The sequence below is a fragment of the Paenibacillus sp. MT86 genome, assembly GCF_058792535.1.
Genome location: NZ_CM179499.1, coordinates 6,052,501 through 6,167,843, shown reverse-complemented (window position 1 = coordinate 6,167,843; position 115,343 = coordinate 6,052,501). Strand labels below are relative to the sequence as shown.

Here is a 115,343-nt window from a genome sequence, read left to right as displayed (position 1 = left end):
ATGCTGTGCTTGATGCGCTTTATCGCCGGCTTCGGACTTGGCGGAGAGCTTCCGGTAGCTTCAACGCTGGTATCCGAAAGCATGCCCGTTCATGAACGGGGAAGAGCAGTGGTGCTGCTGGAAAGCTTTTGGGCTGCAGGCTGGATACTATCCGCGCTTATTGCTTACTTCGTCATTCCGGATTACGGCTGGCGGACAGCCTTTGTCATCGGGGCTTTGCCCGCGTTCTATGCTCTCTACCTGCGGCGAGCCATCGAGGATTCGCCAAGGTATCTCGAGCAGAAGGCCAAGGCCGTCCGGAAGCTGACCTTCGGGCAGCGTGTGGCCTCGGTCTGGTCGGTCGAACATCGGCGTACGAGCATTATGCTGTGGATTTTGTGGTTTACGGTCGTATTTTCATATTACGGGATGTTCCTGTGGCTTCCCACCGTCATGGTCGATAAAGGATTCAGCTTGGTTCGAAGCTTCCAGTACGTGCTGATTATGACGCTTGCCCAATTGCCGGGGTATTTTACGGCGGCGTATTTTATCGAGAAGTTCGGACGTAAATTCGTGCTGGTTACTTATTTGGTGCTCACAGCGCTGAGCGCAATTTGGTTTGGCTACGCCAATACGGAAGGCTCGCTGCTCGCCGCAGGCATATCCTTGTCCTTCTTCAATCTGGGAGCCTGGGGAGGCTTGTATGCGTACAGTCCGGAGCTTTATCCGACGAAGGTTCGTTCAACGGGGGTCGGGCTTGCCACATCGTTCGGTCGGATCGGCGGCGTGATCGCGCCGCTGCTCGTCGGGGTGCTGAAGCAGAATGGTACCCGCATCGAAATCATTTTCGTGATGTTTTTCGTAACCATCCTGATCGGGGCGCTGGGGGTACTGGTGCTTGGCAAGGAAACGAAAGGCCTGGAGCTTGCAGACTAAAGCAGGCCCGTGCTTTATGGCTTGATTTACAGGAAGGGCGATAGGCTTCGAAATTCATGCTTTCTAATATGACTAAAAAAGGGTGGATCCCAAGGTTCAATGACTTTGGATCCACCCTTATTTTAGTGTACAGCGTCAAGCGTCAGCGAGATCGAAGCATTATACCTCCATGATGGAAGGCATAATGTACGGGCTTCTGCCAAGCTCCCGCTTGAAATAGCGGTTGAGCGTGTTGTTGGTCATCTGTTCCCAGGCAGCACGATTGTATTCCCGCTGTTCGCCGGCTTTGTTCAGCTGTTTGCGGAGCATCGCTTCGGCCCGGCGCAGAAGCGGCTTGGAGTCCTGCATATACACGAACCCGCGGGTAATCAGCTCCGGTCCGGAGAGCAGCTTGCGCGTTTCCCGGTTGATGGTAATCGCGACGATCACCACGCCATCGTGAGCGAGCTGAACGCGTTCCTCAAGCAGCTCCTTCTCATGGGTGCGCAGTTCACCATTGTTAATATAGACGTCACCCGAAGGGATGTTCCGGCCTTTGCGCGCATAATTGCGGAAAAGGGACAGCGTGTTGCCGATGTTCATCAAGTAGACGTTGCTGTCGGGAACCCCGACCTGCACGGCAAGATGACGGTGATTGAGCATCATCCGGTATTCTCCGTGAATCGGCACAAAGTATTTGGGACGCAAGCTGCTGATCATGAGCTTCAAATCTTCGCGGCAGCCGTGGCCCGAGGTGTGGATATCGAGAATGGAGCCGTATTTAACTTCGGCCCCGGCCCGCATTAAGAGATCGATGCTGCGGTTAACGTTCTGGGTGTTCCCGGGAATCGGCGATGACGAGAAAATGACGGTGTCCTCCGGATGAATCTGGATCGAACGATGGGCACCCGAAGCGATGCGCGTCAGCGCCGCATTGGGTTCGCCCTGACTGCCCGTGCAAATTATCAGCACCTGGTCGTCGCGATAGCGGTTAACGGCTTTGACGTCAATCATCATGCCGTCCGGCACGCGAATATAACCAAGCTCCTGGCCGATCACAAACACCTTTTCCATGCTGCGGCCGACGATGGCGATTTTGCGGCCGGTTCGAATGGCGGCTTCGACGACTTGCTGCAGACGATGAACGTTGGATGCAAAGGTCGCAAACAGGATCCGCCCGGGACATTCCTGGAACAGGCGCAGAATGGAATCGCCGACGGTGCGCTCCGAAGGGGTAAACCCGTCGCGTTCGCTATTGGTGCTGTCGGCCATCAGGGCCAGGACGCCCCGTCCGCCGATATGCAGAATTTTATGCAGATTGGCAGGCTTGTCCTCCGGCGTAAAATCAAATTTAAAGTCCCCGGTATGTACGATCGGTCCATACGGGGTTTCGACAACGACCCCGAAGGCATCCGGAATGCTGTGGGTGGTTCTGAAAAAATGAACGGAAAGATGACGGAATGCAATCGTCTCGTCTTCATGGAATATGCGCAGATCGCTCTGATCCAGCAGGCGATGCTCTTCCAGCTTGGCACGAACCAAGCCGATGGTCAGGGCTCCGCCATAAATCGGCATCTGAATTTGACGAAGCACGTAAGGAATGGCCCCGATATGGTCTTCATGGCCATGGGTCAGGAACATACCCTTTACTTTGTGCTTATTATCGAGCAAGTAACGGATATCCGGAATAATGTAATCGACGCCGCTCATTTCGGCATCCGGGAATTTCAGTCCGGCATCGATGATAATGATCTCGTTTTTGAATTCGACGCCGTACATGTTCTTTCCGATCTCGCCAAGCCCCCCCAGCGCAAAGATGCGCACGGGCGGAGCGGAAGGCCTCGGTTTTTTGGCCGGTTTGGCAGTTTGAATCTTATCGGTTAGCAGGGGTTTAGACATAATGTGAAAGAATCCTCTCTATGGTAATTAAGGCATAAGCCTGGTATTTTAATTTCTTCTCTACTTAAGATATCAGAAAGTTCAAGCTTTTGGGAAACGCTTTTCAAAATTCATGTGCATTTCGTCCGTGACAGTCACCTATTTTTGCCCACTCTTATATGCTGTAGAAGAGGAGGACTGGTGATGAGCGGTTTAATGAGGTTGGACGATATGGATGCAGCCTATGGATTGCCGGAGGAATGGCAGCGGGAAGCGAACGTTAAGCTGACTGAGAAAATGACGGATCGTTCCGCCAAATTCCCCTGCATTCCGGCAGTGCAAGGACATGCGCTGAATCATTTTAGATACGGTTTTATCAACCGCGGCGAATCGCAGGAGGCGGCGGGGCAATTGGCCGCACTGCTGCATGAGTTCGGGCTCGGCTCCAGGGGCTTCGGCCCGTATACTTCCCTTGTCGTATTTATAAATACGGAACATGGCCGAGATAGCCTCGAGGGCGTGGAGTATTATGAGCGTTTGTTCTGGCAGCTGCTGAGCCGGACCACCGAATACGATACGGAGCCTTGGCCGGCGGACCTGCCGGGGGAACCAGACGATCATCTGTGGGAATTTTGTTATGCAGGCGAGCCTTATTTCGTATATTGCGGAACGCCGGCACATGAGCTTCGCCAGAGCAGGTATTTCCCCTACATGATGCTTGCTTTTACGCCTCGTTGGGTTCTGAAGCAGTTCAATGCCCGGGCCAGGCAAGCTGAACATACCAAAGTGCTGATACGCAAGCGGTTGACCGAATATGATCCAGTCCCCCCGCACCCGGACTTGAAGTTCTACGGGGCGGAGGACAATTATGAATGGAAGCAATATTTCCTGCGGGATAACGAGGAGTCTCTGTCGAAATGTCCGTTTGCAAGGCTGCACAAAGAGACTCATAAATAGAAAAATAACATGCTTCTATCATCATACCCTAAATTGGAGTAAGGGTTAACAGGCATTCCATTTCAAAAGCTGCCACTTATGCGATCATCCGCAGGGTGTCGGCTTTTTTTGCGAAGATGCGCTGCTGTGACAAGGTATAGGATTTTGCCCCTGAATTAGTAAATCTTATCCTTGTTGTACAAAAAATGACCAAGTTACACTTAAAGTGTTTCATTCGATTTCATCCCAATGCGTCAGGAGGTGTATAAGGTACGGAGCTTTCACCAGATTTGAAAACGCTTTAATGAGCCGAATACCCATGGAGAAGGAGTTGTTTAATGAATGACAAGGCTGTCCAGAACGATGAAAGGATGGATTCTCGGACTTATCGCCGTACTGGTGTTCAGTGTCTTTCCTACGTCCCAGGTTCAAGCCGCCGAGGCCTGCGCTGAGCCTGCTTGGAGCAGTTCTGCCGTATATGGCGGGGGCAATATCGTATCCCACGGAGGTAAGGCCTGGAAAGCAAAATGGTGGACTCAGGGTGAGATGCCCGGAACGACGGGACAGTGGGGAGTATGGGAGGATCTGGGAGCGTGCAATCCAGGGACACCACCGGTAGATCCCCCGGTGGATCCGCCAGTAGACCCGCCGGTAGATCCTCCGGGGACTGGTGATCGGATGTATGTCGCTTACGCCAGCTCATGGAACACCAGTATCTACGATTTGACGACTGCGAACATTCCCAATTACATCACGCATCTCAATCTAGCATTCGTAAGGCCGGACACCACGTATACGCAAGGGTCGTATGCGTTTGATCAAGCCGTAGCGGGCTTGGAATTCGTGGAAGGAGCCACGACGCCGAATGGGCAGCGTAAATTTACGGCCCAGCAGTCGCAGGATCTGCGCAACAACATCGCCGCACTGAGAGCCCGCGGAACGAAAGCGTTCCTCTCGGTAGGAGGCTGGTCGTACAGCCAAGGATCGCAGTGGTCCAGATTCAATGCCAAGAACATCGTCGATTTGGCCCTGGATCTTGGCGCAGCCGGCGTCGACATTGACTGGGAATCCAGCGGCAGCAACTGCAACAAAGGAACGGCTGCCCAGTTCAGCTGTACCAAGGATGGCGAGATCGCAGGCATTATAACGAGCCTCTACAATGAAATCCAAGCCAGGAACGCGAATTTACAGATTTCCATCGCCGGCTGGTCCACGGGCGCCTATTATGTGAAGGGGACGCCGTTTGAGGAAGGCAAGGTCCAATGGGGTTCTCCTTTTGGCGGTACCATGTACCGCGTGGTTAAGGATCATGGCAGCAAGATCGACTTTATCAATCTGATGTCCTACGACGGCGGTATTTACTACGACCCGCGCGAAGGTTATGAATCCTACAAGGCGATATACAACGGACCCATCAATATGGGCATGCAGATTGCGCCGGAGGGATCCGGCGGGGCCGTCCTGCAGTTGAATGCCGCACCGGGAACGGTATACGATGCCGATATGATGAACGGCCAGAATAACATCGCGACGGCATATTATAATGTAGAAACGATGGTAAACTACATCAAGAATAAGGGAAGAGCGAACGACGGATTCATGCTGTGGCAGCTCTGGAAACAGCGGGTTCATCAGCCAGCCCCGTCAGGCGCGGCGAACGAGAACAGCGCCGGCCAATACGTATGCCGGAACCTGCCGCTCCAAGGGGACTGCAATCAGGTCATACCAAGCCTGCCGAAATTATAATTTCTTCCGATATTCAGAAGGCGTGCAGTTCATGATTTTGCGGAATACCCGAACAAAATAACTGATGTGTCCAAATCCGACATCGAGTGCGATGTCGGATATTTTATTGTCCGGCGAACGAAGGAGCTCCGCCGCCTGGCGAACGCGATAGGAATTCATATAGTCGACGGGCGTTTGCCCGGTCATGGATTTGAAGAAGCGGCAAAATTGGCCTTCGCTCATCGGGATCAGGTCAGCCAGCTCACTCAAACGGATAGGTCGATGGTAATGACTCTGGATGTAGAGAATGACCTTCTTCAAGCGTTCCGTTCTCGTCATGTCCGCCGCTTCGCTCCGGCTGCGGTTGGCAAGCCTGCCGGAGGCTGCGGCCTGAAACAGCATGAGAAACAGATGCCCCTTAATGGCAGCCTCATATCCAGCCGGTTTGTGCTTGGACAGCAGCATCATTTCTTTTATATGTTCAAGCAGGCGCCCATCGGTCCCGGCTGTCATCCGTCTTGGAAAAGCGGCTCTCCGCTCCTGGAAGGGAACGATCATCCCTTCCTGCACAAGATCATAGCTGCTGCTGGCGAGCATGCCGACATCGAACACCATGGCGCAGAAGCTGCACCCTCCATTGCCCTGGGCGTGGCCGGTGTGCAGATCTCCCCCATCGATAAATATCGCTTCGCCCGCACGGACGGGGATATATTCCGAATCGATCTGAAACAGCACCTCGCCTTCCAGCACGTAAAAAATCTCCGCTTCCTTATGCCAATGGGAGTCTACCACATGGGCGCCGGGGGCAAATTGATACCAATAGGCACCGAAGGGGAAACGCTCATTCCCGTGGACGGTGCTTTCTTTTAACGACTGGCGGATGGATTGATCCATGCTGCACCTCCTTGGGATTTGAAGTGTTCCTGAAACACTGTTATCTGATATCAAAATTGTGCTATAAAACAATCGGATATTGTTAGAATAGGTAAAAACGGATCAGTATAATGATATTATAACGCTTACATCTGAAAGTTCAATTTTAAAAATATAGAAGGGCGGAAGTAACGATGAAATTTACAGACGGCAACTGGCTAATCCGGGAAGGGTATTCCGTTTCGGGAGCGGTTCAGGCCTATGATTTTGCGGTAAAAGGAGATACGTTGACGGCTTATGCTTCCACGGCACCGATTCCGGGCAGAGGAGCGACCATCAATACGCAGCTGATCACCGTGCAATTTCATTCCCCGGCACCCGGCGTCATCGGCGTGAAGCTGGTCCACTATGCGGGCGTAAGAGATCGTGGACCTGCATTCGAATTGTACAAACAGAAGGGTGACCATACGGTCATCGAAGAGAACGATCAACAGGCTGTTCTTCGGAGCGGCAATCTGAGCGTCGTGATCAAGAAAGGCCCGGAATGGTCGGTCCACTTCTATAGAGGAGAGGAGCGCATCACCGGCAGCAGAGCCAAATCCATGGCGCATATCGTGGAGGACGGCGGGAAGACCTACATGCGCGAAGAGCTCGATCTTGGCGTGGGCGAGTGGGTCTACGGACTTGGCGAGCGATTCACTTCGTTTGTGAAGAACGGCCAGGTTGTGGATATTTGGAACCAGGATGGCGGCACAAGCTCCGAGCAAGCCTATAAAAATATTCCGTTCTACGTGACCAACAAAGGCTACGGCGTGTTTGTCAACCAGCCGGACCTCGTATCCTTTGAAGTAGCTTCAGAGAAAGTGAAGAAGGTTCAGTTCAGCGTGCCGGGCGAGTCGCTGGAGTATTTCGTGATTGACGGGCCCGACCCGAAAGGCGTTCTGGACAAATATACAAGCCTGACAGGCAAACCGGCGCTGCCGCCGGCTTGGACCTTCGGATTGTGGTTATCGACCTCATTTACGACGCAATATGACGAAGCGACCGTAAACTCCTTCGTGGACGGTATGCTGGAGCGCGACATTCCGCTGCAAGTGTTCCATTTCGACTGTTTCTGGATGAAGGGCCTCAACTGGACGGACTTCCAATGGGATGAAGAGGTATTCCCGGATCCTGAAGGCATGCTGAAGCGACTGAAAGAAAAAGGCTTGAAAATCTGCGTATGGATCAATCCGTATATCGCGCAGCGTTCGCGCCTCTTCGAGGAAGGCCGTGAGAAGGGCTATCTCGTGAAGAAAGCCAATGGCGATGTTTGGCAGTGGAATTTGTGGCAGCCGGGCATGGCGCTGGTGGACTTCACCAATCCGGATGCTTGCGAATGGTATGCAGGGTACCTGCGCGAGCTGGCTGATATGGGCGTGGACAGCTTCAAAACGGACTTCGGCGAGCGCATTCCGACGGACGTTGTGTATTTTGACGGCTCCGATCCTCATAAAATGCACAACTATTACACCCAGCTGTACAACAAAGTTGTCTTTGACGTGCTGGTCGAGAAATTCGGCAAGAATCAGGCGGCGGTATTCGCACGCTCCGCAACCGTTGGCGGACAGCAGTTCCCTGTTCACTGGGGCGGCGATTGTTATGCGGATTATGAATCGATGGCGGAGAGCCTGCGCGGCGGCTTGTCCCTCGGTCTCGGGGGCTTCGGCTTCTGGAGCCATGACATCGGCGGCTTCGAAAATACGGCTCCGGCGCATGTGTTCAAGCGCTGGCTGGCATTCGGCTTGCTGTCCAGCCACAGCCGTCTCCATGGCAGCAGCTCTTACCGGGTGCCATGGTCTTACGACGAAGAGGCCGTAGACGTTACGCGCTTCTTCACGAAGCTGAAGAGCCGTCTGATGCCGTATCTGTTCCATACCGCGGTACAGGCATCGGAGCAAGGCGTGCCGAGCATGCGCGCCATGTTCTTGGAATTCCCGGAGGATCCTGCAGTCGAAATGCTGGATCGTCAGTACATGCTGGGCGATTCCCTGCTCGTAGCACCGGTATTCAGCGAGAAAGGCGACGTGAAGTATTATCTGCCGAAGGGCCGCTGGACGCATCTGTTAACCGGAGAAACGGTGGATGGCGGAACCTGGCGCAAGGAAACGTACGGTTTCCTCGGACTGCCGTTGTTCGTACGCGGCAACTCGTTCCTCGCCTTGGGTGCGAGCGACGCCCTTCCGGAATATGACTATGCAGACGGAGTAGAGCTTGGCTTGTATGCATTGGAAGACGGCAGCGAAGCTTCCGCCATCGTTCGCAACATGAACGGAGAGAGCGAGCTGGTTGTACGGGCTGTGCGTGCAGGCAGCCGGATCCATTTTACGGTGGAAGGCAGCGGCAAGCCATTCTCGGTGAAGCTGCATGACACAGGAAACGTTTCTTCCGTGGAGGGCTCGGGAGTGAGCCTGCAGGAAGGAAAAATTCAAGTGGAAGCCGGTCAACAAGCAATGGCCTTCAGCGTTGCGCTCGAAGGATAAGCTCGGGTTCCCCCTGCTGTTAAGCGGGTAAAAACATAGTGAAGATGAGCCCGGACCAGCTTTGTGCTGGAGTCGGGCTTCTTCCATATTTTAGCTGGCCTTGAAAGGGAGGCTGTGCTGATATAATAGGCCTGAGGCAGGCTTTTTCGATGGAATGTAACCGTTTACTTTTACTTGCCGAAGATTAAAGGACAGGAGCGTCGACGGTCCGATGTTATCGAATTTCATTCAGCTTATAAATGACATGAAAATCCGCAATAAATTGATATTGTCATTTGTGGTCGTGGTCTTTGTACCGGTAGCCATCGTAGGGATATTCCTTACGGGAGAGCTCCGTAAATTTGCATTCGACAATGCGTTGGAACAAGCCTATCAGAACGTGGACCGGGTCAAGAAACGGTCGACCGAAGTCATCAACGTGGCGGATGATTTATCGTACCGCTTGTCCTACGACGAGCGTCTGAGGAATCTGGCCAACCGGCAATATGAAAGCGTATACGACGTGTTCGTGGCTTACAGGGAGTATCCCGATTTGCAGCAGGCGATACGGATGTACAAGGAAATATCGAATATCCGCTTCTACAGCGACAATCCGACCATGCTGAACAATTGGGAGTTTCTATATCCCGAGGATGAAATCAGGAGTACGGAATGGTATCGGCGGGCGGAGGACGATATCGGGGTCATCTATTGGGACTACATTGAGGATGAGCGTGATCAGAAGGTGTACCTCAGCTTGATCAAGGGGGTTGATCTTGGAAGCAAGGACAACCGCGGCGTGCTGGTGATCAATGTCAACACCGGCATGCTCAATACAATCCTGAGCCAGGAAGCGTTCGACACGATTATCGTGGACAGCAGCAACAATATTGTTGCGGCTAACCGCCCGGAGCTGTACGGGAAAACGTTAGCCGAGATTGAAGATGCCAGCGGGGCCGTTTACCACGCGAGCGGCAGCTACGAGTCGGTCATCCATGACGAAGCCTCCAAGGTGCTGATCGAACCGCTGAATACGGAGTCCGGAGTGAACGGCTTGCGCATTATTTCGATATTCTCGATCGATAGCATCGTGGCGGATGCCAACCGGATCAGCAAGCTGGCGATGACCGTCATCATCATCAGCCTGCTGCTGGCTGTTCTTCTGATCTACAGCTTCTCTTCACTGATCTCCAATCGGCTGCTGCGTCTAAGCAAACATATTACGAAGGTAGGTACCGGTAATCTCGGCGTTGCCATGGAGATCGACGGCAAGGATGAGATCGGCCAGCTGTCCCGTCAATTCAACTCCATGGTGGGCAACGTTAACGACCTGATGAACGAAGTGCAGGAGTCCAACGAACAGAAGCGGTTAATGGAGCAGAAGCAAAACGAAATCAAGTTCAAAATGATGGCCAGCCAGATCAATCCGCATTTTCTCTTTAATGCGCTGGAGTCCATTCGCATGGAGGCCCATCTCAAGGGCGAGACCGAAATTGCCCGGATCGTGCGGCTGCTCGGCAAAATGATGCGGAGCAATCTGGAGGTGGGCAGCGGAAAAACCACAATCAAGGACGAAATCGAGATGGTACAGTGCTATCTCGACATTCAGAAGTTCCGCTATGAGGACCGCCTGAAATATGAACTTCAGGTGGACCCTGAAGCGAACCGGGTAAGAATCCCGCCCTTGATCATCCAGCCGCTTGTGGAGAATGCGGTCATACACGGGATGGATCACAAGGAAGAGGGAACCTCCATAAAGGTCAGGGTCACGGCCAGCGAAGGGAAGCTGCACGTCATGACCGAGGACAATGGTGCAGGCATATCCCTGGACAAATTGCAGATGATCTACGGCTATTTGAACGATACCGACGAGAAGGACGGCGGACGGATCGGGCTCCGTAACGTACATGTCCGTCTGCAGCTCACGTACGGCCCTGAAGCGGGTCTGATCATTTATAGCGAACCGGGCATAGGAACGCGTATTGAATTCAGTATTCCGACAGGAGGAGAGAGCGATGATGAAAGTGTTGATCGTGGATGACGAACCCAAACTGCGCGAAGGGCTGAAGAGCATTGTGCCATGGACCGAGCTTGGGTATCAGGTTGTTGATACCGCAGCGAACGGGAACGAAGCGCTGGAGAAGCACGGGAAGTACGACCCGGATTTGATGCTGATTGATATCCGGATGCCGGGAATGGACGGATTGCAGCTGATCGAAGCCATCCGAAACCTGGATGCCGAGATTCATCTGCTCATCCTGAGCGGATATGCCGATTTTGATTATGCCAAGCGGGCGATTTCCCACCGTGTGGACGGATACCTTTTAAAGCCGGTGGATGAGGACGAGCTGAGCAAGTATTTGCTTCAGATTAAAGAAGCCATCGAGCAGGAGCAGGAGAGGAAGGCACTGAACAGGGCAGCCTCCGAAATGAGCCGCGAGCAGTTCATTCAGACGTGGTTCAACCCGGAGAGCAAGCCCGATTCAGCCGCTTTGCGGCATATGGCCGAGCGGTCGGGACTGTTATGGAACCATTACCAAGTGCTGCTTGTTCATCATAACGGCAGCGATGAATCCGGTGAGGAAACCGACGACCGGTTGAAAAACCAGCTGATCGAAGCTTTTGAAGAGAACGGCCGCGGCGCGGTGTTTTCCTTGCATGGACAGCTCGGTATCCTAATGCCCACGCCTGTCTTGACGGCAGGTGGACGTAAGGAATTGCTGCAGTTGGTAGAGGAAGCCGCAAGCCGGGCCGGCACGGCGATAACGGCCTCTTTGGGACGTCAGGTCCACCGTCTGGAGGATGTAGCGGATTCGTACCGTTGTGCCAAAGAACGGATTCGCGAACGGTTCTTCTATGCTCCCGGGGAGATGCTGTTTCCTGAATCCGAGCGGTTTGCCGGCGGCAACACGGATGAAGAACGGCAGCCCTATGATCCGGAGCAGCTGATGGAACAGCTCTATTATGCGGTGGATGTGGGCAACGTGGAGGTGCAGCAGAAACTGCTGTATACGGCAGCCTCAGCCATGGTGAAGGAAGAATACACGGAGGAGAGGATGAAACGCGCCTTCGTGGAGCTCCTGACCGGGGTGCACAACAAACTGATGCAGCATCATACGGAGCTGCAGTCCCGCACGAAGGAATACTCGGATCGGATTGCGGCAATATTCCGACAGCGAACGGCCTATGATCTGTGCCGCCATTCGTCCCAATTCCTGGAGGAGCTGATCTGGCAGGCGGGCAATGGCGGACGGGATCAGGAGATGAAGCGGATCATGGATCTGATTCAGCGCAATTACAACGAGAACATTAAGCTGGAAACGCTGGCGTCGATATTTAATTACAACAGCGCTTACCTCGGAAAAATGTTTAAGAATACGACCGGGGAATATTTCAATACGTATCTCGATAAGGTCCGGATCGACAAAGCCAAAGATTTTTTGAAGCAGGGCATGAAGGTGTATCAGGTCGCGGAGAAGGTCGGTTATACGAACGTCGATTATTTTCATAGCAAATTCAAAAAATACGTCGGCACGTCTCCGTCCAATTTCCGCAAGGAGCTGGACCTGTAATTTAGCCGTGCCGTAACGCGGATTCGCACAACACGACCGAGCCCGGATGTGGCGCTGAGGTCATACAGCCCATTGTGACAGAGTATCGAATGAGTAAATGCAGTGAGCCGGAACACAGCAAATAGGCTTCAAGTAGCTCCGCGCCGTCTGATGCCGTATTCTAAATGGTTTATGATTGTTCTCCAATAGCGTTCACTTACCATACAACCAGACTTAGCATAAGTACTTTCATATCGCTGCCCTATAAGACGCGACTAAGGCACGCGTCTTTTTGTTTTTCCTGTGCCTCCCCCAAGGCATTATCGGGGGAGCTGCCAAATGCTGCAAAGCATAGAGCGGAGGGGCCGGAATCGTATCGGAGAAGCGGCAGCGGTCGCCTTTAAAGCCGGGAAACAACCTTATACTATGACCCGAAGTTTCCCGGATTTAACAGCGATCGGAGATACGATCCGGACACGGAGCGGGCTAAAGGGGTTTTTCAGCGCTCTGCTTCCCCCGTATAATGTCTAATTTTTATATGATTTTTAAGCCAATCCTTCGGGTACTTCCCCGCCCCAGCTTGGTTTATCATCAGGATATACAAGAGAGGAGGGGTTGGTTTGAAAGCGGTAACAAAAACGGAAAGCAGCATCCAACCTGCCGCAAAGAAAAAGAAAGGCTTTTGGACCACTTTCAAAGAGCAGAAAGTACTGTACGGAATGTCGCTTCCATTCATCGTCATTGTATTCATCTTTAGTTATTTGCCGGTTTGGGGCTGGCTGATGGCATTCCAGAATTACAAGCCCGGCAAAGGGATATTCGAGCAAAAATGGGTAGGCCTGGACCATTTCGCAGCACTTTTCGCGGACGATAAGTTTTATCTGGTGTTGCGAAATACACTCGCCATGAGTTTCATGGGATTGATCGTTGGGTTCACGATTCCGATCCTATTCGCAGTCTTGTTGAATGAGCTTCGTGGAAGCGTATTCAAGAGGACCGTACAGACGATATCTTATCTGCCGCATTTTGTGTCCTGGGTCGTAGTTGCCGGTATCGTGACCAAAATGCTGTCCACGGATGGAGGCGCTGTCAATCAGCTGCTGATGTGGCTGGGGCTCATCGATCAGCCGATACAGTTCATGGCTCAGGGGAACCTGTTCTGGTACATCGTAACGGGCTCCGATATATGGAAGGAAATGGGCTGGAGCGCGATCATTTATTTGGCAGCGATTACAGGGATTGATCAGGAGCAGTTCGAAGCAGCCAAGGTTGACGGCGCAAGCCGGATTCGCCAAATATGGCACATTACGCTGCCGAGCATCGCCCCTACGATTGCTATCCTGCTGATCATGTCCATCGGTCATTTGATCAGCATCGGTTTCGAGAAGCAGTTCCTGTTGGGTAATCCGCTGGTCGTGGATTATTCCGAGGTGCTTGACCTGTATGCGCTGAATTATGGACTTGGCATGGGACGTTTTTCATTCGGTACGGCCATCGGAATGTTCAACTCGGTCGTAAGCATCATCCTGCTGCTGCTTGCCAACGGCGTGTTCAAAAAATTCACGAAGCAATCGATTATGTAAGGGGAGGGAAACAGCATGGCACGAACCAAAGCAGCATTCAAGCCCTCGCTCTCCGATCGGGTGTTTGATATCGCGAATTTTACCATCATGGCACTGGTCATGATTGTCACACTCTACCCGTTCCTGAACGTTCTGGCGATATCGCTGAACGATTCCGTTGATACGGTGCGCGGGGGAATCTACATCTGGCCGAGAGAGTTCACGCTGGATAACTACGTGCAGATTTTTAAATACGACGGCTTGGTCACCGGGGCCAAAAACACGATTCTCCGTACGCTTGCAGGGACCTTTCTGGGCTTGCTCAGCGGCACGATGCTGGGCTACGTCCTCAGCAGGGTAGACTTTCAGGGAAGAAAGTTCATGTCGACCTTTCTTGCGCTGACGATGTACTTCTCCGGCGGAATGATTCCGGTGTTCATCCTGATCCGCGACCTGAACATGATGAATTCGTTTCTGGTCTACATCATTCCGGGCATGGTGAGCGCGTTTAACGTATTCGTCATCCGGTCTTTCATCGACAGCCTGCCGTACTCGCTGCAGGAATCGGCAAAGCTTGACGGTGCCAACGATTTTACGATCTATTACAAAATCATTCTTCCGCTCTGTAAGCCCGTCTTGGCTACCATCGCCTTGTTCCTGGCTGTCGGGCAGTGGAACTCTTGGCTCGATACGTATCTTTACAACGGTAACGCACCCCATCTCACCACGCTCCAATTCGAGCTGATGAAGGTGCTGCAGAGCACTCAGGGGCAAACCAGCGGCATGATGACCGGGCAGAATATGGCCGAGATCGTGAAGCAGGTGTCGCCGGAGTCGATCAAAATGGCAATCACGATCGTGGTCACCGTTCCGATACTGCTCGTGTATCCGTTCCTGCAGCGGTATTTTGTGAAAGGTATGACGCTTGGAGCTGTAAAAAGCTAGGCGCATGTAACGGTATCAGCAGGCACAACGTCCTGTTATACGATAAATGATCAAAAATCGATTTAGGGGGTATAGCAATGAAACATAAGAAGAGATTGTCGCTCCTGCTCGCGATCATGATGATGGCTACATTCGTTCTGGCGGCGTGCGGCAACGGCGACAGCAACAATAACGCAAACGGCGGCGATGAGGGCAGCGGCGGAAGCGATACGCAGCAGGAAGAGAAGCTCGAGCCGATGACCATGACGTATTACAGCGCGGATTCCAATGCAAACTGGGCCAACATGCAGGATGCGGTCGGGAAGAAGCTGACCGAGAAGACCGGCATTACGATCCAAGCCGAATATGCGGTGGACGGCTCCAATCAGAAGCTTCCGCTGATGGTGGCGAGCGGGGAATACCCTGACTTGGTATTTGCCAAGGGGGACGCCAATCTGTTCGTGGATTCCGGGGCGTTTATCGATCTGACGGATCTGATCGAAGAGCATGCGCCAAACATCAAGAAGGTGTACGGAGAATATATGAGCCGCCTGAAATGGAGCAACGAGGATGAGGCCATCTATGTCCTTCCGACGCTTGCGGCAGTGGATCATCAGGCACTCGATGCCGGCGGCACGTTCCAGATCCAGCATGAGGTGCTGAAAGAACTCGGATACCCTGAACTGAAAACGGTGAAGGATTATGAGAAAGCGCTGAAAGACTATGCCGAGAAACACCCGACCATTGACGGTCAGCCGACGATTCCGCTGACGTTGAATGCGGACGGATGGAGAATCATGATCTCGGTAACGAACCCGGCGTTTATCGCGACAGGCGTATCGGATGACGGCGAGTACTATATCGACCCGGAAACAACCGAGGCGAAGCTTCATTACAAGCGGCCGGAAGAGAAGGAATACTTCCGCTGGCTGAATCATATGAACGCCGAGGGCTTGTTGGATAAAGAAACGTTCGTGCAGAAGACGGACCAATACGAAGCGAAAATTTCCTCCGGCCGCGTCCTTGGCGTCATTGATCAGGAGTGGGGCTTCGGCAATGCAACGAACGCACTGAGAACTTCCGGCAAGGAAAACCGCACCTATGCGAGATTCCCGATCCAGCTGGATGAGTCCACGAAGGATGCAACGTTCCAAGACACGGGTTACGTCGCCGGATGGGGCGTAGGCATTACGACATCCGCCAAGGATCCGGTTCGAATCATCAAGTTCCTGGATTATCTGGCTTCCGAAGAAGGGCAAGTTTTGATGAATTGGGGTATTGAAGGCGAGCATTACAACGTGGTGGACGGCAAGCGAGTTATTCCTGAAGACGTCCAAGAGCGCAAAACCTATGACAACGCCAACTTCACGAAGGAAACAGGAATCGGCTTGTACAATGCGATGTTCCCTCGTTACGGCGACGGCGTGAAGGATTCGACGGATAACTATTACACAACGAACTTCCCGGAGACGATCATCGAGAATTATACGCCGGCCGCGAAGGAAACGCTGAAAGCGTACGGCGCGGAAATGTGGAAAGACCTGTGGCCGAAACAAGAGGAATTTGATGTGAAGCCGTGGGGCGTTGCTTACAACATTCCGGTACCGAGCGACTCCAATATCAATATCACGTACAAAAAGGTGGAAGAGATTACCCGGAAGCGGATTCCGGAAGTCATTCTTGCCGATCCGGCGAAATTCGATGCACTGTATGACCAGTTCATCAAAGAACTGAATGATGCCGGCGCCGAGAAAATGGAGCAGGAATACACCCAATTGGTACGCGAACGGGTGGAACTCTGGAATAATTAAGGTAGAGGCGAATCGAAGGGGCCGGCAATATGCGGTCCCTTTTGCCGATATTCAAGGCAGGCTGCTGTTATAATCGCGGACCTCAATTTATTAGAAGAAATACAACCATATATGAAGGATTTCAGGTGCTCTTCGAGAAGCCTTTATAAAATCATTGGACATAAGGGGGGATTACGCTGTATTCAGCAGAGCATAAGAACACAACCCTGTGGTACCGGAAGCCTGCGGCCAAGTGGGAAGAAGCGCTTCCGCTTGGAAACGGCCGTCTTGGCGCCATGGTGTTCGGAGGCGTGCAGGAAGAATGCATTCAATGGAACGAAGATACGCTCTGGTCCGGGTTTCCCCGGGACACGAATAATTACGAAGTTCTCCGGTATCTGGCAAAGGCGAGGGAACTGATTGCGTCCGGCAAGTATGCCGAAGCGGAACAGGTGATCGAGGGCAAGATGGTTGGCAGAAATACGGAGTCCTTTTTGCCGCTGGGAGATCTGTTGATCCGACAGTCGGGAATAGGGGATTCATGCTCGGAATACAGGCGCGAACTGAACCTGGATACGGGGATTGCTTCCACTCGTTTTCAAGTAAGCGGCTCCGATCCTATTTTCAGCAGGGCCATGTTCATCAGTGCGGTTGACCAGGTCGGGGTTATCCGCTTTGAAAGCACGGGGAGCGGATCCATCCAATTGGAGATCGGGTTACGTTCACCGCTTCAGCATCGTACACGCACAGAGGAAGACGGGACGCTGGTGTTGCATGGGCATGCTCCGACCCATATTGCTGATAATTACGGGGGCGATCATCCCGGGTCGGTGCTTTATGAGGATGGGCTGGGCATTCGGTACGAAATGAGGCTGCTGGCCTTGACGGACAGCGGTCAGGTGACGGTCGATGACAGCGGCATGCGCATTTGCGCGGCAGGCTCGGTTACGCTGCTGATTGCGGCTGCTACGAATTTTGAAGGCTTCGATCGTTCTCCGGGTTCCGGCGGTACCGATCCGTCCGGCATATGCAGGGAGAGACTTCAGGGCGCCATGCGGCATGGTGTTGAACAATTGCGTTCACGGCACGTCCAGGACCATCAAGCCTTATTCAGACGTCTGGAGCTTCAGCTTGGCCGTCCAGAGAATGAGCGTTCCATAGCAGCTTTAGCCACCGACGAGCGGATGGAAGCGTACCGGGAAGGACGGGAGGATGCTGCGCTCGAAGCGCTGATGTTTCAATTCGGAAGATATTTGCTCATTGCCAGCTCCCGGCCGGGTACACAGCCCGCCCATCTGCAGGGCATATGGAATCCCCATGTCCAGCCGCCATGGAACAGCGATTATACAACGAATATCAATACCGAGATGAATTATTGGCCGGCGGAAACGACGCGTCTGAGCGAGTGCCACGAGCCGCTCATCCAAATGATCCGGGAGCTTAGCGTAAGCGGTGCCCGGACCGCGAAGATTCACTATGGCGCCCGTGGATGGGTCGCCCATCATAACGTGGATTTATGGCGAATGGCCAGTCCGAGCGACGGCAGAGCCATGTGGGCCTTCTGGCCAATGGGCGGTGCTTGGCTGTGCCGGCATCTATGGGAGCGTTATCAATTCCACCCAGATCTTGAATACTTGCGGGAAACGGCGTATCCGCTGATGCGTGGAGCCGCTTTGTTTTGCCTGGATTGGCTGATTGAAGACGGGAAAGGGCATCTGGTGACCAGCCCGTCGACATCGCCGGAGAATCAGTTTCTTACCGCGGAAGGCCTGCCTTGCAGCGTGTCGGCAGGTTCGACCATGGATATGGCCATCATTCGCGATTTATTCCATAACTGCATCGAAGCTTCGCAGCTGTTGGAGCAAGATGATGAACTGCGGGAGGAATGGAAAGCTGCGGTCGCGCGCCTGCTCCCTTACGCCATCGATGACGAGGGCAGGCTCATGGAATGGAGCAAGCCGTATCCGGAAGCGGAGCCCGGACATCGGCACGTATCCCATTTGTACGGATTGTACCCCGGCTCCGATATTACCCTCCAAGATACGCCGCAGCTTGCAGAAGCCGCTTATCGTACGCTGATGTCGCGCATCGATCACGGAGGGGGGCATACGGGCTGGAGCTGCGTTTGGCTCATTAACCTGTTTGCCCGACTGCAGCAGCCGGAGAAGGCTTATGATTATGTCCGGACCCTGATTTCCCGCTCCATGCACCCCAATCTGCTCGGGGACCATCCTCCGTTCCAGATCGATGCGAATTTTGGAGGCAGCGCCGGACTTGTGGAAATGCTGCTCCAGAGCCATTTGGATGCCATTCAGCTGCTGCCGGCACTGCCGAAAGCGTGGGCGGAAGGCTCCGTGCGAGGATTGAAGGCCCGCGGAGGATTTATCGTGGACATGGAATGGAAGGGCGGCACTCTTGCGTCCGCAAGCATAACCTCTACGCATGGCCGGATCTGCAGAATTCAATATTCCGAGCCTCTCGCCGTTCGAAGGGAAGACGGAAGCGTTGTGACGACGGGAGATCGGCTTTCTTTTGAGACGGTGAGCGGCATGACCTACCAGATCGCATTGGCTGCCATGGAGGCATTGTGAATAAGGGCTAATCTCGAGCATGGCTGGTTGAACGATAACCGGATACGAAATGATGAAGGCTAAAGGAGCTGAATGCTGATGATTAACGAAAAGCTGCCGAAAATGTGGTACGGCGGGGATTATAATCCCGAGCAGTGGGATGCGGAAGCGTGGAAGGAAGATGACCGCATGTTTAAGCTGGCGGGCATCGACGTAGCCACCATAAATGTATTCTCCTGGGCTTTGAGTCAGCCGAATGAGGATACGTACGATTTTGCTTGGCTGGACGAGACGATTGACCGGCTGTACCGGAACGGGGTGTATATCTGTTTGGCAACAAGTACGGGAGCCCATCCGGCCTGGATGGCGCGCAAATACCCGGATGTGCTGCGCGTCGACTACGAGGGCCGCAAACGCAAATTCGGCGGACGCCATAACTCCTGTCCGAACAGCCCCACCTACCGAAAATACGCCAAAATCATGGCAGGCAAGCTGGCGGAACGCTATAAGGATCATCCGGCCGTCCTGATCTGGCACGTATCGAACGAATATGGCGGGTACTGCTACTGCGACAATTGCGCCGCGGCATTCCGGACTTGGCTCGAGCAGCGATATGGCACGCTGGATGCCGTAAACAAGGCATGGAATACCCGCTTCTGGGGCCACACCTTCTATGACTGGGAGGACATTGTCGTTCCTAACGCTTTAAGCGAGGAGTGGTCCGGCAACCGGACCAATTTCCAAGGCATATCCCTGGATTACCGCCGTTTCCAGTCCGACAGCCTGCTGGACTGCTATAAGCTGGAGCGGGATGAATTGAAGCGGATCACGCCGGATATTCCGGTGACCACGAATCTTATGGGTTTTTATCCGGAGCTGGACTATTTCAAATGGGCCAAGGAGATGGATGTCGTATCCTGGGACAACTATCCGTCGCTGGATACCCCGTACAGCTATACCGCCATGGCGCATGCCCTGATGCGGGGGCTTAAGGGCGGTCAGCCCTTTATGCTGATGGAGCAGACGCCGAGCGTTCAGAACTGGCAGCCGTATAACTCGGCCAAGCGCCCTGGGGTAATGCGATTGTGGAGCTATCAAGCGGTCGCCCACGGCGCGGATACGGTGATGTTCTTCCAGCTGCGCCGTTCGATCGGAGCCTGCGAGAAGTATCACGGCGCGGTCATCGAGCATGTCGGACATGAACATACCCGCGTATTCCGCGAGTGCGCCGAGCTGGGCAAGGAGCTGCAGCAGCTGGGGGACCGGATCCTGGATGCCCGTTCCGATGCCAAAGTCGCGATCATCTACGACTGGGAGAACCGGTGGGGCATTGACCTGTCGAGCGGTCCGACCGTCGCCCTCAATTACGTGAACGAGGTCCATAAATATTACGACGCCCTGCACCAGCTGCATATTCAGACCGATATGATCAGCGTGGAAGAGGACTTCCGGAAGTATGACGTTGTCATCGCGCCGGTGATGTATATGGCAAAACTGGGATTTGCAGATCGCGTGGAGGCCTTTGTATCGCAAGGCGGCACCTTTGTGACGACCTTCTTCAGCGGCATCGTGAACGAGAATGATCTGGTGACGCTGGGCGGTTACCCGGGCGAGCTGCGCAAGGTCATGGGAATTTGGGCCGAGGAGATTGATGCGCTGCTTCCAGGCCAACAGAATCAGATGGTCATACGGGGCCCGAAGGGCCAGCTGGAAGGCACCTACGACTGCGGCATTCTGTGCGACGTGATCCATGCCGAGGGAGCGGAGGTCGTTGCCGAATACGGCTCGGACTACTATCAAGGCATGCCGTCGTTGACCGTGAACGCTTTCGGACAAGGGAAGGCCTGGTATGTGGCCACAAGCCCCGAGCCTAAATTCCTGCGAGATTTAATGCAAACGATATGCAGCGACCATGGCATTGAGCCTGTCCTGAACGCTCCCGAAGGCGTTGAGGTGACAAAGCGGGTGAAGGAGGACGCGGAGTTTACCTTTGTGCTTAATCACATGCCCGAGCGCAAATCCGTGTCCTTGGATGGGGAAGCCTATGTTGACCTGCTGACAGGGGAGGAGCTTCGGGATACCTGCGAAGTGCCGGCACGAGGCGTGTTGATATTAGAGAAGCGGTTAGGATAGAGATAATATAAGGGCTTTCGAAAAGCGTGAATAGCTTGAAGCGATCTCAACAAAAAAGCAGAGAAGGCGGGGACCCTCCGCCTTCTCTGCTTTATTTTTTATCTGAAGATTGTCAACCGCTGCCCATTCTAAGCTTCCTTCTCGTGCAGCTTGCGGAATTCCTTGGGCGAAATGCCCTCTTGTTTCTTAAAAACAAGACTGAAATACTTCTCGTTTTTAAAGCCGACCATTTCGGAAATGGCGGCCATTTTCAGCCCCGGATTTTGCAGCAGGATTTTGGCCTTCGAGATGCGGATCCGGTTCAGATGCTCGGGGATATTAATCCCGTGCTTCTGCTTGAATTTGCGGGAGATGTACTCCCGGCTTACGTGAAACCGGTTTGCAATATCGTACAGTGATACGTCGTTCTGATAGTTTTGCTCGATAAACGCCGTGATGTCGTGGATCAGGTCCTGCCCTGTCTGCTTCTGGGACTGCAGCGCCGAGGCCAGCAGGCTCATTAATTGATCCCAATACTGCTGCCATTCCGCCAAGGAGCATACATATTTGTCCGGGCTTGGCCGCTCGATGGTGGCGCTTTCCTCTTTGTACAATTTCAACAAGGCCTCAGACGACGGATTCGCGGTTTCATGAATGACGTGATGGGCGAACCGATCAATTTCGCGGTCCCATCGCTCCAGAAGCTCGGGCGTGAGAACGCCGCTTTTTCGGATGGCGGCAAGGAACGAATCGACGGCCTCGGCAATGGGAGCAGGCTGACCGCTAAGCACAGCGAGCTTCCAGGTATCCTCGAACCCGCTGAACTGGACGCCCCGATGATGATCCATCCCGGATCGTCGCTGCTGCTCGGCATCGTGGATGAAATGGTTCAGGACCGTTAAATCACGCGAACGCAGGGCATTCGAGCATTGGGCATAGAGCTCGGGAACGTCTACCGGATATTGACCTTCCGGACTTATGCCAAAATGCATCTGGCGCGACAGCGTCCGAAACATCCCGCTATTGATCTCTTGAAGCAGCGTAGGGACCGTGGCGAGCTGTTCCCACAATAAGAGAACCAGTTGATGCGGCGATCCGAATGGACGGAATGCAATCCCGATCCGGTCCTTTTGCAGAAATTCATTGCAAATATTCAACAGGGCGAACATCAGCAGATCCTGATGATGGCCGAAGCGGCTGTACAGCGCATGATCCGACTTGTCGATTTGCATGACGGCCAGGCGTATTGCGTTGGTCTGCGCCGGCACGATGCCTTCATCCCTGAGGCGGTTGACCACCTGGGAATGGGCGCTCCTGTCATCAATAAGGCTGGATAACAGCTTCTCTGAATAGACCGGCCGGTACTCGTTCACCTGAACATGCTGCTGACGCGCCGCAAGGCGTTCTTGTTCCTCCGCCTTCCAGGCCGCGGTCGCCTTGGCGACCGCTTGGTTGATGACGTCCTCCTCGATGGGTTTCAGGATATAATCCGTGCCGCTGTACCAGATGGTGTTGCGCACGAATTCGAAATCGTCATGCCCGCTGATGACGATGAATTTGATGTCCGGGTAATGCTTGTGAATCCATTCCATGAGATCCACGCCGCTATTGAGGGGCATCAGCATGTCCATCAGCACAAGATGGGGCCGAAACGCCGGGATCAGCTCCATCGCCTCCAGCCCGTTGGCCGCTTCCTCTATATCGGTAATCCCGTGCGCTTCCCACTGGACCAGCAGGCGGATGGCTTTGCGCACGCGAGACTCGTCATCCACGATCAATGCCTTCATCCGTTTCACCTTCCACATTTATAGTCAGCACTACACGAAAGCCGTGCGGCTGGTTGTTTTCGATGTTGAATTTGGATTTTCCACGATAGTACAGCCTCAGCCTCGTCATGATGTTGATGAGTCCGATTCCGCTGCTGTCTTCCGTCTCCAGCTCGGACACAACCTGAAGCTGTTCCAGATCCAACTCTTCCATCCGAAGCAAATGCTCCTGAAGGGCTTGGAACGGCTCCTCCTGCATCCCGTTTCCGTTATCTTCGACCGTGATCTGCACGATCGAGGCCGATAGGCGCCGGCTTGTGAGCGCAATGAAATTGTCTTGCTCCAAGGGGTTCATGCCATGCTTGAAAAAGTTCTCGATCAGCGGCTGAATCAGCATCTTCGGTATCAACACCTGCAGAGTCGACTCATCCACATCGTAACGGAAGTCGAATTGATTCTCAAATCGTTCCTTCTGCAGTTCCACGTAATCCTTGATATGATCGAGCTCCGTGGCCAGCGTGACCGGCTTGTCCGTATTGTACATGCTGTATCTCATCATCCGGGCCAGAGCGGAGATCAGGGAGTAGATCCTCTTCATGCCATGCTCCAGCGCAAGGGTGCCGATGGTCTGCAGCGCATTGTTCATGAAATGCGGATTCACCTGCGCCTGCAGCGCCCGGAGCTGGTTGGTCCGGTTCGCCAGCTTCAGCTTGTATTCCTGCAGGATGAGGTTGTTGATCGTATCCATCATGCTGCCGAACCTGCGATGGAGGGCTCCGATTTCGTCTTTGCGATTGGACGAGATATCCACGGTCATTCGTCCGCTTTTGACCTGGCTCATGAGGCCTACCAATTCGCGGATCGGGGCCGTGATATAGACCGATATCCAGATCGTGGCCGCGATGATGAGAATAAGGGACACGCCGATCAGCAAAATATTGACGAAGGCAGCTTTGTCCGCGCTGCTTAAAATATACGAGGAAGGAATCTCCTTGATCATCGTCCAGTCGCTGACCGACGTCTTGATATTGTTATATAAATAGATTTTGTTGTTATACTCGAAATGGCCTTCCTTCTTGCCGGATTGCTTGATGCTGGCGTACCAGTCCGCCTGGACTTGTTGTCCCAGCATTTCGTCATCGCCGGAATACATGATATACCCGTCTTCATTGGCAATGTACAGCTGCTCATGATCAGGCTGGAACAGCTGGCCGCTGATCCGGCTCAGGAAATCCATGTCCAAATCGATGGCGAGAATGCCTAATCGTTCGGTTGAAGGGACCCGTTCAATGACCCGGTACATCGTGAATACTTGTTGATCGGCTTCATAGGGATAAGCTAACTGAAACCCGTACGTATGAAGGGGATGCGGCGGCTGAAGGACCACCGTATCGTTACGAAGATCGGGAATCTCGGGATAGAGGTTGACCTCGCTTGTTTTTCTGGCGATATCCTGCGCGAATAACGTGGCTTCTCGTTTGCCGTCGACGTAGAGATAGACCTGCCTGGAGCCGCTGATGGCTTTTTGAATGGATTGCAGCGTGGCGGATTGCCTGCCGCTGGCGTTGATGTTCTCATGACTGTAATAGAGGCTGCGGAAAAAATCCGGATCCGAGTAGACCGTAAGGGAACTACGGTTCATCTCTTCCAAATAGCTCTCCAAATTCAACCGTCCCTGATAGAGAAGGTTCATATTCTCAACAACGGCCCGTTCCTTGAGCGAGTTGGTTGTCATGACGTAACTGATGATCATGGAAATGGTGGTCGGAATGATGGTCGCCATGATCATGAAGGTAATCAGTTTGGTGCGGATGCTGTTCCAGTTCCAGTTCAATATTTTCACCGCCGATCAATTTTCTATACCAATTAGTTCACATCCTATGGTAGTCCCAAGGTCTTCATCTTAGCATAATTAAATCATAGAGAAATGGATAGAGAAACGATAGGACAAGCGGAGGGGGATTAACATGAACAGCAAGAGAACGGCTGCTTTGACGCAGCAGTTGGTTTATATCGGACCCGCGCTGCTGTTTTTCGGTATTACGATCATTATCCCATTTGTGATGGGGATGTATTACTCGTTTACCGACTGGAACGGCGTTTCCGGGAACGTCGAATGGGTCGGGCTGGACAATTTCAAACAGATTTTCACAAATGACAGCGCATTCGCCCAATCCTTCTGGTTCACCACCAAATTTACGATCGTCGGGGTGCTTCTGACGAATTTGGTCGGATTCTTCCTGGCCTACTTCTTAACGAAAAATATTCGGGCCCGCAACTGGCTGCGGACGATATTCTTCATGCCGAACGTGATCGGCGGATTGCTGCTCGGCTTCATCTGGCAGTTTATCTTCATAAAAGGCTTTGCAACCGTTGGCGAAGCGACGGGAATTCCGTTTTTTAATCTTCCGTGGCTGGGCGACGAAGTAACCGGCTTCTGGGGCATCATCATGGTATTCGTATGGCAGTCGTCAGGCTATCTGATGGTCATCTACATCGCCTCCATTACGAACGTGTCCAAGGAAGTCATGGAAGCTGCCGAGATTGATGGGGCCAACCGGTTCCAAGTGCTTAAGAGCATCATCGTTCCGCTTATTATGCCGGCGGTTACCGTATGTTTGTTCCTGGCGATTTCCTGGTCCTTCAAAATGTTCGACCTGAACCTGTCGCTGACCAAGGGCGGACCTTACCGCTCCACGGAATCGCTGGCGATGAACGTGTACAACGAGGCGTTCCTGAACAACCGGTACGGTCTCGGCACGGCCAAGTCCTTGATCTTCTTCCTGGTCGTCGCCGTCATTACGCTCATTCAAGTCCGTTTAACGAAGCAGAAGGAGGTTGAAGCTTAATGAGATCGAAGAAACCTCCCATGTCGGCCTCCACGATCGTACTGCAGATCGTGATGGTCATTGTTGCCTTGATCTTCTTGGCACCGTTCTACTTCCTGCTGGTAAACTCGGTCAAATCGCTTGGCGATATTATGGTCGACGCGGCCAACTGGCCAACGGCCTTTCACTTTGACAACTACAGCAAGGCTTGGGAAATGACCCGCTTTCCGGAAGCATTCACGAACTCCATCATCATTACGGTCATCAGCAATCTGATCATTGCCCTGCTGAGCGCGATGGCAGCTTACCGGATGGTCCGGTCCAATACGAGATTCAATCGAATCGTGTTCATGCTGTTCGTATCGGCCATGGTCATTCCGTTCCAATCCATTATGATTCCATTGCTGCAGGTCATTAACTTTCTCGGCGTCAACAACAGCATCGTGGGTCTGATTCTCAGTTATCTCGGACTCGGCATCCCGCTGTCGGTCTTCCTGTTCCACGGTTTCGTGAAAGGCATTCCGCTGGAGATCGAAGAGGCTGCCACGGTCGACGGCGCTTCTCCGTTCAGGGTATTTGCCCGCATCGTTATGCCGATGCTGAAACCTATGATGGTAACGGTCATCATCCTGAACTGCCTGTGGGTCTGGAACGACTATCTGCTGCCATCCTTGATCCTGCAAAGTCCTGAACTGCGGACGATTCCGCTTGCGACCTTTGCTTTCTTCGGGCAGTATTCGAAGCAGTGGGATATGGCGCTGCCGGCGCTCGTGCTGGGCATTACGCCGATCATCATCTTCTTCCTGTCACTGCAGAAGTACATCGTTGAGGGCGTCGCTGCCGGCTCCGTTAAGGGGTAAAGGCAGCGGGCGCCTCGCCCATAACCGGTTTTTCCATCTTTATATATAATCATTATCAGGGGGTAGTAAAGATGAACAAAATGAAATTATCACTCGTGATGCTGCTGGCTTTCTCGCTGCTGCTTGCAGCTTGCGGCGGCAAGTCGGAAGAAGGCCAGGGCGGAAGCTCGAATGGAGCTTCCGGCGATGTCAAAACGGTCAAGATTTTTCAATTCAAAACCGAGATCGTGGACGGCTTGAATGAGCTTAAAGTCGAATTCGAGAAGGAATACCCGAACATCAAGCTGGATATTCAAACGGTAGGCGGCGGCGCTGACTATGGTGCTGCATTGAAAACCAAATTCGCATCCAACGATGCGCCGGATATTTTCTCCAATGGCGGCGACGCCGAGATGGAGATGTGGATCGACCGTCTCGAGGATCTGTCCGATCAGCCTTGGGTGAACGATCTGGTCGACATGGCGAAAGAGCCGATGACCAAAGACGGTAAAGTATACGGCATGCCGATGAACCTTGAAGGATGGGGTTACATCTACAATAAGGATTTGTTTGAGCAGGCCGGCATTACCGAGCTTCCAAAAACATATACTCAGCTGGCAGATGCCGCGAAGAAGCTGGAAGCCGCAGGCATAACTCCTTTTGCGAACGCTTACCAGGAATGGTGGTTGATCGGCAACCAGGGCATTAACCCGGCATTCGCCCAGCAGGATGACCCGAATGCGTTTATCCAGGGCTTGAACGACGGCACGCAAAAATTCGTGGGCAATGGGAAGTTCGAAGAGTGGACCAAGCTGATGCAGCTGACATTGGACCACGGCAACAAGAACCCGCTGACCACCGACTACAATACGGCCATTTCCCTGCTGGCTACAGGTAAAGCGGCCATGATGCAGAACGGGAACTGGGCTCAAACCGAGATCGATGCCATCAATCCGGATCTGAATCTCGGCTACCTGCCGATGCCGCTTGGCGACAATGCGGAGCAAAACGACAAGCTGAACGTCGGCGTACCTGCGAACCTGGTCATTAACAAAGATTCCGCGTCGAAGGAAGAAGCGAAGATCTTCCTGAACTGGTTTGTCACATCCGATATCGGCAAAGAGTACATCGTGAAAAAATTCAAATTCATCCCGGCCTTGAAGACCATCGAAGCAACGCCTGAGGATATGGGCGATTTGGGTTCGGCCGTATGGGAGTACGTGCAGGCAGGCAAAGTGCTGCCAAGACAATCCGCGAAGTTCCCGGACGGCGCGGCACAGGAATTCTCCGGCGCGATGCAGGCATTCTTCGCCGGCAAATCCGATACGAACAAAATGCTTGAAGATATGCAGACATCCTGGGATAGCTTGAGCAAGTAAGGAGCCATGCAAAATTTAAGTTAGCAGACCGTTCATAAGAGGTATGATCCCTTGTCCGACAAGATAGGGGGTGGTACCTCTTTTCTATAGCAGAGTCTACGAAGGAGGCAATTCTATGATTAATCAACGTTTTCCTAAGATATGGTATGGCGGGGATTACAACCCCGAGCAATGGGACAAGGCAACGATGGAAGAGGACCTGCGGATGTTCGAGCTGGCGGGCGTCGACGTGGCGACTCTCAATGTATTCTCCTGGGCCAAAACGCAGCGCGATGAGGAAAGCTATGATTTCGCGTGGCTTGATGAGATTATGGACCGCCTGGCGGAGGAGCAGGTTCACGTCTGTTTGGCAACCGGCACGGGGGCGCACCCTGCTTGGATGGCCAAGAAATACCCGGACATCCTGCGCGTCGATTACGATGGACGCAAACGCAAATTCGGCGGCCGCCATAATTCATGTCCGAACAGCCCGACCTATCGCAAATACTCCGTGCTGATGGCGCGCAAGCTGGCTGAACGGTACAAGGATCACCCGGCGCTGGTCATCTGGCACGTCTCCAATGAGTATGGCGGGTATTGTTATTGCGACAACTGCGAGCGTCAGTTCCGCGTCTGGCTGAAAGAGCGTTACGGGTCGCTAGATAAGCTGAACGCCGCATGGAATACCGGGTTTTGGGGCCATACCTTCTACGAGTGGGACGAGATCGTGGTACCGAATGCGCTCAGCGAGGAATTCGGCGGAAACCGGTCGTTCTTCCAGGGAATATCGCTGGATTACCGCCGTTTCCAGTCCGACAGCCTGCTGCAATGTTACCGGCTGGAAAGAGATGAGCTGAAGAAGGTCACGCCGGATATTCAGGTCACCACCAATCTGATGGGCTTTTATCCGGAGCTTGATTACTTCGAGTGGGCGAAGCATATGGATGTGGTGTCCTGGGACAACTATCCCGCGATCGATACGCCGGTGAGCTTTACGGCGATGTCGCATAACCTGATGCGCGGGCTGAGAAGCGGACAGCCGTTCATGCTGATGGAGCAGACCCCGAGCGTTCAGAACTGGTCGCCCTATAACTCCGCGAAGCGTCCCGGCGTCATGCGGCTGTGGAGTTATCAGGCCGTAGCGCACGGCGCGGATACGGTCATGTTCTTCCAGCTCCGCCGCTCCGTGGGGGCGTGCGAGAAATTCCACGGCGCATTGATCGAGCATGTCGGACATGAGCATACCCGGGTCTTCCGGGAGTGCGCGGAGCTGGGGCAAGAGCTGCAGCAGCTCGGAGACAAGCTGCTCGACTCCCGTTCGGACGCCAAGGTGGCGATCATGTACGACTGGGAGAACCGCTGGGCGCTGGAGCTGTCCAGCGGGCCTTCCAAAGCCCTGAACTACGTGGATGAGGTTCATAAATATTATGACGCGCTGTATCAGCAGAATATCCAGACCGATATCATCAGCGTCGAAGAGGATCTAAGCAAGTATGATATCGTGATTGCCCCCGTGATGTACATGGTGAAGCCGGGCGTTGCCCAGCGCGTGGAGCAGTTCGTATCGCAGGGCGGTACCTTTGTGACCACCTTCTTCAGCGGCATCGTTAATGAGAACGATCTGGTGACGCTCGGAGGTCATCCGGGCGAGCTGCGCAACGTGACCGGCATATGGGCTGAGGAAATCGATGCCCTGCTGCCCGGAATGCAAAATCAGATCGACATGAAGCAGGATTGGGGATCGCTGCGTGGAAGTTATCCATGTGGAATTTTGTGCGATGTCATCCATGCGGAGACGGCGGAGGTTCTGGCTGAGTACGGATCCGACTTCTACAAAGGCACGCCTGTTTTAACGAAGAATGCGTTTGGCGAAGGGCAGGCCTATTATGTGGCCAGCAGTCCGGATGCGCAGTTCCTGCAAGGGTTTCTTGCCAATCTGTGCGAAGAACAAGGCGTGAAGCCGCTGCTGGATACGCCACAAGGGGTAGAGGTGGTGGAACGGGTGAAGGACGGAAACTCCTATCTGTTCATATTGAACCACAATGCCGAAGAGATGACGTTTGATGCAGGTTCTGCCAATTCATTCGATCTCCTGGGCAGCCGGCAGGTTACGGGCCATGTCACGATTCCGGGAAGGGACGTCATGATTCTGGAACGGGCTGCCGCCGCCCGGTCTTAAAGAGAGCAAGGAGATCTTACTCGGACCTTGGTTAGGGGGCAATAAACAGTGAGTATACATTTTCATGAGGATCTGGGGATATTCCATCTCCAGAGCGATCAGTCAAGTTATGTGATTGAGCTGGTGCGCGGCGTATATCCGGCGCATGCCTATTGGGGACGCCGGATTCGCGATAACCGCGTCCTAGGATTGCTGGAACGGAGGGGAAGAGCATCCTTTTCGCCGACGCCGTTTCGCGAGGATGCTTCCTTCTCCCTGGACAGTTTGCCTCAGGAATACCCGGGCTATGGCAGCGGCGATTTTCGGCAGCCTGCATATCAGGTGCAGCTGGCTAACGGGACCACGGTCACCGAGGCGGAATATGTCCGTCACCGGATCTACAGCGGCAAGCCGAAGCTTGAGGGCTTGCCTGCCGTATACACGGAACAGGATGACGAGGCGGATACGCTGGAGCTGGAACTGTTTGATCGGGTAAGCGGTTTGACGATTTATTTGTCTTATACGGTCATGAAGGCGTTTGACGCTATTTCCCGCTCCGTATCCTTCCGCAACGACAGCAAGGAGAACATGACGCTGCTGCGTGCCATGAGCGCTAGCGTGGATATGGATCACAGCCGTTATGACCTGCTGCATCTCCATGGGGCATGGGCGAGAGAGCGCCATGTGCAGCGCAGAAGACTATCCCCGGGCATGCAGGGCATCGAGAGCCGCAGGGGGTCAAGCAGCCATAACCACAATCCGTTCCTAGCGCTGCTGTCCGAGGGGGCAGGCGAAGAGTTCGGCGAGGTGTACGGCTTCAGTCTGGTATACAGCGGCAGCTTCTCCGCACAGGTCGAGGTGGACCAATACGATACGGCCCGGGTCACGATGGGATTGAATCCGTTCGATTTCACGTGGCTGCTGGAGCCGGGACAGTTGTTCCAGACGCCGGAAGCGGTGATGGTCTTCTCGGCGGAGGGCCTGGGCGGCATGTCCAGACGCTATCACAAAATGTACCGCACAAGGCTGTGCCGGGGGCAATTCCGGGATGCCACGCGCCCGGTGCTGGTGAACAATTGGGAAGCAACCTACTTCAACTTCAATGCCGATAAAATCGAGCAGATTGCAAGCGCGGGACGGGATCTCGGCATCGAGCTGTTCGTGCTGGACGACGGATGGTTCGGCAAGCGCAACGACGATACGACTTCCCTCGGGGATTGGGTCGTTGACAAGAACAAGCTGCCCGACGGCCTCGAGGATCTCGTGAAGAGGGTCCGCGGTCTGGATATGCAGTTCGGCTTGTGGTTTGAGCCGGAAATGATATCGCCGGACAGCGATCTGTACCGTCAGCATCCCGACTGGTGCCTGCACGTCGAAGGGCGCCGACGGACGGAAGGGAGACAGCAGCTGATCCTGGATTTCTCCCGCCAGGAAGTAGGCGACGCGGTGGCCGATATGGTTCGCGGCATCCTGAAAAGCGCGCCGATCACCTACGTGAAATGGGACATGAACCGGAACATGACGGAGATCGGATCGGCTGCGCTGCCGCCTGAGCGCCAGCGGGAAACGGCCCATCGCTATATGCTGGGTCTGTACAGGGTGATGGAACAGCTGACGACGGAGTTCCCGCATATTTTATTCGAGAGCTGCTCTGGGGGCGGCGGACGCTACGATCCGGGAATGCTGTATTACATGCCGCAGACGTGGACAAGCGATAACTCCGATGCCGTCAGCCGATTGAAGATCCAATACGGAACGAGCCTGGTTTATCCGCTTAGCTCCATGGGAGCGCATGTGTCCGCCGTTCCGAATCATCAGGTGCACCGGAATACTTCGCTGCGGACGAGAGGACACGCGGCAATGTCGGGCAATTTCGGTTATGAGCTGGACCTGACGGCCTTCAGCGAACAGGAGAAGGAGGAGGTCCGCGAGCAGGTAATGCTATACAAAGAGATTCGGCATCTCGTGCAGTTCGGGGATTTCTACCGTCTTCGGAACCCGTTCGAAGGGAATGAAGCGGCCTGGACGATCGTCTCCGAGGATCGATCTGAAGCGGTGCTGTATTATTTCCGCATCTTAAGCGAGGCGAATGAGCCGATTCGGTGGCTGCGTACGATGGGGCTGGATCCGGAAGGGGATTACAAGTGCCTGGAGGACGGGAACATCTACGGCGGAGACCGGCTGATGAACGCCGGCTTGGCTGTTCCGCCGATGCATGGCGATTTCCAAAGCTTTATCTGGAGATTCGAACGGGTATAAGTTGTTTACTAAAAGCCTGCGGAAGCTATCTGTGTCCCTAGCGCAACGTTATATCAAGGTTGTCCGGCATCAAGCTGCGGGAGAAGCCAAAAGAACCGCCAGAGAAGCACTCTCTGGCGGTTCTTGCTGTTTCTACCGGCTGCATTCAGGTCGCCGTGATGGAATAAATGCCGCGTTCCGTTGTGAGCACCACTTGACGGTCTTGAATCTCCGCGGCCGTTAACCCGTCCAGCCCGATGACGAAGGCATTGCTTGGCAGCGGGGCTTCGTGGCCTGCCGTAATGACCACGCCGGGGCCGTGCAGCAGAAGAGCGTGGCGATCTCCATACCCGTCGTTGGACTGCGCTTGCTGCTGCTGATGTTCAAATCGTTCCAGCCGTAATTCAACCTGGTCTTGATCCTTCTCTTCTTGTTTGGATATGTGCAGCGTGCGGTTGCTATTGGATTGAAGCCAGTTCGTAACCTCTTCGATCGATGGATTCATCATGGACACCTTCCTTGATTTTAGGGTGGCTTCAACTAGTCTGTCCACGAATGGGGTTCGTTATTTCAATCCGGACTGGGTTTCTCCCGCGGGAAGTCGACGGAAAAATTAACGCAGTTCAAACCCTCTTCTTCGATATTACGTGTTAAGATAGTTAAAGAATATGGAACAAACGCATGCTACATATGGAGGGGCCATGAGCAAGAAATGGTATTACGTGCTCGCCATCCTGCTCGCAGCCTGCAGCTGGATCGGGAATGTCTGGTATTACGAAGCCAACCAACTGGGAAGAACCGTATTCCTCGAGCATCATGTGGAGACAAGGGAAGGGGGAGGCCGCGTATTCGACTTGTATTATGTGGAGGACAAACAAGCAGATAAGAGGCTGAGCTCCATCCGGATCGAAGGTTACCCTGGACAGATCGTCACGCCCTATCCCCAATATGCGGAGTATCAGAGGCAGTACTTAGGAAAAATAATGGTGAACTTAAATGCCCCTGAGAAAAAAGGGACGGGAGAGAAGCTGGAGGAGCCGGTTCTCATTCGGGAAGTTACCGCGCTTTATTCCGACGGAAGCTCGGAGCAAGTGAATGTCGGGGAAATATACGTTTGGCCCGGCGTATATCGTCAGGAAGAGCAAGATCCGATATCGTGGACATCCGGCGGATCTTCCTCCGATCATTCGGGATACGACTCCGCTGTTTTGAAGCGTCCGGTACAGTTAACGGCGTTCTCCTCGAAACTGCTGGATATCGCTCTAGAGGGGCATCTCCGAATCTATGCCGACATTTCAAGTCAAATACCAGGTACCAGCTACCGGTCGCAGCCTTCGGAAGCGCACATCGAGTTAAGAGGCGAGCCCATCGATGAGATTCAGCTTCCACTTAACATTCATAAAGGGGATTCCATTCGAATCAGCCATCAATTTGATATGCCGTCGCTTGAGAAGAGTTTGCAGGTTTACCAGCTCCTATTGAAAACAACCTTTATGGAGGAAAGCGGTCGCCAGTGGCATGGAGAAACGGTAATTCCCTATCACCCGAGACCGACAGATCAAGAATTGTCGGAATTTGTCCGGGATAGCAGGAGGACACCATGAGTAGGGCTTACGGGCGTATGGGCTGGGGCCTGTTGATTGTACTTGTCGACTTTAAGCTGGACTTGGTGGATATGTTGCCCGATATGCTCGGGTACCTGCTGATCGCTTCGGGATTATGGCGGCTCCAGAAGTTGAACGGATATTTTAAGGCAGGGCATCTGTCGGCTTGGCTGCTGATGACCTGGTCGGTGTTACAATTGTTTTGGTTTACCGGAGCGGGGATAGACGGCTTACCCGTGCAATCCGCGAAGGATGTATGGATCCAGCTGCCTGCCCTCTGCTTGCATACCGTATTGATTTACGGAATTTGCAGAGGCATCCAGGCGCATTTCGCGGGTAACGCGCCCGGACTGGATCACAAGGCAAGCTTCCGGCTGGGCTTATTTATGGCGGGACAGCTCCTGTGGCTGATCGTGTACCCATTCGTTTTAAATCTGGATTCGGGCGATATGTTCCTTGTGTTCTTACTGTGCTCGCTTATCGTAATGGCGGCCGAGATCGCGGTTCTGCTCCTGGTCAGGCTTGCCGTACGGGAATCGACCGAGATTTAGGAATAAAGCGCTATACCCAGGTTTGTTAACGATTATGAAATCAATCATGTTGAACCATTGTCTTTGCTGGGATGATACACGATCGTAACGCCCAGCTGGTTATATATTTCTTCGGTGTAGTGGTGATCCGGGCAGTGCTTGATCGTTGCCATGTCTTCTTGCCTGGAGATCAGCTTCTGCTCGCAGTCGGGACAGCGGTCCTGGAATAGAAATTTCAGCTTATTCAACATGATCACCACACACCTCCTTAATTTCCGATACAAATACTTGGGTTTATTATAAATCAACAGCGAGGCACATTCAATAGCAATGTGCCCCGGCAACGATATCAAATGAACGGAGATCGATCACCTTGATAGTGCAACTTGTAGTCATGGTCTTTATAGGTATCATCGGTTCTTTTTTCTCAGGGCTGCTGGGAATAGGCGGGGCGATCATTAATTTCCCCCTGCTTCTATATGTACCTTCCTGGTTTGGACTGGAGGCCTTCACCTCCAAGGAGGTCGCATCCATCAGTATGCTGCAGGTATTTTTTGCTTCCTTGTCAGGCATGCTAACCAATCGGATGAGTTCGCGCGGCGGTGAGTCGTACGTTCACAAGCGATTGGTCATCCAGATGGGGGCCAGTACCCTGATTGGCAGTCTGATCGGGAGCCTGTCCTCGATGCTCATGACGAGCGGAACGATTAACGTGATTTATGGATTTCTGGCGGTAATCGCGGTGTTATTGATGATTGTGCCGACCCGGGCATCCATGGAGAACAGATCGGTGAGCGAGGTGACTTACCATGCATGGATTGCAATGGGAGCTGCCTTTATTGTCGGCGGCATTGCCGGAATCGTCGGGGCCGGCGGCGCCTTTATCCTGATCCCCATTATGCTGACGGTTCTTAAGATCCCGACGCGAATCACCATCGCATCCTCGCTCGCGATCGTCTTTCTGTCCGCGGTCGGGGGCGTTATCGGCAAAATCGCCTCGGGCGACATTCCGATTTGGCCGTCCCTGTTTGCCGTTGCCGGAAGCTTGATGGGTGCCCCCATCGGCGCGATTATCAGCCGCAAGATGAACGTCCGCCTGCTGAGGTACGCCTTGGCTCTTCTCATTGCGGTGACGGCGGTCAAGATCTGGATCGATATTTTAGGGTAAGTAAAGAGGTAGAACCTTATTCATCATGATGGAAGAGGAGGAGATGAACGATGAAAACCAATCGGCTGGGCTCTTCGGAATTGTATGTAAGCGAAATCGGGCTGGGCTGCATGTCGCTGGGTACGGACGAAGGACAAGCGGTGAAGCTTATTCATGAAGCGTTGGATCAGGGCGTGAATTTTCTGGATACGGCGGACTTATATGATGCAGGCCGCAACGAGGAACTGGTAGGCAAAGCGATTCAGGGGCGGCGCGAGGACGTCATCATCGCCACCAAAGTGGGCAACCGCCGCGTGCCGGGACAGGAGGGCTGGGTATGGGATCCTTCGAAGGACTACATCAAATCAGCCGTTAAGGACAGTCTGCGCAGGCTGGGTACGGATTATATCGATCTGTACCAGCTTCACGGGGGGACGCTGGATGATCCGATCGAAGAGACGATTGAAGCTTTTGAAGAACTGAAGCGGGAAGGGTGGATTCGATATTACGGCATATCGTCCATCCGGCCGAACGTCATCCGCGAATATGTCGCTAAATCCCATATCGTCAGCGTCATGAGCCAGTACAGCATCCTGGACCGGAGACCGGAGGAAACGGTCCTTGATCTGCTTGAGGAGAACGGAATATCCGCGATTGCCCGGGGTCCCGTTGCCCGCGGCATCTTATCGGACCGAGGACAAGCCAAAGCCGAGAAGGGATACCTGGATTACAGCAAACAAGAGCTGCTCGACGCGTTCAAGAGGCTCGAAGCGTTTGGAAAAGGCCGGGATTTGTCCCAGCTGGCGATTCGTTATGCTTTGGCCCATGCCGCTGTGGCCTGCACCATTCCCGGGGCGAGCTCGCTTGAACAGCTGCTGCATAACCTGGCTGCGGGGGATATGGAAGCTTTATCGCCTCAGGACATCCAATCGATCCAGGCGATCAGCCGCGCCAACCAATATGAGGCGCATCGGTAACACCGGGAGCGATAAGCGTGTGAATGGTCTATCCCGTTAATCTTTTGGGGCATGAAATATTTATGGCCTGAAGATTTAGGGATGAACCGCATTCCCGCATGTTATAATAACTGGATAAGAGCCTGACGTCAGGCGAAATAGTTCATGCCCGCAATCCGCTTTTAGGATCACGGGCTTTTTTGTACCTTATTTGTACTTTATCAATAAATTGGCGTCAAACCTTGGGGAATGTCAAACTTTTTGAAGCGATGGTTCGTTCCAAGGAACGTAAACCGCGCGGCTTATGCCATAATCGTACATGGTGAAAGGATTCTAGAATGATTACCATTGAGCATCTATCAAAAACCTATCGCAAGGGCGCTTGGGCGCTCTTGGATGTTTCATTACAATTGGATAAAGGCATGACGGGTCTGCTAGGACCCAATGGCGCCGGCAAAACAACCTTAATGCGCATCCTGGCAACCTTATTGACGCCGACTTCCGGGCAGGTGAGGGTGAACGGAATATCCCTTGGACGGCCGGAGGAGATTCGGCAGATGATCGGTTATTTGCCGCAGCATTTTCACATTTACCCGCAGCTGACCGGCAGAGATTATCTGGATTATGTGGCGGCCATGAAGGGGATCACGGACCGGAGCGCCAGGCTGAAGGAGATCTCCAGGCTGCTTGAGATGGTCAACCTTCAGGAGAAGGCGGACAAAAAAGTGCGCACGTACTCGGGGGGCATGAAGCAAAGATTGGGCATAGCCCAAGCGCTGCTCGGTTCCCCGGATATTTTGATCGTAGACGAGCCGACGTCGGGGCTGGATCCCCAGGAGCGTGTCCGGTTCCGGAATGTGTTAACCCGTTTCAGCATCGACCGGACGGTCCTGTTGTCCACTCATATCGTAGCGGATATCGAGAGCAACTGCCGTCGCATCGCCGTAATGAACAAGGGGAGATTGGCCATGAACGGCAGCCTGCCCGAACTGCAGGCCTGCGGGAAGGGACAAGTGTGGGAAGCGGTGATGGGCCATGAAGAATTTGCCTTGATGGATCCCATGTCCGTCGTGTCCACTCGAACGGTACCGGAAGGCGTGCTTTGCCGGTTTATCAGTGCAGCGGCCCCCGTGACCGGCGCGTTTCCGGCGGATCCGACCCTGGAGGACGGCTATCTGGCTCTGCTGCGGAGGGATCGCCATGCATAAGTGGTGGAGGCATAGTCTGCTGGAGCTGCGGCTTTTGTTCGGCAATCCCTTGTTTGCCTCGCTTCCGGTCCTCTACGCGATCCTGTTCATCGTCATCATGCTGCAGGCGGCAAGCGGAAACGGACCGAATCATAACCTGTATTCGGCTGCGTATTCCTTTCATATGCTGGGTCATACGATGACGCTGGGTCCGGCGATGTTAATCGGCATCTTGTCCATCCGGCGGGATGTCCGCCGTCGGTCGTTTGAATGGAACCACAGCCTGCCTGTGTCCTTCTTCACCCTGCTGTCGTCGAAATATGCGGTCAGCTTGCTGTACTTTTCCCTGTTTACCCTCTCGACGTCGGTTATATTCTATATCCTGTCGGTCAGCCAGGGGATAGCCGGTGATATCGCGATGGTGCATACGATGCAATTCGCGGTGCAGTATGAGGTTTCCTATATGGTGACGCTCGCGCTAGCGATGCTCCTCGGGGCAAGCATTCCGAATCGGATCGTGTATTTGATCGGTTTCTGTGCATGGATGTTTGGAACGTTTTTTATGGAAATTTATTTTATCAGCGAATTAAGATGGATGCCGGCCCAAGTGTTTCACCTTAACCAATTCTTCCTTCAATCCAATCGGTTTGAATATGAGAATTGGGGGTACGGCCTGCTATCCAAGGATATCCAGCTGTCCCGTTGGTTCGTGCTGGCTTTCACCTTCCTGCTGCTGACGGTGTGTTTGTTCTTGTTAAACTCGAAGCGCCCCACGATGCTGAAAAAGGCAGGGTGGCTGGGCGTGCTGGGGGCTGTCGTGTTGACGGCAGCCGCCGCCGTGCCCTACGGGACGCTTTGGGCGGAACGATATGCCCAAATTGATGCGAAGCTGGAGGACCCGACGATTTCTTATGTCGATGATCCTGAAAATATAGCCTTCTATCATGTGTCTTCCTATGACATCAAGCTGAAACGGCTGCCAAACGACGAGCTACGCGTGACGGCGAAGCTAACGATACCAGCCTCCGAAATATCGGGCATGAGGCAGCTGCCGTTAACCTTGAACCGGATGTTCAAGCTTGAACGTGTCCAACTCCAGGGCATCGATGCTCCTTATCGCAGACAGGGAGAGCGGATATCGATCAGGATGGTTGGCGATGCCAAGGGAGGGAACCTTCAAGCCGAGCTGGAATATAGGGGCAAGGTGATGGATTTTATGTCCGGGTACTCCAATGAAGAATTTGCGGCCTATAGCGTGGGGCCTGAAGTTAAGCTGGAGGGGCATATGGCCTGGTATCCGCTTCCCGGTCATCAGGAGGTATATTTAAAGAGTGATAATGGAGACCTTTCGTCGAAATACGTTTATCTGGGCTGGCAATACGGCAAGCTGCGCTACTCTGACGGAGAGATGAAGCTGGTTGTGGAGGGGTATCCGCAACCCTTGTATACGGGAATGAAAGAGCTGGAGCGGAAGCCGGGCTACCAGCGGTTTGAGGACAGGGAGATCGAGCAGAATATCTCTCTGTACGGGGGACAATTCTGGAAGGAAATCCACCGGAATGATCTCCCGATTACCATCGTGACAACGCCTTATCTGGAGAAGGCATCCGTAACGCTGCTGAGGGATATGAAAAAGAAATATGACTATTTTTCCGAGTGGATACCCGAGTTCAACAGCAGCGTCGAGAAGATCTTGTATTTGGGCCAAGGTTTTGATTACCCTCAGGTGAATCATCGCCTGATTCTGTCCTCGAACCACTACACCTATAACTTCGCGAACTTGCCCGGCGAATGGATGAACTCGATTCTGTTCGGCAACCAGGGTGCGTTCCATTATAATTTTGAGCATCCGGAACGAGACGTGCGCGGAAAGATCAGCAGTCTTTTCTGGTATGTATATTACGTAGAGGAGAAAGGGCTTAGCGATAAACAATTAAGATCGGCTTACGGAAATCTCCGGTCGGTACAGCAGCTGTTGTTCAAAAACGGAAGCGGGGAAGATCCCCAAAACCAAATAGGCATAAGTATGGCCAGACAGGTTAGAAAGGCGCTGGAGGAAGGCAGAGGGAATCAGGTCAAAGAGCTGCTGGTGCAGTTTTATGGGCGGGGGCTGATGCTTCCCGACACCGAACGCAACCCGGCGTTACGACCGGAGAACCCGATCACGTACAAAGAGTGGCAGCAGAAGTGGGATGCCATGATGAATGTCAAATAATGACGACTATGCACCTGCACGCCGTCGGTTATAATTGAGAAATAGTTATAACGGAAGATGAGAATGCATGTAGAAAGGGGGGGGAGGCATGATTTCCGATCAGCAGCTTTCCGAACGCATGGCTGCCGGCGACCAGGAAGCGTTTGAAATGCTGGTGACGAGGTACCATGGTCCGCTGCTCAGTTATACGACCCAGAGGCTGGCCGACAGGCAAAAGGCCCAGGATATCGTTCAGGAAACCTTTATCCGGCTCATCCGGCATCTGAAGCAGCACGGGACGCTCGAGCATGTTCGCTCCTGGCTGTACCGCGTCGCTCTGAATATGTGCAAGGATTATTGGAAAAGCTCATCCTACAGGTCCGAAGGTCTTGCGGGTGAGGAGATGCCGGATGCATACGACCCTGAACCGGGCGCGGAGGAGCTTGTGGAAAGGCAGGAAACTTCCCTCGAAATTGCGGCGTCGCTCGAGACCTTGCCCGATATACAACAGGAAGTCATATCGCTTCGGTTCTTTCATGACCTGAAGCTGCAGGAAATCGCCGACCTGGTCGACCTCCCCTTGAGTACGGTCAAAACGCATTTATATAACGGCTTGAGAAAGCTGAAGAAAACATTGTCCACGGAGCATTCCGATTTGGTTCCCGTCCATTCGTCCCGAAGGACGCGGGAGAAGAATCCTCAGGAACAGGTACGGAACCGCTCCAAGTCGGAAGAGTCTGATTCGCAGAGCAAAGTAAAAGAAAGTGAGGTGTATCTCCATGGATCATCCATTCGATAATGAATTGAGAAGACTTGAAGACGAGCTTCGCGGCCCGCTCAGACGCGCGGCTCTTCCGTCGCCGACGCCGGATGAGACGGCCCAGCTCATCGCGTCCCTTCAGGGGGAGTTCAATCAGCTCCGGATTGAGCCCGAGTCTCCCAAGCTGGATTTTAATCCGCAGGTCGACCCGCCCTCATTGAAACAGATCCTTCGGAGCCAGATTCGATTGAATCAAAGATCCATTCTGCTCACGGCAGGCGCGGTATTCTGCATGCTGGTCATGCTGATCGATCCGGAATATCCGCTTGATCAATTTGCCGGATTGCCCGGCGGCATTTTTCCATTGATTACCCCTCTGCTGCTGATCGTATCGATGCTGTTCAGCAGCCGAACCTGGGATAAAGGGATGCGGGCCGTGGAGACGCTGACCCCTTACCCGCCGGCACTGGTCTTGTATACCCGCCTGCTTCTCGTGACAGGCATCGTCGTCGGAATGGCCTTGCTCAGTACCCTTGCGCTCGGGCTTCGATCCATCCAAGCAGAATCCTCCCGCTTTTTATTCGGACCGTTTATTCTGGAGTGGATGGGCATTCTGCTGGTGACGGGAGGGGCCGCGATGTATATGCTGTTTCGCAAAGGCATGGTCTATTCGCTGATCTCGGCGGTGTTGGTGTACGGCATGTGGATCGTGATACAGGGCCAGATCGTGGACCACGGCGTTTCCATGAGCGGCAAGATGCTGACGGACATGTCCCTGCTTGTGATCGGCTTGATTCTGCTGATTTCTTCCTACGGACGCAGCTTGAAGCTGAACGGAGCCTGGAGATTGGCGAATGATTAGGCTGGAAGGACTGGAACGGCAGGCAGGTACGTACCGGCTTGAAATCGAGAAAGCGGAGATTCAATCCGGCCTGAACCTCATCGTGGGGGCGAACGGCGCCGGAAAAACAACCCTGATCGAGCTGCTGACCACGCTGCAGGCACCCGATGCAGGCGAGATCCTGTACAGCGGGCGCAGGGCAGGGGATCATTTGCCGCTGATCCGCAGTCAAATCGGGTATGTTCCGGCGGATATCGAGCTGTATGGAGATATGAAGGTCGGCAAGCTGCTGACCTATATGGCCGAATTGAAGGGCGTGTTTAACCCGGAGGCTATTGACAGGCTGATGGCGGACTTTCGGCTGGAGCCTTTCCGCAAGAGCAAGGTCAAGAATTTGTCGCAAGGGGTGCAGCGGCGCATTGCCGTCGTACAAGCGCTGTTGGCCTCGCCGTCTTTTCTGTTCTTGGATGAGCCTTTGAACGGCATGGACGCGGAGGAGCGCAAATTTCTCATCACGTATCTGACCAAATACGCCCGGGGCCGTATGGTGATCGTTGCGGCCCACGAGCTGAACGAATGGGAAGAGGCGGCGGATACCGTGATCTGGATACACCGCGGCCGCCTCCGGTTTATCGGTTCGCCGACCCAATGGAAGCTGAATGTGGCCTCCAGCGTCTGGGAAGGCGAGATCGATTTGGAAGACTTTGAGCGGATACCGCAGGAGCTGCTGATTCATTTTCAAATGACGGAGCATCGGATGAGAGTCAGGCTGATGGGGAAAAAGCAGCCGGGTCCCGAGTTCATGGAGAAGGCGCCTACACTGGAGGACACCTTTTTCCTGCATATGAACGCCTTAGCCAGACGCGGCTGAGTATAGCTTGGATCATGAAAAATCATCGCCTTCATTCGGGCGATGATTTTTGCGTTTTCATTCGTTTAAATTCGCCTACTTGGTCGTTTTTCCGCTCTTATGCCTCCAATTATAAATCCACGAAGCAACCATGGTGGAAGGCAAAAACAAGACTTGCGTATTGTAGTGGAGCTGTTCTTCTTGAAACGACATGTTGTTGTAATACGTTTCCTGATCGACCCCCTGCTTTCGGGGATCTTCCTTTAACGCTGCAATATACCGGTACTGTACGGGAATCATGATCAGGAATGCGGCGACCAAAACGCCCGCAATAATCCACATCTCAGAACTCATACGTACACGCTCCTTTGGTTTATCGTATATGGAAAGCCATATTAATATACACTACGTATAAATCTCGGAATGGATTCAAATATTTACCATATGAACGCCCGTCATGCCGATTTTATCTATCGAAAGCCAATCATCCGTTTCAGAACAGGGTAAGGAAGGGTAGGCACGGTGCGCGTCATCGTTGAACGGCGGCAAGCGACTGTGGCATGAAAGGATGAATTCGGAAGGGAGCGAGAAATCATGGGAACCGTAAGTAAACAGGGAACGGAGAAGGTGGCGCTGGTAACGGGCGCTGGCGCGGGAATCGGACGAGGCATTGCCAAGGTGCTGGCTGAAAAAGGCTACCGGCTGGCGATGACCTACAATTCGAGCAAAGAAGGAATCGTGGATGTAGCGGAGGACATCGGCCATACCTATGGCAAGGAGCCGCTTATTATTCAGAGCGATTTAACCGTTCGCAGCGAAGCGGAGAATACGATACGAAAGACGCTGGAGGAATTCGGCCGGATCGATTTGCTGGTGAACAATGCCGGTATCGGTCTATACGACGAGCTGACAGAGCTTGAAGAGGATGCGCTGGACATGACGATTCATCTTGATTTCCGGGCGCCGATGCTGCTCAGCAAATATGCGGTTCGGGAGATGATCGCCCAAGGAATTCCGGGAAATGTCATTTTCATTACGTCCTCCCGGGGAGAGAGAGCCTATCCGAAGGACAGCATCTACGGCGGCATGAAGGCGGCACTGATCCGCGCGGCGCAATCGCTGGCGCTGGAATGGGCGCCGCATGGCATCCGCGTAAACTGCGTGGCACCGGGGGCAACCGTTCACAAGCCGGACCAATCAGCAGAGGACGAGCCGCTGGGAAGAAAAATTCCGCTAGGAAGGCTCGGCACGCCGTCGGACATCGGGGAAGCCATCGCTTGGCTGTGCTCGGATGCGGCTTCCTACATTACCGGCATTAACCTTCGTATTGACGGCGGCCTGATCTTGCCGGGCATGCCGGAGGATACGTCCCCGGAAGCCGGATATGGATGGGGTAAAGTTTATCAAGAGGAGAAGGAATGAAGGGGTTTTCAAACCTCATGCAAAATAAAATATTATATTCCGATGTAATTAGTTGGGTATAGCTCTTTTCAAACGAAGGAAAGTATGAGAGAATGGGAGCAATTATGAAATGATCATACTTTCCATATGAAGAAAAGGGAGGAAATACCCATGTCAGAAGAACGCCAATTTTCCATTGAAACGCTAGCGGTTCACGCCGGTCAGGAGCTTGACCCGACCACATTATCCCGCGCGGTCCCTCTTTACCAGACCACTTCCTACGGGTTTAAAGACAGCGAGCACGCAGCTAATCTGTTTGCGCTTAAAGAATTCGGCAACATCTATACGCGTATCATGAACCCGACCACGGATGTATTCGAGAAACGGATTGCAGCGCTTGAAGGCGGGGCCGGAGCACTGGCGACATCTTCCGGGCAGGCAGCCATCACCTTCTCCATTCTGAACATCGCGGGTGCAGGTGATGAAATCGTTTCCTCCTCGAGTTTGTATGGCGGCACTTATAATTTATTTTCCAATACGCTGGCGAAGCTGGGCATCAAGGTCCATTTCGTGGATTCCACGGATCCGGAAAATTTCCGCCAAGCGATCAACGGCAAGACGAAGGCGCTGTTCGCCGAAACGATCGGCAACCCGCAGGGGAATGTGCTGGACGTGGAAGCCGTTGCGGCCATCGCGCATGAGAACGGCATTCCGCTGATCGTCGACAATACGTTCCCTAGCCCGTATCTGCTGCGTCCGATTGAATATGGAGCGGATATCGTCGTTCATTCCGCGACCAAATTCATCGGCGGCCACGGCACTTCCATCGGCGGGGTCATTGTCGATAGCGGTAAATTCGATTGGACGGCTAATGACAAGTTCCCGGGATTGACGCAGCCGGATCCAAGCTATCATGGCGTCGTGTATACAGAAGCCGTAGGCCCGATCGCTTACATTATCAAAGCGCGTGTGCAGCTGCTGCGGGATATCGGCGCGTCGCTGTCCCCGTTCAATTCCTGGCTGCTGCTGCAAGGACTGGAAACGCTGCATCTCCGGGTGGAGCGACATAGCGAGAATGCGCTGAAGGTTGCCAAGTATCTGGAGAATCACGAAGCCGTGGAATGGGTCAGCTATGCAGGGCTGCCGAGCCACCCTTCGTATGAGCTGGCGCAAAAGTACCTGCCGAAGGGCCAAGGCGCCATTCTGACCTTTGGCATTAAAGGCGGGGCAGCAGCAGGGCAGAAGGTGATCGAGAACGTGAAGCTGTTCTCACACCTTGCCAATGTTGGCGATTCCAAGTCGCTTATCATTCATCCGGCCAGCACGACGCATCAGCAGCTGTCCGAAGACGAGCAGCTTACGGCAGGCGTCAATCCGGAACTGCTGCGTCTGTCGATCGGGACCGAGTCCATCGACGATATTTTGTACGATCTGGAACAAGCGATTGCGGCCAGCCAGAAGTAAGACAATCCTGCTATATCGATAGGTAAGACAAAGGGCGCTTTCCCTCTTGGGGGGAAGGCGCCCTATTTTTGTGATGCCACACGGCAGTTACCCCGTTGATTCGATGTAGTCGATCCAGGGATGACCTTCCGGAAATTGTGTGCGGAGCGATTGGGCCAGCCACTCTATAGCCTCATGGTCCAGGGTGGGTAGGACCGTCCTGAAATCCCGCTCGTCTTTATCGCGGATGTTCTTGCTGCCTCCTTTACACAGGAGTTGTATTTCCGGCTTCAGGTAGGGGATTCCTTGGTCTGTCTTCAACAAGATATCGCGAAGCGGTCTTCGGATCGACGGTTGCCGGTGATAGACCCAGCAATCCTGTTCGGTTTCCGTCAACATGAGCTGGAATGCAAATGGAGTTTTGTCATTCCTGCTGACCCATACGTCCCCGACGGAATGTAGATACTCGCCTTCTTCCCATAACGACAAGTTTCCTTGATCGGCTTTGTACAGCGTCCAAGCTTTGGTTAAGGCGGCGTAAACATCGGCCTGCTCTTCGCGATGGATCAGGATATCGGTATCGCTGTGTTCTCTGGTCTGCTCTCCCAAATGCAAATCTAACGCCCATCCTCCTGCGATATACCAATGTACGGGGATTTTCGCAAAAATCCCGGCAGCCTCCGATACGCTGACGGGTTCCCAATGGTCATAATCGGTTCGCATGTCCATTCCTCCTCTTTGTTCTCTCGCTTCGGGCCCGTTCCTCCATTATAGATGGTCGGGAAATGGTCGGGGCGGATATTTTTTCAGCCGGCGTTTATCCCATGCACTGTATATTTCCAATTGTTTCATAATAACCTGTAAAGAAGCGTTTATCCAATTCAAGGTGAAAGGGAGTAGAAGGATAACCATGACGGAAAGGCATTGGGGAGCAGGCAGTGAATTGGGAGAGCGTTTATGGGAAGATAAGAAGTTTATCGGAGCAGAGGACATCACGGCAAACGATTTTTCTCCCGAGACGGATCTGCTGAAGCATTTTGCTATGGCAGGAGGAGTCACCCATGAGGAGGTATTGCTGTTACTGGCATCGCCTGACGACATTGAAGAAGCCCTCAGGGTTTCGGGGATTCGTCATAACGGCACGGACAGACCTTCCTTGACGCGACTGCTGGGGTGGAGTGACAGGAACCGAAGACTGAAAGTCATGAGCCGATCCGCGGATCCTGAATCCATAACACGTGATCTCGAGCAGGGTGCTCAGGGAATCGGACTGATACGCGGTGAGGATGCTTTGCAGCATGGCCTGCTGCAGGAGGTATATTCGGCATGGCTGAATTCACGGAGCGCGGAGAAGAGCGCTTTGTTAAGACGGAGACTCATTATGTTATGGGTGACGTATTGGGTGTCAGTGTTTCAAGCGGCAGCCGGAGCCCGATGCGCGATCAGTTTGCTGCAAGATGCCCGGCTTTCCAATACGATGGATTTACGCGAGGCGCAGGATGCTCAGCTCGAGTCCTTGTTCCGGGCGATGGAGCAGTGCGGGGCGGAAGGCATAGACTGCCATTTAGAGCTGTTGGCTGTGCGTCCGGCACATGCGGATGAGTTTATATCGATCCATAATTTTATCGAAGAAGTGGCGGAGCAGACGCTGATGGATCAGAAGCGTTTTGTCCGAATCCGCTACGGGGCGCTGCTTGGCGAAGGAATGAGCCCGATGGCTGCGGCGGAGATTGCCCGTTTGGCCGATGTGCTGGTATTCGATTGCGAAGGCATAGGGAATTCCGCATCATCGGATGAAGCAGGTCAGAAGGTCTCGGCGTTCTCGGAGATGATTAGTCGAATCAGACGAACGAAGCCGCAGTTGACGCTCCGGATCAATGGCGTGGGCACTGCGGATTTGCGGATGGTGTACCGGCAGGGCATACACGAGGTATGCTGTCATCCTTCGGAACTTGCGGCCATACGGATAACCGGCGCAAGATTGGAAATGCGGCGCAGATGTTCCACGATCATCGATTGATGGAATGAGAGCGCTTTATACGGTTTGGTTCATAAGAGAGGTCCTTGCGAAGAAATCGCTAGGACTTTTTTTACGTTTGGAAGCTCATCTGCCTCATATGTGTGGACAACAACTCCGATATTGCTCTTCAGAAATTAAGATGACGTGAAAAATATGGTTTACAAATGAAAGCAAAGTGAGTATGATACATATAAAGTTGTACGAAGGAAAATAAATTGTATAAGTTCAAAAATGATTCTCATTCTCATTTAGCATGCTGCTCCGGCCTAGCCGGGGCAGCATGTGTCATTTTAAGGGTAGTAATAATGGATTTCATTCTCAACTAGGAAGGTGATTGGTTATGCAATGGATACAAAATCAAACGACAACTGGACGCATATCGACGATAGAAAATGGAGCTGATCCGCGTGAGCCGAGGCAGCCGGGGAAATGGGATATCCGCAGCCTCCTGAGCAATGCGGAGGTAGTGGCTGCGCTTGGCAGCGGTCTGCTGATGCTGGTGGCCTGGCTGACCAGCCAATGGTCTGAGCCGCTCTCGGTTGTGTTATACGTGATATCCTACGCCGTAGGCGGATGGGTGAAAGCCAAAGAAGGCGTCGAGACCCTTCTCAAGGAACGCGATCTGGATGTGAACCTGCTGATGATCGCTGCCGCTATGGGGGCTGCGGCGATCGGATATTGGAACGAAGGCGCGATGCTGATCTTTATCTTTGCCCTCAGCGGAGCGCTTGAGAGTTATACGATGGAGAGAAGCCGCAAGGACATCTCGTCCTTGATGGAGCTGCAGCCGGAGACGGCCCTTCGCATCGAGAAGGGGGAAATGGTGTCGGTATCCATCAACAAGCTGGAGATCGGCGATCTCATCCTGGTGAAGCCGGGCGAGCTGATTCCGGCAGACGGCAAAATCTATCGCGGCAGTTCCTCCGTTAACCAGGCCTCCATTACCGGCGAATCCGTGCCGGTCGATAAGTCCGTAGGCGATGAAGTGTTCACAGGCACCTTAAACGGGGAAGGGGTCCTGTACATTGAGGTTACCCAATCGGCGGAATCTACTTTGTTCGCCAAGATCGTCCGGCTGGTGGAAGAAGCGGAGAACGAGGTGCCGGAATCGCAGCGGTTCATCAAGCGGTTCGAATCGATTTATGCCCACGTCGTAGTCATTGCGACCGTGGCGCTGATCGTTCTGGCCACTCCCGTTCTGGGATGGGATTGGGATACTACCTTTTATAAAGCGATGGTGTTTCTCGTTGTGGCATCCCCTTGCGCGCTGGTGTCTTCCATTATGCCAGCGATGCTGTCGGCGATTTCCAATCGTGCCCGAAAGGGTGTCTTGTTCAAGGGCGGTGCCCACATCGAGAATATGGCGCGCACGGCCGTTGTCGCATTTGATAAGACCGGTACCTTGACGCTCGGCACACCCATGGTTACGGATTTTATTGCAGGCGAGGGATGGGATCGGCACGAACTGCTTGGCATCAGCGCTTCCATCGAACGGATGTCGAAGCACCCGCTGGCTTTAGCGATTGTCCAATCAGCCGAGAAAGAGGGAGCACCGCTGCAGCAGGTAGAGAACGGTCAGTCCATCACTGGCTGGGGCATGCAGGCGGAAGTTGCAGGAGTCACCTGGAAAATAGGCAAAAGCGATATTCTGGATGAAGGGACCGGAGATCCGCGTTCGGGTGCGATTTCCGATCAAGATGAAAGGTTGGGCGCGGTTCAAGAGAATCGCCAGCACTGGCTGTCCATTCGGAACACGCTGGAATCCGAAGGCAAAACGGTATCCGTTATCCTGAAAGGGGACAGCATCGTGGGCATGATCGCGCTGCAGGACGCGGTCCGTCCTCAGGCAGCCATGGCCGTGAAGCGGCTCCAGCAGCTGGGCATCAAGGTAGCGATGCTGACGGGGGACCGTAAGGCGACGGCAGAAGTCATCGCCGAGCAAAGCGGCGTCGACATGGTGTTCTCCGACCTGCTGCCGGAAGATAAGGTTACCCATATTAAGGACCTGCGTGCCCGTTACGGCCATGTGGTCATGGTAGGGGATGGCGTGAACGATGCACCGGCACTGGCCACGGCAACCGTCGGCATCGGCATGGGCGTTTCGGGAAGCGGAACCGCGCTGGAGGTGGCGGATGCGGTGCTGATGAACGACAACATCGATGAAATCGCCGGTACCGTCAAAGTGGCACGCAAGGTTCAACGCATCGTAAAGCAAAACATGATATTTGCCATTACCGTCATCTTGACACTGATTGCAGCCAATTTCATCGAAGGCGTAGCGCTGCCGCTCGGGGTCATCGGCCACGAAGGAAGCACGATTCTGGTCATCCTGAACGGGCTGCGCCTCCTGCGCAGCAGCCGTTAATGGACTGAGTATCATCTGCAATGACAAAGCGTCCCCTTCTTTTCCTTGCTGGAGAAGAAGGGGATTTCTTTATGGGCAGCGAAATAAACAGGCTGCTTGAAATCGTGGAAGATGAGAGGTGATCAGCAATATGGCATTCTTTTACGACTCTCCAAGGGGAGCAGCTTATTCCTGGCTGATTGATTATGCGATGGAGCGGTCGGCGGTATTCGTGCTGGCAAGGCGTGGAGAATTCCGGCTCATGGAGGAAGCCGAGCGTGTGTTTTCGCTGCTTGAGCCTTATCTGATCGAAGAACGCAAGATTAGCGAGCACGATATCATGAAGCGATTGGATGAGGAGACCGTGCGTGGCAACGGGATTGAATACGGAGCGGGCACTTACTATATTTATAAATGCTGCGAGGAAGCCGCTGTTGTGTTGAAGCAGGCGGCGGATGATCTGTTTGCATGGCAGCATCCCCATCTGCCGGAGGATTTGAACTTTTGGGATCAGGATGGACAGGACCTCTTACATCATGTAGCTCATGAACGAATGGGCGGGCTTCAGATCGGCCAAGAAGAAGCCGAGAACATATCGGCCATGGTTCAGGGCCTGTTTCTAAGCCGTCCGCAACATAAGAAATTTGAAGTGTTCTGGCAGGATGTATTGTTCCATAAACCGCGCAAACTTGAAATTTTCGGTTTTGGCATCCAAGAGATTCCTGAAAGCATCGGAGAGCTGAAGGAGCTGAAGGAGCTTATGATCCATGAAAGTTACGTCACCAGACTGCCTGCGGCCCTGTTCGGTCTTACGGAATTAGAGGATTTGACGGTATATACGGAGGATCTGGTGGAGATTCCGGCGGAGATCGGTGATTTGACCCAGTTAAAACGCTTGAATATCGCGTGCGGGAGTTATCATAGACCTACAGATCATGTGATCCGGAGAGAGGAAGTATCGCTCACGCGGGTCCCTCCGGAGATCGGACGATTGAGGTTGCTGGAGCAGCTTAGTATGAATTACACGGGGATTATGGAACTTCCCATGGAGATGGGGCAGCTGCAGAATCTGAGTTTCCTTGACCTAAGCCGAAACCAACTCCAGAGCGAGCCGGAATTCATAGAGAAACTGACGGGACTTTCGTATGTTAATCTGTCGGATAATCGGTATAACCCAAGTCCTCAAAATCAGCATTGGGATGATTACATTGAATAATCGGAGAATAATCTGAGCATCTGGAAAATAATGACCCAGCTAAGAATCCCTCTGAGCTCGCATGGCGAGTACAGGGGGATTTGTGCAGGTATCGCGTTTAGCTTCGGAACTTCATCAAACATTCATCTTCGCACCGTTAATCGTGTGGTTGAAGTCTTTTCGTAACCCAAAATTCTTCTAACCTGATCTCAGCGCACTCCTGACCTCGAAGTAAACGTTTTACAACGAGGTGTTCTTTCGAGCACGAGATTCATTTTTTCAAAATAGTAAATTCCCCAGCGGTTTATGAAGAATGGATTAACAATATTTGCAGTTGGGGTGTGATGTGACATATTGACAGACGGCTCCGATATAACCATAATTAATATTAATTTATAATGATTATAATTAAGTGTTCCATATATAGGAGGGAAACGATATGTACAAATCCGTTATTATAGGCACAGGCCCTGCCGGGCTTACGGCTGCCATTTATCTGGCTCGCGCGAATTTGAGCCCGCTCGTCATTGAAGGTCCGCAACCTGGCGGACAGCTGACAACCACGACCGAAGTTGAAAATTTCCCGGGGTTTCCCGAAGGCATCATGGGTCCTGAGCTGATGGACAATATGCGTCAGCAGGCGGAACGTTTTGGCGCGGAATTTCGTACAGGCTGGGTGAACAGCGTGGAATTTGGAGAGCGTCCGTTCAAGCTGGACGTTGACGGAATGGGCGAGGTGGTTGCCGAGACGCTGATCATCTCTACGGGCGCAACGGCCAAATATCTCGGCATTCCTGGAGAGCAGGACAATGTGGGACGCGGCGTCAGCACTTGCGCAACCTGCGACGGATTCTTCTTCCGCGGGAAAGAGATCGTTGTTGTCGGCGGCGGCGATTCCGCGCTGGAGGAAGCCAACTTCCTGACCCGCTTTGCATCCAAAGTAACGCTGGTTCACCGTCGGGAGGAGCTTCGTGCATCGAAAATCATGCAGGATCGCGCCCGCGCCAACGAGAAAATCGAATGGGCATTGAACCGCACGCCGCAGGAAGTCATCGCGGACGAGACAGGCGTAAAGGGCATCAAAGTGCTCAACAATGAGACCGGCGAAGAAGAGACGATCGCGGTCAGCGGCGTGTTCGTGGCGATCGGCCACCATCCGAACACCGGTTTCCTTGGCGGAAGCATTACGACCGACCCGAACGGTTATATCGTAACGACACCGGGAACATCCGAAACGAATATCCAAGGCGTATTTGCTTGCGGCGACGTTCAGGACACCCGTTACAGACAAGCGATCACGGCAGCGGGAAGCGGCTGTATGGCGGCTATGGATGCGGAGAAATACATCGAGAGCTTGGAACACAGCGCTGTCGTGTTGTAAACTGATAGATAGAGATCGAACCGGCTGTAAGCAGCCCAAATCATGAGTAGAGGAGACTGACCGACCATGGAAAACGTGATTGTATACACTTCGAACAATTGCCCGCACTGCAAACAAGTAAAAGGCTTCTTGTCCGATCAAGGCATCGAGTTTGAAGAGCGCAACATCGAGCAGAACGACGAATTCGCACAGCAAGTATGGGATATGGGCGTTCGCGCGGTACCTCTCACCATCATCGGTGAGCACCGAATTCTTGGCATGAACAAGCTCCAGTTCAACAAAGCGTTGAATCCGGAAGCTTAATCTCATCAGCAGATGGCAAGCCAATCGCTTGCTTATGATAAAAAGCTCCTTCCCGAGGTTCGGGAAGGAGCTTTTTGTGTTGCCGAGCTATGCTGCCACACGTTCGTACAAATCATGTTCACTTGCTGAAAAACAGACTCATGATGAACTGGAATACAACGTATGCGGCCACGCCGGAGCCGAGGAGAATGAAGCCGGCTTTTTTCTTGCCTTGAAAAAAACGCATGATGGCGAGACTGAACAAAGGTGCGATAACTAGGAGACACAGCAATACGGTCACAAACATTTCCGCCGATATTTCCGCAGTGCTTACATAGGTCATTTGAGCGTTTCCTCTCCCTTTAGTATAACGATCACACGTTTCTCACGAAGAGAATCGTGATTTAAATTACAGGATGAGATTAATTATAGCGGAAAATCGCTGGATTTTCCTTAAGATGCTGGTTGCTAATTACGACAAAATATCGTCAATTTTAATGAATCGGCATGGAAACCCGTACCGGGCCAAGAAATTGCGAAATGGCAGAGTAGGCCGCACCGATCATGGTAGAACGGCTGCCCAGCTCCGCAAACCGGATCTCCATCCGCTCGCGGTGGTAAGGTAGTGTGCGCTGGGCAACGACCTGCTGGAGCGTTTCTTCGATCCAAGCCCGGGCGTCGGACAGCGGACCGCCAATGATGACCGATTGCGGATTGAATCCGTTGACAAGATTGGTTATGCCAATGCCGAGATAGCGTCCAAGCTCCTCGAAATGCCGGATCGTATCCTTATGGCCGAGCTCGGCATGATGCACAAGCTCGGATGTCCGCCTGGACGGAAGAACGGCATCTTTGCCGTCGTAGGATTTCTCCGAGGCGTACAGCTCCCAGCAGCCGCGGTTGCCGCAGCTGCATTCCCGTCCCTCGGCTTCGATGGACATATGGCCGCTTTCGCCGGCATATCCGCGGGCTCCCTTATAGAGCTCGCCATTGATGATGATGCCGGAGCCGATACCGCTGCCGGCACTGATATAGAGGAGATGGCGGGCGTCCCGGCCGGCTCCGAAGCGGAGCTCGCCCTGGGCACCCGCGTTCGCTTCATTGTCGATGGTGACGGGGAGTCCGAGCTCGAGCTCGAGCTGCTCCTGCAGCGGAACCATGTCCCATCCCAGGTTGGGGGCGAAGAGGACGGTGCCGTCGCCGTCGACCATTCCCGGGACGCCCACGCCGATCCCGATGATGCCGTACGGGGAGGGAGGGGCCTGACGCATCAGGCCGTGGATCATGCCCACCATCAGCCTCGTCACCGATTCAACGTCGTGCGCTTCAAGCGCCGTGTCCTCTTCGGCAAGGATCCGTCCTTCCAGATCGGTAAGCACGGCGGTTATCTGCTTCACGCGCAGCTCGACGCCGATGGCATACCCGGCTTGTCCGTTAAACAGCAGCAGCTGCGGCTTCCTGCCGCCGCTGGATTCGCCGGGCCCGATTTCCTGGACCAGGTGGTTGCTGCAAAGCTCCTGCACAAGATTGGAGACGGTAGCCTTGTTCAGGCCTGTCAGCTTGGACACCTTCGCCCGGGAGACCGGCGCGTGTTGACGTATCGTATCGAGAATGATGGAAGTGTTTATTTTTTTGACCAGAGCCTGGTCACCGGTAATATTCGTCATGTGTACTCATCCTTTTAGTCTTGCTTTCCTAATCCAGTTAGGCTTGTGAGACTTGATATGCTCATAGTCTAGGGGCAAAGCCGGGAAAATGCAACAGCCCGTAACGCAGCTTAAGTCACGGAATCATTAATGAGCCGGGTCCGGTGGGCGATGTCTTCATCCGAATGTGGAGGAATGGTGTACCCTGGATTAGACGGGGAACATGTCCTTTGCCGCAGGAGCGAAACCGTCACAACGGCAGGCGGAATCGGTTTTGAAAAACTTGTAAAGGAATAACTTTGTTTAACCAATAGACAAAGTGGTGGAGCTGTGATAGGATAACCTTGTAAGCGTTAACCACACCTTAACAAGGTATAGGAGGATTTATTCATGGCCTATTTTAACAACATTAGCAAAGTCGAGTACGAAGGCAGCAAATCGACCAACCCTTATGCTTTTAAATTTTATAATCCGACAGAAGTCGTAGCCGGCAAAACGATGGAAGAGCATCTCCGTTTCGCGATGGCTTACTGGCATACATTGACTGCAGGCGGCTCCGATCCGTTCGGTGCCGACACGGCGGTTCGTCCTTGGGGCAACTACTCCGGCATGGACCTTGCCAAAGCACGCGTTGAGGCAGGCTTTGAATTCATGGAGAAGATGAACCTTCCGTATTTCTGCTTCCACGACGTGGACATTGCGCCGGAAGGCAGCAGCCTGCGCGAGTTCTACAGCAACATCGATACGATCGTGGACTCGATTGAAGACCACATGAAGTCCACCGGCAAAAAATTGCTGTGGAACACGGCCAACATGTTCACGAATCCTCGTTTCATGCATGGTGCGGGCACTACGTGCAACGCCGATGTATACGCTCATGCGGCAGCGCAAATCAAGAAGGGCCTCGAAGTAGGCAAACGCCTCGGCGCCGAGAACTACGTGTTCTGGGGAGGCCGTGAAGGCTACGAGACCCTGCTGAACACGGATATGGGCCTTGAACTGGATAACCTGGCGCGCCTGTTCCATATGGCGGTGGATTACGCGAAGGAAATCGGCTTTGACGCTCAGTTCCTGATCGAGCCTAAACCGAAGGAGCCGACTAAGCACCAATATGACTTCGATGCGGCTACTACGATTGCATTCCTGCAGAAATACGGTCTCGACAAGCATTTTAAATTGAACCTCGAAGCAAACCACGCCACGCTGGCCGGTCATACCTTCGAACATGAGCTTCGCGTAGCACGCATCAACGGCATGCTCGGTTCCCTCGACGCGAACCAAGGCGATATGCTTATCGGATGGGATACGGACGAATTCCCGGTTAACATCTATGACGCTACATTGACGCTGTACGAAGTGCTGATGAACGGCGGCCTCGGCCGCGGCGGCGTGAACTTCGACGCGAAGGTTCGCCGTCCATCCTTCGAGCCGGAAGATCTGTTCCATGCGCACATCGCTGGTATGGATACTTACGCAAAAGGCTTGAAAGTGGCAGCGAAGCTGATCGAAGACCGCGTATTCGAGGACTTCATCGCGAAGCGCTACAGCAGCTTTAATGAAGGCATCGGCGCTGACGTCGTATCCGGTAAGGCTACGCTGGCTTCCCTTGCGGAATACGCGCTGAACAACGAGTCCCCTCGCAAAAACGAGTCCGGACGCCAAGAAATGCTGAAGGCGATTCTGAATCAGTACATTCTTGCGAATTAATTCATAACGGTACGGGTGTTTAAAGCTTGTTCCATGAAATCCAAAACCTTCACCGGCTCCCTCCAGGGATGCCGGTGTACTTATTTCAAACCGGAAACGATGGCGCGAGCGATGGTCGGCAGTCATTGGAGGCATGCCCCGGACCAGACGATGCGTCTAGGGGAGAATGCCAACGATGTTTTCATGTTCGGTTCATGAGGAGACAAAGGAGGATATAGATGAGTTACGTTATCGGAGTTGATTTGGGGACCAGTGCCGTGAAGACCGTGCTGGTGGACCGCAGCGGCACGGTGGTTGCCGAGCATTCGGAGTCATACCCGCTGAGCCAGCCGAAGCCCGGTTACAGCGAACAGCGGCCGGAGGACTGGGTGGACAAAACGGTATTGTCGTTACGACAATTAATGAAAGGAAACAACATACATCCATCCGAGGTTGAGGGATTGAGCTTCTCCGGCCAAATGCATGGTTTGGTCCTGGTAGACGGAGAGGGCGCCGTGCTGCGGCCGGCGATCCTGTGGAACGACACCCGGACAACGGCGCAATGCCGCCGCATCGAGGAGACCTTGCAGGAGAAGCTGCTCGGCATTGCACGCAATCGCGCGCTGGAAGGCTTCACTCTGCCGAAGATTCTCTGGGTTCAGGAGTTTGAGCCGGAAGTGCTCGAACGGGCTGCCCTGTTCCTGCTGCCTAAGGATTACGTGCGTTTCCGCTTGACCGGACAATACGCGATGGACTACTCCGATGCAGCCGGCACGCTGCTGCTGGACGTGGCCGGGAAATCCTGGAGCACCGACATTCTGGATGCTTTCCAGCTGCCGCACACCTTATGCCCGCCGTTGGTCGAATCCTTCGACGAATGCGGCACGCTGCTCCCCGAGATTGCCGAGCAAGCCGCTCTGCTGCCGGAGACGAAGGTGTTTGCCGGCGGGGCGGACAACGCCTGCGGCGCTATCGGCGCCGGCATTCTCGAAGAAGGGCAAACGATGTGCAGCATTGGTACATCGGGCGTGGTGCTGTCCTATGAGGAGCGCCGTGAGGTGGATTTTGAAGGAAAGGTCCATTTCTTTAACCACAGCGAGAAAGACGCTTATTATATCATGGGGGTAACCCTAGCAGCGGGATACAGCCTGACCTGGTTCAAGGATACCTTTGCTCCGGATGTTTCCTTTGACGCGCTGTTAAGCGATATCGGAAATATCCCGGTAGGCAGCGGCGGGCTGCTGTTCACGCCGTACATTGTCGGTGAACGCACGCCCCATCCGGACGCCACCATCCGCGGCAGCTTCATTGGCATGGACGCCGGGCATAAGCTGCCTCACTTTGCGCGTTCGGTACTCGAGGGGATCACGTTCTCTCTCCGCGAATCCATTGATATCCTCCGGGCATCGGGCAAGCAGATCGACCGCGTGATTTCCATTGGCGGCGGAGCCAAGAACGAGACCTGGCTGCAAATGCAGGCGGATGTGTTCAACGCGGAAATCGTGAAGCTGGAAAGCGAGCAAGGCCCGGCCATGGGCGCGGCGATGCTTGCAGCTTACGGCTGCGGCTGGTTCCCAAGCCTTCAGGGCTGCGCGAAGGCGTTTTTGCGTCCGGCACGCTCGTATTCTCCAAACCCGCAAGCGGTTCAGGCCTATGACAAATTGTTTGGACTCTATCAAAGCGTATACGGAGCCACGCGTGAACTTGGCGCGGAGTTGTCCGAATTCCGCGGATAACCTACAGATGTTGAAGAGCAGGTCGGGAAGACATTCTCCCGGCCTGCTTTTTTTTGCGTGAACGCTCCGGACCGCATATACTTGAAGCAGGTTGAAGTCATAAGCAGGTTACGCCGGGGAATGAGGGTTGACCCTATTCGATGAGAAGCGGTTTGGATATCGATTTTCAGGTTCCCTTAATTGGATGGCCTGTGATCATTGTGTAACATCTGCGGCCAATCCGATTAAGGATGGCGCGGAAAGTGTAAAAAAAGAGATGGGGGGGACGTCAATGAAACTGACAGCCGAACTGAAACGCGAGAAAATCGTTGCTATCGTGCGCGGCATTACAAAAGAACAAGCGGGCTTCGTGGGGGAAGGATTAAGCAGGGGCGGAATCCGGTTTATGGAAGTGACGATGAATACGAAGGGCGCTTTACATATGATCCAGGATTGGCGCGCCCGCTATGACGGTGACGTGTATGTCGGCGCGGGTACCGTCCTTGATGTGGAGATGGCCAAGGAAGCGGTCTCTGCGGGAGCCCAGTTCCTGATCTCGCCGAACACGGATCTTTCCGTCATCGAATTTGCCCTGGAGCAGGGAGTCGACGTATGGCCCGGGGCTATGACTCCAACGGAGATCGTTGCGGCGTACGCCGCCGGGGCGGAGATCGTGAAGCTGTTTCCTATGGCAAGCCTCGGCTTGTCGTTTATCCGGGAGCTTCAGGGCCCGCTGAATCACATTCCGCTGCTTGCCACGGGCGGAGTTACGCTGGGCAATCTTCCGGATTATTTTAACGCAGGCGCGGCAGCGGTGGGTTTAGGGAGCGCGCTGCTTCCGAAGGATGCGCTTGCGTCCGGGAATTCGGACGAGATCCAGCGCCGTGCAGCGGCTTTCGTGGAAGCGGCGAAATAGTTACACTTTGTTCATCCTTAACCACGCAGGTTATGTTTTGGAAGCTTACTACATAAGGAATATATAGACAAGTTATGGTATTATTTAGGTAGCTTGGTTATGTCATTGCTGCCGTGTACAGGCACTTGTTGAGGATAGCATCGTGTGTAAGTAATGCATGGTTAGGTTCAAGAAATGGAAGGGAGCGAATCAAGTGAATTCATCGGGGAAGAAGAAAGTAAGGGTAAAAAAGACCGTTTGTGCAGTTACGGCTACGGCCATGCTTTGTTTGGCGCAGCCGGTATGGGGGGATAATTCCGTTCCGGGCAGCGGAGTCGCTGTATCCGAAACGGTAACTTCCGTCGACAGCAGTGGTCAAGCCGGTTCCGAAAGCGTTACGGATAACGAAATACCGAAGGGTGCAAAAATTTCGTCCAAACAGGCGGAAGAAATCGTGAAGAAGGCTTTTCCTGAACTCAAGAATGTAAAGGTGTCGAACGTGCAGTTCCTGGAGAATGACGACATGAGATCAAGTGCGCTTGCATGGGATCTGCAATTGGTGCTGACCAAAGGGAACTCAAGCTCCGGCTTCAATGCCCAGGTCAATGCGGTTACGGGTGAACTTATTCATATCTATCTCCCTAACTCTTTGTTGAAGCAGGATAGTGACAAACCGGCGTTAAACCGGGAAGCAGCCAAGGAGAAGGCGCTGAAATGGATCAGCACCCACGTGTCGGACGTGAAGGCAAGCGAGCTTAAGGAGAATGAAGCGTATCTCGGTATGCAAGCTGCTTTGTTCAGTCCGCCCCGGTTTGATTTTTATTTCCAGACCTCGGTGAACGGAATTGAATCGGATGTGAACAGCATTACGATCACGCTGGATGGACAGGGCAATACGATTCAATATTCCCGCAATCAAGTCAGTGAGGAGTTTCCTTCATCTACGCCGAAATTGAACGAGGCCTCGATCCGCAAATTGTTTGAAGATCAATTCCAAGTATCCTTGGCCTATGTGCCGGAAAATTTATATAACAATGCCAAAGGCGAATATTTTTTAGGTTACATACCTAATGATCTGTCAGGTTATTCAATGGATGCCAATACCGGCAAATTCATCAGTTTCACGGGGGAAGAGAGCGGGCTTGTCTCCGTTGAGGACGGCACGATTCCGGCAACCGAAGAAACCTTTAAGCCGATCGCGGGTCCATTCGCCGGCGGTGATGCGGCAGCCCGATGGGTGGAGTCGCAGATCAAGCTGCCGTCAGGCTTGAAGACAGAATCCAAGAGTCTGGGTACAAGATGGAACAACAAAGAGGTTAAGACGTGGAACATCAGATGGGGCGAACATGTGATCTCTGCCATGGGCGGAGGAGAGATGGTATCCGCAGAGGTGGACGCCAAGACCGGACAGATCTACTCTTACAACCGATATCGTTATGACCGGACCGAAACTGCGGAAGTGAAGAACCCGATTTCGCAGCAGGCTGCGCAGGATCTTGCTTTCAAGACGGTAAGCAAGCTGGTGCCCAATGCTTCCGAGGAATGGAAGCTGACATCGGTTGATAAAATGGGTAAGGACACGAAAACCCTCAACTATCAATTTTCATTCCAGCGCTATGTCAGCGATATTCGCGTCATGGGCGATTCCCTGAACCTCACGATTGAGGCCAACGGGCAAATCCAGGGCTTTAGCGTGAATTCGGAAGGCGTCCTCTCCAAGCTGCCAACGGACGTAAAGCCGGCCATTACCGAGGAGCAGGCAAGAGCCCAGTATTTGAAGGAGATTGACCTGAAGCTGAAATACGGCTATTACGGCGGTTACCTGTCTGCCAATAATGAAATCACCAAGCCTTTCATCAAGCTGATTTATTACCCGACACATAAACAGCAGGCTTTAGGCGGCATGCAGGTACCGCTCGATGCCAAGAGCGGAGAATGGCGCGATATCATGCCGGAAATGAACCGGAAGGATATTCCGCCAGTGACTGACGCGGCGGGGCATTCAGCCGAAGCGGCTCTCAAGGAGCTGGTGAAATATCGGGTATTGGTTCCGGACAAGGACGGCAAGGTGTACCCGGATCGTCAGATCACCCTTGGAGAATGGTATCAGCTGGTAGCGGCTTCGGTTAGCCCGTCCTACGAGCAGGTGTATGGAAGATCCACCATGGATCCGTACGCGGGCCTGCAGCCGGACCATCCGTATTACCAGGCCATCCAAGTGCTGATCGGGCAGAACTGGATTCCGTATGACCCGGACAGCCCGCTGCAGCTGGACCGTAAGCTGACCAGGGATGAACTGGCAAGCTCGCTGACCCGGATTTTGAATTACGAGAAGCTGTCCAAAGCCTTTATTCTTCCAACCGATGTGCAGGGGATATCCGATGCCGACGCCGTGACGAACAAAGGCGCAGCCCTGATCGCGCTCAAGCTGGGACTTCTTCCGGCGGTGGATGGCAAGTTCCTGCCTAATCGCGAAGTGACGCGCGCGGAAGCGGCTGAGGTTCTGGTCCGTATGTCGAAGCTGGCGGGACGAAGCGATTCCTTCTTGTCCTCATTCTATTGGTAGTATTTAATATTCGTGCCCGGTCGACAAAACTAGAACCCTTAAGCCCTGATGTTATGTGTTACAATGATGGTGCATACGGATGAGGAAGATGAAGGGCGGGTGTACCGATGAAACGAAGCCGAGGAACGATCGTTAAATTACTGTTCATAGGGACTTTGGCGGTAACCGTTGCAGCAGTACCAGAACCAGCTAATCTCAGTGATGTCTATGCCACTTCCAACAAAGCGGTCGTGAAGTCGGTCCATGCGATACAGCAGAAACTGCTGACAGCGATGAGCGACAGGCAATCGACGGTGCGTTTTGTTTACCAGGGCGAGACCAAATCGCTGAAATCGCAGCTAAAAGACGCACTTGATCAGGCGATGGCCAGTGATCCTTATATCCATTACACCATCGCCAGCTATAGCTACGACTATCGTGGAACATCCAGTTCCGCCAATGTTACCGTCCGGTTGAGCTATCGCGAGACCGCGGAGCAGACGAACTACGTGAACCAGCATACCGACCGCATTTTGAAGCAGATCATCAAGCCGGGCATGAATGATCATGAGAAGGTGAAAGCCATCCATGATTGGGTTGTCCGCAACTTGAAATACGATACGACGCTTACGAAATATACGGCCTATGACGGGCTTTACACGGGGAGCACGGTATGCCAGGGTTATTCTCTATTAACGCATAAGCTGCTGAAGGAAGCCGGGATTCAGAACAAAATCGTGGAGGGTACGGCTTACGCCTCCGACAATCCGGAGGGCCAGCTCCATGCCTGGAATCTGGTCCTTCTGGACGGCAAATGGTATCACCTGGACACGACGTGGAACGATCCCGTGCCGGATCGTGACAACGAGGTATCCTACACGTATTACCTCCGAACGGATGAGCAGATGGGCCGGGATCATACCTGGGTGAAATCCTATCCGAAGGCGAATACGCTTTACCGCAACACGCTGGCCGGGCTGGCCGCGAAGGATCGTTCGAAAGCGGGAGCATACGAAACGATTAAGAAGGATCTGGAGTATCAGTTATACGATGCCCGCGCCATCGTCAGCTCCCACCTTCAGCTTCAGCCGCTGGTGAAGGCAGCGAAGGCGGAAGGCAGCCGTAAGCTGGTATTCCGGTTTGACGGGAGCGAGCGAGAACTTGTGAGCGTGCTCCAGCAGCTGCAGTTAAAGAACAATCTGGGGTCCATCAAGTATTATCACAATGCTTTTGAAAACACGGGTGATCTTAGAGTGCAGATCATATGGTAGATGTCCGTGCCAAATGAAAAACAGCTTCCTCCCGACAACGGGAGGAAGCTGTTTTTTTTGCATGTTCGTCTTTATTATGATTTGGCATCCGTGCTCAAATCGCACTCATCCAATGGCACGATGCGGCTCTTCTTAATCAAGCGGTAGCCGAACCAGATGGAGAGAAACAACGGAATGCTGACATACGTGGCAATGATCGTTAACCAGTCGATCTCCCCGCTGAAGTTGCCTTGACCGATAATGGCCACGAGACAGAGCAGGAAAGCGAAGATGGGGCCGAAGGGGAACCAGCGCGCACGGAACGGAAGATCCTTCAGGTCCTTGCCTTGGGCAACGTAGGCTTTGCGGAAGCGGTAATGACTCACCGCAATCGCCAGCCAGTTAATGAATCCGCACATCCCGGAGGCGTTCAGAAGCCACACGTAAACGACGCCATCGCCGAAGAAGGAGGCCAGGAACGCCAGCATGCCCACGGCGGAGGTTACGATCAGGGCTGCAACCGGCACACCGCGGCTGTTCAGGCGGCTCAGCCATTTCGGAGCCATGCCCTGCTTCGCCATGGCATACAGGACGCGGGTCGAGGCATACATCCCGGAGTTGCCGGCCGACAGCACGGAGCTGAGAATGACCGCATTCATTACGGAAGCCGCAAACGCAAGGCCGGCTTTCTCAAACACCAGGGTGAATGGGCTGACACCGATATTGTCGACCCCGGATTGAAGCAAGCTCGGATGGGTGTATGGGATCAGCATGCCGATAACAAAAATGGCGAAAATATAGAAGATCAGGATGCGCCAGAAAACCTGACGAATGGCTTTGGGCACATGTTTTCTCGGATTCTCGCTTTCGCCTGCCGCTACCCCGATCAGTTCGGTTCCCTGAAAGGAGAAGCCTGCAGCCATAAACACGCCGACCAGCGCGAAGAATCCGCCGTGTACCGGCCCGTCGCCTAGGCTAAAGTTGCTGAATCCGACCGCTTCGCCGCCAAGAATGCCGAAAATCATCATGACGCCGATGATAAGGAAAACAATGACAGTCGCTACTTTAATGATAGCAAACCAATATTCCGATTCGCCGTATCCTTTGGCGGATAGAATGTTTAAGCCGAACATAATCGCCAGGAACAGAAGGCTCCACAGAAATGACGGGCTGTCCGGGAACCAGAACTTGATTATAACCGTGGCCGCCGCGAGTTCGGCGGCAATGGTAACGGCCCAGTTGTACCAGAAGTTCCAGCCGACGGCAAATCCGAAGGCGGGACTGACAAACCGGGAGGCGTAGGTGCTGAATGAGCCGGAATCCGGAAGATACGTAGCGAGTTCGCCCAGGCTGGTCATCAGAAAGTAAACCATGAGGCCTACGGCGGCATACGCGATAAGCGCTCCGCCCGGACCGGCAGAGGCGATGGCCGTTCCGCTTGCCAGGAACAGGCCCGTACCGATTGATCCGCCAAGGGCGATCATCGTCATATGACGGGCTTTAAAGCTCTGCTTAAGCGAAGCAGCCGGTGCTTTTTTGCGATTCAAGGTCGAACACTCCTTCTATACATTAAGAAATGATATTTAAAATATACCCTGTTAGAACAAAAAGACCGCAGGTCCTATACCTGCGGTCTTGATCGTATCCGCATCATACCCTCCATGAAGATAGCACAACACGGGGAAATCCCCGTGACAGTTCCGTCTCTTTCGACAACGGCCCCAGCACAGGATACAAGAGGATACCCTGCACTTCGGCATTCATGCCTTTCACTGTGCTTCACCGGCTTCTCTTTGCCTCGGCACAACTACTGATCATGTCTGCAACCTCTACCTCATCTTGGAATGATGAGGCTATCTGTATATTCAATTCTAACAAGAGAGTCCTAAGTATAAATCACATTCCATGTCAGAAGCAATGGTTAATTTTTACGGTTCAAGGCGGTTTCCCGCCGAGCGATTACGATTGATTCCGTTTAGCCATTTGCTGCCAGACGGTTCCGGCAGCTTCTTCGCCGGATTCGATGCGCTCCAGCGCCATTCGCGCCTGCAGGCTTACTTCGAATTCCGGATCGTTGGCGGCTTCTTCAAGGGCGGAACGCGCTTCCTCCGTACCGACTTCGTATAGGAAGCGGGCTGCACGCCAGCGAACGATCTTGCTGCTGTCTTTGAGCGATTCGACCATGACCGGGGTAGCGGCGGCATCGCCGATATCGGACAAGGTATCTCCAGCGGTACGGCGAACGGCCGGCGTTTCGTCGCGCATGGCTTCATACAGGAGCTCCATCGCTTCAGGCGTCCGAAGGTCGCCCAAGTACACAACGACGAGCCGGCGGATCTGCATCTTCGGATCCCGAAGCGCTTTGCGAAGCAGCGGAATGTGTTTCTCCGTCGGCTCCAGCGCATCCAGCGCGGCATAACGTACGCGCCAGTCCTCATCCTGCATCGCGGCCTCGGTTTCCTCGTCCGTCAGCTTCCGGCGCTGCTCGACGAAATCCTCGTCGCTGGCACCGTGGGCAATCGCCTGGGCAATGACCTTATCGAGGCGCTCCTGCGGGAATGCGGCTTCCAGCTCCTGCTCCACATCACGGGCGATGTCTTCCAGCTGGCCGTAGCGTACGCCGTACTCCTTGAGTTTGCGTTCCTTGATAAGCGTCGAAGTCCCTACGGCGGCTACGGCTTGGGAGAAGCGCTCCGACAGACCGATACGTTCTTCCTGATTCCCGCTTTTGACACGAATTTGCATCGGAATATTGCGGAAATATTGCACGAACACCTGGGCTTCCCCAAATGCGATATCATCCGCGCCTTCCTTGAGTCCGGCGGCGAGTCCCTCCTGGCCGAATATTTCTTGAACGGCTCCCAGAATGGAAGGCCAATCGGCGTTGCCTTTACGGTCGAGCGCGATGAAATCGAGGGTGTGGAACACGCTCTTTACGCCAGGGATATGGAGCAGCTGCCTGATCCAGGGAGGAGCCGACCGTTCGTTGTCTAGTGTATATGTTCTGCGAATTCCGGACTCCAGGGTTTCGTCAAGATGAAGCATCATGGAGTTCGGGCTCGGTGTTGGTTCAATGAATGTAATTTTCATGGGTTTTTATCGCCTCCTTATCCTCTTATTGTACCTCTTTTCCATGCCAGAAAAAACATCATGCACAGGATTCCAACAAATTGACCGGACTTTGGATAAAAAGAGGAAGGGTTTGTAAAACTGATAATGTTGGATGGAATTCATTCATGTTTTTCAAAGAATTACGGCGAAGGGCGGCACCCCTTGCAGGAAGTCCGAAATACATAAGGGAGGCTAGGCTGTCGATGTACAGGAAGCAGGAGAAAAAGCTTGCGATTCTATGTTTTATCGTGGCGGCCATTATGCTGTACGGGGCCGTGAAAGGATATTTGCGCTACATGCATCATTTTGGATAACACACCCGAGGAGTGAACCTGATGTCATCACTGGATCCAGTACTGATGAGCCGCATACTGACCGGACTGACCCTGTTTGTACATATTGTTCTGGCAACCATCGGCGTCGGGATTCCCATTATGCTGGCTCTGGCGGAATGGAGGGGGATCCGGACGGGGGATGACCATTATACCTTGCTCGCCAGGCGCTGGGCGCGGGGATATGTGATTACCGTGGCTGTTGGCGTCGTGACAGGAACCGCCATCGGCTTGCAGCTCAGCCTGCTGTGGCCCACCTTTATGCGCGTAGCCGGTAAGGCCATTGCGCTGCCGCTGTTCATGGAAACCTTCGCTTTTTTTGTGGAGGCGATCTTTCTTGGCATTTATCTCTATACGTGGGATCGGTTCAAAAACAAATGGACCCATTTGCTGCTGCTAATTCCCGTGGCGATCGGCTCCTCCGCGTCTGCATTCTTTATCACGAGCATGAATGCATTTATGAACCAGCCTCAAGGCTTTGAGCTGGTGGACGGGGTGTTTACGAACGTGAATCCGTTCGTGGCCATGTTCAATCCGGCGACGCCGACCAAGGTGAGCCATGTCCTGGCGTCGGCGTTTACGACAAGCGCTGCGGCGCTGGCCAGCATCGCGGCTTTCAGCTTGCTTCGGGGAAGCAGGCACGTCTATTTTAAGAAAGCGCTGAAGCTTACCGTCGTTTCCACCTTTGTTTTTGCCGTGGCCACCGTGATGATCGGTGACTTTTCCGGCAAATTCCTGGCCAAATACCAGCCCGAGAAACTGGCGGCCGCCGAGTGGCATTTTGAGACGATGACCGAAGCCCCGCTCATTTACGGCGGTTTTCTGGATGAGAATAACGAAATCAAGTATGCGTTAAAGATTCCGTACGCGCTTAGCATACTGGCAGGGAACAGCCCCAGTACGGAGGTCATCGGCCTGAATGAATTTCCAGAGAACGAGAGACCGCCGATGTCCGTGCATTATTTTTTTGATTTGAAGGTGACCAGCGGTGCCGTGATCGTTCTGATTCCTCTCCTGTATATGTTCCGAAGGAAACTTCCTGGCAAAAAGCCTTACCCAAAGTGGCTGCTGCTCAGTATATTGGCTTTAGGGCCTTTATCGATGTCAGCCATATGGCTGGGCTGGTTCCTTGCCGAGATCGGAAGGCAGCCGTGGATTGTGAGGGGATATATGAAGGTATCGGATGCGGCGACCACTTCATCGAGCGTCGGCTGGATGCTGTTGCTGTTTATTCTACTGTATTTGGTCTTGTCCGTATCCGCAATCCGCGTGCTGAGCCAATTGTTCCGGAATAAAAGCGCGGAAGAGGAAATCCGGCTGCTGGGACTCGAAATCGAAGGAGGAGACCGCAAGTGAGCTATGCCATGGTAGCCATAACCGTTCTATGGACGTTCCTGTTCGGCTATTTGCTGGTGGCCTCGATTGATTTCGGCGCCGGGTTCTTCAGCTTCTATAGCGTGCTTACCGGACATGAGAACAAGATCCACAATATCATCCAGCGATATCTGTCCCCCGTTTGGGAAGTGACCAACGTGTTCCTGATCTTTTTTGTGGTCGGACTCGTCGGATTCTTTCCCGATGCCGCGTATTATTATGGCACCGCGCTGCTTGTCCCGGGCAGCTTGGCGCTCGTGCTGCTCGCCATCCGAGGCGCTTACTACGCCTATCATACGTATGGCAGCCAGACGGGCAACAATATCGTATACATGGGACTATACGGAGCGACGGGGCTGCTCATTCCTGCCGCCTTGTCGACGATATTGGCCATATCCGAGGGCGGCATCATCTATATGGACGGCGGGAAGGTGGAGCTTCACTGGTACACGTTCTTCACGAATCCGTACACGTGGTCGGTCATTCTGCTTGCCCTTGTCAGCGTTCTGTACATCTCGGCGATGTTCCTGTCCTATTACGCGCAGCGTGCCGGGGATGAGGTGGCGTTCGGTGTGGTCCGGGGTTACGCGCTGGGGTGGAGCGGGCCGACGATCCTGGCTTCGGTGTTCGCGTTTTTCCAGATCAACCATCAGAATCCGGTCCATTTTGGGCAAATGCTGGATATCGCCTGGATGTTTATCGCGTCGTTCGTCTGCTTTGTCATCGCGGTATACCTCGTGTGGAAACGCATCCGCCTTGGCATCGCATTTATCATGGTCATGCTTCAATTCGCTTTTGCCTGGTACGGATATGGTCGCTCGCATCTGCCGTACATTCTCTATGATTACATCCACATTGATGAGAGCATCACCAACGATACGATGGCCATCGCTTTGATTACCGCGTTTATTCTCGGCTTTTGCGTGCTGGTGCCTTCCCTGATCCTGCTGATGCGATTGTTTTTGTTCGATGCGAACTACATTCGCGGCAAATCCGCGAAGAAGGGGTGAGGCAAGTGGAGGACTTCGGCATTTTCATAGCACCGCTGCTCACGGTATTGGCTGCCGTAGCCTTTATGGCGATTTACGTTGTCAAGTATAAAGACCCTTCGGATTGAGGATGGACAAAATAAAGCCGGGCTGTTTCGCCAAGAATCATTCGGTGTAAAAAGAACAACAAAGCGCAAAGTTGAGCGGATAGCTCAATACGGGTAAAATACAGGGTAATGGAAGGAGGAGGCTGCATGCCAAGAATTCGCTATAACAATATCGATAACGTCAGCACGGACAAAACGCTTAAACAGTTCAAGCAGTGGCGCGACGAACGTCGTCAGAAGAAGAAGGATTATTCCTACTGCATTCCGAACCTGACGCCGGATCTTCAGTATTTGCATAGCAACCGGCACGAAACCTCCGTTACCTGGATCGGGCACGCCACGTTCTTCATTCAATACGAAGGCATGAATATTGTGACTGATCCCGTATGGGCGCGGAGAATGGGGTTTAATAAGCGCCTTGGGGAACCTGGACTTCCCATTCATGAGATCCCCCCGATCGATGTCATTTTGATATCGCATTCCCACTATGACCATATGCATGTTTCCTCGATCCGTAAGCTGTACCGTGCGGACACCACCATCATTGTACCGGTTGGTCTGCGTCGGAAAATGATCAATAAAGGCTTTCGCCGCGTGATCGAACTGCAGTGGTGGGAATCGGTCGCCATAAAAGGCGTGAAATTTTCCTTCGTGCCGACACAGCATTGGACGCGGCGCACGCCGTTTGATACGAATACGTCCCATTGGGGAGGATTCGTGATGGAGCCCGTGCTGCAGGATGGAAAGACGGATTCGAGTTCTTCCGATGAATCGCCGTGCAATAACGAACCCGTCGCAGAGGACGGCACGCGACTGCTTCCGCCGAATTTGTATTTTGCGGGAGACAGCGGTTATTTCGAGGGTTTTAAGCTGATCGGCGAACGGTTCAACATTCACCTCGCTTTGATGCCGATCGGGGCATACGAGCCGGAATGGTTCATGACGTCCCAGCACGTCAATCCGGAAGAGGCGCTGCAGGCGTTTCAGGACGTGAAGGCGGAGACGATGATTCCGATGCATTACGGGACCTTCAAGCTGGCCGATGATACGGCCAGGGAAGCGCTGGACCGGATGGAAGCGGAACGAAAGCGGCTCGGGATTGCCAAGGAGCGGATTCGCGTCTTGAAATACGGGGAAACCTTCAAGGTTCAGCCGGAACGAAGAAGCGTGACTTCGTAACAGAAACCCGGAAGCGATTCCGATCGGCATACCCATTACAGACTGCCTAAGAAGGCCCGAAAGGTCGTATAACCTTTCGGGCCCATTTATTAGTTGCTTCTAATCGTCATCGTTTTGGCCAAATGCCGACCGCTCTTGCGGCAGAGCGTTATTCTTAGCCAACTGCATGGGATCGTCAATCGATTCCCGGTGAAGTCTATGGTAAGACAGCGGTCCGGTCCGACTGGTTTCTTCTAATTAATAGAAAAGCCTCGGTTCTATGAAACTTGGTAAAAGGTAATCTATGATCGTCGGCCTCCTGTAGCTGGTCAGCATGAAATGGCCCATGCAGGAGGTTATATTTGTTTAAAACCGTTTTATATCATCCAGAAGCTTCGATAACCGCCGTACTTATGCTATAATGTGCTGAAACCAATAGTGATAAAGGATGGTAATGCTTAATGATCAGTACAAGCGGCGTAACGCTCCGCTATGGCAAACGAGCACTATTTGAAGATGTCAATATAAAATTCACCCCGGGCAACTGCTACGGCCTCATCGGCGCTAACGGGGCGGGTAAGTCTACATTTCTGAAAATCCTCTCCGGCGAGATTGAACCGAACTCAGGCGAGGTTCATATGACTCCCAACGAACGGATGGCGGTTCTGAAGCAGAACCACTATGAATATGACCAGTATCCGGTTCTGGAGACGGTCATCATGGGTCACGCCAGACTGTATACCATCATGAAGGAGAAGGATGCGCTGTATGCAAAAGCCGATTTCTCCGAAGAAGACGGCATGCGTGCGGGTGAGCTGGAAGGCGAATTCGCCGAGCTGAACGGATGGGATGCCGAGCCGGATGCGGCTGCGCTCTTGATCGGCCTCGGTATTCCGCGTGAGCTGCACGACAAGAAAATGTCGGAGCTGAGCGGCAACGAGAAGGTCCGCGTTCTCTTGGCCCAAGCCTTGTTCGGCCGGCCGCATAACCTGCTGCTCGATGAGCCTACCAACCACTTGGACCTCGAATCGATTCAGTGGCTCGAGAACTTCCTGATGGATTATGAAGGCACCGTTATCGTGGTATCCCATGACCGTCACTTCCTGAACAAGGTATGTACGCATATTGCGGATATCGATTTCGGTAAAATTCAGTTGTATGTCGGCAACTACGACTTCTGGTATGAATCCAGCCAGCTGGCCCTCGCGCTCCAGCGCGAATCCAACAAGAAGAAGGAAGAGAAGATCAAGGAGCTTCAAGCCTTCATTCAGCGCTTCTCCGCGAATGCTTCGAAATCGAAGCAAGCGACATCCCGGAAGAAGCAGCTCGATAAAATTACGCTGGACGATATCCGTCCATCCAACCGTAAATATCCGTTCCTCAACTTCAAGCCTGAACGCGAAGCCGGCAAACAATTGCTGACCGTGGACAGCCTGACGAAGAGCGTGGAAGGCGAGAAATTGCTGGACAACGTGAGTTTTGTTGTGAATAAAGGCGACAAAATTGCGTTTGTCGGGCCAAACGGCTTGCCGAAAACGACCTTGTTCCAGGTCATCACCGGCGAAACCGAAGCGGAAGCCGGCGAATACAGCTGGGGCGTAACCACGACCCAAGCGTATTTCCCGAAAGACAATTCGGCTTATTTCGACGGAGTCGACCTGAATCTCGTGGAATGGCTGCGCCAATATTCCAAGGATCAGGACGAAACGTTCCTGCGCGGATTCCTTGGCCGCATGCTGTTCTCAGGGGAGGAAGCGTTGAAGAAAGCCAGCGTATTGTCCGGAGGCGAGAAGGTTCGCTGCATGCTGGCCAAAATGATGCTGAACGGCGCGAACGTGCTGATCTTCGATGAACCGACGAACCACTTGGATCTGGAGTCCATCACGGCGCTCAACAATGGCTTGATCGATTTTGACGGAACGATTCTGTTCACCTCGCATGACCATCAGTTCATTCAGACGATTGCGAACCGGATTATCGAGATTACGCCTAACGGCATCATCGACCGCAGCATGAGTTATGACGAGTATCTGGAGAGTGAAGAGATCAAGGGGCTTCGCGAAAGCATGTACCCGGTTGAAGTTTAAAAATTTAGCAGCGGGATGATGGCGACAAGCTGTCATCCCGCCTTTTTATTCAATAAAAATGCTGCACCTCCCGGGTATGGGAGGTGCAGCATTTTTTGGCGTGCGTTACGGATCGGTTCTTTACGAACCGCCGGTACGACGACGCTGGTTGTTTGGTTTTTTGTTATTTTGGCTTTTCATTTTTTGCGCTGAACCGGCTTGGAATTGTCCCGGCTTGTTCGCGGATGTATTTTGCTGTTTCTTTTGTTCCAGCTTTTGCTTGATCGCATCAGCCAAATTCACTTTGCGTGGCTCATTATTCTCGGGCATAGGAATCACCCTCCTCTTCGTGTTCGCTTGTCCTCATTTTATTCGTTTTTAAATCGTCCGGCAAGGGTAACAATGATTAATACCATTTTCTACGTCCATGGTTCTTTGACCGAAGCAATTATGTTTCCCTAGACCCACACGAATGACCTTTGCTAGGATTAAATATGGATAATGATGGATATCGCTTAAAGCCTGCACGGAGCAAGCAAAGGAGAGACGTATATAGTGAATGCCTATGATAACATCAAACAAGGGGAGCGCGGGGCCTGGATCAGCATTGCGGCATACCTCGTGCTGTCATCGTTTAAAATATTCTGTGGATATTTGTTTGCATCCAGTGCTTTGCTCGCCGACGGTTTTAACAACCTGACGGATATCGTGGCATCGCTCGCCGTATTGATCGGGCTGCGAATTTCCCAGAAGCCGCCGGATTCCGATCATGCATACGGGCACTTGAGGGCGGAGACGATCGCGGCGCTGGTGGCCTCCTTCATCATGGCTGTCGTGGGCATCCAGGTGCTGGTCGAAGCCGTCCGTTCTTTTTTTGAAGGCTCCAAGGAAGTGCCGAATGTATGGTCTGCCGGCGTGGCCGGCATCTGTGCCGTTGCGATGCTGGGCGTATATCGTTACAATCGGAACCTTGCGCGGCGCATCGATAACCAGGCGCTGATGGCAGCGGCCAAGGATAACTTGTCCGATGCGCTCGTCAGCGTTGGGGCCGCTGTGGGCATCATCGGCGCACAATTCGGCCTGCCCTGGCTGGATACCGTGGCGGCTGTAGCGGTTGGCGTCATTATTTGCAAAACGGCTTGGGAAATATTCAGGGATTGTACCTATAGCCTCACGGATGGTTTTGATGAAAACCGTTTGTCTGATTTGCGCAGCACCATTGCCCGTACGCCCGGTGTCGAGGGAATCAAGGATATGAAAGCCCGAATCCACGGCAATCATGTACTGGTGGATGTCGTTATCGAGGTAGACCCGGATATCAGTGTTTTGGAGGGCCATCAGATCAGTGACCGCATCGAGGAGCAGATGGAGAAGATTCACAATATTATGAGCGTCCATATTCATGTGGAGCCTAAGGGATCCTCCTAAGGGATACCGAATGTGCAGGTATACAAATGGCAGGCCAAGATTCTCTTGACCTGCCATTTAACATGCCGGGGTACATGAAGGATCATGAAGCCCGATAGCCATACACGATTACTCTACATAAATCCAAGCTTTACCGAGCCATGTATATACTTCAACCCATTCCCCGCCAAGCATGACATCGTAACGATTGCCGGTTGTGTCGAGCTTTTGCGGAGCCAAGGCACCAAGCTTTTCGCCGTTTGGAGCGTTATAGAAGTAAGTTTTGCTTGTAAGCTCAATCATCGGCGTCGGTACGATCACGACTTCTTCAGGTTTGATGATCGGGTCTTCCACCGAGATCGGAGCCGGTCCTGAAGTGTTGGAGACCGTACCGTTAATCGGATCCGCGCTTGCTACGGCGGTTAGGGACAGGGTGAGTGCTAGGGCTGCAGTAATGCTTAGTGTTTTTTTCATGGAATGATTCCTCCTTGGGACCGAAGTAGTATTTGACAATATCGTAATAACCACCATTTGGATGTTTTGAACCAAGAAAGTTGGGTACAATTCTCAAATCGTGACAAGTTTCCAGGATTCCTATATACTTTGGGGATGGGAAAAGCCCTGCTCCAGCAGGGAAATCCTTAGGGAGGAGGGATCTTTGGATGGTACGCCGAAAGAAACGAACCGGACGATTCCTATTGGCAATACTTGTCTTGTTGCTTGTGATCATCGGTGCGGCAGTCTGGTTTGTTTATCCTACGCAATCCCTGGACATGCGCTATCGATCCGTTGATTTCAAGGACAAATTGATGACCATGGTGTCGAACCGGGATACCCGCATGAAACTAAGCACGGAGGAAGTCGGGGAACTCAGCAAGAAGAACATGGTAAAATATATGAGCACGCATGACCTTGGCGTCGATATAACCGGTGCCGATTTCTTAATGAACGGTACCACCATGACAGCCCGCATGAACGGAAAATGGGGCGTATTGCCGTTTGGAGCCGTCCTGCGCTTCCAGATGTCAGCCGAGGGAAGCTATCTTCACCTGACGCATGAATCGACAACGATTCGTGGCGTTGAGATTCCGCTGAATGTGTTCCGGCTTGACCCCATTCAAATTTCGCTGAAGGACTATTTGCCGGATTTGGTAACCGTGAAGAATGTTAAGTTTCTGTCCGATGGCCTGGAATTGAACTTTACGATGGATTGGATGTCGATTCCTTCGTTGTTTAAGTAAAGCAAGAGAATCGGCTAAAGACTCAGACAAGGAAATGATGTCTGGGTCTTTTTGCATTTTCTTTCATGAGACGGCATTATTTTCAGAAAATAATTATGAAAAAAATATATATGTAAACATTGACACTGAAATCATCCCCTACTATAATCAGTAAATGTTTAGAAATAAATGTTTTAGTACTAAAGTATTTAGAGGCGAAGGAGAGGGTGTCTCTATTGAAGGAGTGCTGGACCATTAAAGGAGTGTAAAAAAATACATGTCCATGCGGAATGAAATTCTGGAGTTGGAGATGCTATTTAAGAAGATGCTTCGGACTGTGCAGAATGAATGGCAGAAGGAGGGGTTCCCTAAACTGGGGAGAACCCAGTACACCGCCTTGGAGAAGCTCCACGAACAGGGTGCTTTGAGATTGTCTGACTTGGCGGATTCCATTCATGTGACGTGCGGTGCGGTCACGGGCATATCCGATAAATTGATCGAAGGCGGATTCGCGCGCCGCGTAAGGGATACAACCGACCGCAGGGTCATCCATCTGGAGATTACGCCGCTCGGGCGGGAGCTGATCGAGCAGTTGGCCAATAAACGCGCTGAGCTTAGCGGTTTGTTATATGGTTTTCTAACAGATGAAGAGGTTAAACAGTTGAGTTCCCTGTACCGCAAAATTTTGACGAATGTTGAGTATATCCAAGGTCAGCTGTCCACATAGAACAAACATGCTATTGATATGAACGAACTTACTTAGAAAGAGAGTGAAAGCTTCCGATGAATACCCATACTGCTGCTCGCCCCGGCGAGCCTGTCAAGAAAGGCCCCATCATTGCCGCATTAATGATTGGCGCTTTTGTCGCCATTCTTAACCAGACTTTGATGAATGTTGCTCTGCCGAGCATCATGGAAAATTTAAGCATCAAACCGACGGTAGCCCAGTGGCTAACCACAGGCTTTATGCTGGTGAACGGGGTGCTGATTCCCGTTACCGCCTACCTGATTGCGCGATTCTCGACCAGGCAGCTGTTCATCAGCGCCATGACGCTGTTTACGATCGGCACCTTGCTGTGTGCCATCAGCCCTAACTTCGCATTTCTTCTAACCGGACGCCTCGTTCAGGCAGCGGGTGCAGGAATTCTCATGCCGCTTATGACTGTCGTATTTCTGAACATTTTCCCTATTGAGAACCGCGGTAAAGCCATGGGGATGATGGGGATCGCCATGATTTTTGCTCCTGCGATCGGACCTACGCTTTCCGGATATATCGTGGAGCATTACGATTGGCGGGTGCTGTTCTACATGATCCTGCCTTTCTCCGTTATCGCTACGTTAATCGGGGTCTTCTTCCTTAAAAACGTGACCGAGGTCAGCCGGCCCAAGCTGGACATGATCGCCATCATTTTGTCTACCCTGGGCTTCGGCGGCTTGCTCTACGGCTTCAGTGACGCCGGGAACGACGGCTGGTCCAGCACGCCGGTTGTGACGACCCTTGCGGTCGGCACGGTTGCCCTCATCCTGTTTGTATGGCGGGAAATGAAGGCCGACAATCCGATGCTGGAATTCCGTATATTTAAGTACAACATGTTTACGTTGACGACCTTGATCAATGTCATCGTCACGATGGCGATGTATGCCGGGATGATCCTGCTGCCGATTTATCTGCAGCAAATTCGCGGGTTTACGCCGGTGGAATCCGGTCTGCTCATGCTTCCCGGCGCCATTCTGATGGGAATTATGTCACCCATCACGGGCGCGATATTCGATAAGGTTGGCGCAAGATGGCTGGCTGTTATCGGTCTGGCGATTACGGTCATTACGACGTGGGAGTTCAGTAATCTGACCGAAACGATGTCTTACGGCCAGATCATGATTATCTATACGGCCCGCATGTTCGGGATGTCGATGCTCATGATGCCGATACAGACCGCGGGACTGAATCAGCTGCCGCGGAGCTTGAACGCCCATGGTACGGCCATGTCGAATACACTCCGCATGGTTTCCGGCTCGATCGGAACCGCGATTCTCGTTACCGTCATGTCCACCCAGGCGGAGAGCCGAGGAGAAGCCTTGATGCAGTCGGGGCTGTTCGATCCGAAGAATCAGGCCGACCTGCTTAAGCTGGGCAACGAAGCAACGATTTATGGCATTAACTATGCCTTTGTTATTGCCACCTGGATCAGCGTGGTTTCCTTGATTCTGGCTTTCTTCATCAAGAAGACGAAGCCGGCGGAAGAGCCGAAGGCAGCCGGAAGCCGGGAGGCCGCAGCAACGAACGCTTAGGCCGCCTCAAATTCAAGCACGCCATAAAAAGGGTGTCCCATCCGTTTAACAACGGAGGGACACCCTTTTTCATGTTCCTATGTGTATATTCAATGCACGGGCTTTAACAACATGTGACGCCGTCACATACTTCGTCTGCGTCCGGTAAAGAGAGAGATCACAAACAGGACAACGAAGACGAAGAACAGAACCTTCGCGATACTGGCTGCAGCCTCAACGATGCCGAAGAAGCCGAAGATCCCTGCAATCAGTGCAACCACCAGAAAAATTACGGACCATTTTAACATCATATTCACCCTGCTTTCTTCATCGATTTTATTGGATATATGGCATGTCATCGCATGCTGCTCCAAGTAAGGAGCTCTTATCCAATTTGAAGATCGGTAGGGGCCATCGGCGTTGCCGCAGCGCCCTTCGTAGTGTTCTTTAACCGGGGCGGCAGAGGATGAAACAAGCTGGAGAACAGTGGCATGGATGGCAAGGAACCCTTTGTTTCGTGAGGTGGGGGATAGGGTAACTATTGCGTATCCGAAACCAAACATAACTTGAAAGTGAGGGACAACGTATGCTAACTCAAATCAGTGTTGCCATTATTGCCGTGGCATTTGCGGTTCTCGTATTCTTCTTGATCAAGACATTGAAGGCAGCCACGCAATCGCTCGAAAAGGTAACACAAACGCTTCAGGAAGTACAAAAGACGGTCGACGAATTGAGTTATGAAGTGAAGCAGACCATTCGAAATACGAACGATATTACGGTGGATGTTCAGCATAAAATGAAACAAATTGATCCGGTTATGGATACCGTCAAAAACCTGGGAGAAGCTTTAAGCGAAGTCACTTATGCGGTGAAGCAAGTATCTTCCGGCATGGTTAGCCGCTTTAAGCAATCCCGGATAGAGCAGAAGAAAGAGCAGCCCGCCCGCATGGAAGTGCCTTTGACGGCACAAGATCGCACGTTCCAGTCGTATGACGCCGTCTATCAGAAGACGGAAGCGGAAGAAAAATCCCGCAGCCGGAACTGGCTGTCCTACGTGGACACGGCAGTTGGCCTGTGGAACAGTTTCCGTCGTCAAAAAGCCAGATAACAGGGCTTAACCAAGCCAGGGTAGTGCACGGCAAGATGATGAAAGGAGGAGGTCGCATGTGGAATGTCGCACTGTTGATGGTCGGGCTCATGGTTTACTCCGGAGGTGGAGGTGCTGCGGCGGCGCAGCAGCCTGCTGCCGAGATATGGCAACCGCCTGTAGTTCATGCCGCTGCGGATGTTGGACAAGCACACACCGGCGACAACTCTTCAGAGGGCTACGGGACGTTAAACGGGATATCGCTTGCGGATACCAAGCGTGATATCGTCCGCAAGCTGGGAACGCCTGCACGAATCGAGCAGGACAGCCTGAGCGGAACCACTAAGCTTCTTTATAAAGATATGGAGGTTGGAGTCCGCAACGGCTACACGGAATATGTTCATGTCAAGCCCTCTGCCGAATCCTTTCAGGTTGAAGGCCAGCATATAGGCATGTCAACCGATCATGTCCGGGCATCCCTGGGTAAACCGTATTTTAAGGCGGAGGACGGAGATGTATACCTTGAGAACCATCATGCGCTTAAGGTATACATTGACCGGGATACCGGTGAAATCGAAGGCGTCGATTTATTTTTCGATTATAGCGAATAAATTTGTTTCAACCTTGAGAATTACGGTTAATAACCAATGGACTATAACCTAAATTGAGGTTTAACACTATTAGGGGAGGTTTTCACAATGGAATTCACCAATACGAAGTCATATGCCAAAGTCGTGGAAAACGGGACGCAAGCGGTTCAGGAGGTTCAGAATCTTCGGCAGTCCGGTTACGATCTGGATCACATTTATGTATTGGCCCATGATTCGGATAAGACGAGCCGGATTGTGGAAGCAGCCGATGCCAATAATGTAGGCATTAAGGAAGAAGGCGTGTTTGATGCCCTGGCGAATCTGTTTCGGTCCCGCGGGGATGAGCTGCGTGCCAAGATCGTATCGCTTGGCTTTACTGAAGCCGAGGCGGGATTTTACGAGAAACAATTGGACCTTGGCAAAGTGCTCGTGATTGCTAAGAAGGATTGAGGAAGCATTGAATTTTCAGCCTGGTGCTGATTCGACATAGGGGTTATAGGACTTAAAACATAGATAAGGAATGAGACTATTGACGTCTCATTCCTTATCTATGTTTTAAAAGAATGTTCCATATATCTATTAAAAGTGGAAGATTCAAGCTTGAGAACCTTTTTCTATGGCAAATGATCATAGGGTTATTATAGTATAATAGTAGGAAAAGGATTTCTGCCGCATAAGCCGTAACGTTAAAGGAGAGGGCAATGAGAATATTAATCGTAGATGACAATCCGACTAACGTCATTATTATTCGAGAAATCTTGAAGAAGGAAAATTATCAAAATACGCTATCTGCATCTTCAGCCCTAGAAATGCTGGAACACCTGGGAATCGGCGATCGCAGCCAAGATCCGAATCCCCGTAGGGCGGATATCGATTTGGTGCTGCTCGATATGATGATGCCTGAGATGGATGGAATAGAAGCTTGCCGTATTGTTCAGCAATACGAGCATTTGAAAGATATACCGATCATTATGGTCACCGCCGTCGGAGATTCGAAGAAGCTGGCGGAAGCGCTGGATGCTGGCGCCGTCGATTACGTCACGAAACCGATCAACAAGGTGGAGCTGATGGCACGGATACGCCTTGCGCTTCGGTTGAAGCACGAGAAAGACTGGCATATTGAAAGGGAACAGCGGGTCCAGGCGGAATTGAAGCTTGCGGCCATGGTTCAGAATGCCGTGTTAAGCTCGCCCATCGAAGATGAACAGCTGGAGATTCATGCGCTGTATCAGCCCTCGGCAGAGCTTGCGGGAGATTTGTATGCATGGTTTCCGCTAGGCGACGGCCGATATGGCGTGATTCTGCTGGATATGATGGGACACGGGATTACTTCGTCCCTGTTTTGCATGTTCATCGCTTCGGTGCTGAAGGATACGGTGACGACTTATGTCGAACCGGAGAAGGTGGTTCAGGAATTGAATCGCAGATTCAATCAGTTGAACCTGGGCGAACAGCTGATTCAGTACTATTTTACGGCCATCTATCTTGTCGTGGACACTCGTTTGAAGCGGGTGGACTATGTCAACGCAGGACATCCCCCGGCTCTGTTCTTCAAGGAGGACGGCGAAGTCATGACGCTGGATCAAGGCTGCTGCCCGGTTGGCTTGTTCGACCGGATCGAGGACATGGAGCCAAGAAGCTTTCATTATGAAGGCGAAGGTCATTTGGTTATGTATACGGATGGCCTGCTCGAACTGGTAGAGGGCGGACATGACGAGAAGCTGGATCATCTGAAGACGCATTTGGGCGGCCCTCACCATTGGAGAGAAGACGAAATGAAGGAACAGTATTTTGTGGATGATCCATCGCAGGAGCGAGAGGACGATAAATGCCTGGTTTGGATATCTCTTAAAAAAGGAGAGGAAACCAATCAATGAAGCTTAAGAGCAAGTTAGTCATTGGTTTTACAACATTACTGGCGCTTATGCTGGTTTTGACCCTGATCGGGTACGACCGGATCAGCTATATGAACAACCAGATGGACCAAATCTTTCAGGAGCGCTACCAGAAGGTGCGAAACTCCAGCGGCATGCGCGGAGAAGTCAACAATATGGCGCGCGAACTTACGAATATGATCCTGAGCAACGATCCGTCCACGTATACGGTGTCCAAACAGGAAATCGAGACGATGACGGCGCAGGCGGAGGAGTATTTTAGGGCCATCAAGGAAAGCGTAAATACCGCAGAGGAACAGCAATTGCTGGTCCGGATCGAGCGTGCGGTTAACGAATATATCGTGTATCAGAACAAGACGCTGGAATTGCTCTCTACCAGCGACGCAGATGGGGCCAACGCACTCCGTAATTCCACCGGGCAATCGGTCCAGGAGGAGATGCTGATCAGCCTGAACGAGCTTAGCAGCTATGAGAATCAGAAGATCAACGATGATATAGCCGTAGCGAAAGCCGCTTACGACCGCTCCGTGCAAATGTTCATCTACATCATGGCCGGCGGGCTTCTTATCGGAATGCTGGTCATTCTATGGATTCTCCCAAGCATTACCCGGGGCATCAACGTGGTCTCCATGATGCTGAAGAGCTTCGGCGAAGGCAGGCTGAAGGCCATCCGCCGTATCAAGGTAACGTCCAAGGACGAGTTTGGGGACGTAGCTCGAGTATTCAAAGACTTGTCCGAAGACATCATCGAGAAGCAGCGCATCGAAGAGACCTATCTCCAGGCGCAGCGTGATCAATCCTGGCTGAACTCGAATATGGCCAGAGTCACCGAGCTGCTGGAAGGAATCAATTCCCTGGAAGAGGTCGGCCAGCGGTTCATCAGCGAATTCACGCCGATCTTGGGAGCTCATTACGGAGCCATCTATATCCGTCAGGAAGACAAACATCCGAACAAATTGGAGATGAAGGGCTCCTATGCCCATGAAGGCGGAGAAGAGCCGAAGGTTGCCTTCATGATCGGGGAAGGGCTTGTAGGCCAGGCGGCGCTCGATAAGAAGCCGGTCGTCCTGAAAGGCGCTCCAGAGGACTATATGAAGGTGGAATCCGCGTGGGGTTCATCCAAGCCGTTGTCTATCATGATCTACCCGATTCTATTCGAGAATGAAGTGCTGGGCGTCGTCGAGTTGGCTTCGTTCGAGGAAACGACATCTTTGCAGGAGCAGTTGATGTCTCAGCTAAGCCAGTCCCTCGGCATCATTCTGAACAACATCACAGGCCGACTGCGGGTCGAGCAGCTGCTGCGCGAATCCCAGGCGATGACCGAGGAGCTTCAGGTTCAGTCGGAAGAGCTGCAAACGCAGCAGGAAGAGCTTCGCCGTACCAACGAGAATCTGGAGGAGCAGACCAATGCCCTCAAGCGTTCCGAGGATCTGCTGCAGCGCCAGCAGGAAGAGCTGGAGCACTACAATACCGAGCTTGTTGCCAAGACGCGTGCGCTTGAGGAGCAAGTGCAGGAAGTGGAAGAGAAGAACGATGAAATCGAGAAGGCGCGAGTACAGCTCGAGCAGCAAGCGAAGCAGCTCTCGATTACAACCAAATACAAGTCGGAGTTCATGGCGAACATGTCCCACGAGCTGCGCACCCCTCTTAACAGCCTGCTGATATTGTCCCAGCTGCTGTCCGAGAACAAGGATGGGAACCTGAGCTCCAAGCAGATTGAATATGCACAGACGATTTACATGTCGGGCTCCGACCTGCTCAAAATGATTGATGAAATTCTCGACTTATCGAAAGTGGACGCCGGGAAAATGGAAATCAACTATGAAGACGTCCAGCTTCCGGATATCGAAGCCTTCGTGGAGCAGAATTTCGCAGCGGTGGCTTCGCGCAAGCATATCAATTTGGGCGTGCGCATTGAAGAGGGACTCCCGCAAAGCATCGTGACGGACAGTCATCGCGTGAAGCAAATTCTGCGCAACCTGTTATCGAATGCTTTCAAGTTTACGAATAGCGGCTCTGTCGAGTTGCTTGTAGAGAAGGCCGACAAGGACAAGCTTCCGGTTTACCTAAACGCCGAATCGGACTATGTGGCCTTCGCTGTCAAAGATACCGGAATCGGCATTCCGGCAGACAAAACGGATCTGATCTTTGAAGCCTTCCAGCAGGTGGACGGTACCACCAGCCGCAAATACGGAGGGACCGGGCTTGGACTTTCCATCAGCCGCGAGCTTTCCCGCCTGTTGGGCGGGGGCATTACGGTGGAATCGGAGGAAGGCAAAGGAAGCTGCTTCACCCTTTACCTGCCGGCAAGCCATCCAGAAGTGGCAGACGGTGCGAAGGAAGCGGCCGCAGCGATGGAGGCACCGCCGGAGAGTTCTCTGATCGTACCGAAAGCCAAGATGGTTACTAAAGAGGTTCAGCCTGCCATACAGGTAGACGATGATCGCAACCAGCTCGGGCCGACAGATAAAGTGCTGCTCATCATTGAGGATGACGTGAAGTTTGCCAGAATCCTGCTGGATATGGCCAGAGGCCGCGGCTTCAAGGCTTTGGTCGCACTGCAGGGTGACATCGGACTGGAGATGGCCAAGTCGTACAGACCGGATGCCATCATTCTGGATATCCAGCTCCCGGTTATCGACGGCTGGTCCGTCATGGGCGAGCTGAAGAGCTCTGCGGTTACCCGCCATATTCCGGTGCATGTTATCTCCGTTGTGGATGAAGTGAAGCAAGGCTTAATGATGGGAGCGATCGCTTACCTGAAGAAGCCTTCAAGCAGGGAAGCGCTGGAGGACGCGTTTACGCATATCCAATCCTATGCGGAAAAATCGATGAAACATCTCTTGATTGTCGAGGATGACGATATTCAGCGGAATTCCATTATCGAATTGATCGGTCATGACGATGTGTCGATTACGGCGGCATCCACGGGCGCCGAGGCGCTCAGCGAGCTGCGTAAGCAGCGATATGATTGCATGGTGCTTGATCTGATGCTGACGGATATGACAGGCTTTGAACTGCTTGACCAGATTCGCGATGACGAGAACCTGGTGGATCTGCCTATTATTATTTACACCGGCAAGGATTTGGATTCGAAGGAAGAGATGCAGCTTCGCAAATATGCGGAGTCAATCATCATTAAGGACGTGAAGTCACCGGAACGGCTTTTGGATGAAACGACGCTGTTCCTGCATCGGGTTGAGGCCGATTTGCCGGAGGATAAACGTAAAATCCTGCAGAAGCTGCACAACAAGGAAGAACTGTTTGAAGGCAAGAAAATTCTGCTTGTTGATGACGATATCCGCAACGTGTTTGCCCTCTCCAGCGTGCTGGAAGGATACAATATGGAAGTGACCTTTGCCGAGAACGGCCGGGAAGCGATCGAGCTCCTTCAGCAGAATCCGGATTTCGATCTCGTGTTAATGGATATGATGATGCCGGAGATGGACGGTTATGAGGCGATGCGCCGTTTACGCGAAATGCCGGAATTCGACAAATTGCCGATTATTGCCCTGACGGCCAAAGCCATGAAAGAGGACCGCGCGAAATGCATTGAAGCGGGTGCTTCCGATTATATGAAGAAGCCGATTCAGACAGAGCAACTTCTTTCCCTAATGAGGGTTTGGTTGTATTCGTAAGCCGCTTTTGTGGGTAAAGTACAAGTAGCAAATAAACACTCGGAAAGCGGTGCAAGCGTAATGTCATCTAGTGACCATATGGAATCAGAACAACTGTTGTTGACAGAGAATAGCGAGCGTGAACTGGAACAGATCGAGATCGAACTTCTTTTGGATGGCATTCATCGATTCTATGGTTACGATTTTCGAAATTACGCCATTCCTTCGTTGAGGCGGAGAATCTGGCATCATGTTCATGCAGAGGGTGTTTCCACGATTTCTGCCCTTCAAGACAAAGTACTGCACGACCGTTCATGTTTTGAGCGGCTCATATATAATTTGTCGATTCCTGTTACCGAAATGTTCAGGGATCCGAAACTATTCCTGACATTCAGGCAGTCGGTGGTTCCATTGCTTCGTACGTATCCGTATATACGGATTTGGCATGCCGGCTGTTCGACTGGAGAAGAAGTATATTCCATGGCCATTTTGCTTCATGAAGAGGGACTATATGAGAAATCCCGGATTTATGCGACGGATATGAATTCGCGTTCGCTCCAGCAGGCCAAGGAAGGCGTATTCGATATTAAACGCATGAAGCAATATACGAAGAATTACTTGGAGGCGGGCGGTACCCGCTCGTTCTCCGAATACTATACCGCGAAGTACAACTCGGTTATCTTTCAGCCGTTCTTGAAGAAAAACATGATATTTGCCGAGCACAATTTGGCAACGGACCGTTCCTTTAACGAGTTTAACGTGATTTTTTGCCGGAATGTCATGATTTATTTTAATGACCAGCTGCGGGATCACGTGCACGGATTGTTTCACGAGAGTCTAAGCCATTTCGGTATTCTCGTCCTGGGCGCCAAAGAGTCCATACACTTTACGAATTACAGCGAAGCTTATGAGACACTGGACCGCGTCGAGAAAATTTATCGAAAGATTAAATAGAAGTTTTGTAGGAGGATCTCATGGGGTTTCACGAACCGATTCATATTCTGTTGGTAGATGACCGCCCTGAAAACTTGCTTGCACTCGAAGCTGTTCTGGACAGCGAACAATACACGCTCATTAAAGCTACTTCGGGCGAAGAGGCTTTGCGATATCTCTTGAAGTATGATTTTGCCGTGATTGTTCTTGATGTCCAAATGCCCGGCATGGACGGCATTGAAACGGCAAGGCTGATCAAGGCGAGAGACAAGACAAAGGATATTCCGATCATATTCATTTCCGCAAACAGCAAGGACGCGGAGCATCTTTTTGCGGGATACTCCGCCGGTGCAATCGACTATATGGTTAAACCCTTCATCCCTCAAATCTTGAAATCCAAGATCGAGGGTTTTGTCGATATGTATCGGACCAATAACAGGCTGAAGATCCAGTCTGCGCAATTACACCAGAAGACTCAGGAACTGGAAAAGATTAATCAAGAGCTTGTGCTGGCCAAGGAAGAAGCCGAGATTGCCGCCAAAGCCAAAACCGAGTTTCTGGCGATGATGAGTCATGAGATCCGAACGCCGATGAATGGCGTCATCGGGATGATTGATTTGCTGATGGACAGCGAGCTTCAGGATGAACAGCGTGAATATGCCACGATTATCCGCAACAGTGCGGATGCCTTGGTTAACATCATTAATGACATTCTGGATTTCTCCAAGATGGAATCCGGCAAAATGGAGCTGGAGGAATATCCGTTTGATCTTAAGTCCTGCGTTCAGGAAGTGTTTGGTTTGTTCTCCGGAGAAGCCTCCAAGAAAAACCTGGAGCTTACGTATTTTATCGAGGATCAGATCCCTTCGATGGTATTCGGCGATATGGGGCGCCTTCGTCAAGTGTTGGTGAATTTGGTATCCAATGCCGTGAAATTTACGAACGAGGGCGGCGTGTATTTGGTTGTTTCGCTTGCCAAGGCCGAAGAGAATCGATTAACGCTTGAATTCACGGTAAAAGATACGGGAATCGGCATCTCATCGAAGAAGCTTGACCGGCTGTTCAAGCCGTTCTCTCAACTGGATTCCTCGATGACAAGGCGCTACGGCGGAACAGGTCTGGGGCTAGCGATCTGTAAATCGCTTGTGCAGATGATGGGCGGAGAGATTGAGGTTGACTCCAAGGAAGGGGAAGGAGCCACCTTCGTATTTACGATCTGCGTTCACACGCATGAGGAGGAGCATCCTCGGCTCCGGGAAGAGGAACATTCGGACAAATATCGGGTGCACGGGGGAAGACAGCCGAACATTCTGATCGTGGACGACCATCCGATTAATCGAAAGCTGATGGAGAGCATGCTTGAAAAGATGGGAATGAATGCGGATATGGCCGAAGACGGCAGGCAGGCCGTCGAGATGGCTGCCGGGCCTAAGGCGTACGACATGATCTTTATGGATTTGCAAATGCCGGTCATGGACGGTTTGGAGGCCGCTCGCCTCATCCGCCAGATGAAGCCGGAAGCGGACGCTCCCGTACTCGTTGCGATGACAGCCAATGTGATGGACGGGATTCAGAAGCGCTGCTTTGATGCCGGCATGAATGAATATATTAGTAAACCGGTCAAAATCAGCTGTGTAAAGCACCTGATATCCCGTTATATGCCGGTAGAGCCGGACGGGTGGGACATCAGCCCAAGCCAAGTTCGAATCATCAACGGCTAGTGAATGAATCGTTTTCCATATATTAGCGCGTCTTTATCCCTCGTTAACCTGTTTCAACAAGCGAGATAACGGGTTATGTAAAGGGAAAACAAATGATTGGGAGAGAGTGTCTATGAATACAAAAACGAATGATAAGTTCAATGCCAAGACCCAAATGAACGAGGACGTATGCACGGTATTTTTGAGCGGTGAACTTGATCTGTCCGTCGCTCCGGATTTTCGATTGGTAATGGAGCCTCTTGTCGGCAATTCCGAAGTAGACTTGATCGTCAACATGAAGGACATGACATATATTGATAGTACGGGCATTGGTATTCTTCTGTCGATACTGAAAGCCAGACATGGCATGGAAGCACGCTTTGCAGTTGAGGAAGTTCCGCCGCAAATTCAAAAGCTGTTCGATATGACGGGTATTGCGAAGTTCTTTCAGTCGTAAGAAGAATTCCCAATAGGAAAGGATCGAAAAGAATGAATTCAGATGTACAAAGAATAACACTTAATTTGCCTGCCAGTGCTGAATACGTGGATATTGTAAGGTTGAATCTATACGGGATAGCTTCCAAGATGGGCTTTTCCTATGAAGAGATCGAAGATATGAAGGTTGCGGTGTCGGAGGCCTGTAACAACTCGGTTTTATATGCTTATAGCCAGGAAGGCGGAATGGTAGAGGTTTTATTTCAAGTGACCGGCGAGTCGCTATCCATTACGGTCAGAGACGAAGGGGAGAGTTTCGACAGTGTGGGGGCGGTTGGCGATCGTACACTTCATGATAAAGATCTCAGCGAGGTCCAAATCGGAGGACTTGGCTTCTACCTGATGGAGGCGCTTATGGACGAGGTGAGCGTGACAAACCAGGCTGGAAAGGGAACCGAGGTTACGCTGACGAAGCGGCTCGCAAGAAGCGAGGAGCCAGTATGAGTGATAAGGCGACTCCCCAAGAGTCCAGAGATGAAGCAGTTCATTTAATAGAACAGTATCAGCAGACGAAGGATAACGATATCGCAACGGTGCTGATTAAAAAATATGAACCGATGGTCAAGATGGCAGCAGGCAAAATTGCCCGGAATCGGCCCGATCTGTATGAGGATTTATATCAGGTTGGTCAAATGGCATTAATCCGTTTGCTTCAGCAATACGACATTAGCCTGGGGATTCCGTTTGAGCCCTACGCCATGAAGAGTATGATCGGGCATATGAAAAACTTCCTCCGCGATAAATCATGGTACATTCAAGTGCCAAGACGAATCAAGGAGAAGGGGGCCTTGGTCCAGCAAGCGATTGATGAATTAATGGTGAAGCTTGAACGATCTCCTGATGTGAATGAGATTGCATCCTACCTGGATCTTTCCGTTGAGGAAACCGTTGAAGTGTTGGCGGGAAGGGAATGCTATCATTATGTATCATTGGATTCCCCGTTGTCTCAGGAAGAAACCGGGGCCACGCTTGGAGAGCTGATCAGTTCGGACGTGAACGACTTTGATTCCGTCGAGAAGCGCATGGATCTTCAACAGGCGATGAGCCAGCTGAAGGAGCAGGAGCAGAAGGTGCTGCTGCTGGCATTTCAGGAGGGGCAGTCCCAACGAGCGATCGCTCAAAGGTTAGGTGTGTCGCAAATGAGTGTCTCGCGTATCCAGAAGCGGGCAACGGAAAAACTGAAGCAAATCATGTCCAATTCTTCGTATTGATATGGACAAGCTTCGTAGAGACAGACGTATAGCAACATAAGGCACGCTTCCTCCATCACGGGAATGCGTGCCTTTTTTGAAACCTAATATCCGTATTTATCGAAGGGAGTGGCAAGGAAATCATGCTTGGGCCGGATATGACAGAAGGTCAGGATATTTATGATTTTGCAGGGGGGTGGCAATGGCACGATGTCCGAACGGATAACTGGCAATCCTCCTGGATCGGCGAGCTTCGGTCACGCTATCCTTATACAGCCGAATGGTTTAATCTGGCACCGTCGTTAAAGGAGCGGAATTACTTATCCGTTCGTTTCAAGGATGGGGTGGAGGCGGTCATAATGGGGTCCATGCTTTATAAGGTTACGAATGAACACGAGCATCATAAGTCGGAACAGTTCTATTTCTATGTGGATGCTCAAGTGCTGATCACCATTAATTTGGATGAGCATACCCGCAGCGTGATGGCCAAGGCCGATAGAGCCTCGATGCTTCATAAATGCGAGCGGCCCGTAGACGGCCTGTTTGTATTGGCCCGGGCCATTCTGCATTATTACCATGCAGGAATGGATCAATTCGAACATAACCTGCGTCTTGTCGAAAAGGATATGCGTACACGCAACCGAAGATCTTTAATGGATAACATTCTCTCGTCAAGGTTTGAGCTGCTGGAATGGAGCAACCTGTTTATTCCTTTTCAGGAGCTGATCGCTGCGGCGAAGGAGGGGTATCACGGCGAGCTGGATGCCAGCCGCTCGTTTCAACAGCTCCTGCATCGAGTAGAAAGAATGGAAAGGCTGATTTATCACTATGAGCGCGAAATCGATACGCTGGTATCCATAGATGATGCCATCTCGGCGTTCCGCGGCAATGAAATCATGAAGACCTTGACCATCTTTACGGTCGTATTCACACCGGCAACCGTGATCGGAGCCGTATGGGGCATGAATTTCGAAAACTTGCCCGGCATTAAGACGTTCTGGGGCTTCACGGCAGTCATTGGCTTCACCCTGCTCTGGACCGGAGGGATGTACCTTTGGATGCGTGCGAAGGGATGGACGGGGGACCTGCTTCAAGTAAAGTCCAAAAACAGGAATATTTGAGTGCGAAGTATACGATTGCATAAGAAGTGCAGCAATAACTTATCACAATCGCCCGGTAACCGTTAAAGGTACCGGGCTTGTTCAGGTAATAGAGACGAATTAGGATTTGGATTGTTCAATATATCCCTGCAGGTTCGAGATGAAATCCCCTATCATCGGCACATTGACAAAGAAGCTGAGAATATAACCCAGAAGACCCAGCACGAGAGCCGTGCCAAGGGTTAAGCCCAACCCCCGGGCCAGGCCGGCAGTGAGGTTGGCAATGATGCGTTTCTTGGGATTCATGTAATTATCGATCATGTCTTTCATTTCGGACTTCTCCAGCGTGGCGGCGATTTTGTCCAGTCGCGTGTTCAATTTCTTCACTTCGTGCCTAAGCTCAAAGGGATGCTCCTGCACCTCATCCGCCTCTTTCGAGTGTCTTTCCCTGGACGATTCGGATTGCACTCGTTGTTCCTCGTTTCGTGTCGAACGACTGCCGCTTCGGGTTGAGAAGCCGGAGCCGCCATGATATGGGTTTGCTTTACTCATGAAATATCCCCGCTTTCCAGGCAGATGCGCCGTTTCATTTCACTTCGGAATCCATACAATGTGGATAAGACAACGTGCCGGATCTGGCACAAAAATAGCCAGCTGCGTCAGCTGGCTATTCGTGACCCTACGAATTAATAATTCGTTGTCGTTTTCATTTCACGGCTGACTTCGGAAGAGGTGTCCATCGCTTTATCCTTCACATCTTTGGAAGCACTTGAAACCTCGCTCGACACGTCTGCCGATGCTTCCTTGACGCTGGACATAATGCTTTGGCGGCCTTCGTTCACGGTGGCCATGACATCGGAGGCTTTGCTTCCTACCGTTTTTGCCAGTTCAGAAGCTTTATCGCCTACGGTATAAGCGACTTCTTTGGTTTTATCCGACACCATGCTCAGCTTCTCGGATAAATCCCCGCGAAGCTCGCGGCCTGGCTTTGGAGCGAACAACAGAGCTGCCGCCGCTCCGACCAAGGCACCGATAAAAGCACCTTTGAAGAATGTGGAACCGCTTTGTACTGGATATTCTTGTTCTGCGTTATTCATAACTTTCACTCCTTTTAGTTAATATAAAAATGAATATAAACACGAGGATCAGGCTGTGCGTCTAAACAACTTGGCAACAAGACCGAGCAGGAATACAAAGATGGCCGTACCGATGATTGCGGGCACAATGGCAAATCCGCCTATGACAGGACCCCAAGCTCCGAAGAGCCACGGTCCGAGCCATGCGCCTATGAAACCTGCGATCATGGAACCGATAATTCCGCCCGGCATTTCATGACCAACCAGCGCATCCCCGATTATCCCGATGATGATTGCCATCACGATGCTGATGATGATTCCCCACATACGATCGCCTCCTTTTTCAGAGCAATGTGTTTCGAGTGGGCTTGCTTATCTCGTAATTAAACGCAAGGCCACACCATGAAACAGGAGACGTGCAAAACGGGAGATAAATGAAATGTCCGTCCTCTATGGAACGTATCCTGCTGTCAATTGCCCTTTTTTGTACTATACTGAATACAGATTCGCAATCATTCTCGAATAAGCGTGATCTCGGGGAGATGCAAGCATACAGGCTTCTCAAGGCATCATTACGTAACAGACGGTATATAGAAGGAGTTATTCAACATGGACACTGTATTGGTGAAGGAATATCGGGCGGACATATTGGAGTGCGTCCACAATGGACATATATGCATTGTGAATGAACAAGGTAAGGTCGAGGCTTATGCGGGAGATCCGGATTATGTCGCATTTACGCGTTCTTCGGCCAAGCCGATGCAGGCGATTCCTTCCATTCGCGGCGGGCTGGTCGATCATTACGGACTGTCCGATGAGGAAATTGCGATCATGACGGCCTCGCATCGTGCGGAGCAGGCTCATGTGGAAGTATTGGAGCGGTTTGCACGCAAGGCGGGCATCAGCGAAACTCACATGGTGTGCGCATCCAGCTGGCCGCTGGACGAAGGAAGCAAAGAAACACTTCTGCGAGGCGGCGGCGATAAAAGTAAATGGTACCATAATTGCTCCGGCAAGCATTATGGCATGCTGGCCTACTGCCAGATGGCGGGATATCCGCTGACGGGATACGATCAGCCGGAACATCCGCTGCAGCAGGAGATCCTTCGGACGGTCGCCTATTTGGCTGGATTGGCTCCGGGCGATGTTAAACTGGGAACCGATGGATGCGGCTTGCCGGTATTCGCCATGCCGCTCCGCGCTTTGGCAACAGCCTACATGAAGCTTGCATGCCCGGACCTTATAGAGGACGAGCCGACGCGAAAGGCAGTCATTCGAATCACGAAGGCCATGCATGCAGCGCCTTATATGGTGGCGGGTAAACATAAAGTGGATACCCTTCTTCTGGAAGATCCTAATATTGTGGCCAAGGGCGGCTTCAAGGGAGTGTACTGTTTCGGCCTTAAGAAGGAGCGGCTCGGCATCTCTTTCAAAATTTCGGACGGCTCCGAGGAAGAATGGGGCTGGATCGCGGAGTCCATATTGGAACAGATCGGCTACGGCAGCAAAGCGACCATCGAACGGCTGAAAGCTGCATATCCTAAGGATTTATATAATGATGAGGGTCTTCGAGTAGGCAGGGTAGAAACCGGATTTAAGCTGCTCCACGCTTAAGGGCGACTGATTAGACCGGAAACCGCCGGGGTATTGAATAGTAAAAAAGGCGGAGGTGACCGGCCATGATTAAGATCATGACGGCAGCGGAAAGACATACTACCCATGAAGACGGTATTCATAGCGAATTCAGCTTTTCTTTTGGTGATTATACAGACCCGCATAACGAGCACTTTGGAAGCCTTCTGGCGCATAATGAATACGTGCTCCAACCGATGGAGGGGTTTGATCGCAGGTTTCATCATGATTTGGTGATTGTGCATTTGGTGCTGGAAGGCACGTTGACGTATGAGGATGATACAGGGAAGCTCATGGAGCTTACGCCCGGTACGATTCATGTCGTGAATACAGGCTCCGGCGTGTACCATGCCGAGAGGAACGCCTCATCTTCGGAGGACGTACGCTATCTGGAAATGTGGTTTCTCCCTGCGGAGCCGGGCCTTGAGACCAGTCACCATCAAAGCAATTTCACAAAAGAACAGCAATTGAACCAGATGCTTCCGATCATCGGTTCAGGCAATGGTGAGTCGAGCCTGCCCCAGTCGCTGGATGTTGTGATGTACAGCAGCATACTGGAGACCGGACAAGAACTGACGTACAGTCTGGCCGGGGATCGTAGAATGCATCTATACGTCATAAGCGGTGATGTCGAAATATCATCGGAAGACGGCGTATTCGATATTAAGGCGGGCGATGCGGCAAGGATACAGCGTCGTCATGAGCTGACCTTCCGGGGGAACTCCAGTGAGGGAAGCTCGGAAATGGTCCTTATCGATATGCCATAACGTAAACAGAAAGCCCCGGGACTTGCGAGATTCGCAAGTACCCGGGGCTTTTGTGATGACAAAAGCGCTTCTTAAGAATACACTCAACGTTCGTGAAGATACCGTCCTACTGGTTTCCGCGGAGCTGTCCAAGCTCGGATACAACGGCTTCCACTTCCGAAATACTAAGATTCTGTTTATTCATGACCATATCGTACAGATCATAAATATCGTCATATTGGTTAACCGAGAAGGCAGAGGCCTGCATGGCAGCGCCTGTAGCCATCCGTAGCTTCGTTTTAATCTGTTCGATCATATACTCGACATTGGCTTGGGATTTTTCACTCAAATCCATGGAATAACACCATCCTCTCTTAGGCGGATTTACGATTTTCATCCCTGTATTGTAACATGTTAGCGTGCGGCTCGACCAATGTTTTTGCCATCGGAGAGGAAGATAGGTTAAAATCAGAAAAAACGCTTCACGTCAGCGATGCGAATCATCGAACCATTTAATCAAGGAGGTCCGTCATGAGCGAACAAGCCGGCAAGACGCCAAGCGTGCATGCTGCCAAAGCCAAGATGTCGGGCCATGAACTGGCCGATTTTTTTCGGGGGATTTCGCAGCGCCATGCGCTGGGCAGCATCGTGTTTTTATGTATTGGCACCGACCGTTCTACAGGTGACGCGCTCGGTCCGTTGACTGGAAGCCGGCTTGTGGAATACGGTTTTCCGCAGGTGATCGGCACGCTGCCCGAACCCTGTGATGCTTTCAATCTTGAGGCAAAGCTTCAAGGCATACCCGAGGATCAGGTGGTTATTGCCATTGATGCTTGCTTGGGACAATCCTCTTCCGTCGGTTATTTCTTTGCAAGCGAAGGTCCGCTGGCGCCGGCCCAATCCGTCGGCGGGAAGTTGCCGGCAGTGGGAGACTACAGCGTGGCAGCGGTCGTGAACGTTCATGGACCGAAGCCGTATTGGACCCTCCAAGTGACGTCCCTTTACCAGGTCATGGGAATGGCGGAGCAGATAGCGAAGCAAGCCGCTGCGGCCTTTGGCCTTAGGCCGTAAGACACGCGTTTCAACCGGGGTTGTTTTTGTTTAATAATAGTTCATTCTTTATAAAATAATGGGTGTCTATCCTAGGGCATCGCTGAATAGAAAGAAGGGTATCGCTATGGAAAAAGTACAATGCAACGGCAGCACGATTTGCTACGTGGATCAGGGACAAGGTGAGCCGGTCATTCTGCTTCACGGTTTCTGCGGAAGCTCCGCCTATTGGGAACAGGTACTGCCATATCTTCAAGGTTTCAGAGTCATTGTACCGGATCTCCGGGGTCACGGGCGGTCTGATGCACCGATGGGATCGTATACCATCGAACAAATGGCGGACGACGTCCTGCTATTGATGGATGAGCTCGATATTCCGAAGGCGGCGTTGCTCGGTCATTCCCTCGGAGGATATATAGTGCTCTCCTTCGCCCAGCGCTACGCTTCTCGATTGAACGGCTTTGGCCTGATCCATTCTACGGGCTATCCGGATTCGGATGAAGCGAAGGAGAAACGGGTGAAAGCGGTCAGCACCATCCAAGGGGAGGGCATTACGGCTTTTGTTGACGGATTGGTGCCGGGCCTGTTTGCTCCGGATACGAAGGAAACCAAGCCGGAATGCATTCAGCGGGCGAAGGAGATCGGTTACCTTACGCCGCCGCAAGGTGCGATAGGGGCGGCGCTGGCCATGCGCGAGCGTCCGGACCGGCGCGATGTGCTCTCGGCATCCACGCTGCCGATCCTGCTTGTAGCAGGAGAGAAGGACGGCTTGATTCCGGCGGAGCGCACCTTTACCACAGACCATGACAACGTAACCCGGATCGTGATCGAGGGCGCGGGTCATATGAGTATGATGGAGACGCCCGAGAAGCTCGGCGAAGTCATTTCCTCTTTCATGGGACGGCTGGAGCAAGAATAAATCCATATCGTTTATAATAAACGGATACTCCTATTGCGGGGTATCCGTTTATTGCATTGCGGGCTGCAGTTGCAGTGGACCCTCCATCGTTTCCGGACCCCGCCCTGAACAAAGCGTGAACGGGCAGGAGGGCGGCTACTGGAATTCTGGTCCCGGATAGCCTACAATTTAATCGTGATCCGGATTGGAATAGACCCTGCATGAATGCACCTGCAGGGGATTCACCGAAGCTGCCTGGCATGCCGGTCCTAAGTCCTCGGCAGTGGGAATTGCCGGAAGGTTAAAGATGAGGTCAACAATTTGCTGCATCCGGCACGGATGCAGATTGGGGGCGAGTGCATGTTTCGTAGGGATTATCTTGTGCGGCTTATTGAGGATATGACACAGATGATAGCCAAAGTGTTTTCGCTCAAGCAGGAGCGCAAGCATACCGAAGCTTTATGGGAGCTGGATGAGCTTTTTAAACGGCAGTTCCGGCTGAATTCAGGGCTGCTTCGCTCCTTGTCCGCAGCCGATATCGAGCAGCTCTTTCGCAATCATGGTTATCTGGAAGCGGACAAGCTGCAGAGTGCCGCAAGGCTGATGGAAGAGGAAGCATCGCTGCTGCTCGAGCTTGAGCGCGAAGAAGAAGCCGTTATGCTCTATACCAAGGTCTTTCAGTTATATTTGAAGTCAGCCCTGCAAGGGGCGGATCCGAAACTGATCGGGTTGACGGAACGGATCGGTCTGCTGAAAGAACGTTTAAGGGCTTACGCGTGGCCCGAAACGGCGATGCTGGATTATTATGCGTATACGGAGCAGCAGGGGATGTTCGCGGAAGCGGAGAATACCCTGTACCAGTTGCTGGATAGCCGTAAGATCGAATATGACGAAGGCGTAAGGTTCTATCAAAGATTGCAGCAGAAACGGCCCGAGGATTTGGCAAAAGGCGGGCTTCCGCTGGAGGAAGTCGAGGAAGGCATGGACGAGCTCCACCGCCGTTTTCCGCATGCGGTTGCGGACGGAGACAAATCGTTTCCCGGCCTCGATTAACCTGTCTATAACATAAAAGAAAGCGAGATGTACTCTTTTGGATGCATTAAGAAAATTGATTCATAACATCATGGAAGAAGCATCATTGATTACGGCTACGCTAAGCCAGCTTCGCAAGCGGGAAGGCATGACCTACAGCAAAGTAACGGTTAAGCCCGTAGAGCTCAAGAACAAGCTGCACTATCAGTTCGCTTATTATTCCGCAACCAAGGTCACCCATCAGAATGTGCCGGCGGATGAGGCGGAGGCCGTACTGTTGGATATGTTCGAAAATGTATTCCGGCAAGCGATGATCTATACGCCGGAAGCGGACTATCAGGTTCTGATTTCGAAGAAATACAAGGTTTCGATTCTGACCAAATCCGCTTCGAAGACCAAAACGGATTTGTCGCATAACCGGAAAAAGACCTACATTCTTGAAGAGGGAGAGCCGGTTCCGTTTCTGGTGGAGCTAGGCATCATGAGTGAGGATGGCAAAGTATTTGCCCGCAGATACGATAAATTTAAACAGATCAACCGCTTCTTGGAGATGGTGGAGGATGTCCTCCCTCATCTGCCGGAGGACCGTCCGCTTACGATCGTCGATTTCGGCTGCGGCAAATCTTATCTGACCTTCGCTTTGTATCACTATTTGGCGGTAACCGCGCGCAGAAAGCTGAATATTGTCGGATTGGATCTCAAGGCGGATGTCATCGAACACTGCAGTATGCTGGCGAAAAAACTGAATTATACCCAATTGCGGTTTCTTGTCGGCGACATTGCGGATTATGACGAACTGGAGCAGGTGGATATGGTGGTCACGCTGCATGCATGCGACACCGCAACCGATGCGGCGCTGGAAAAAGCGGTCCGCTGGGGGGCTTCGGTAATTCTGTCGGTGCCTTGCTGCCAGCACGAGCTGTTCGCCCAAGTCCAGAGCCCAGTCATGGAGCCGCTGCTGTCCCACGGCATACTGAAGGAACGCTTCTCGGCGCTGGCCACGGACGCCATTCGGGCCAAGCTTCTCGACCTGATGGGATACAAGACGCAGCTGCTGGAGTTTATCGATATGGAACATACGCCCAAGAATATTTTGATCCGTGCGGTCAGCGGTTCTGCCGGAGACCGGAATAAACTATGGCAGGAGTATACTGCGTTTCGCGATTTTTTAAGCGCCTCGCCGTACCTTGAACGGGCTTGCAAGGACCTGCTCCCGAATACGGAAATGGAATCGCGTTGAACCGGATTGGCGATGAACGTGCGAGCGCGCACGTTCATCGCTTTTTTAATGGAAAATAGGAACTTCGGAGCCGGCCTTCCGGTTATCGCAACAAAATCAACATCTAAACGCGGTCATTCTTCTAAGAACGTGCGTCGTCGATAGAAGTTTTTCTTGCGATGGCAATCAAAGCCTTAATCCAGGGAATCGTGTGGCCCTTACAGCACCAGATGTGATCGCCAACATTGAATCAAGAATAACGCCGACCGTCCTTGTCCACAATGGCTATTAGGCGGGTTTCATGTTCAGCACGCGGAGGAGCGGGAGCGGCTGAACATGAAACGGAGAAGGGTTACGCATTCTTTCTTGAACGGGGCGTGGTGTAATGGCATCGAATACCCTGCATCGTGTTTGCGGGATGATGCTGATCGGGCTGGGGCTTGCGGCCAGTATCCGGAGCGGAATGTTTTTTGACGAGGATATATATTGGATCGGAGCAGGTTTCGGCGTGCTTCTGCTGTTCATGACGGGAGCCGTTTGGCACGGTGCCGTTCAAGGCCGGAAGAATCATGGCATGGGAAAACTGCCGGAGGCGGTTCCTTCGGACAGAGAATTGCGGGTGGTTCTTGGCTGCATCTGCGCAATCCTTCTCATCTACGTCATTCACGGGATAGGGCGCCCCCTCTCTCTGGAAGGCACGATGAAGGAGATCATCCTGTGGGGAAGCTATGGTTCTTTTGCCATTGCTGCTTGGCGCGCGTGCCGTACAGGCCCCGGCTTACGCATCATGCATGCCGGCTGGCATCTGCTGGGCGCCGTGCTGTGCGGCAGCGCCTTGCTTGCCGTATACGGGCTTATGGAGCTGCCGTATGGGATCTATCATACGGCGGATGCGGACATTAGCGCGACCGGCGCGAGGCTTGGCGGCCTGCTTCAGTACCCGAACACGTTCGGGGCGGTGATGGCCGCCTTTTTGCTGGAGCGGCTGTTCGCGCTGCCGTCGGTCCTGCGGAACCGGACGGGCACGCTCCGCGCAGCGGCTGCGCTTCTGCCGCTTGCGCCCTATACCGCCGCGCTGCTCCTGACGGAGTCGCGCGGCGCCTGGCTCGCGGCCGCTCTTGCGTGCGCGGCCGGCTTCGCCAAGGAGCGGCGTGCCTTGGCGCCGCTCCTGGTGGCTGCCGCCGCGCCTGTGGCGAGCGCGGCGCTGCTGTACCGCCAGCTGGCGGATGCCAAGCTGGCGCCAGCCGTGCTGCCCGGCCTGCTGTGGCTGGCCGGGCTTTGGGCCGGCGGCGTCCTCGCCGGCCTGCTGCTGTGCCGCTGGCGGCACAGCGGGGGGCCCGGGCGGCGTTACGCCGCGCCCGGGGCACTGGGAGCTGCAGCCTTGCTGGCAGCCGCAGCGGTTGTCGTGATCCTGCTCCAGGTGCAGGATCGGACCCTGGGCGGCGCGGCAACGCTCAGCGCGCGCCGCCTCATGTACAGCGACGCCTGGCAGCTGGCCCGGTCGTCGCCGTGGCTGGGACGGGGAGGGGAGACGTGGCGGCAATCCTACCTTGCCATTCAGTCCCAGCCCTATGTGGGTGCCGAGGTGCATAATGGATATATGGATATCCTGTTGAATACGGGAATCATTGGGCTGCTGCTTGTCCTTATTTTGGTTATCTTTATGGTTGCGAGGCTCATCGCGGCAAGCTCCCGATTCATGCCCCCCGCCCTCGTGCTGATCGGACATGCGTCCGTGGATTTCGATTGGGGCTTCGGGTTGGTATGGCTGCTCCTATTGTGGCTTACGGTAATGGGCTTGGCCGGGGGTTCCCCCGATGAGGCGCCGCAGCATGGATCTATGGCAACTCGGCTAACCCGGCCGTTCAAACGATGGAATCAACTGCAAGCCGGCTATGAAGGGGGGCGGGCCCCTTCCCTGCTGCGACGGCTCAGGGTTATGGCTATTCTCCCGCTCGTGGCTTGGACTTTTCTCGCCGCGGCGCTGGGCATCAGCGAGCTTCAAGAGCGATGGGCCGTATCAGAGCCGCCAGGCCGGCAGATCCTGCTCCTCCGATCCTCGTTAAAGTGGAACCCCGCCAATACGGATGCGGCCATAAAGCTCTCGGCATGGCTTCCCCCAAGCGAGCAGATTCCGCTGCTGAAACGAAGCATGGTGCATGCGCCGAATCACCCGGGTTTAAGCTGGAAGCTGGCAGAAGGTTATTCCCTAAGAGGCGAATCGGAGGAAGCGGCGGCATGGTTCAAAAGGGGCATCGAACTGGATCGTTTCAATCCGGTCAAGCAAACCCGGGCCGTGCTGAAGCTGGCCGCCCTTGCGGACTGGCACCGCAGGGCGGGAGACTCCGCCGGAGCGGTTGAGGCGGCCCGGGCCGGATGGGATACCTTGAAGAGCTATCGCTTCCTTGCGGCTGCCCTTCATGAGCTTGATCCTTTTCGAAATGACCGTGGCTTTCATCTGTCCGTGCTTGCGGCTCGGCAGGCCAACCGCTTCGATAACACGATGACATGGGGAGAACGGGAGCATGCCGCAAGGCAGCCCTGATATCCGTTATCCCCGCACAGCCTATGGCGAATCATGCCGAATCGCAACCGATTGCGGCGACTTACCTTGCCCCACATTACGCGGTACCATGAAGGGCGGCATGGCGTTGACGACGCTTTGCTGGTTCGCCTTAGAACGAACGGTGTAGAATGGACCGACCTATCAATCTACGGTTGACGATCCAAATGCAGCCTTTTGTCGTAATTTCTCACGGTGTGACAGGGGGAAGAGGGGGGCCATGTCATCCCCCGAAGGCATCCCGAAAGGCGGAGGCCAGCTGGCGCTCCGGAACCTGCCAGAGCTCGGCAAGCTCGCTGCAGACGTCTTTTTCCCACCAGTCGCACAGCAGTTTTTTGTTGCTGTAGTTTTCGTGAATCCAGATCAGGTTTCCGATGACCTTCCGATAATACAATTCCTCTCCTTGCTTTAAGGTTTCCGGAGGAAGGTACAGCTTGAGCCGCTTGGTCGTACGGTATAATTCTTTGCTGCAGGCCCGCCGTATCCCGCGCGGGGAGGGGGGCTTGCTGCCCGGTCGTTTGGCATGGGGAGAATGCATGCTTTAACTCACTCCTTTGCTTCACCATATGTCCCGAAACGGGCGAAAGTCACTGCACCGCCCATAATTGGGCGCATTATAAGGCATGTAGAAGGCATGTCCCGGGCTGTGTTAGAATAGGCTAGTACTAGAAATCAACGCAGTAGGAAGGCGGGGGACAAGCGTGGAATTCTTTTACGAGGCTGTGGGCCGACTGTTTGAATGGATCCAGCAGCTGGGCTATTTCGGAATCATGCTCGGATTAATGGTGGAGGTCATCCCAAGCGAGATCGTACTCGCCTATGGCGGTTATCTGGTTTCCATGGGTGAGGTTCATTTTATCGGTGCCATGATTTTTGGTACCGTTGGCGGCGTGCTCGCCCAATTATTCATTTATTGGATCGGCCGTTACGGGGGCAGACCCTTTCTGGAGAAGTACGGGAAGTACATACTGATTAAGAAGAAGCATATCGACTATGCCGAGGAATGGTTCGGCAAGTATGGCACCGGCGTTATATTTACGGCTCGGTTTGTACCGGTGGTAAGACATGCGATTTCCATCCCGGCGGGCATATCCAAAATGCATGTGGGCAGGTTTACGCTGTTGACCACCCTTGCGGTTATTCCGTGGACGGCATTATTCTTATATCTCGGATTGCTTCTGGGCGACCAGTGGGAGCATATCGACGAGAAGGCTGGGCCTTACGTTCGGGAAATTCTGCTGGGCGCATTAGCCGTCATGATTCTTTATTTTTTGATAAAATGGATAAAATCAGCGAAGGCGAGGTCGAAATAACGAATGAGTATGAATATGGCAAATCATTTGGGTACGGGCATATCTCCGCAGCAATTCATGGACGGCATGCAGAAGAACCAGGATACGTTCAAGGCAGGCTACGAGCAGTTTAAATGGGAGAATGAAGAGGATCAAGAGTTTTTTGAAAGCCTCAATTTCAGGGATGATCTGCGGGTCCTCATTCTGGCAGCGGATTGGTGCGGCGATGTTGCGCGCAATATCCCTGTCGTATTCCGTGCGATGGAGACCGCGGGGATTGAGACGGAAGTGCTGATTATGGAAGAGAATCTGGACGTCATGGATCAGTTCCTGACCATGGGCGCCCGTTCCATTCCGGTTGTGATCATTTCGGATACCGGGGGACATGTCCTGGGCACATGGGGACCGCGTCCGGCGCACGTTCAGAAGTTTATGATTGAGTTCAAGCAGAACAATCCGGATCGTGAAGCAACGGACTATCAGGACAACCTTGCCGTCACGCGGCAAAGCATCATTCAAGCCTACGGGGAAGGGCATGAGTTTCACGCTGCCATCATTAAGGAATTGCGTGAACTGATGTCAGGGTTTTAATCATGACACTTCATATTGAGACCTTTAATTTAGGACCGCTTCAGACGAATGCATATTTACTGACAGGGCCTGTAGAGGGCAAAGCGATCATTATCGATCCTGGCATGAACCCGGGGCCGCTCGTGAAGCGAATAGCGGATTTGGAGATTGAAGCGATCCTGCTGACCCATGCGCATTTTGACCATATGGGGGGCGTCGAGGAGATCCGCAAGCTGAAGGACTGTCCTGTCTATCTCCACACCTTGGAGAGCGAATGGCTGGCCAGTCCAAAGCTTAACGGTTCGCTGATGTGGCCTCAGGTCACCGGACCGCTGTCCACCGAGCCGGCGGAGTACGATTTGGCCGATGGACTGGAGCTGCAGCTGATCGGGCATACCTTCAAGGTCTTTCATACACCGGGCCATTCGCCGGGAAGCGTGAGCTTCAAGTGCGGAAATGACCTGTTTTCCGGCGATGTGCTGTTCCGTCTAGGCGTTGGGCGAACGGATCTTCCGGGCGGCCGTGAACGCGATTTGGTTGATTCCATTCAGAACACGCTGTATACGTTTGCGGATGAGGTCGTTGTGTACTCCGGCCACGGGCCTCGGACAACCATTGGCTATGAAAAGCAGCGGAATCCTTATGTTCCTGCGAGCAGGTAGGATAACATCCGACATAAATCGGGAAACTTTGTCTGGACAAATATAGACAAGATTGATACAATACGGTTAATTAAATGTTACCCATTGCGAAGCACGCAGACTGTGGAATTCATCCCGGTTTGCGTTCTTTTATTTTATGGGGTTTTTTTTGGCATGGACGTGATTAGGGGGAAGCGCCAGTGAGAAAAGATCATCTATCGCTGCTGAACGGGAATGTTACAAGAAGCGAAGCGATTGATCGGCAACCGGAGTTCCGCCGGCGGGGCCAGACGGATATTTCATCCGTTGTCTGGGACAGGCTGGTGAAGGATGAAGGGATCGCGCAGCAGCCATGGCATCATCGGCTGCAGGTTATCAGATTGAATCAATAGGTGGACCGCTAACATGACACCCTCATCATGAAGTGAGAAACAATGATCCTCCGATTGGAGACTGCAGCCGGGTCCACCGGCTGCTTTTTTTTGTTTTTTTACGGATACCATAAGAAATTTCTGAAGCGTCCGGAGGCATCTATATAAATTACATCATTTGGTACACGATAAATATAATAACCGTTTGAACGATTGGCTGCAGTTATTCGTATTACAGGCGAAGGCGAAAGAAGGTGATGATTTCAATCATGATCCCTGGCGAAGAGGATTTGATACGACAAGCGCAGTTAGGAGATGCTGCTGCCATGGCGTTGCTGTTCAAGCAGCATTACTCCTTCCTTTATAAATATTTGCTGAAAGTGACGATGGACCCGATGCTTGCCGAAGATACCGCGCAGGATACCATCGTTCGATGCATGGAGAATATGAACCGTTACAACGGGACTTCGTCCTTCTCCTCTTGGATGATTACCATTGCTACCCGTTTGTTCATCGATAATACCCGGCGAAAGAAACGGGAGAAGAAATGGCTGGAGCAGGAGGCGGTTCAGTCGGCAAGGCGGATGCGCTGGCAGATGGAGCGGCGGGGAGAAGACTGGACGGATATGCTGGATGGATTGTCCCGATTATCCGAGGATCATCGGATTGCCATCCTGCTGAAGCACTATTACGGCTACAGCTACGAGGAAATCGGAACGATGCTCGGCATCCCCGAAGGAACGGTGAAATCGCGGACCGCCTACGGCGTTAAACAGCTGCGAAAGGAGATGGGTGACGATGGTCAGAGGACCTGAACATGAGGATGAAAAATGGATTGAAGAATTGAACCAGGAAATGAAGCGGGTGGATCAATTGTTTGAAGATGCGCCATCCCCATCCCTGGAAGGGCTGCATGCGTTGGCCGTTCATACCTTGGAACGCAAACGGAAGCGGATGAAATACGAGTTGCTTCTCTTTCTTCTGGTTGCGCTCTTTATCGTCGGCGGGGGATTGATGGCTGCCTTGGCAGCGCCGATGATCCTGCTGTTTATTCACGGGTTCGGCATGGTTGCGGGGATTTCCGTTCTTGTATTTTCCAAGAGTCTGAGATCTGCCGGAAAGAAGGGAATCCGATGAATGAAGTGAACGAGAGCCCGCTGGTAGTGATCGTCCTTGCCGTTGTGCTGGTGCTGATCCAAGGGACATGGCTTTTCCTGGATGCAAGGAAGCGGGGGCTTGGCAAGATGGCTTGGTTCTGGGGGATATGGGGGTCTACGACGATGCCGTTGCCGCTGCTCTTTTACTGGATATTCGTCATTCGTAAAGACGGCAGCGAGTCCTAAGCTTCTTTATTAAAATATGGAACATGGGGGATTGTTATGGATATTAACTGGGGATTGATCTGGCCGATTCTTGCACTGCAAGCGATTCTTGCGGTCACGGGTCTTCTATCTTTGTTTCGGGCAGAGCCGGCAAACATACGTGGGCCGAGATGGATGTGGGTGTTGATTATATTGCTGGGTAACATTCTTGGCAGCATTGCTTATTTTATTGCGGGGAGGCGAGAGGCTTGACGGAGAAACTTCTTAGCATTCACGGACTGACCAAAAGCATCGGAAGCATCATGCCGGTTAAAGGCATCTCGTTTGAATTGAAGCGCGGAGGCTGTACGGCACTGCTGGGACCGAACGGCGCAGGGAAGACGACAACGCTGCGAATGCTGGCAGGATTGATTCCTCCGACCCGGGGCGAGATCCGATATGGATCGGGAGATGGCCATACGGACAGTTGGCGTCACCGGATTGGTTACTTGCCGCAGTATCCGAAGTTTTATAGCTGGATGTCAGGCATGGAATATTTGTCGTTTAGCGCCAAGCTGTCGGGATTATCCGGAAAAGAGGCCCTTCGGCGAAGTCGGGAAGTGATCGAGATGGTGGGCCTGCAGCAGGCTGCCAAACGCCGGATATCCGGTTATTCCGGCGGAATGAAGCAGCGGCTTGGCATCGCACAGGCGCTTGTGCACGAGCCGGAGCTGATCATGCTGGACGAGCCGGTATCGGCGCTGGACCCGATCGGACGCCGGGAGGTTATGGACCTGCTCGACCGCCTGCGGGGGGAAGTCACCGTCCTGTTCTCGACCCATGTGCTTCATGATGCGGAAGAAATTTGCGATGACATGATACTGATGGTAGACGGGGAGATTGCGGAGAAGGGCGCGCTTAGCGAACTACGCACGAAATACCGCCAGCCGGTCTTATCGATTGATGTTGAACCGGGGGAGCGGGAAGTTGCTTGGCTCGACAGTCTCGCGAACCGTCCTTATGTGCAAGAGATCGAGCTCGGCAAACGCGGCGCCAAGCTGATGGTGACGGATATGGAGGTGGCGCGTGCCGCTTTGATCCAAGAGCTTGCCGACGGCGGAATCGAGCTGCTTCGTTTTGAAGCCGGCACGTCTACGCTCGAGGATATGTTTATGAAGGTGGTGGGCTCATGAAGCCGTTCTGGATCTATTATCAAAAAGAGATGCTTGAGTCCGGCCGGACCTATAAATGGATTTGGGTCCCCGCCGTTTTTCTGCTGCTTGGCATTATGCAGCCGGTATCGACCTATTATTTGCCGGAAATCCTGACCATGGCCGGAGAAGTGCCGCCGGAAGCGGCTGCGTTATTTACCGTCCCGTCCGCCGAGAGCGTGATGGCGTCAGCCTTAAGCCAGTTCAGCGTCATCGGCCTGCTGGTGCTTGTGCTTGCGGGGATGAACACGGTAGCTGGGGAAAGGGCCACCGGCACGGCTGAGCTTGTTCTTGCCCGCTCGGTATCCACGATTCCCATGATGGCTGCCAAATGGGCCGCCATGATGACTTTGATAGCCGCATCCTTTGCGCTTGGGCTTGGCGGCGCAGCGTATTATACGCATCTGCTCATCGGTCCCTTGGAATGGGGAGCGGTGGCCAGCGGCGGGGGATTGTATGTCGTATGGCTGGCTTGGATCGTAACGCTTGCCCTGCCGCTCGGCGCCGTCCTCCGCGGCCCTGCTGCTGCTTTCATCAGCTTGGCGGTGGCCGGCGCGCTTTCGCTCTTGTCCGGTTTGCTGCCCTCCCGCCTTCAATGGAACCCGGGCCGATTAAGCAGCATGGCCGCGGAGCGGATTGTCGGCGAAGTGAGCAGCGTCTGGTCTCCGATCATCGTGGCGATACTGCTCATGGTGGTGTCGATTATCGTTGCCGCGAGGCTGCTCAGACGGAGCCCATTGTCCCCGCAATCCTAGTTTCCATGGGAGATTCAGGTTTTATCTGAATCACATGGACATCTCTATCTTTTTTTAGTAGACTATGAAGATAAGAAAATGGCAATCGACTTACTTTTCGGAAGACAGACCGCATATAGCGGAAGTTTTCTGGGGAAATAAGGATGATTAGCTGTAGAAGTTTATACTTTCTTATCGCTTGAAAAAGGATAGACAACTCAGGAGGTAGACGATGCTGCGTTTAGGGGAAAAGATCACAATCGTTGCGGATGCCTTTGAGCAGAATCTTCCAATCGGTCAATACGGTTATATCATCGCGTATGACCGAAATCCGGACAATGCGTTCGATTACGTCATTCGGATTCCGAGCCTCAACCGTAATTTTTTTGTTCCGGCGGATGATGTAGAGCTGGAATCAATCGTGTTGAAACAGGAAGCCGAGCGGGTCGAGCGGGAAGCGCTCATCGATTTCGCCCTGTCGACATATAATGAGAAGCTGTTTCGTCAAGTGATGAACGGCGAGTTGGAAAGTGTTGAAGAGGAAGAGGAAACCAAGGAAGCAATGTCCCAGGCGGACTTCATCAAACAGGTGAATCTTCGCGCTTGGATCTAGAAGAGTCGGCTGAGGCCGACTCTTTTTTGAAGTGACGGGCATGCAGTTCCAGAAAGCTCCACGCTTCAAGCCATTGGATTGAATCTTCCATGCTTCTACAATATAATGAGAAAAGTTATCGAGACAGACTTTACCCCTTTAACTGGATAGGGGCATGAAGGAGGACGCAAAGCCATGAGCATTACCGATAAGGATGTTCAGCATGTAGCGAAGCTGGCCCGATTAAATTTGACGCCTGAAGAAGAGCAGATGTTTACCGGCCAACTGAATGCGATTTTACAATATGCCGAGAAATTAAACGAATTGGATACGGACGGCGTTGAGCCGACTACGCACGTGCTGCACCTCAGCAATGTCATGCGGGAAGACGAAGTGCGCGAGAGCCTGCCGATCGAGAAAGTGCTGCTCAACGCACCGGATGAAGAAGACGATCAAATTAAAGTACCTGCTGTTTTGGAATAGCCTGGAGGGAGGATACACACTTGAGTCTGTTTGATTACAAGTTATCGGAGATACATAATAAGCTGCAGAATAAGGAGCTTTCCGTAACCGATCTGGTCGACCAAGCGTTTACCCGTATTTCCGAACGTGAGGATCGGGTAAAGGCATTTATTACGCTGGACGAGCAAGGCGCGCGTACATCGGCCAAGGCTTTGGACGACAAGCTGGCTGCTGGGGAGACGCGCGGACTGTTGTTCGGACTTCCTGTGGGAATTAAGGACAATATCGTAACGGAAGGGCTTCGCACCACATGTGCAAGTCAGTTTCTGTCTAATTTCACGCCGGTTTACGATGCGACGGTTGTCGGTAAATTGCGTGCGGCGGACACCGTAACGATCGGCAAGCTGAACATGGATGAATTTGCAATGGGAGGCTCCAATGAGAACTCCAGCTTTTATCCCGTGCGCAACCCATGGGACTTGGACCGTGTACCAGGCGGATCGAGCGGCGGCTCGGCTGCGGCCGTAGCTGCCGGCGAAGCTTACTTCGCGCTGGGCTCGGATACCGGCGGCTCCATTCGGCAGCCGGCTTCTTACTGCGGCGTCGTGGGACTTAAGCCGACCTACGGACTCGTATCCCGGTTTGGCCTTGTCGCCTTCGCTTCATCGCTGGATCAGATCGGGCCTTTGACGAAAAACGTAGAAGATTCTGCCTATGTCCTGCAAGCCATCGCCGGTTATGACCCGATGGATTCGACATCCGCCAAAGTGGACGTGCCCGACTATCTAAGCGCGTTGTCCGGAGACGTTGCCGGTCTGCGCATCGCCGTTCCTAAAGAATATCTGGGCGAGGGCGTTGACGCCGAAGTGAAGGAAACCGTCCTGAACGCGCTGAAGGTGCTTGAATCGCTGGGCGCTACCTGGGACGAAGTTTCCCTGCCGCACACCGATTATGCGGTCGCTACGTATTATCTGCTTGCTTCTTCGGAGGCTTCCTCGAATCTGGCCCGCTTTGACGGCGTACGTTACGGCGTACGTTCCGACAATGCAGGCAGCCTGATCGACCTGTATCATGAATCCCGCAGCCAGGGCTTCGGCGATGAGGTGAAACGCCGCATCATGCTGGGGACTTACGCGCTCAGCTCGGGCTATTACGACGCCTATTATTTGAAGGCGCAGAAAGCCCGTACCCTCATCAAGCAAGACTTCGATAAAGTATTCGAGCAATATGATGTCATCATCGGACCAACGGCTCCGACTACGGCTTTCAAGTTGGGGACGCAAGTCGATGATCCGCTGACGATGTATTTGAACGATATCCTGACGATTCCTGTCAGCCTGGCGGGAGTGCCGGCAGTAAGCGTCCCTTGCGGATTCGCGGACGGACTGCCCGTAGGAATGCAAATTATCGGGAAAGCTTTTGATGAGTCGACCGTGCTGCGCGTCGCGCATGCCTACGAGCAAAATACAGATCATCATAAACGGCGCCCTGAACTGTAAACCGGCGGCAGAGAAGGAGGGAAACAATCGATGTCTACATCTAAATATGAAACGGTTATCGGATTGGAAGTTCACGTAGAGCTGCATACCCATTCCAAAATTTTTTGCGGCTGCTCCACTGCGTTCGGAGCTCCGCCGAACACGCATACATGTCCCATCTGCCTTGGCCATCCCGGCGTTCTGCCCGTATTGAACCGCCAGGCTGTGGAATATGCCATAAAGGCTGCCATGGCGCTGAACTGCACCATCGGCGATGTCAGCAAATTCGACCGCAAGAACTATTTCTACCCGGATTCCCCGAAAGCATACCAGATTTCTCAGTACGATCAGCCGATCGGCGAAAACGGCTGGATCGATATTGAGGTGGACGGGAAGACGAAGCGGATCGGCATTACCCGCCTGCACCTGGAGGAAGATGCCGGCAAGCTCACGCATGTCGACGGAGGTTATGCATCGCTGGTCGACTTTAACCGGGTCGGAACGCCGCTCGTTGAGATCGTGTCCGAACCGGAGATCTCAACGCCGGAGGAAGCCAAGGCTTACTTGGAGAAAATGCGCGCGATTATGCAGTATTGCGACGTATCCGACGTGAAGATGGAAGAGGGCTCGCTTCGCTGCGACGCCAACATCAGCCTTCGTCCATGGGGACAGAAGGAATTCGGAACGAAAGCCGAGCTGAAGAACATGAACTCCTTCCGCGGCGTGCAGCGCGGATTGGAATATGAGCAGTTCCGTCAAGCGGAAATCCTTGATGAAGGCGGCGTGATCGTACAGGAAACGCGGCGCTGGGACGAAGCCCAGGCGAAGACCTTCTCCATGCGAGGCAAGGAGCAGGCGCACGACTACCGCTATTTCCCGGACCCGGATCTGGTATCGGTGCATATCAGCGAAGAGTGGAAAGAGGCGGTTCGCGCGACGATCCCCGAGCTTCCGGATGCTCGCAAGGCCCGCTATGCTTCCGAGTACGGCTTGCCGGACTATGATGCTGCGGTCATTACGTCATCCAAGCTGCTCGCCGACTTTTTTGAGGACAGCTTGAACTACACGAAGGATGCCAAATCCGTATCCAACTGGATCATGGGCGATCTGCTGGGTTATTTGAACTCGAACAATCTGGAGCTGTCTGAAGTGAAGATTACGGGCCAAGGCTTGGGCGAGATGATCGGCTTGATCGAAAAGGGGACCATCAGCAGCAAAATCGCGAAAACCGTCTTTAAGGAGATGCTGGAAAGCGGCAAGCTGCCTGCGCAAATCGTTGAGGAAAAGGGACTTGTCCAAATCAGCGATGAAGGTGCGATCAAAGGCATCGTCGAGCAGGTGGTCGCGAACAATCCGCAATCCGTGGAGGATTACAAGGCAGGCAAACAGAAGGCGATCGGCTTCCTGGTTGGTCAAGTGATGAAAGAGAGCAAAGGGAAGGCCAACCCGGCCCTTGCCAACAAACTGCTGGTTGAGGTGCTGAACGGATAATTAACGATCCGGGGGTTTCCTAGAATCATGTTTTTAGAAGATGTGGAGCTTGTCCCGAAATCGGGGCAAGTTCCTTTTTAAGATATCGGAAAGTATAAACTTCGGAGGGTCTGCTGCCTGACATCGCAAGAAAAACTACCGCTAAACGCGGTTTTTCTTCTTTGAGAGTACGTCGATAGACGCTTTTCCTATAATAACTTGGTCAGGGGATGAATATATGATAAGAGCATTATCTTTGGAGGATAGGGATACCGTCCAGCAGATATGGAGTCTGCAGCACATGGCGTACCCATTGGAAGCCGAATTAATCGGATTCTCGGAAATCCCTCCGCTGCAGGATACCTTCGATACGATCCGTTCGAGCGGGGAAACCTTTTTTGGTTATATTAATGAAGAAGGCGATCTTATCGGAGCTATCGCAGTCGAGCCGGAACAGGAGCAGGTCACCATATCACGGATGATGGTCCATCCGGGTCATTTTCGCAAAGGGATCGCGGGGACATTAATTCGCCACGTGTTGGAATCTTATAAGGAGGCGCCCATGTTCGTGGTCTCGACAGGGACTCGTAATACACCTGCGGTAACCTTGTACGAGAAATTCGGGTTTGTTAAAAATCACGCTTTTGAGGTAGCTCCGGGTGTGGAATTGACCGAGTTCCATCTTCATATACAATGAATGATCAAGCATAAGCGATTGAAGCAGATGTGAGGGGAGTATCGTTCTTTTGAATAATCCTTGGGTGATAGATAATGTATCCATTTTATTAAGATTGCTGCTGGCTATGCTGCTTGGCGGCTTGATCGGTTTCGAACGGGAACGTTCCAACCATGCTGCAGGACTGCGCACGCATATATTGGTATGTTTGGGTTCTACGCTTATTATGCTGTTATCCATTTACGGCTTCTCCGACTTTGTAGACGAGATTAACGTTCGGATTGATCCAGCGCGCTTGGCAACGGCCGTCATTACAGGGATCGGTTTCTTGGGTGCCGGTACCATTCTGTTTACAGGTAAATCCATTACCGGACTAACCACTGCTGCATCCATCTGGGTTGTGGGGGCCGTGGGGTTAGCGATTGGTGCCGGCTTTTATTTTGCCTCGATCGTATCGACGGTGCTGATTCTTCTTAATCTGGTTGTCTTCAATAAGCTGGAGCAGCGTTACATCCGCGGCAGCAAACTGCATCTGATTACTGTCCATGCAGCGAATACGCCGAATATTTTGGATGACATATCCGCTGTTCTGGAGGAACAGGAATTCGTGATCAAGAAGCTTATCGTTAACGAACGAAGCAGTGCGGCATACGGGGAGCTGCAGCCTGCGGTATTAGGCCTCGAAATCTCGCTGCAGGTTTTGACCGATCGCAAATTCGAACCGATGGAGATCACCCGGCAGTTGCGGGGAATCGGCCACGTAACGATGGTAACGGCTGAATAACCGGTTTCCATCATCATAACCAAACGGCATCTGCTGAATTACCGGCAGGGCCGTTTTTTTGTAGGCTTATCAGCTTCTCCTGAACGGCCTATCCAGTTTTTTGCCAGTTACTTCGGCTTCGCATTGGGGTACTATCAAAGAAAAACATCGGTAAACAACGCCAGTCCCTTGATGTTTGGAAGGAGGCGAGAAGGTTATGAATCCAACCACCGAAACGCAAACCGCAGTCCGCAAGAAAAAAAGGCGCTCGATTCGGATGAAGCGGCATCCCGGACTTCAGCGAAAAAGACGGAAACTCTACGCGCTTTTATTAGCCGCTCTCATTCCAGGTTTGGGTCATCTGTACCTCGGCATGTACCGTAAGGGAATCACGTTCATCATGCTGCTGCTGCTGGATATATCGGCGCTTCTATATTTCTCTTCCATCGGCATGCAGATCAACGTTCCGCTGCTTGTCGTGCTGGGGCTTCTGATTCCGGTCGGTTATTTCTATAACGTGTATGACGTGCTGCAGGCAGCCGAATATATTATTTCCCGAAAAAGACGCGGCGAGGCAGCCGCTGCTTCCGGAGGTGACGGAAGAGGGAACGGGGCGAATCATCTGTTCCGCGGCGAACGGGGAATCGCCTTTGGCTTGATGCTGGTTGTTACCGGGTCCCTGCTCATTTTGTTTCACCAGAAGCCGCCTTGGCTGCAGCAGGGGATTCGCGACTACGGTGCGGAGGCCTCCGCCGTCGTGCTCATCGTTATCGGGATTTGGGCCGGGATCCGGGAAGCTCTCAGGCATCATAAAGACAAGAGAAAATCCCTATAGTACACGTACAGCGGCACATGGGTGAAAGCCGCGTAATCAGACGAGGGGAGGAGACGGATGAAACAAAAAATCAGAGTTGGGCGATATACGGCCGCCTTGCTGCTTGTCAGTACGGGCGCTTTGCTGCTGCTTGACGAGTGGAGAGGTACGGATTATATATTCATGCTCCAGCGTTGGTGGCCGCTGCTGTTTATCCTGCTCGGCGTTGAATATATAGTCAGGTATACGCTGTCCCGCGCCCTGGGCCGGCGCAGGGAATTTCGGTTTCGGCCGGATATTCGGGGAATTCTGCTGGCAGTCGCCGTTACGGCGTCCGTATTCGTGATTTCCCAGCAGGAGCATTTCCTTCATCTCTGGAACCGGGTGAGCCTGAATTTGACGGCAGCGGGCGTGGATTACAGCGAAGCGGAAGATAACCGGTTCCAGAAGCCGGCACTGGATATACCGGTGGAGCTCGACACCGAGAAGATCATCGTCGATCACTTGAACGGAGATATCTCCATCACGCGACAGGATGTCGACGATATCCGGGTCGAAGCGGTAGTGTGGGTCGACCGAGAGCAGCCCGGTGTAGCGGAGGCGATCGCCGAGCAGTCGACGATCGAGGTCGGGGAAGGCAAGACGATCACGATTCGGTCCAAGGGAAAAGCCTATGGAGAATCGGGTAAACGGCAGCCCCGAATGAATTTGAATATCGAGGTCCCGGATGATCGCCGGTTCAATTTTGAGATACGGACGATGAACGGAGCGATTACCTTAAACCGCGTGGAGGCGATTGAGAATATTTTGCTGGAGAGCGGGAATGGGCCCATCACGATGGATCGGGTCTACGGGAATGTCACAGGCAAAACGCTGAACGGCGAAATAACCGCGCGCGGCGTTATCGGTAATATTAAAATGTCCACCAACCGCGGGAATATGCTGGCCGTCGACATCACGGGCGAGACCGACTTGACCACGCAAGTAGGAAACATGACGGTCAAACGAACGACGGATCATATCCGGGTCCAGACGAGGAACGGCAATATTCTGATCAGCGGCGCGGAGTCGCAATTAAGCGCCGAGTCCCTTAATGGCGGAGTAGCCATTCGTTCCCCTCGGATCGGAGGCGATTGGAATGTATATAGCGCGGTTGGAGAGATGAATCTTCACGTTCCTCTAGAGGGCGATTACAAGCTTGAAGGGACGATTAGTTATGGAAGAATTCTGACCACGCTGCCTAATCTTAAGATCGAGCAGAAAACCATTTCCGGGGAATCCGGCACCGGCGAGCATTCCATTCGGATTGAAGGTAACAGTAACCTGAACATCTACCGGAGCTACCCGGAACAGGAGGAAGGCCGGAACAGCAGGGGCTGGACGCCTCTGCCGGATTGACAACAATCCAAGAAACGCCGTACAATAAAGCGTAAGAGCGATCTAAGCTTTGTAAAAACCAGTTAACCTTGAAGGCGGTGGGCAACCATGGGAACGTCCGTACAGCATGCGCTGGAACAACTGAAAACGACCGGTGTCCGTATCACGCCGCAACGTCATGCGATTTTAACGTATCTGGTGGAATCTATGGGCCATCCGACAGCGGATGAAATTTATCGGGCTCTGGAACCTAATTTTCCTAGTATGAGCGTAGCCACAGTATATAACAATTTAAAAATGTTTATTGAAGCCGGCATGGTGCGTGAGCTGACGTACGGAGACAATTCGAGTCGTTTTGACGCCAACGTCTCCGACCATCATCATGTCATCTGTCAAAGTTGCGGCAAAATCGAAGATTTCAGCTATCCGTCCCTCGAAGATGTGGGAGTGCAGGCTGAGAAAAGCACCGGATTTGAAGTAAAAGGACTGAGAATGGAGCTGTATGGGCTCTGCAAGTCCTGTCAATAGACGCCGGTTGTTATAGATGATGAACGTGCGGAATGAACCATTCCACACGTTTTTATTTTTAAGGGCTTATTTTTTCGCGATGGCATTGGGTGCGAAAGTGAAATGGGGGAGCAGTTTGGCAAGAAGAAGATATCGGGGAAAAAAGAGGCGTACAAACAGAAGCTCTTTTTATCTGGGGCTGATGCTGATTGCGGCGGGGGTTTGGTGGGTTGTCACCACGTTGTTTCCGAACCAGACCTATACCGTACCGGACTGGCGCGGAATGGACAAGCCGATTTTCGTTCAGGGCGAATTGAAGGAGCATCCTGCTCTGGGGTCTGGCGAAGAGCTGCTGCTGCCGATCACGGTGATTCAGGAGAGCGTGGATGCCAACATCCGTTACGAGCAGGAAACGGAATCCATTATTATCACGACTTCCGAATCGGTTTTTCGCATGAAGATGGATAGCACGAAGGGGGAACTGAACGGCAAAACGGTGACCCTGCCGTATGCGCCTGAACTGGTTAACGGCATTGCTTATGTTCCGCTGAAGCCGCTCAAACAGCATTATGGCGTGGCCGTTCACGAAGACTCGGTAACAGGCGCGATCATTTTGATGCGCGCCGGGGATGCGATTCAGCTTGCGAAGGCGGCTCCCGGTAAACCTGAGGACACCGTGGCTCTGCGCGAGAGCGGGGAGAAGAAGTCCCCGATTGTACTGGACATGCCGGCCGGCGAGCGGATTCGGGTATGGCGCGAAGAGGAGGGATGGTTATTCGTTCAGGCGGATAACGGGTATACCGGATATGTTCTTAAAGAGCAGATCGAGCTTGGGGAACTGAAGGAAATTCCGGCTCTGAAGCAGACCCCTTCGCGGGCTGAGCTGGAATGGAAGGACAAGTCGGTCAACCTGGTATGGGAAGCCGTTTACACCAAGAATCCAAGCACGGATAGCATTGGCGAACTGCCCGGTGTCAACGTGGTCAGTCCGACCTGGTTCAGCATCGTGGACGGAGAAGGAACAGTCAAGTCCAAAGCGGTTAAGCATTATGTGAGTTGGGCGCATAACAGGAACAAGGAAGTTTGGGGTCTTATGGACAACAGCTTTGACCCTGACCTGACAACTGAAGCGCTGTCTACGTTCGATAGAAGATCCCATATCATTGAACAGATGCTGGCTTATGCCAAGCAATACAATCTCGACGGTATCAATATCGACTTTGAAAATGTCTACACCAAGGATAAAGATCATGTCGTACAATTCGTGCGGGAAATGAAGCCGCTGGCCAAAGCCAGAGGTTTGGTTGTGTCCATCGATGTTACGCCCAAATCGAACAGCGAGATGTGGTCGCTCTTTCTCGACCGGAAACGACTCGGCGAAACCGTTGATTACATGATGGTGATGGCCTACGACGAGCACTGGGCCACCAGTCCGAAAGCGGGATCGGTCTCCTCACTGCCATGGGCTGAGCAGTCGGTAAGGCGAATCCTGGAAGAGGATGCAGTACCGCCATCCAGGCTGGTGTTGGGCGTACCGTTATATACAAGAGTCTGGACGGAAACGAGCGAAGCGGGAGAGACGAAGGTGTCCTCCAAAGCGATTGGTATGGAGAAGCTGCAGGCCCTGCTGAAGGAGCAGAAGGTGAAAGGCTCGCTGGATGCCGGGACCGGACAGAATTATGTCCAATTCACGGAGGGAGAGTCCATTAAGAAGATATGGATGGAAGACGGCACTTCATTGCAATCCCGGGTCAAAATGGCCAAAAAGCTGGAGCTTGGCGGCATTGCTTCCTGGAATCGAAGCTTTGCCGTCCCGGAAACCTGGCATGTTCTTAAGACGATACACGATTAGGG

104 protein-coding genes and 1 riboswitch (1 of these 105 running past the window's edge) are annotated in these 115,343 nt (G+C 52.7%); of the genes, 84 read left to right on the top strand and 20 right to left on the bottom strand.

Annotated elements, in window-relative coordinates; all coding sequences use genetic code 11:
- A protein-coding gene (locus tag AC3RCL_RS28135) for an MFS transporter (RefSeq protein ID WP_277747083.1) crosses the window boundary here: on the top strand, positions 1 to 915 show its 3' portion. 309 nt of this gene lie to the left of the window's left edge; 915 of the gene's 1,224 nt are visible here — the last part of the coding sequence; its start codon lies off the left edge, out of view; the stop codon is at positions 913 to 915.
- A 159-nt stretch (positions 916 to 1,074) separates the two neighbouring features.
- Here AC3RCL_RS28135 and rnjA read toward each other — a convergent pair whose 3' ends face one another.
- Positions 1,075 to 2,793 (bottom strand): ribonuclease J1, encoded by a 1,719-nt coding sequence (gene rnjA, locus AC3RCL_RS28130; protein WP_015737537.1) that lies wholly within the window; start codon positions 2,791 to 2,793, stop codon positions 1,075 to 1,077.
- A 183-nt stretch (positions 2,794 to 2,976) separates the two neighbouring features.
- On the opposite strand from rnjA, the gene AC3RCL_RS28125 reads away from it, so the two are divergent.
- Both AC3RCL_RS28125 and AC3RCL_RS28120 read left to right on the top strand, forming a co-directional pair.
- On the top strand, positions 2,977 to 3,729 hold the full coding sequence (locus AC3RCL_RS28125) for a YqcI/YcgG family protein (protein ID WP_015737536.1): 753 nt from the start codon (positions 2,977 to 2,979) through the stop codon (positions 3,727 to 3,729).
- Between the two features lie 321 nt (positions 3,730 to 4,050).
- Positions 4,051 to 5,454, top strand: coding sequence for a glycosyl hydrolase family 18 protein (locus AC3RCL_RS28120; protein WP_015737535.1), 1,404 nt, complete (start codon positions 4,051 to 4,053; stop codon positions 5,452 to 5,454).
- Here AC3RCL_RS28120 and AC3RCL_RS28115 read toward each other — a convergent pair.
- The gene (locus AC3RCL_RS28115) at positions 5,449 to 6,327 is read right to left on the bottom strand and encodes a helix-turn-helix transcriptional regulator (protein WP_340968997.1); all 879 of its coding nucleotides are present in this window, start codon (positions 6,325 to 6,327) and stop codon (positions 5,449 to 5,451) included. The two genes, AC3RCL_RS28120 and AC3RCL_RS28115, sit on opposite strands and share 6 nt — an antisense overlap.
- 173 nt (positions 6,328 to 6,500) lie before the next feature.
- Here AC3RCL_RS28115 and yicI point away from each other — a divergent pair, with 173 nt between their 5' ends.
- The 8 genes from yicI (at position 6,501) to AC3RCL_RS28075 (ending at position 21,337) form a co-directional block, all read left to right on the top strand.
- On the top strand, positions 6,501 to 8,828 hold the full coding sequence (gene yicI, locus AC3RCL_RS28110) for an alpha-xylosidase (protein WP_492533252.1): 2,328 nt from the start codon (positions 6,501 to 6,503) through the stop codon (positions 8,826 to 8,828).
- Between the two features lie 211 nt (positions 8,829 to 9,039).
- The gene (locus AC3RCL_RS28105; RefSeq protein WP_492533250.1) at positions 9,040 to 10,848 is read left to right on the top strand and encodes a cache domain-containing sensor histidine kinase; all 1,809 of its coding nucleotides are present in this window, start codon (positions 9,040 to 9,042) and stop codon (positions 10,846 to 10,848) included.
- Positions 10,823 to 12,379: a response regulator transcription factor gene (locus AC3RCL_RS28100; protein WP_145041007.1), complete on the top strand. Its 1,557-nt coding sequence runs from the start codon at positions 10,823 to 10,825 to the stop codon at positions 12,377 to 12,379. Before AC3RCL_RS28105 ends, AC3RCL_RS28100 begins: the two co-directional genes overlap by 26 nt.
- A gap of 599 nt (positions 12,380 to 12,978) precedes the next feature.
- Entirely contained in the window at positions 12,979 to 13,941 is a 963-nt protein-coding gene (locus tag AC3RCL_RS28095; RefSeq protein ID WP_009592813.1) for an ABC transporter permease, read from the top strand.
- A gap of 15 nt (positions 13,942 to 13,956) precedes the next feature.
- Complete coding sequence (locus AC3RCL_RS28090) at positions 13,957 to 14,865, top strand: carbohydrate ABC transporter permease (protein WP_009592812.1); 909 nt, start codon at positions 13,957 to 13,959, stop codon at positions 14,863 to 14,865.
- A 77-nt stretch (positions 14,866 to 14,942) separates the two neighbouring features.
- Positions 14,943 to 16,655, top strand: a complete 1,713-nt coding sequence (locus tag AC3RCL_RS28085; RefSeq protein WP_486045780.1) for an ABC transporter substrate-binding protein — start codon at positions 14,943 to 14,945, stop codon at positions 16,653 to 16,655.
- A gap of 170 nt (positions 16,656 to 16,825) precedes the next feature.
- On the top strand, positions 16,826 to 19,225 hold the full coding sequence (locus AC3RCL_RS28080; protein ID WP_492536485.1) for a glycoside hydrolase family 95 protein: 2,400 nt from the start codon (positions 16,826 to 16,828) through the stop codon (positions 19,223 to 19,225).
- 78 nt (positions 19,226 to 19,303) lie between these two features.
- Complete coding sequence (locus AC3RCL_RS28075; RefSeq protein ID WP_492533247.1) at positions 19,304 to 21,337, top strand: beta-galactosidase; 2,034 nt, start codon at positions 19,304 to 19,306, stop codon at positions 21,335 to 21,337.
- 128 nt (positions 21,338 to 21,465) lie between these two features.
- Here AC3RCL_RS28075 and AC3RCL_RS28070 read toward each other — a convergent pair whose 3' ends face one another.
- On the bottom strand, positions 21,466 to 23,103 hold the full coding sequence (locus AC3RCL_RS28070; protein ID WP_492533245.1) for a response regulator transcription factor: 1,638 nt from the start codon (positions 23,101 to 23,103) through the stop codon (positions 21,466 to 21,468).
- Positions 23,081 to 24,925 carry a cache domain-containing sensor histidine kinase gene (locus tag AC3RCL_RS28065; RefSeq protein WP_492533243.1) on the bottom strand — a complete coding sequence of 615 codons (1,845 nt, stop codon included), beginning with the start codon at positions 24,923 to 24,925 and terminating at the stop codon, positions 23,081 to 23,083. The genes AC3RCL_RS28070 and AC3RCL_RS28065 overlap by 23 nt, the downstream gene beginning before the upstream one ends.
- A gap of 124 nt (positions 24,926 to 25,049) precedes the next feature.
- Between AC3RCL_RS28065 and AC3RCL_RS28060 the strand changes: the two genes are divergently transcribed.
- The 5 genes from AC3RCL_RS28060 to AC3RCL_RS28040 all read left to right on the top strand — a co-directional run bounded on the left by AC3RCL_RS28060 (position 25,050) and on the right by AC3RCL_RS28040 (position 32,524).
- Positions 25,050 to 25,931 carry a carbohydrate ABC transporter permease gene (locus AC3RCL_RS28060; protein ID WP_009594044.1) on the top strand — a complete coding sequence of 294 codons (882 nt, stop codon included), beginning with the start codon at positions 25,050 to 25,052 and terminating at the stop codon, positions 25,929 to 25,931.
- On the top strand, positions 25,931 to 26,770 hold the full coding sequence (locus tag AC3RCL_RS28055) for a carbohydrate ABC transporter permease (protein WP_015737524.1): 840 nt from the start codon (positions 25,931 to 25,933) through the stop codon (positions 26,768 to 26,770). The genes AC3RCL_RS28060 and AC3RCL_RS28055 overlap by 1 nt, the downstream gene beginning before the upstream one ends.
- A 71-nt stretch (positions 26,771 to 26,841) precedes the next feature.
- The gene (locus AC3RCL_RS28050; RefSeq protein WP_213580955.1) at positions 26,842 to 28,128 is read left to right on the top strand and encodes an ABC transporter substrate-binding protein; all 1,287 of its coding nucleotides are present in this window, start codon (positions 26,842 to 26,844) and stop codon (positions 28,126 to 28,128) included.
- Between the two features lie 115 nt (positions 28,129 to 28,243).
- Positions 28,244 to 30,286, top strand: a complete 2,043-nt coding sequence (locus tag AC3RCL_RS28045) for a beta-galactosidase (protein WP_492533240.1) — start codon at positions 28,244 to 28,246, stop codon at positions 30,284 to 30,286.
- Between the two features lie 48 nt (positions 30,287 to 30,334).
- Positions 30,335 to 32,524, top strand: a complete 2,190-nt coding sequence (locus AC3RCL_RS28040) for an alpha-galactosidase (protein ID WP_492533238.1) — start codon at positions 30,335 to 30,337, stop codon at positions 32,522 to 32,524.
- 145 nt (positions 32,525 to 32,669) lie between these two features.
- On the opposite strand, the gene ymzB is transcribed toward AC3RCL_RS28040, so the two are convergent.
- On the bottom strand, positions 32,670 to 33,011 hold the full coding sequence (ymzB, locus tag AC3RCL_RS28035) for a protein YmzB (RefSeq protein ID WP_492533236.1): 342 nt from the start codon (positions 33,009 to 33,011) through the stop codon (positions 32,670 to 32,672).
- A gap of 193 nt (positions 33,012 to 33,204) precedes the next feature.
- Here ymzB and AC3RCL_RS28030 point away from each other — a divergent pair, with 193 nt between their 5' ends.
- Together AC3RCL_RS28030 and AC3RCL_RS28025 are read left to right on the top strand one after the other, a co-directional pair.
- Positions 33,205 to 34,107, top strand: coding sequence for a hypothetical protein (locus tag AC3RCL_RS28030; protein WP_492533234.1), 903 nt, complete (start codon positions 33,205 to 33,207; stop codon positions 34,105 to 34,107).
- On the top strand, positions 34,104 to 34,658 hold the full coding sequence (locus AC3RCL_RS28025) for a hypothetical protein (RefSeq protein ID WP_492533232.1): 555 nt from the start codon (positions 34,104 to 34,106) through the stop codon (positions 34,656 to 34,658). Before AC3RCL_RS28030 ends, AC3RCL_RS28025 begins: the two co-directional genes overlap by 4 nt.
- A gap of 44 nt (positions 34,659 to 34,702) precedes the next feature.
- On the opposite strand, the gene AC3RCL_RS28020 is transcribed toward AC3RCL_RS28025, so the two are convergent.
- Positions 34,703 to 34,888 carry a hypothetical protein gene (locus AC3RCL_RS28020; RefSeq protein WP_015737517.1) on the bottom strand — a complete coding sequence of 62 codons (186 nt, stop codon included), beginning with the start codon at positions 34,886 to 34,888 and terminating at the stop codon, positions 34,703 to 34,705.
- 122 nt (positions 34,889 to 35,010) lie between these two features.
- On the opposite strand from AC3RCL_RS28020, the gene AC3RCL_RS28015 reads away from it, so the two are divergent.
- The 7 genes from AC3RCL_RS28015 (at position 35,011) to AC3RCL_RS27985 (ending at position 42,593) form a co-directional block, all read left to right on the top strand.
- Positions 35,011 to 35,805 (top strand): sulfite exporter TauE/SafE family protein, encoded by a 795-nt coding sequence (locus AC3RCL_RS28015; protein ID WP_081746330.1) that lies wholly within the window; start codon positions 35,011 to 35,013, stop codon positions 35,803 to 35,805.
- Between the two features lie 50 nt (positions 35,806 to 35,855).
- Positions 35,856 to 36,761, top strand: a complete 906-nt coding sequence (locus AC3RCL_RS28010; protein WP_492533229.1) for an aldo/keto reductase — start codon at positions 35,856 to 35,858, stop codon at positions 36,759 to 36,761.
- Between the two features lie 317 nt (positions 36,762 to 37,078).
- Complete coding sequence (locus AC3RCL_RS28005; protein WP_036663835.1) at positions 37,079 to 37,948, top strand: ABC transporter ATP-binding protein; 870 nt, start codon at positions 37,079 to 37,081, stop codon at positions 37,946 to 37,948.
- Positions 37,941 to 40,142, top strand: coding sequence for an ABC transporter permease (locus AC3RCL_RS28000; protein WP_492533227.1), 2,202 nt, complete (start codon positions 37,941 to 37,943; stop codon positions 40,140 to 40,142). The genes AC3RCL_RS28005 and AC3RCL_RS28000 overlap by 8 nt, the downstream gene beginning before the upstream one ends.
- Positions 40,143 to 40,230: 88 nt before the next feature.
- Positions 40,231 to 40,920: an RNA polymerase sigma factor gene (locus AC3RCL_RS27995; RefSeq protein WP_492533225.1), complete on the top strand. Its 690-nt coding sequence runs from the start codon at positions 40,231 to 40,233 to the stop codon at positions 40,918 to 40,920.
- Entirely contained in the window at positions 40,901 to 41,743 is an 843-nt protein-coding gene (locus AC3RCL_RS27990) for a hypothetical protein (protein ID WP_015737511.1), read from the top strand. The genes AC3RCL_RS27995 and AC3RCL_RS27990 overlap by 20 nt, the downstream gene beginning before the upstream one ends.
- The gene (locus AC3RCL_RS27985) at positions 41,736 to 42,593 is read left to right on the top strand and encodes an ATP-binding cassette domain-containing protein (RefSeq protein ID WP_036663839.1); all 858 of its coding nucleotides are present in this window, start codon (positions 41,736 to 41,738) and stop codon (positions 42,591 to 42,593) included. The genes AC3RCL_RS27990 and AC3RCL_RS27985 overlap by 8 nt, the downstream gene beginning before the upstream one ends.
- Before the next feature lie 75 nt (positions 42,594 to 42,668).
- Here the strand turns inward: AC3RCL_RS27985 and AC3RCL_RS27980 are convergent, their stop codons facing one another.
- On the bottom strand, positions 42,669 to 42,926 hold the full coding sequence (locus tag AC3RCL_RS27980; protein WP_015737509.1) for a DUF3949 domain-containing protein: 258 nt from the start codon (positions 42,924 to 42,926) through the stop codon (positions 42,669 to 42,671).
- Positions 42,927 to 43,166: 240 nt separating this feature from the next.
- On the opposite strand from AC3RCL_RS27980, the gene AC3RCL_RS27975 reads away from it, so the two are divergent.
- Both AC3RCL_RS27975 and AC3RCL_RS27970 read left to right on the top strand, forming a co-directional pair.
- Positions 43,167 to 43,994: an SDR family NAD(P)-dependent oxidoreductase gene (locus tag AC3RCL_RS27975; protein ID WP_015737508.1), complete on the top strand. Its 828-nt coding sequence runs from the start codon at positions 43,167 to 43,169 to the stop codon at positions 43,992 to 43,994.
- A 150-nt stretch (positions 43,995 to 44,144) separates the two neighbouring features.
- Positions 44,145 to 45,437 (top strand): homocysteine synthase, encoded by a 1,293-nt coding sequence (locus AC3RCL_RS27970; protein WP_009594125.1) that lies wholly within the window; start codon positions 44,145 to 44,147, stop codon positions 45,435 to 45,437.
- Between the two features lie 87 nt (positions 45,438 to 45,524).
- Here the strand turns inward: AC3RCL_RS27970 and AC3RCL_RS27965 are convergent, their stop codons facing one another.
- Entirely contained in the window at positions 45,525 to 46,139 is a 615-nt protein-coding gene (locus AC3RCL_RS27965; RefSeq protein ID WP_340968970.1) for a nucleotidyltransferase domain-containing protein, read from the bottom strand.
- Between the two features lie 187 nt (positions 46,140 to 46,326).
- On the opposite strand from AC3RCL_RS27965, the gene AC3RCL_RS27960 reads away from it, so the two are divergent.
- The 5 genes from AC3RCL_RS27960 (at position 46,327) to AC3RCL_RS27940 (ending at position 52,659) form a co-directional block, all read left to right on the top strand.
- A complete protein-coding gene (locus tag AC3RCL_RS27960) occupies positions 46,327 to 47,436 on the top strand; it encodes a PEP-utilizing enzyme, TIM barrel domain protein (RefSeq protein WP_340968968.1) in 1,110 nt (369 codons plus the stop codon).
- A 340-nt stretch (positions 47,437 to 47,776) separates the two neighbouring features.
- Positions 47,777 to 49,801, top strand: a complete 2,025-nt coding sequence (locus AC3RCL_RS27955) for a heavy metal translocating P-type ATPase (RefSeq protein ID WP_340968966.1) — start codon at positions 47,777 to 47,779, stop codon at positions 49,799 to 49,801.
- A 130-nt stretch (positions 49,802 to 49,931) separates the two neighbouring features.
- Entirely contained in the window at positions 49,932 to 50,996 is a 1,065-nt protein-coding gene (locus tag AC3RCL_RS27950) for a leucine-rich repeat domain-containing protein (protein WP_492533219.1), read from the top strand.
- 418 nt (positions 50,997 to 51,414) lie between these two features.
- Positions 51,415 to 52,356: a thioredoxin-disulfide reductase gene (gene trxB, locus AC3RCL_RS27945; protein WP_015737504.1), complete on the top strand. Its 942-nt coding sequence runs from the start codon at positions 51,415 to 51,417 to the stop codon at positions 52,354 to 52,356.
- A gap of 66 nt (positions 52,357 to 52,422) precedes the next feature.
- Entirely contained in the window at positions 52,423 to 52,659 is a 237-nt protein-coding gene (locus AC3RCL_RS27940) for a glutaredoxin family protein (RefSeq protein WP_006212730.1), read from the top strand.
- 118 nt (positions 52,660 to 52,777) lie between these two features.
- On the opposite strand, the gene AC3RCL_RS27935 is transcribed toward AC3RCL_RS27940, so the two are convergent.
- Together AC3RCL_RS27935 and AC3RCL_RS27930 are read right to left on the bottom strand one after the other, a co-directional pair.
- Positions 52,778 to 52,981 carry a hypothetical protein gene (locus AC3RCL_RS27935; protein WP_015737503.1) on the bottom strand — a complete coding sequence of 68 codons (204 nt, stop codon included), beginning with the start codon at positions 52,979 to 52,981 and terminating at the stop codon, positions 52,778 to 52,780.
- Positions 52,982 to 53,132: 151 nt separating this feature from the next.
- On the bottom strand, positions 53,133 to 54,305 hold the full coding sequence (locus AC3RCL_RS27930) for an ROK family protein (RefSeq protein ID WP_036663851.1): 1,173 nt from the start codon (positions 54,303 to 54,305) through the stop codon (positions 53,133 to 53,135).
- Positions 54,306 to 54,674: 369 nt separating this feature from the next.
- On the opposite strand from AC3RCL_RS27930, the gene xylA reads away from it, so the two are divergent.
- From xylA to AC3RCL_RS27905, 5 genes are all read left to right on the top strand, one after another.
- Complete coding sequence (gene xylA / locus AC3RCL_RS27925) at positions 54,675 to 55,991, top strand: xylose isomerase (RefSeq protein WP_015737501.1); 1,317 nt, start codon at positions 54,675 to 54,677, stop codon at positions 55,989 to 55,991.
- A gap of 218 nt (positions 55,992 to 56,209) precedes the next feature.
- The gene (gene xylB / locus AC3RCL_RS27920) at positions 56,210 to 57,706 is read left to right on the top strand and encodes a xylulokinase (RefSeq protein WP_492533215.1); all 1,497 of its coding nucleotides are present in this window, start codon (positions 56,210 to 56,212) and stop codon (positions 57,704 to 57,706) included.
- Positions 57,707 to 57,977: 271 nt separating this feature from the next.
- Positions 57,978 to 58,601 (top strand): bifunctional 4-hydroxy-2-oxoglutarate aldolase/2-dehydro-3-deoxy-phosphogluconate aldolase, encoded by a 624-nt coding sequence (locus tag AC3RCL_RS27915; RefSeq protein WP_015737499.1) that lies wholly within the window; start codon positions 57,978 to 57,980, stop codon positions 58,599 to 58,601.
- A gap of 193 nt (positions 58,602 to 58,794) precedes the next feature.
- Positions 58,795 to 61,146, top strand: a complete 2,352-nt coding sequence (locus AC3RCL_RS27910) for a YcdB/YcdC domain-containing protein (RefSeq protein WP_492533212.1) — start codon at positions 58,795 to 58,797, stop codon at positions 61,144 to 61,146.
- A 107-nt stretch (positions 61,147 to 61,253) separates the two neighbouring features.
- Positions 61,254 to 62,396, top strand: coding sequence for a transglutaminase domain-containing protein (locus AC3RCL_RS27905; protein ID WP_145040967.1), 1,143 nt, complete (start codon positions 61,254 to 61,256; stop codon positions 62,394 to 62,396).
- Positions 62,397 to 62,470: 74 nt separating this feature from the next.
- Here AC3RCL_RS27905 and AC3RCL_RS27900 read toward each other — a convergent pair whose 3' ends face one another.
- Positions 62,471 to 63,922: an amino acid permease gene (locus tag AC3RCL_RS27900; RefSeq protein ID WP_015737496.1), complete on the bottom strand. Its 1,452-nt coding sequence runs from the start codon at positions 63,920 to 63,922 to the stop codon at positions 62,471 to 62,473.
- Between the two features lie 113 nt (positions 63,923 to 64,035).
- A riboswitch (Lysine riboswitch) is annotated at positions 64,036 to 64,215 on the bottom strand.
- A 119-nt stretch (positions 64,216 to 64,334) separates the two neighbouring features.
- The gene (locus AC3RCL_RS27895; RefSeq protein ID WP_015737495.1) at positions 64,335 to 65,465 is read right to left on the bottom strand and encodes a virulence factor; all 1,131 of its coding nucleotides are present in this window, start codon (positions 65,463 to 65,465) and stop codon (positions 64,335 to 64,337) included.
- 356 nt (positions 65,466 to 65,821) lie between these two features.
- On the opposite strand from AC3RCL_RS27895, the gene AC3RCL_RS27890 reads away from it, so the two are divergent.
- The 5 genes from AC3RCL_RS27890 (at position 65,822) to AC3RCL_RS27870 (ending at position 71,533) form a co-directional block, all read left to right on the top strand.
- Positions 65,822 to 67,174, top strand: a complete 1,353-nt coding sequence (locus tag AC3RCL_RS27890; RefSeq protein WP_433941460.1) for a cytochrome ubiquinol oxidase subunit I — start codon at positions 65,822 to 65,824, stop codon at positions 67,172 to 67,174.
- Positions 67,171 to 68,202, top strand: a complete 1,032-nt coding sequence (locus AC3RCL_RS27885) for a cytochrome d ubiquinol oxidase subunit II (RefSeq protein ID WP_492533209.1) — start codon at positions 67,171 to 67,173, stop codon at positions 68,200 to 68,202. The genes AC3RCL_RS27890 and AC3RCL_RS27885 overlap by 4 nt, the downstream gene beginning before the upstream one ends.
- A 5-nt stretch (positions 68,203 to 68,207) precedes the next feature.
- On the top strand, positions 68,208 to 68,309 hold the full coding sequence (cydS, locus tag AC3RCL_RS27880; RefSeq protein ID WP_015737491.1) for a cytochrome bd oxidase small subunit CydS family protein: 102 nt from the start codon (positions 68,208 to 68,210) through the stop codon (positions 68,307 to 68,309).
- A gap of 126 nt (positions 68,310 to 68,435) precedes the next feature.
- Positions 68,436 to 69,467 (top strand): MBL fold metallo-hydrolase, encoded by a 1,032-nt coding sequence (locus tag AC3RCL_RS27875; protein ID WP_096776941.1) that lies wholly within the window; start codon positions 68,436 to 68,438, stop codon positions 69,465 to 69,467.
- A gap of 440 nt (positions 69,468 to 69,907) precedes the next feature.
- Entirely contained in the window at positions 69,908 to 71,533 is a 1,626-nt protein-coding gene (locus AC3RCL_RS27870; RefSeq protein ID WP_009594043.1) for an ABC-F family ATP-binding cassette domain-containing protein, read from the top strand.
- A gap of 120 nt (positions 71,534 to 71,653) precedes the next feature.
- Here the strand turns inward: AC3RCL_RS27870 and AC3RCL_RS27865 are convergent, their stop codons facing one another.
- The gene (locus tag AC3RCL_RS27865; RefSeq protein WP_009594046.1) at positions 71,654 to 71,842 is read right to left on the bottom strand and encodes a hypothetical protein; all 189 of its coding nucleotides are present in this window, start codon (positions 71,840 to 71,842) and stop codon (positions 71,654 to 71,656) included.
- Between the two features lie 222 nt (positions 71,843 to 72,064).
- Here AC3RCL_RS27865 and AC3RCL_RS27860 point away from each other — a divergent pair, with 222 nt between their 5' ends.
- A complete protein-coding gene (locus AC3RCL_RS27860; RefSeq protein WP_433942010.1) occupies positions 72,065 to 72,940 on the top strand; it encodes a cation diffusion facilitator family transporter in 876 nt (291 codons plus the stop codon).
- A gap of 108 nt (positions 72,941 to 73,048) precedes the next feature.
- Here the strand turns inward: AC3RCL_RS27860 and AC3RCL_RS27855 are convergent, their stop codons facing one another.
- A complete protein-coding gene (locus AC3RCL_RS27855) occupies positions 73,049 to 73,393 on the bottom strand; it encodes a hypothetical protein (RefSeq protein WP_009594133.1) in 345 nt (114 codons plus the stop codon).
- Positions 73,394 to 73,581: 188 nt separating this feature from the next.
- Between AC3RCL_RS27855 and AC3RCL_RS27850 the strand changes: the two genes are divergently transcribed.
- The 3 genes from AC3RCL_RS27850 to AC3RCL_RS27840 all read left to right on the top strand — a co-directional run bounded on the left by AC3RCL_RS27850 (position 73,582) and on the right by AC3RCL_RS27840 (position 76,428).
- A complete protein-coding gene (locus AC3RCL_RS27850) occupies positions 73,582 to 74,160 on the top strand; it encodes a hypothetical protein (protein ID WP_492533205.1) in 579 nt (192 codons plus the stop codon).
- 256 nt (positions 74,161 to 74,416) lie between these two features.
- Positions 74,417 to 74,866, top strand: a complete 450-nt coding sequence (locus AC3RCL_RS27845) for a MarR family transcriptional regulator (RefSeq protein WP_009594042.1) — start codon at positions 74,417 to 74,419, stop codon at positions 74,864 to 74,866.
- Between the two features lie 56 nt (positions 74,867 to 74,922).
- Complete coding sequence (locus AC3RCL_RS27840) at positions 74,923 to 76,428, top strand: DHA2 family efflux MFS transporter permease subunit (protein WP_015737485.1); 1,506 nt, start codon at positions 74,923 to 74,925, stop codon at positions 76,426 to 76,428.
- A 122-nt stretch (positions 76,429 to 76,550) separates the two neighbouring features.
- Here the strand turns inward: AC3RCL_RS27840 and AC3RCL_RS27835 are convergent, their stop codons facing one another.
- On the bottom strand, positions 76,551 to 76,715 hold the full coding sequence (locus AC3RCL_RS27835) for a DUF1328 domain-containing protein (protein WP_036663891.1): 165 nt from the start codon (positions 76,713 to 76,715) through the stop codon (positions 76,551 to 76,553).
- Positions 76,716 to 76,993: 278 nt separating this feature from the next.
- Here AC3RCL_RS27835 and AC3RCL_RS27830 point away from each other — a divergent pair, with 278 nt between their 5' ends.
- The 11 genes from AC3RCL_RS27830 to AC3RCL_RS27780 all read left to right on the top strand — a co-directional run bounded on the left by AC3RCL_RS27830 (position 76,994) and on the right by AC3RCL_RS27780 (position 89,035).
- The gene (locus AC3RCL_RS27830; protein ID WP_009594084.1) at positions 76,994 to 77,515 is read left to right on the top strand and encodes a DUF948 domain-containing protein; all 522 of its coding nucleotides are present in this window, start codon (positions 76,994 to 76,996) and stop codon (positions 77,513 to 77,515) included.
- A gap of 56 nt (positions 77,516 to 77,571) precedes the next feature.
- Positions 77,572 to 78,105, top strand: a complete 534-nt coding sequence (locus AC3RCL_RS27825) for a hypothetical protein (protein WP_492533202.1) — start codon at positions 77,572 to 77,574, stop codon at positions 78,103 to 78,105.
- 87 nt (positions 78,106 to 78,192) lie between these two features.
- Positions 78,193 to 78,534, top strand: a complete 342-nt coding sequence (locus tag AC3RCL_RS27820; protein WP_009594092.1) for a YflT domain-containing protein — start codon at positions 78,193 to 78,195, stop codon at positions 78,532 to 78,534.
- Between the two features lie 251 nt (positions 78,535 to 78,785).
- Positions 78,786 to 79,961, top strand: a complete 1,176-nt coding sequence (locus tag AC3RCL_RS27815; RefSeq protein WP_433941452.1) for a PP2C family protein-serine/threonine phosphatase — start codon at positions 78,786 to 78,788, stop codon at positions 79,959 to 79,961.
- Positions 79,958 to 83,617, top strand: a complete 3,660-nt coding sequence (locus AC3RCL_RS27810; protein ID WP_492533199.1) for a response regulator — start codon at positions 79,958 to 79,960, stop codon at positions 83,615 to 83,617. Before AC3RCL_RS27815 ends, AC3RCL_RS27810 begins: the two co-directional genes overlap by 4 nt.
- A gap of 78 nt (positions 83,618 to 83,695) precedes the next feature.
- Entirely contained in the window at positions 83,696 to 84,550 is an 855-nt protein-coding gene (locus AC3RCL_RS27805) for a CheR family methyltransferase (RefSeq protein ID WP_015737480.1), read from the top strand.
- 20 nt (positions 84,551 to 84,570) lie between these two features.
- Positions 84,571 to 86,250, top strand: coding sequence for a response regulator (locus tag AC3RCL_RS27800; RefSeq protein ID WP_492533196.1), 1,680 nt, complete (start codon positions 84,571 to 84,573; stop codon positions 86,248 to 86,250).
- A 112-nt stretch (positions 86,251 to 86,362) separates the two neighbouring features.
- Positions 86,363 to 86,686: an STAS domain-containing protein gene (locus AC3RCL_RS27795; RefSeq protein WP_492533194.1), complete on the top strand. Its 324-nt coding sequence runs from the start codon at positions 86,363 to 86,365 to the stop codon at positions 86,684 to 86,686.
- Positions 86,687 to 86,718: 32 nt separating this feature from the next.
- The gene (gene rsbW, locus AC3RCL_RS27790; protein WP_015737478.1) at positions 86,719 to 87,168 is read left to right on the top strand and encodes an anti-sigma B factor RsbW; all 450 of its coding nucleotides are present in this window, start codon (positions 86,719 to 86,721) and stop codon (positions 87,166 to 87,168) included.
- Positions 87,165 to 87,935 carry a sigma-70 family RNA polymerase sigma factor gene (locus tag AC3RCL_RS27785; RefSeq protein WP_009594120.1) on the top strand — a complete coding sequence of 257 codons (771 nt, stop codon included), beginning with the start codon at positions 87,165 to 87,167 and terminating at the stop codon, positions 87,933 to 87,935. The genes rsbW and AC3RCL_RS27785 overlap by 4 nt, the downstream gene beginning before the upstream one ends.
- A 122-nt stretch (positions 87,936 to 88,057) precedes the next feature.
- On the top strand, positions 88,058 to 89,035 hold the full coding sequence (locus tag AC3RCL_RS27780; RefSeq protein WP_492533191.1) for a magnesium transporter CorA family protein: 978 nt from the start codon (positions 88,058 to 88,060) through the stop codon (positions 89,033 to 89,035).
- A 99-nt stretch (positions 89,036 to 89,134) separates the two neighbouring features.
- Here AC3RCL_RS27780 and AC3RCL_RS27775 read toward each other — a convergent pair whose 3' ends face one another.
- The 3 genes from AC3RCL_RS27775 to AC3RCL_RS27765 all read right to left on the bottom strand — a co-directional run bounded on the left by AC3RCL_RS27775 (position 89,135) and on the right by AC3RCL_RS27765 (position 90,417).
- The gene (locus AC3RCL_RS27775; RefSeq protein ID WP_036663874.1) at positions 89,135 to 89,566 is read right to left on the bottom strand and encodes a DUF5665 domain-containing protein; all 432 of its coding nucleotides are present in this window, start codon (positions 89,564 to 89,566) and stop codon (positions 89,135 to 89,137) included.
- Positions 89,567 to 89,700: 134 nt separating this feature from the next.
- A complete protein-coding gene (locus AC3RCL_RS27770; protein WP_009594054.1) occupies positions 89,701 to 90,111 on the bottom strand; it encodes a YtxH domain-containing protein in 411 nt (136 codons plus the stop codon).
- 48 nt (positions 90,112 to 90,159) lie between these two features.
- Positions 90,160 to 90,417, bottom strand: a complete 258-nt coding sequence (locus AC3RCL_RS27765) for a GlsB/YeaQ/YmgE family stress response membrane protein (protein ID WP_015737475.1) — start codon at positions 90,415 to 90,417, stop codon at positions 90,160 to 90,162.
- Between the two features lie 282 nt (positions 90,418 to 90,699).
- On the opposite strand from AC3RCL_RS27765, the gene AC3RCL_RS27760 reads away from it, so the two are divergent.
- Both AC3RCL_RS27760 and AC3RCL_RS27755 read left to right on the top strand, forming a co-directional pair.
- Positions 90,700 to 91,704, top strand: a complete 1,005-nt coding sequence (locus AC3RCL_RS27760) for an asparaginase (protein ID WP_492533188.1) — start codon at positions 90,700 to 90,702, stop codon at positions 91,702 to 91,704.
- A 65-nt stretch (positions 91,705 to 91,769) separates the two neighbouring features.
- Complete coding sequence (locus AC3RCL_RS27755) at positions 91,770 to 92,489, top strand: pirin family protein (RefSeq protein ID WP_009594116.1); 720 nt, start codon at positions 91,770 to 91,772, stop codon at positions 92,487 to 92,489.
- Between the two features lie 106 nt (positions 92,490 to 92,595).
- Here AC3RCL_RS27755 and AC3RCL_RS27750 read toward each other — a convergent pair whose 3' ends face one another.
- Entirely contained in the window at positions 92,596 to 92,823 is a 228-nt protein-coding gene (locus AC3RCL_RS27750) for a DUF1128 domain-containing protein (RefSeq protein ID WP_015737472.1), read from the bottom strand.
- Between the two features lie 176 nt (positions 92,824 to 92,999).
- On the opposite strand from AC3RCL_RS27750, the gene yyaC reads away from it, so the two are divergent.
- From yyaC to AC3RCL_RS27725, 5 genes are all read left to right on the top strand, one after another.
- A complete protein-coding gene (yyaC, locus tag AC3RCL_RS27745; protein WP_456288452.1) occupies positions 93,000 to 93,539 on the top strand; it encodes a spore protease YyaC in 540 nt (179 codons plus the stop codon).
- Between the two features lie 106 nt (positions 93,540 to 93,645).
- Positions 93,646 to 94,437 carry an alpha/beta fold hydrolase gene (locus tag AC3RCL_RS27740; protein WP_492533185.1) on the top strand — a complete coding sequence of 264 codons (792 nt, stop codon included), beginning with the start codon at positions 93,646 to 93,648 and terminating at the stop codon, positions 94,435 to 94,437.
- A gap of 339 nt (positions 94,438 to 94,776) precedes the next feature.
- A complete protein-coding gene (locus tag AC3RCL_RS27735) occupies positions 94,777 to 95,469 on the top strand; it encodes a DUF6483 family protein (RefSeq protein ID WP_145040939.1) in 693 nt (230 codons plus the stop codon).
- A gap of 37 nt (positions 95,470 to 95,506) precedes the next feature.
- Positions 95,507 to 96,688, top strand: coding sequence for a class I SAM-dependent methyltransferase (locus tag AC3RCL_RS27730; RefSeq protein WP_251501848.1), 1,182 nt, complete (start codon positions 95,507 to 95,509; stop codon positions 96,686 to 96,688).
- 364 nt (positions 96,689 to 97,052) lie between these two features.
- On the top strand, positions 97,053 to 99,212 hold the full coding sequence (locus AC3RCL_RS27725) for an O-antigen ligase family protein (protein WP_492533182.1): 2,160 nt from the start codon (positions 97,053 to 97,055) through the stop codon (positions 99,210 to 99,212).
- 241 nt (positions 99,213 to 99,453) lie between these two features.
- Here AC3RCL_RS27725 and AC3RCL_RS27720 read toward each other — a convergent pair whose 3' ends face one another.
- The gene (locus AC3RCL_RS27720) at positions 99,454 to 99,768 is read right to left on the bottom strand and encodes a hypothetical protein (RefSeq protein ID WP_015737466.1); all 315 of its coding nucleotides are present in this window, start codon (positions 99,766 to 99,768) and stop codon (positions 99,454 to 99,456) included.
- 163 nt (positions 99,769 to 99,931) lie between these two features.
- On the opposite strand from AC3RCL_RS27720, the gene uptA reads away from it, so the two are divergent.
- The 20 genes from uptA to AC3RCL_RS27620 all read left to right on the top strand — a co-directional run bounded on the left by uptA (position 99,932) and on the right by AC3RCL_RS27620 (position 115,341).
- The gene (uptA, locus tag AC3RCL_RS27715; protein WP_009594089.1) at positions 99,932 to 100,543 is read left to right on the top strand and encodes an undecaprenyl phosphate transporter UptA; all 612 of its coding nucleotides are present in this window, start codon (positions 99,932 to 99,934) and stop codon (positions 100,541 to 100,543) included.
- A gap of 3 nt (positions 100,544 to 100,546) precedes the next feature.
- Positions 100,547 to 101,113, top strand: a complete 567-nt coding sequence (locus AC3RCL_RS27710; protein WP_492533179.1) for a thioredoxin family protein — start codon at positions 100,547 to 100,549, stop codon at positions 101,111 to 101,113.
- A gap of 2 nt (positions 101,114 to 101,115) precedes the next feature.
- A complete protein-coding gene (locus AC3RCL_RS27705) occupies positions 101,116 to 101,754 on the top strand; it encodes an MBL fold metallo-hydrolase (protein ID WP_015737464.1) in 639 nt (212 codons plus the stop codon).
- A gap of 179 nt (positions 101,755 to 101,933) precedes the next feature.
- Positions 101,934 to 102,125 (top strand): hypothetical protein, encoded by a 192-nt coding sequence (locus AC3RCL_RS27700; protein ID WP_009594128.1) that lies wholly within the window; start codon positions 101,934 to 101,936, stop codon positions 102,123 to 102,125.
- A gap of 236 nt (positions 102,126 to 102,361) precedes the next feature.
- Positions 102,362 to 102,919 (top strand): RNA polymerase sigma factor SigY, encoded by a 558-nt coding sequence (sigY, locus tag AC3RCL_RS27695; protein ID WP_096776962.1) that lies wholly within the window; start codon positions 102,362 to 102,364, stop codon positions 102,917 to 102,919.
- Positions 102,903 to 103,241 carry a YxlC family protein gene (locus tag AC3RCL_RS27690; RefSeq protein WP_015737461.1) on the top strand — a complete coding sequence of 113 codons (339 nt, stop codon included), beginning with the start codon at positions 102,903 to 102,905 and terminating at the stop codon, positions 103,239 to 103,241. Before sigY ends, AC3RCL_RS27690 begins: the two co-directional genes overlap by 17 nt.
- Positions 103,238 to 103,447 (top strand): hypothetical protein, encoded by a 210-nt coding sequence (locus AC3RCL_RS27685; RefSeq protein WP_009594077.1) that lies wholly within the window; start codon positions 103,238 to 103,240, stop codon positions 103,445 to 103,447. The genes AC3RCL_RS27690 and AC3RCL_RS27685 overlap by 4 nt, the downstream gene beginning before the upstream one ends.
- 36 nt (positions 103,448 to 103,483) lie before the next feature.
- Complete coding sequence (locus AC3RCL_RS27680; protein WP_009594094.1) at positions 103,484 to 103,678, top strand: PLDc N-terminal domain-containing protein; 195 nt, start codon at positions 103,484 to 103,486, stop codon at positions 103,676 to 103,678.
- A complete protein-coding gene (locus tag AC3RCL_RS27675; protein ID WP_492533175.1) occupies positions 103,675 to 104,598 on the top strand; it encodes an ABC transporter ATP-binding protein in 924 nt (307 codons plus the stop codon). The genes AC3RCL_RS27680 and AC3RCL_RS27675 overlap by 4 nt, the downstream gene beginning before the upstream one ends.
- The gene (locus tag AC3RCL_RS27670; protein WP_340968918.1) at positions 104,595 to 105,371 is read left to right on the top strand and encodes a hypothetical protein; all 777 of its coding nucleotides are present in this window, start codon (positions 104,595 to 104,597) and stop codon (positions 105,369 to 105,371) included. Before AC3RCL_RS27675 ends, AC3RCL_RS27670 begins: the two co-directional genes overlap by 4 nt.
- 211 nt (positions 105,372 to 105,582) lie before the next feature.
- A complete protein-coding gene (locus tag AC3RCL_RS27665) occupies positions 105,583 to 105,963 on the top strand; it encodes a hypothetical protein (RefSeq protein ID WP_009594088.1) in 381 nt (126 codons plus the stop codon).
- Between the two features lie 174 nt (positions 105,964 to 106,137).
- The gene (gene gatC / locus AC3RCL_RS27660; protein ID WP_009594109.1) at positions 106,138 to 106,425 is read left to right on the top strand and encodes an Asp-tRNA(Asn)/Glu-tRNA(Gln) amidotransferase subunit GatC; all 288 of its coding nucleotides are present in this window, start codon (positions 106,138 to 106,140) and stop codon (positions 106,423 to 106,425) included.
- A gap of 20 nt (positions 106,426 to 106,445) precedes the next feature.
- Positions 106,446 to 107,903, top strand: a complete 1,458-nt coding sequence (gene gatA, locus AC3RCL_RS27655) for an Asp-tRNA(Asn)/Glu-tRNA(Gln) amidotransferase subunit GatA (protein WP_492533172.1) — start codon at positions 106,446 to 106,448, stop codon at positions 107,901 to 107,903.
- A gap of 30 nt (positions 107,904 to 107,933) precedes the next feature.
- The gene (gene gatB / locus AC3RCL_RS27650) at positions 107,934 to 109,373 is read left to right on the top strand and encodes an Asp-tRNA(Asn)/Glu-tRNA(Gln) amidotransferase subunit GatB (RefSeq protein WP_192570574.1); all 1,440 of its coding nucleotides are present in this window, start codon (positions 107,934 to 107,936) and stop codon (positions 109,371 to 109,373) included.
- Positions 109,374 to 109,590: 217 nt separating this feature from the next.
- On the top strand, positions 109,591 to 110,049 hold the full coding sequence (locus AC3RCL_RS27645; RefSeq protein ID WP_071219584.1) for a GNAT family N-acetyltransferase: 459 nt from the start codon (positions 109,591 to 109,593) through the stop codon (positions 110,047 to 110,049).
- A gap of 49 nt (positions 110,050 to 110,098) precedes the next feature.
- Positions 110,099 to 110,812, top strand: coding sequence for an MgtC/SapB family protein (locus tag AC3RCL_RS27640; RefSeq protein ID WP_015737455.1), 714 nt, complete (start codon positions 110,099 to 110,101; stop codon positions 110,810 to 110,812).
- A 196-nt stretch (positions 110,813 to 111,008) separates the two neighbouring features.
- The gene (locus AC3RCL_RS27635) at positions 111,009 to 111,626 is read left to right on the top strand and encodes a hypothetical protein (RefSeq protein ID WP_145040931.1); all 618 of its coding nucleotides are present in this window, start codon (positions 111,009 to 111,011) and stop codon (positions 111,624 to 111,626) included.
- Positions 111,627 to 111,683: 57 nt separating this feature from the next.
- Complete coding sequence (locus AC3RCL_RS27630; RefSeq protein WP_492533169.1) at positions 111,684 to 113,003, top strand: DUF4097 family beta strand repeat-containing protein; 1,320 nt, start codon at positions 111,684 to 111,686, stop codon at positions 113,001 to 113,003.
- Positions 113,004 to 113,090: 87 nt separating this feature from the next.
- A complete protein-coding gene (locus tag AC3RCL_RS27625) occupies positions 113,091 to 113,510 on the top strand; it encodes a Fur family transcriptional regulator (protein ID WP_015737452.1) in 420 nt (139 codons plus the stop codon).
- 16 nt (positions 113,511 to 113,526) lie between these two features.
- The gene (locus AC3RCL_RS27620) at positions 113,527 to 115,341 is read left to right on the top strand and encodes a glycosyl hydrolase family 18 protein (RefSeq protein WP_492533166.1); all 1,815 of its coding nucleotides are present in this window, start codon (positions 113,527 to 113,529) and stop codon (positions 115,339 to 115,341) included.
- Positions 115,342 to 115,343 lie beyond the last annotated feature (2 nt).

Coding starts and splice junctions, on each gene's coding strand:
- rnjA (WP_015737537.1), bottom strand. CDS start 2,793: ATGTCTAAACCCCTGCTAACCGATAAGATTCAAACTGCCAAACCGGCC.
- AC3RCL_RS28125 (WP_015737536.1), top strand. CDS start 2,977: ATGAGCGGTTTAATGAGGTTGGACGATATGGATGCAGCCTATGGATTG.
- AC3RCL_RS28120 (WP_015737535.1), top strand. CDS start 4,051: ATGACAAGGCTGTCCAGAACGATGAAAGGATGGATTCTCGGACTTATC.
- AC3RCL_RS28115 (WP_340968997.1), bottom strand. CDS start 6,327: ATGGATCAATCCATCCGCCAGTCGTTAAAAGAAAGCACCGTCCACGGG.
- yicI (WP_492533252.1), top strand. CDS start 6,501: ATGAAATTTACAGACGGCAACTGGCTAATCCGGGAAGGGTATTCCGTT.
- AC3RCL_RS28105 (WP_492533250.1), top strand. CDS start 9,040: ATGTTATCGAATTTCATTCAGCTTATAAATGACATGAAAATCCGCAAT.
- AC3RCL_RS28100 (WP_145041007.1), top strand. CDS start 10,823: ATGATGAAAGTGTTGATCGTGGATGACGAACCCAAACTGCGCGAAGGG.
- AC3RCL_RS28090 (WP_009592812.1), top strand. CDS start 13,957: ATGGCACGAACCAAAGCAGCATTCAAGCCCTCGCTCTCCGATCGGGTG.
- AC3RCL_RS28085 (WP_486045780.1), top strand. CDS start 14,943: ATGAAACATAAGAAGAGATTGTCGCTCCTGCTCGCGATCATGATGATG.
- AC3RCL_RS28075 (WP_492533247.1), top strand. CDS start 19,304: ATGATTAACGAAAAGCTGCCGAAAATGTGGTACGGCGGGGATTATAAT.
- AC3RCL_RS28070 (WP_492533245.1), bottom strand. CDS start 23,103: ATGAAGGCATTGATCGTGGATGACGAGTCTCGCGTGCGCAAAGCCATC.
- AC3RCL_RS28060 (WP_009594044.1), top strand. CDS start 25,050: ATGAACAGCAAGAGAACGGCTGCTTTGACGCAGCAGTTGGTTTATATC.
- AC3RCL_RS28055 (WP_015737524.1), top strand. CDS start 25,931: ATGAGATCGAAGAAACCTCCCATGTCGGCCTCCACGATCGTACTGCAG.
- AC3RCL_RS28050 (WP_213580955.1), top strand. CDS start 26,842: ATGAACAAAATGAAATTATCACTCGTGATGCTGCTGGCTTTCTCGCTG.
- AC3RCL_RS28045 (WP_492533240.1), top strand. CDS start 28,244: ATGATTAATCAACGTTTTCCTAAGATATGGTATGGCGGGGATTACAAC.
- ymzB (WP_492533236.1), bottom strand. CDS start 33,011: ATGATGAATCCATCGATCGAAGAGGTTACGAACTGGCTTCAATCCAAT.
- AC3RCL_RS28030 (WP_492533234.1), top strand. CDS start 33,205: ATGAGCAAGAAATGGTATTACGTGCTCGCCATCCTGCTCGCAGCCTGC.
- AC3RCL_RS28025 (WP_492533232.1), top strand. CDS start 34,104: ATGAGTAGGGCTTACGGGCGTATGGGCTGGGGCCTGTTGATTGTACTT.
- AC3RCL_RS28020 (WP_015737517.1), bottom strand. CDS start 34,888: ATGTTGAATAAGCTGAAATTTCTATTCCAGGACCGCTGTCCCGACTGC.
- AC3RCL_RS28010 (WP_492533229.1), top strand. CDS start 35,856: ATGAAAACCAATCGGCTGGGCTCTTCGGAATTGTATGTAAGCGAAATC.
- AC3RCL_RS28005 (WP_036663835.1), top strand. CDS start 37,079: ATGATTACCATTGAGCATCTATCAAAAACCTATCGCAAGGGCGCTTGG.
- AC3RCL_RS28000 (WP_492533227.1), top strand. CDS start 37,941: ATGCATAAGTGGTGGAGGCATAGTCTGCTGGAGCTGCGGCTTTTGTTC.
- AC3RCL_RS27995 (WP_492533225.1), top strand. CDS start 40,231: ATGATTTCCGATCAGCAGCTTTCCGAACGCATGGCTGCCGGCGACCAG.
- AC3RCL_RS27990 (WP_015737511.1), top strand. CDS start 40,901: ATGGATCATCCATTCGATAATGAATTGAGAAGACTTGAAGACGAGCTT.
- AC3RCL_RS27985 (WP_036663839.1), top strand. CDS start 41,736: ATGATTAGGCTGGAAGGACTGGAACGGCAGGCAGGTACGTACCGGCTT.
- AC3RCL_RS27980 (WP_015737509.1), bottom strand. CDS start 42,926: ATGAGTTCTGAGATGTGGATTATTGCGGGCGTTTTGGTCGCCGCATTC.
- AC3RCL_RS27975 (WP_015737508.1), top strand. CDS start 43,167: ATGGGAACCGTAAGTAAACAGGGAACGGAGAAGGTGGCGCTGGTAACG.
- AC3RCL_RS27970 (WP_009594125.1), top strand. CDS start 44,145: ATGTCAGAAGAACGCCAATTTTCCATTGAAACGCTAGCGGTTCACGCC.
- AC3RCL_RS27965 (WP_340968970.1), bottom strand. CDS start 46,139: ATGCGAACCGATTATGACCATTGGGAACCCGTCAGCGTATCGGAGGCT.
- AC3RCL_RS27960 (WP_340968968.1), top strand. CDS start 46,327: ATGACGGAAAGGCATTGGGGAGCAGGCAGTGAATTGGGAGAGCGTTTA.
- AC3RCL_RS27955 (WP_340968966.1), top strand. CDS start 47,777: ATGCAATGGATACAAAATCAAACGACAACTGGACGCATATCGACGATA.
- AC3RCL_RS27950 (WP_492533219.1), top strand. CDS start 49,932: ATGGCATTCTTTTACGACTCTCCAAGGGGAGCAGCTTATTCCTGGCTG.
- trxB (WP_015737504.1), top strand. CDS start 51,415: ATGTACAAATCCGTTATTATAGGCACAGGCCCTGCCGGGCTTACGGCT.
- AC3RCL_RS27940 (WP_006212730.1), top strand. CDS start 52,423: ATGGAAAACGTGATTGTATACACTTCGAACAATTGCCCGCACTGCAAA.
- AC3RCL_RS27935 (WP_015737503.1), bottom strand. CDS start 52,981: ATGACCTATGTAAGCACTGCGGAAATATCGGCGGAAATGTTTGTGACC.
- AC3RCL_RS27930 (WP_036663851.1), bottom strand. CDS start 54,305: ATGACGAATATTACCGGTGACCAGGCTCTGGTCAAAAAAATAAACACT.
- xylA (WP_015737501.1), top strand. CDS start 54,675: ATGGCCTATTTTAACAACATTAGCAAAGTCGAGTACGAAGGCAGCAAA.
- xylB (WP_492533215.1), top strand. CDS start 56,210: ATGAGTTACGTTATCGGAGTTGATTTGGGGACCAGTGCCGTGAAGACC.
- AC3RCL_RS27915 (WP_015737499.1), top strand. CDS start 57,978: ATGAAACTGACAGCCGAACTGAAACGCGAGAAAATCGTTGCTATCGTG.
- AC3RCL_RS27905 (WP_145040967.1), top strand. CDS start 61,254: ATGAAACGAAGCCGAGGAACGATCGTTAAATTACTGTTCATAGGGACT.
- AC3RCL_RS27895 (WP_015737495.1), bottom strand. CDS start 65,465: ATGAAAATTACATTCATTGAACCAACACCGAGCCCGAACTCCATGATG.
- AC3RCL_RS27890 (WP_433941460.1), top strand. CDS start 65,822: ATGTCATCACTGGATCCAGTACTGATGAGCCGCATACTGACCGGACTG.
- AC3RCL_RS27875 (WP_096776941.1), top strand. CDS start 68,436: ATGCCAAGAATTCGCTATAACAATATCGATAACGTCAGCACGGACAAA.
- AC3RCL_RS27870 (WP_009594043.1), top strand. CDS start 69,908: ATGATCAGTACAAGCGGCGTAACGCTCCGCTATGGCAAACGAGCACTA.
- AC3RCL_RS27865 (WP_009594046.1), bottom strand. CDS start 71,842: ATGCCCGAGAATAATGAGCCACGCAAAGTGAATTTGGCTGATGCGATC.
- AC3RCL_RS27855 (WP_009594133.1), bottom strand. CDS start 73,393: ATGAAAAAAACACTAAGCATTACTGCAGCCCTAGCACTCACCCTGTCC.
- AC3RCL_RS27850 (WP_492533205.1), top strand. CDS start 73,582: ATGGTACGCCGAAAGAAACGAACCGGACGATTCCTATTGGCAATACTT.
- AC3RCL_RS27845 (WP_009594042.1), top strand. CDS start 74,417: ATGTCCATGCGGAATGAAATTCTGGAGTTGGAGATGCTATTTAAGAAG.
- AC3RCL_RS27840 (WP_015737485.1), top strand. CDS start 74,923: ATGAATACCCATACTGCTGCTCGCCCCGGCGAGCCTGTCAAGAAAGGC.
- AC3RCL_RS27835 (WP_036663891.1), bottom strand. CDS start 76,715: ATGTTAAAATGGTCCGTAATTTTTCTGGTGGTTGCACTGATTGCAGGG.
- AC3RCL_RS27830 (WP_009594084.1), top strand. CDS start 76,994: ATGCTAACTCAAATCAGTGTTGCCATTATTGCCGTGGCATTTGCGGTT.
- AC3RCL_RS27825 (WP_492533202.1), top strand. CDS start 77,572: ATGTGGAATGTCGCACTGTTGATGGTCGGGCTCATGGTTTACTCCGGA.
- AC3RCL_RS27820 (WP_009594092.1), top strand. CDS start 78,193: ATGGAATTCACCAATACGAAGTCATATGCCAAAGTCGTGGAAAACGGG.
- AC3RCL_RS27815 (WP_433941452.1), top strand. CDS start 78,786: ATGAGAATATTAATCGTAGATGACAATCCGACTAACGTCATTATTATT.
- AC3RCL_RS27810 (WP_492533199.1), top strand. CDS start 79,958: ATGAAGCTTAAGAGCAAGTTAGTCATTGGTTTTACAACATTACTGGCG.
- AC3RCL_RS27805 (WP_015737480.1), top strand. CDS start 83,696: ATGGAATCAGAACAACTGTTGTTGACAGAGAATAGCGAGCGTGAACTG.
- AC3RCL_RS27800 (WP_492533196.1), top strand. CDS start 84,571: ATGGGGTTTCACGAACCGATTCATATTCTGTTGGTAGATGACCGCCCT.
- AC3RCL_RS27795 (WP_492533194.1), top strand. CDS start 86,363: ATGAATACAAAAACGAATGATAAGTTCAATGCCAAGACCCAAATGAAC.
- rsbW (WP_015737478.1), top strand. CDS start 86,719: ATGAATTCAGATGTACAAAGAATAACACTTAATTTGCCTGCCAGTGCT.
- AC3RCL_RS27785 (WP_009594120.1), top strand. CDS start 87,165: ATGAGTGATAAGGCGACTCCCCAAGAGTCCAGAGATGAAGCAGTTCAT.
- AC3RCL_RS27780 (WP_492533191.1), top strand. CDS start 88,058: ATGCTTGGGCCGGATATGACAGAAGGTCAGGATATTTATGATTTTGCA.
- AC3RCL_RS27775 (WP_036663874.1), bottom strand. CDS start 89,566: ATGAGTAAAGCAAACCCATATCATGGCGGCTCCGGCTTCTCAACCCGA.
- AC3RCL_RS27770 (WP_009594054.1), bottom strand. CDS start 90,111: ATGAATAACGCAGAACAAGAATATCCAGTACAAAGCGGTTCCACATTC.
- AC3RCL_RS27765 (WP_015737475.1), bottom strand. CDS start 90,417: ATGTGGGGAATCATCATCAGCATCGTGATGGCAATCATCATCGGGATA.
- AC3RCL_RS27760 (WP_492533188.1), top strand. CDS start 90,700: ATGGACACTGTATTGGTGAAGGAATATCGGGCGGACATATTGGAGTGC.
- AC3RCL_RS27755 (WP_009594116.1), top strand. CDS start 91,770: ATGATTAAGATCATGACGGCAGCGGAAAGACATACTACCCATGAAGAC.
- AC3RCL_RS27750 (WP_015737472.1), bottom strand. CDS start 92,823: ATGGATTTGAGTGAAAAATCCCAAGCCAATGTCGAGTATATGATCGAA.
- yyaC (WP_456288452.1), top strand. CDS start 93,000: ATGAGCGAACAAGCCGGCAAGACGCCAAGCGTGCATGCTGCCAAAGCC.
- AC3RCL_RS27740 (WP_492533185.1), top strand. CDS start 93,646: ATGGAAAAAGTACAATGCAACGGCAGCACGATTTGCTACGTGGATCAG.
- AC3RCL_RS27735 (WP_145040939.1), top strand. CDS start 94,777: ATGTTTCGTAGGGATTATCTTGTGCGGCTTATTGAGGATATGACACAG.
- AC3RCL_RS27725 (WP_492533182.1), top strand. CDS start 97,053: ATGGCATCGAATACCCTGCATCGTGTTTGCGGGATGATGCTGATCGGG.
- AC3RCL_RS27720 (WP_015737466.1), bottom strand. CDS start 99,768: ATGCATTCTCCCCATGCCAAACGACCGGGCAGCAAGCCCCCCTCCCCG.
- AC3RCL_RS27710 (WP_492533179.1), top strand. CDS start 100,547: ATGAGTATGAATATGGCAAATCATTTGGGTACGGGCATATCTCCGCAG.
- AC3RCL_RS27705 (WP_015737464.1), top strand. CDS start 101,116: ATGACACTTCATATTGAGACCTTTAATTTAGGACCGCTTCAGACGAAT.
- sigY (WP_096776962.1), top strand. CDS start 102,362: ATGATTTCAATCATGATCCCTGGCGAAGAGGATTTGATACGACAAGCG.
- AC3RCL_RS27690 (WP_015737461.1), top strand. CDS start 102,903: ATGGTCAGAGGACCTGAACATGAGGATGAAAAATGGATTGAAGAATTG.
- AC3RCL_RS27685 (WP_009594077.1), top strand. CDS start 103,238: ATGAATGAAGTGAACGAGAGCCCGCTGGTAGTGATCGTCCTTGCCGTT.
- AC3RCL_RS27680 (WP_009594094.1), top strand. CDS start 103,484: ATGGATATTAACTGGGGATTGATCTGGCCGATTCTTGCACTGCAAGCG.
- AC3RCL_RS27670 (WP_340968918.1), top strand. CDS start 104,595: ATGAAGCCGTTCTGGATCTATTATCAAAAAGAGATGCTTGAGTCCGGC.
- AC3RCL_RS27665 (WP_009594088.1), top strand. CDS start 105,583: ATGCTGCGTTTAGGGGAAAAGATCACAATCGTTGCGGATGCCTTTGAG.
- gatC (WP_009594109.1), top strand. CDS start 106,138: ATGAGCATTACCGATAAGGATGTTCAGCATGTAGCGAAGCTGGCCCGA.
- gatB (WP_192570574.1), top strand. CDS start 107,934: ATGTCTACATCTAAATATGAAACGGTTATCGGATTGGAAGTTCACGTA.
- AC3RCL_RS27645 (WP_071219584.1), top strand. CDS start 109,591: ATGATAAGAGCATTATCTTTGGAGGATAGGGATACCGTCCAGCAGATA.
- AC3RCL_RS27635 (WP_145040931.1), top strand. CDS start 111,009: ATGAATCCAACCACCGAAACGCAAACCGCAGTCCGCAAGAAAAAAAGG.
- AC3RCL_RS27630 (WP_492533169.1), top strand. CDS start 111,684: ATGAAACAAAAAATCAGAGTTGGGCGATATACGGCCGCCTTGCTGCTT.
- AC3RCL_RS27625 (WP_015737452.1), top strand. CDS start 113,091: ATGGGAACGTCCGTACAGCATGCGCTGGAACAACTGAAAACGACCGGT.
- AC3RCL_RS27620 (WP_492533166.1), top strand. CDS start 113,527: ATGATGAACGTGCGGAATGAACCATTCCACACGTTTTTATTTTTAAGG.